The organism is Variovorax sp. AC194, from assembly GCF_979257995.1.
Window position 1 is genome coordinate 3422879 of the sequence record NZ_OZ409823.1, and the last position, 112667, is coordinate 3535545.

Sequence of the window (112667 nt, forward strand, 5' to 3'; positions counted from 1 at the left end):
CCACGCCCGAAGCGCTGGCCCAAGCCACGCTGGCCTGGCTCGACGCGCCCGAAAAGACGCAGGCCCTGCAACAAAGATTTTCCGAGCTGCACGTGCAATTGCAGCGCGATACGCCGACACTTTGCGCCGATGCGATCCAGAAAGTTCTTGAAGGCTGAGCAGGCCCGCCTCGTGTGGGACGCGCCGGGACTGCTCGCGGGCGTCGACGAGGCCGGCCGCGGCCCGCTGGCGGGCCCCGTGGTGGCCGCGGCGGTGATCCTCGACGACACGCGACCGATCCGCGGCCTCGCCGATTCCAAGACCCTCACGGCGCTGCAGCGCGAACGCCTGCACGACCAGATCCTCGCCAAGGCCCTGTGCTGCTCCATCGCGCAGGCGAGCGTCGAGGAAATCGACACCCACAACATCCTGCAGGCCACGATGATCGCCATGCGCCGCGCCGTAGAGGGCCTGCGCCTGAAGCCCGCCAAGGTGCTGGTCGACGGCAATCGCCTGCCGACGCTGGACGTGCTGGCCGAAGCCGTGGTCAAGGGCGATGCGCTCATCAAGGCGATTTCGGCCGCGTCGATCCTGGCCAAGGTCCATCGCGACCGGCTGTGCGAGCAACTGCACACCGAATTCCCGCACTACGGTTTTGCCGGCCACAAGGGCTACGGCACGCCAGAGCACCTCGAGGCGCTGCTGAAACACGGCGCCTGCGTGCATCACCGCCGGTCGTTCAGTCCGGTGGCCGCGGCGCTGACGCGAACGGCGGCCGGCGCGTCCCTGGTCATCGAAACGCAAACGGCGATGCCGATGGTGATCGCGACGGTCGAGACCGTGCACCTCGACCTGCGCGCCGCGCCCTGATCCGCCGATGACGACCGACGCCGGCGCGAGCCACATCAGCTCGCGCGACAACCCGCTGCTCAAGGACCTGCGCAAGCTCGCCCAGGATCCGGGCGCCTACCGGAAGCTGGGCCGGATCTGGCTCGAAGGCGATCACCTGTGCCGCGCGGCGCTGGCGCGCGGCGTCAAACCGGCGATCGCGGTGTTTTCAGAGTCTTTCTGGCCGACTGCCCCAGCGGAATGGGGCGCGAGTGCTATCAAAACCGTAGTTGTCGCCGACGATTTGCTGCGCGGCGTGAGCGGGCTGGAATCGCCGGCGCCGATGGGCTTCGTGCTCGATCAGCCGGCGCGGCCCGAGTTGATCCCCGACGCCCCGAGCGTGGTGCTCGACCGCCTGCAGGACGCCGGCAACGCCGGCTCCATCCTGCGCAGCGCTGCCGCTTTTGGCTTCACACAGGTGATCGCGCTCAAGGGCACGGCCGCGCTCTGGGCGCCGAAGGTGCTGCGCGCCGGCATGGGTGCCCATTTCGGCCTGCGGCTGATCGAAGGCGTCGAAGCCGATGCGCTGGACGCGTTGAAAATCCCCTTGGTCGCCACCAGTTCGCACCACGGCGAGTGGCTGCACAAGACCCGACTGCCGTACCCCTGCGCCTGGCTGATGGGCCATGAGGGGCAGGGCGTTTCCCCCGCGCTGGAGGCTCGGGCGACCCATCACATCCGCATCGCCCAGCCCGGCGGCGAGGAGTCGCTGAACGTGGCCGCCGCCGCCGCCATCTGCCTGCATGCGAGCGGAGCGGCCCTTCAGGCCGGATAGGCCCCAGTCCGGGCTACAATCGGGGGCTTACTCGCAATAGCGTCGCCCGGCCGCCTTTAACGCCAAAATCCCCTTGAAGCAAGTCCGCAGGCAACGCGCCTGGGGCTCCGGGCGACCGTAACCATCCGGAGAACCCAGTGCTTTTGTCTCTCAAGGGAAGTTTCCCGCCCGCCATCCTGGCGCTCGCAGACGGCACGGTCTTTCAAGGCAATTCGATCGGAGCCGCCGGCTCCACGACCGGTGAGGTGGTGTTCAACACCGCCATGACCGGTTACCAGGAAATCCTCACCGACCCGAGCTACTGCCAGCAGATCGTCACCTTGACGTATCCGCACATCGGCAACTACGGCGTCAACGGGGAAGACATCGAAGCCGACAAGATCCATGCCGCGGGCCTGATCATCAAGGACCTGCCCCTCGTCGCCTCCAACTTCCGCCAGACCGCCACGCTGAGCGAATACCTCGTGGCCGGCAAGACGGTGGCCATCGCGAACATCGACACCCGCAAGCTCACGCGGCACCTGCGCACCCACGGCGCGCAGAACGGCTGCATCCTGGGCCTGACCGAAGGCGAAGCGGTGACGCAGGCGCTCGTCGACAAGGCGGTCGCCGCCGCCAAGGCCGCGCCGAGCATGGCGGGCCTGGACCTCGCCAAGGTGGTGTCGGTCACCGAGACCTACGAATGGACCGAAACCGAGTGGAAGCTCGGCGCGGGTTATGGCGTGCAGATCACGCCGAAATTCCACGTCGTCGCCTTCGACTACGGCGTCAAGAAGAACATCCTGCGCATGATCGCGCAGCGCGGCGCGCGCATCACTGTCGTGCCGGCGCAGACCCCGGCCGCCGACGTGCTCAAGCTCAAACCCGACGGCATCTTCCTGGCCAACGGCCCCGGCGACCCAGAGCCCTGCGACTACGCCATCAGCGCCGTCAAGGAACTGATCGAGACCGGCATTCCGACCTTCGGCATTTGCCTCGGTCACCAGATCATGGCGCTCGCCTCGGGCGCCAAGACCTTCAAGATGAAGTTCGGCCACCATGGCGCGAACCACCCGGTGAAGGACCTGGACAACGGCCGCGTGAGCATCACCAGCCAGAACCACGGCTTCGCGGTGGACGAGAAGTCGCTGCCGGCCAACCTGCGTCCCACGCACATCAGCCTGTTCGACAACACGCTGCAGGGGCTGGCGCGCACCGACAAGCCCGCGTTCTGCTTCCAGGGGCACCCGGAAGCCTCGCCGGGTCCGCACGACATCGGCTACCTGTTCGATCGCTTCACGGCACTGATGGAAAAGAACAAGACAGAAAAGACGGAAAAAACGGAGAGCACGAATGCCTAAGCGCACAGACCTCAAATCGATCCTCATCATCGGCGCCGGCCCGATCATCATCGGCCAGGCCTGCGAGTTCGACTACTCCGGCGTGCAGGCCTGCAAGGCGCTGCGCGAAGAGGGCTACAAGGTCATCCTGATCAACAGCAACCCCGCCACGATCATGACCGACCCGGCCACGGCTGACGTCACCTACATCGAGCCCATCACCTGGCAGACGGTCGAGAAGATCATCGCCAAGGAGCGCCCCGACGCGATCCTGCCCACCATGGGCGGACAGACCGCGCTGAATTGCGCGCTGGACCTCTGGCGCAACGGCGTGCTCGACAAGTACACGGGCGCGTCCACCGGCAAGCCGGTCGAGCTCATCGGCGCGACGCCCGAAGCCATCGACAAGGCCGAGGACCGCCTGAAGTTCAAGGACGCGATGACCAAGATCGGTCTCGGTTCGGCCCGCTCGGGCATCGCGCACACGATGGACGAAGCCTGGGCCGTGCAGAAGACGCTGGGCTTTCCGACTGTGATCCGCCCCAGCTTCACGCTCGGCGGCACGGGCGGCGGCATCGCCTACAACCCCGACGAATTCGAGACCATCTGCAAGCGCGGCATCGAAGCCTCGCCCACCAACGAGCTGCTGATCGAAGAGTCGCTGCTCGGCTGGAAAGAGTACGAGATGGAGGTCGTGCGCGACAAGGCCGACAACTGCATCATCGTCTGCTCGATCGAGAACCTCGACCCGATGGGCGTGCACACCGGCGACTCCATCACCGTGGCCCCGGCACAGACGCTCTCCGACAAGGAATACCAGATCCTGCGCAACGCCTCGCTGGCCGTGCTGCGCGAGATCGGCGTCGATACCGGCGGCTCGAACGTGCAGTTCTCCATCAACCCGAAGGACGGCCGCATGGTCGTCATCGAGATGAACCCGCGCGTCTCGCGCTCCTCGGCGCTGGCCTCCAAGGCCACGGGTTTCCCGATCGCCAAGGTCGCGGCCAAGCTGGCCGTGGGCTACACGCTCGACGAGCTGCGCAACGAGATCACCGGCGGCGCCACGCCCGCCTCGTTCGAACCGTCGATCGACTACGTGGTCACCAAGATCCCGCGTTTCGCGTTCGAGAAATTCCCGCAGGCCGACTCGCGCCTGACGACGCAGATGAAGTCGGTGGGCGAGGTCATGGCCATGGGCCGCACCTTCCAGGAATCGTTCCAGAAGGCCCTGCGCGGCCTTGAAGTGGGCGTCGATGGCCTGAACGAGAAGACGCAGGACCGCGAAGTGCTCGAGAAGGAACTGGGCGAGCCCGGCCCCGAGCGCATCTGGTACGTGGGCGATGCCTTCGCCATGGGCCTGAGCGTCGATGAAGTGTTCGCGCTGACCAAGATCGACCCGTGGTTCCTGGTGCAGATCGAAGAGATCGTGAAGATCGAGCTCGAGCTGGAAACCAAGTCGCTGGACGACATCGACAAGGACACGCTGCTCGCGCTGAAGAAAAAGGGCTTCTCCGACCGCCGCCTGGCCAAGCAGCTCAAGACCACCGACACGGCCATCCGCGAGAAGCGCCGCGCCCTGGGCGTGCGCCCGGTCTACAAACGCGTGGACACCTGCGCCGCCGAGTTCGCGACCAACACGGCCTACATGTACTCGACCTATGAAGACGAGTGCGAGGCCGACCCGACGGACAAGAAGAAGATCATGGTGCTCGGCGGCGGTCCCAACCGCATCGGCCAGGGCATCGAGTTCGACTACTGCTGCGTGCACGCCGCGCTCGCCATGCGCGAGGACGGCTACGAGACCATCATGGTCAACTGCAACCCCGAGACCGTGTCCACCGACTACGACACCTCGGACCGCCTGTACTTCGAGCCGCTGACGCTCGAAGACGTGCTGGAGATCGTCGACAAGGAAAAGCCACTCGGCGTGATCGTGCAGTACGGCGGCCAGACGCCGTTGAAGCTCGCGCTCGACCTCGAAGCGAATGGCGTGCCGATCATCGGCACCTCGCCCGACATGATCGATGCGGCCGAAGACCGCGAGCGCTTCCAGAAGCTGCTGCATGAACTCGGCCTGCGCCAGCCGCCGAACGCCACCGCGCGCACCGAACCCGAAGCGCTCGAAAAGGCCGCGGCCCTGGGCTACCCGCTGGTGGTGCGCCCGAGCTACGTGCTCGGCGGCCGCGCGATGGAAATCGTGCACGAGCAGCGCGACCTGGAGCGCTACATGCGCGAAGCGGTCAAGGTCAGCAACGACTCGCCGGTGCTGCTCGACCGCTTCCTGAACGACGCCGTCGAGTGCGATGTCGACTGCATCCGCGACGCCGAAGGCGGCACGCTGATCGGCGGCGTGATGGAGCACATCGAACAGGCCGGCGTGCACTCGGGCGACTCCGCCTGCTCGCTGCCGCCCTACAGCCTGAGCGCCGAGACCATTGCCGAGCTCAAGCGCCAGAGCGCCGCCATGGCGGCCGCCCTGAACGTGGTGGGCCTCATGAACGTGCAGTTCGCGATCCAGCAGAAGGACGGCAAGGACGTCATCTACGTGCTCGAAGTGAACCCGCGCGCATCGCGCACCGTGCCTTACGTGAGCAAGGCCACCGGCATCCAGCTGGCCAAGGTGGCGGCACGCTGCATGGCCGGCCAGTCGCTCGCGTCGCAGGGCGTGACCAAGGAAGTGACGCCGCCGTACTTCAGCGTGAAGGAAGCCGTGTTCCCTTTCGTCAAGTTCCCGGGCGTGGACACCATCCTCGGCCCCGAGATGAAGTCGACCGGCGAAGTGATGGGCGTGGGCAAGACCTTCGGCGAAGCCTTCGTGAAGTCGCAGATCGGTGCCGGCACGCATCTGCCGAAGTCGGGCAAGGTCTTCATCTCGGTGAAGAACAACGACAAGGCGCGCGCCGTCGAAGTGGCGCGCGGGCTGGCCAAGCTGGGCTTCGAGCTGATCGCCACCAAGGGCACGGCCGCCGCCATTGCCGCCGCGGGCATCGAATGCGCGACGGTGAACAAGGTGACCGAAGGCCGCCCGCACATCGTGGACATGATCAAGAACAACGAGATTGCGCTGGTCATCAACACGGTGGAAGAGCGCCGCAACGCGATCACCGATTCGCGGCAGATCCGCACCTCGGCACTGCTGGCGCGCGTGACGACCTTCACCACGATCTTCGGCGCCGAAGCCGCGGTCGAGGGCATGGGCTTCATGGACGAGCTGGGCGTGATCTCGGTGCAGGAGATGCACGCGCAGCTCGCTGCAGCCTGAGCGCCGCCATGGAAACGCAGCTCGTCGAACTCGACCTCCACGACTGGAACGCGGCCACGCCCAACGAGGCGTGGATCGCGGCGCTGGAAGCGGGCAAGGTGCTGTACTTTCCGCGCCTGGGCTTCGAGCTGCTGCCCGAAGAGCGCAGCCTGCTCACGCCCGCTCTGCTGTCGCCCGATGTGCGCAACATCAGCCTGGACGCCAACGGCAAGCTCAAGGGCGCCGTCGGCGACGAGGCGGTGCAGCGCACGGCAGCGGCGATGGTGGGGCGCTTTCGCGCGCAGGCGCAGCAGCTGATCCACGGCCTGCTGCCGCACTACACGCCGGCCCTGCGCCTCGCGCCCACGAGCTATCGGCCGGCGCAGGTCGAGACGCGCGTGCAGTCGTGGCGTGCGGACGACCGCCGGCTGCACGTCGATGCGTTTCCGTCGCGACCCAATTACGGCGAGCGCATCCTGCGCGTGTTCACCAATGTGAACCCCGAGGGCGCGGCGCGCGTCTGGCGCGTGGGCGAGCCCTTCGAGGACATCGCCAGGCGCTTCCTGCCGCGCGCCAAGCCGTATATGCGCTGGCAGGCCAGGCTGCTGCAGGCGCTGCACGTGACCAAGTCGTTCCGCAGCGAATACGACCACCTGATGCTGCAGCTGCACGACGGCATGAAGTCGGACATGGCATACCAGGAAACCTCGCCGCAGGAGAAGGCCGAGTTTCCGCCGGGCTCGGTGTGGGTGTGCTTTTCCGACCAGACCTCGCACGCCGTGATGGCCGGCCAGTACATGCTCGAGCAGACCCTTCATCTGGCCGCTTCGAAGCAATACAATCCCGACTCGAGCCCGCTCGCCATCCTGAGCCGGCTGACCGGACGCAATCTCGTCTGATCTGTCCCCCCAATCGACCGCCGAACGGCATCGTTCGGCGGTTTCGCTTTATGGAGAACCAAACATGGCCACCATTCCAATCACCAAGCGCGGTGCCGAAAAGCTGCGCGCCGAACTGCATCAGCTCAAGACCGTGGAGCGCCCCTGGGTCATCAACGCGATCTCCGAAGCCCGCGCGCAGGGCGACCTGAGCGAGAACGCCGAGTACGAGGTCGCCAAGGACCGTCAGGGCTTCATCGAGGGCCGCATCCAGGAGGTCGAGGGCAAGCTCTCGGCTGCGCAGATCATCGATCCGACCGAGCTCGATGCCGGTGGCAAGGTGGTGTTCGGCTCGACCGTGGAACTCGAGGAAGAAGAGTCGGGCGAAGCCGTCAAGTACCAGATCGTGGGCGAGGACGAGGCCGACCTGAAGCTGGGCCTCATCAACATCTCCAGCCCGATCGCCCGCGCGCTGATCGGCAAGGAAGAGGGCGACACCGCCGAGGTGCAGGCCCCGGGCGGCCTCAAGCGCTACGAGATCGTGGCCGTTCGCTACCTCTGATCCACCAGGTCGATAGAGCCTTCGATGAAAGACCGTCTGGCCCTGCTGCTGGCCGCCTTCTGGTGGGGCAGCCTCACGACGATCGGCTTCCTGGTGGTGCCGATGCTGTTCGCCAAGCTCGGCAACCCGGCTGTCGCGGGTAATTTCGCCGGCCAGCTGTTCGAGGCGCAGAGCTGGGTCGCCATCGGCTGCGGCCTGATCCTCTTGATTCATTTCCGGAGCAAGGCCGACGAGCGCATGGATGCAGCCACGATGACCTCCATCGGCATCGTCCTTGGCGCGCTGCTCCTGGCGCTGCTCCAGCAGTACGCCGTGGCGCCGCGCATCCTGGCGCGGGACAACCTCAAGCTGTGGCACACCATCGGCAGCGGCATGTATGTCGTCCAATGGCTGTGCACCCTGGTGCTGCTCTGGCGCATGGGCGCCCGGCCGGCCCGCTGACCAGCCGCCGATAAAGCGGCGATGGCGGCCTGCGCCGCCATCTATTCACTCGCTCACTCTTTCCAGAACTTCGCGACCCAGCTCGCCGGCCGGATGTAGCGGAAGGCGCGATTGCGCCGTCCCGCCAGCGCATCGGGCGGATTGCACTCGCCATGAAAGATCATGATGCGTGCGTCCTGGGGAACGAAGGGCGCTTCCCAGTAGTTGGTCGGCCAGGTAGGGATGCCGTGGTACTTGAAGCTCGGGCACCAGGCGTCGGGCCAGTAGGAGAGCTTGCCCTGCGCGTGCAGCATGGCGGACAGGTAGGTCTGCTCGTTGCGGTACTCGGCCTGGACCTTGTCCATGTTGTTCCGGAAGTACGCCAGCACGTCGGCATGGGCGCCCAGCTCGAACCGGTAAACCGAAGAATTCCCGGTGATCCGCCGGCCGCGCCAGGGGCGCGCGTAGTCGTGAATGATCAGGAACTCGCCGGGCTGCTCGAAGAAGGCATCCAGGCTGCCCACGACGACCACGTCGACGTCCAGAAAGAGGGCGGTCCCCCGCAGGCCGTGCAGGTCGCCTTCGAGCGTCGTGAGCTTCTTCCAGGCGCCGTCGCGCTGGCCGGGGGCCAGGTGCAGGTTCAGCGGTGGGATCGGCAGGCACGTCACCTCGGGGCGGATGCCGGTGCCGTCATCGGTCAAGCAGACGAACTTGAAGTCGCCACTGAGATTGCGGCGCACCATCGCGTAGAGGCGGTTGACGTATTCGGGGCCGTACTTCGTGCCCCACTTCATGCAGAGGATATGGCGCTCGGCGCCTTGCGCTCCCACCCGGCTCAGTCCGACTGGTTGCGCTTCTTGGCCGACAGCGGCCGCTTGGCCTTGGCGCGCTTGATGGTGCCGCCGGGGGTGAGGCGCTGGTTGCCGAGCACGCGCAGGGTCTTGATCTCGGGGCGCTGGCCGCCGCGCTTGCTGTACTTGAGCACCTTGACGTCGCGCGGGCCGGGCATGCGGTCTTCATCGACCACACGTTCTTTTTCAGGCTTCGGGCGCCACAGCACCAGGAGCTTGCCGATGTGCTGGATCGGGGCGGCGTCGAGCTCTTCGGCGAGCTCGCGCAGCATGGCGTCGCGGGCGAGGCGGTCGTCGGAGAAGACGCGCACCTTGATCAGGCCATGGGCCTTGAGCGCCGCGTCGGCCTCCTTTTTCACGGCAGGGGTGAGCCCGTCTCCACCGACCATGACGATCGGATCCAGGTGGTGAGCTTCGGCGCGGTGCACCTTGCGCTCGGCAGGGGTAAGTTGAATGGCGGGCATCCCCGTATTATCGAGGGTAGAAAGCACCCCCTGACCCGCCGGGCCGTTCCCAAGGCAAATACCGCAGCGCGGAGCACGGAGGTTCCTGATGAACACCAAAGCAAAAAGCAAAAAAGTCAACAAAGCCTGGCTTCACGATCACATCAATGATCCGTACGTGAAATTGGCCACGCGAGAGGGGTATCGCGCACGCGCTGCCTACAAGCTCAAGGAAATCGACGAGTCGCTCGGGCTGGTCAAGCCGGGCCAGTTGGTGGTCGACCTGGGCTCCACGCCGGGGGCCTGGAGCCAGTACCTGCGGCGGCGCATGTCGCCCGAGGGCGCCGCGGTCGGCACGCTCAACGGCACCATCATCGCGCTCGACATGCTGGCCATGGAGCCCATCGAAGGGGTCACTTTTCTCCAGGGGGACTTCCGCGAGGCGGAGCTGCTGGAGCAGGTGCTGGGCGTGCTGGCGGGACGGAAGGCCGATCTGGTCGTCTCGGATATGGCGCCCAACATTTCAGGCATCCATTCGGCCGATGGCGCCCGCATCGCGCACCTGATCGAGCTGGCCGTCGACTTCGCCCAGCACCACCTGAAGCCCGAGGGGGCGTTGGTGGCCAAGCTTTTCCATGGGAGCGGCTATGACGAATCGGTCAAGCTGTTCAAGGCCAGTTTCCGTACCGTCAAGCCGTTCAAGCCCAAGGCATCTCGCGACAAATCGGCCGAGACCTTCCTCGTCGGAATGGGCTTGAAGCCCGTGGATACGCCTTGATACCTTGCCGCCACGGGTCGTCAGGGCACGCAAACCCTTGTCAGGCTATGGCTGCTTTAGGGAAATGACCGTTTTTCGCAGCTTGAAAAGCCTAAAATGGGGCGCAATTGCGTACCCATAGCGCGTTTTTTCATATCCTCGTCACGCGCTTTCGACTGGAGCTTCGTTTGAACAATCAGTGGTTTTCCAAAGTTGCCGTATGGCTCGTCATTGCCATGGTGTTGTTCACTGTGTTCAAGCAGTTCGACACCCGCGGTGGCGTCGGCTCGGGAGCAGTCAGCTACTCCGAGTTCCTGGACCAGGTCCGGAACAACCAGATCAAGAGCGCCGTCATCCCTGAAGGCGCCGGCGGCGGCGAGATCGTCGCCGTCACCAACGACGATCGCAAGATCCGCACGACCGCCACGGTCCTCGATCGCGGCCTCGTGGGCGACCTGATCGATCACAACGTCAAGTTCGACGTCAAGCCGCGCGAAGAGGGCTCGCTCCTCATGACGCTCCTGGTCAGCTGGGGCCCGATGCTCCTCCTGATCGGCGTCTGGATTTACTTCATGCGACAGATGCAGGGCGGCGGCAAGGGCGGGGCGTTCAGCTTCGGCAAGAGCAAGGCCCGCATGATGGACGAGAACAACAACACGGTCACCTTCGCCGACGTCGCAGGCTGCGACGAGGCCAAGGAAGAAGTCCGCGAAGTCGTCGACTTCCTGAAAGACCCGCAGCGCTTCCAGAAACTCGGCGGCCGCATTCCGCGCGGTCTGCTGCTGGTCGGCCCTCCCGGTACCGGCAAGACCCTCTTGGCCAAGTCGATCGCCGGCGAAGCCAAGGTTCCCTTCTTCTCGATCTCCGGTTCCGACTTCGTTGAAATGTTCGTCGGCGTGGGCGCTGCCCGTGTCCGCGACATGTTCGAGAACGCCAAGAAGAACGCGCCCTGCATCATCTTCATCGACGAAATCGATGCGGTGGGTCGCCAGCGCGGCGCGGGTCTCGGCGGCGGCAACGACGAGCGCGAGCAGACCTTGAACCAGATGCTGGTCGAGATGGACGGCTTCGAAACCAACCTCGGCGTGATCGTGGTGGCTGCCACCAACCGCCCGGACATCCTGGACGCAGCACTGCTGCGCCCGGGCCGTTTCGACCGCCAGGTCTACGTCACGCTGCCCGACATCCGCGGCCGCGAACAGATCCTGGGCGTGCACATGCGCAAGGTCCCGCTGGGCCAGGACGTGAACCCGAGCGTGATCGCCCGCGGGACGCCCGGCATGTCCGGCGCCGACCTGGCCAACCTCTGCAACGAAGCTGCCCTCATGGCCGCACGCCGCAATGCGCGCGTCGTCGAGATGCAGGACTTCGAGAAGGCCAAGGACAAGATCTTCATGGGCCCCGAGCGCAAGAGCATGGTCATGCCCGAGGAAGAGCGCCGCAACACGGCGTACCACGAGTCCGGCCACGCCCTCATCGGCAAGCTGCTGCCCAAGTGCGACCCGGTCCACAAGGTCACGATCATTCCGCGTGGCCGCGCCCTGGGCGTGACCATGAGCCTTCCCGCGCAGGACCGCTACAGCTACGACCGCGAGTACATGCTCAACCAGATCAGCATGCTGTTCGGTGGCCGTATCGCCGAAGAAGTGTTCATGCACCAGATGACCACCGGTGCCAGCAACGACTTCGAGCGCGCGACCTCCATCGCCCGCGACATGGTCACGCGCTACGGCATGACCGATGCGCTGGGCCCGATGGTCTACGCGGAGAACGAAGGCGAAGTGTTCCTCGGCCGCTCGGTCACCAAGACCACGAACATGAGCGAGCAGACCATGGAAAAGGTCGACGGCGAAGTGCGCCGCATCATCGACGAGCAGTACGCCCTGGCGCGCAACCTGATCGAAGCGAACAGCGACAAGATGCACGCGATGGCCAAGGCGCTGCTCGAATGGGAAACCATCGATTCCGAGCAGCTCGACGACATCATGGCCGGCCGCGCGCCGCGTCCGCCCAAGGACTGGACGCCGCGCACCCCTCCTTCGGGCAGCGGTGGCAGTGGCGGCACGCCGGCCGTCAATACCGACCCGGCGCCGACCGCCGCTTGAGGTGGGCTTGAAATCAAGCGACAACGGGGCCTCTGGCCCCGTTTTCCATGGTGGGTCCCGTGCAAGTGCGACCTGGCAGACCTCGCGCTTCAGGATCGACCTCGCGCAGCCCCGCGTCATGGGCATCGTCAACGTCACGCCCGATTCGTTCTCCGATGGCGGCGCGCATGCGTCCACCGAAACCGCGCTGCGGCACTGCGAGCAGTTGCTGAAGGAGGGCGCCGACATCCTCGACATCGGCGGCGAATCGACCCGCCCGGGCAGCCCCGCCGTGCCGCTCGACGCCGAACTGGCGCGCGTGCTGCCGGTGGTGCGCGAGGCTGTGAAGCTGAACGTGCCGCTCTCCATCGACACCTACAAGCCCGAGGTCATGCGCGCCGTGCTCGACCTGGGCGCGGACATCGTCAACGACATCTGGGCGCTGCGCCAGCCGGGCGCGCGCGAAGCCGTTGTAGCGCACCCGTCGTGCGGCATCTGCCTGATGCACATGCACCGCGATCCGCAGACCATGCAGGCCGTGCCCATGCAGGGCGACGTGATTCCCGAGGTGATCGCGTTCTGGGCCGCGCAGGTGGCGCAGCTTCGCGCGCTGCGGATCGATCCGTCGCGCATCACGCTGGACCCGGGCGTGGGCTTCGGAAAAACCGTGGCGCAGAATTTCGCCCTGCTGGGCCGACAGCACGAACTGCTCGACGCCGGCTACCCGCTGCTGCTGGGCTGGTCGCGCAAGTCGTCGATCGGCGCGGTCACCGGCATCGAGGACGCGGGCGAGCGCGTCGTGCCCAGCGTCGCAGCCGCCGTGCTGGCCGTGGACCGCGGCGCCGCCGTGGTGCGTGTGCACGACGTGCGCGACACCGTCGCAGCCCTGGCCGTATGGCGCGCGATGAAAGCGACAGAACAACAACCACAACAAACAAAAGAGGAAACCTCATGACCCGCAAATACTTCGGCACCGACGGCATCCGCGGCACGGTCGGGCAGTCGCCCATCACGCCCGACTTCGTGCTGCGTCTCGCGCACGCCGTGGGCCGCGTGCTCAAGAAGAGCCAGTCGCGCCCCACGGTGCTGATCGGCAAGGACACCCGCATCTCCGGCTACATGCTCGAATCGGCGCTCGAATCGGGCTTCAACTCGGCCGGTGTCGACGTGGTGCTGCTGGGCCCGCTGCCTACGCCCGGCGTCGCATACCTCACGCGGGCGCAGCGCGCCAGCCTCGGCGTGGTCATCAGCGCGAGCCACAACGCCTTTCCCGACAACGGCATCAAGTTCTTCAGCGCGCAGGGCACCAAGCTGGACGACGCCTGGGAGCTGGCGGTCGAGGCGGCGCTCGAAGAGGCGCCCGTCTGGGCCGCCTCCGCCGACATCGGCAAGGCGCGCCGCCTGAACGACGCGCCCGGCCGCTACATCGAGTTCTGCAAGAGCACCTTCGCCAACGACCTCACGCTGCGCGACATGAAGCTCGTGGTCGATGCGGCGCACGGCGCGGCCTACCAGGTGGCGCCCAACGTGTTCCACGAGCTGGGCGCGGAGGTGACCAGCATCGGCTGCGCGCCCGACGGGCTCAACATCAACAAGGGCTTCGGCGCGACGCATCCCGAGGCGCTGGTCGCTGCGGTGACGGCGCAGAAGGCCGACTACGGCATCGCGCTCGACGGCGACGCCGACCGCCTGCAGCTGGTCGATGCCAGCGGCCGCCTCTTCAACGGCGACGAGTTGCTCTACCTGATGGTGGCCGAGCGCATCGCGCGCGGCGAGAAGCCGGTCGGCGTGGTCGGCACGCTCATGACCAACAAGGCCGTCGAAGTCGCGCTGCGCGGGCAGGGCATCGAGTTCGTGCGCGCCAAGGTGGGTGACCGCTATGTGCTCGAAGAGCTCGACAAGCGCGGCTGGATCCTGGGCGGCGAAGGCTCCGGCCATCTGCTCGCGCTCGACCGTCACACCACGGGCGACGGCATCGTGAGCGCGCTGCAGGTGCTGCAGGCGTGCGTGCGCAGCGGAAAGACAGTGGCGCAGCTGCTCGAAGGCGTCACGCTGTTCCCGCAGACGTTGATCAACGTGCGCCTCGCGCCCGGTCAGAACTGGAAGGACAACAAGGCGCTGGCCAGCGAAACGCAGCGCATCGAAGCCGAGCTGGGCGACGGCGGCCGCGTGCTGATCCGCGCGAGCGGCACCGAGCCGCTGGTTCGCGTGATGGTCGAGGCGCGCGACGCGGCGCAGTCGCAGTCGTGCGCACAACGCCTCGCGGCCACGCTGGAGCCGGCGCAATGAGCATCCAGACCCTGATCGCGGACTACCGCGATGCCGCGCAGGCCGCGGCGCTGGTCGACCTGCTCGACACCTACGCCCGCGATCCGGCCGGCGGCGGCACGCCGCTCGATGCCGCCGTGCGCGAAGGCTTGCCGGCCGCGCTGGCGGCGCGTCCACAGGCCTTCAGCGTGTTGGCCTTCGATGGCGACACGCCCGTGGGGCTGATCAATTGCATCGAGGGTTTTTCGACCTTCGCTTGCAAGCCGCTGGTCAACGTGCACGACGTGGTCGTGCGGCCCAGCCACCGCGGCCAGCGCGTGGCGCAGCAGATGTTCGCGTTGGTGGAAGAAGAGGCACGCAGGCGGGGCGCCTGCAAGCTCACGCTCGAAGTGTTGTCGGGCAACGCACCGGCGCTGCGCTCCTATGAGCGCGAGGGGTTCGCCGGCTTCCAGTTCGATCCGGCTTTCGGCCAGGCGGTCTTTCTTCAGAAGAAGCTCTGAAAAAGAAAAAGGCCGGGGCGAATTGATCGCCGCCGGCCCTTACCCCAGCCCTCTCCCCGAGGGGAGAGGGAGCAAGACAAATCAGAAGCGCGTGACGGGTGCTTCGGCTTCGGTCTTGGCGGGCGCGTACTTGCCCAGTTCCCACTTCGCGATCGCGTTGCGGTGCACTTCGTCCGGGCCGTCCGCGAAGCGCAGCGTGCGCGCGCCGGCGTAGGCGTAGGCGAGCGGGAAGTCGTCGCACATGCCGCCGCCGCCGTGGACCTGCATGGCCCAGTCGATCACCTGACAGGCCATGCTCGGCGCGACCACCTTGATCATCGCGATTTCATTCTTGGCGACCTTGTTGCCGGCCACGTCCATGAGCCAGGCGGCCTTGAGCGTGAGGAGACGCGCCATGTCGATCTTGCAGCGCGCCTCGGCGATGCGCTCCTGCGTCACGGTCTGCGAAGCGACGGTCTTGCCGAAGGCCACGCGCGAGGAGGCGCGCTTGCACATCAGCTCGAGCGCGCGCTCGGCCAGGCCGATCAGGCGCATGCAGTGGTGGATGCGTCCCGGGCCAAGGCGGCCCTGGGCGATTTCGAAGCCGCGGCCTTCGCCCAGCAGGATGTTGTCGACAGGCACGCGCACGTTCTCGAAATACATCTCGACGTGGCCGTGCGGCGCGTCGTCGTAGCCCATCACGTTGAGCGGGCGCACGATGCGGATGCCCTTGGCGTCGGCCGGCACGATCACCATGCTCTGCTGCGAGTGGCGCGGCGCGTCAGGATCGCTCTTGCCCATGGTGATGAAGACGGCGCAGCGCGGATCGGCCGCGCCCGAGATCCACCACTTGTGGCCGTTGATGACGTACTCGTCGCCCTGGCGTTCGATGCGGGTCGAGATGTTGGTGGCGTCGCTCGATGCCACGTCGGGCTCGGTCATCGCGAAGGCCGAGCGGATCTGGCCTTCGAGCAGCGGCTTGAGCCAGCGCGCCTTGATCTCTTCGGAGCCGTAGCGGGCGATGGTTTCCATGTTGCCGGTGTCGGGCGCCGAGCAATTGAAGGCTTCGCTCGCCCATGGCACGGCACCCATGATCTCGGCCAGGGGCGCGTATTCCTGGTTCGTGAGGCCCGCACCGGCGTAGCCGGAGGCCGAGGCGCTGTCGACCGGCAGGAAGAGGTTCCAGAGGCCCTGGGCCTTGGCTTTTTCCTTGACCTTTTCCACCGTCTTCAACGCGGTCCACCGCTTGCCGGCCGCCGTGTTCGCCGCCAGCTCGGCGCTGTACTCGGCCTCGGCCGGGTAGATGTTTTCGTCCATGAACGCCTTGACGCGTTTCTGCAGTTCCTTGGTCTTGGCCGAATATTCGAAATCCATGCTGTCTCCTGGTGGGGTTTTAGGGGAAGGCCGACTACGCCTTTTGGGCGAACTGCCAGGCCATCTCGGCCATCGGTCTCGCGCCGCGGGCCGACGCCACGGCTTGCTCGCTCGATGCGGTACCGGCCTCGACCCGCTTCGCAATGCCCTGCAGGATCGCGGCCATGCGGAACAGGTTGTAGGCCTGATAGAAATTCCAGTCCGGCGCCAGCGCCTCGGGCGTGCTGATGCGCGTGCGCTCGCAGTAGCGGCGGATGTATTCGCTCTCGGTGGGAATGCCCAGCGCCGCAACGTCCACGCCGCCGATGCCGCGGCCGGTGGTGGGCGGCATGTGCCATGACATGCAGTGGTAGCTGAAGTCCGCCAGCGGATGGCCCAGCGTGGAGAGCTCCCAGTCGAGCACCGCGATGATCCGCGGCTCGGTGGCGTGGAACATCACGTTGTCCAGGCGGTAGTCGCCATGGACGATCGAGACCTTGCTCTCGTCGCGCGCGCTCGCCGGCATGTGGGCGGGAAACCAGTCGATCAGGCGCTCCATGGCCTCGATCGGCTGCGACAGTTCGCCCGCGCCATCGGCCGATGCCTTGTACTGCTTGCTCCAGCGGCCGATCTGGCGCTCGAAGTAGTTGCCGGGCTTGCCGTAGTCGGCCAGGCCGCGCGCGGCGAAGTCGACCGTGTGCAGCGCCGCGATGACGCGGTTCATCTCGTCGTAATAGGCCGCGCGTTCGGCGTTGCTGAAGCCGGGCAGCGACTGGTCCCAAAGGACGCGACCCTGCATGAACTCCATCACGTAGAAGGCGCGGCCGATGACCGATTCGTCCTCGCAGAGGCAATGCATGCGCGGCACGGGCACGTCGGTGCCCTGCAGGCCGCTCATGACCTTGAACTCGCGCTCCACCGCATGGGCCGATGGCAGCAGCTTGGCGACCGGGCCCGGCTTGGCGCGCATCACGTAGCTCTGCGACGGCGTGACGAGCTTGTAGGTCGGGTTCGACTGGCCGCCCTTGAACATCTCGACCTCGAGCGGCCCCTTGAAGCCTTCGAGGTTCTTCTCGAGCCAGGCTGAGAGCACCTCGATGTCGAAGGCGTGCTGCTGCGACACCGCACGGGTGCCGACGAAGTTGGAGAAGTCCTGGCTCATGTCAGATATCCGCTTCCGAGACGCGCATGAGTGCGGCGCGATCCAGCACCACAAGGCCGCCCGGCTCGATCCGGATGGTGCCCTCGCGTTCCATGGTCTTGAGTTCCTGGTTGACCCGCTGGCGCGATGCGCCCAGCAGCTGTGCCAGTTCTTCCTGCGCCAGTTGCAGGCCGATGCGCATCTGGCTGCCGTCGTCCAGGTTGGGCACGCCGTAGCTGCGCACGAGGTGAATCAGTTGCTTGGCAAGCCGTGCGCGCAAGGGCAGGGTGTTGAGGTCTTCCACCAGCCCGAAGAGCGTGCGGATGCGGCGCGCCTGCAGCCGCATCAGCGCCTCGTACAGCTCCACGTGCGAATTGAGGATTTTCTGGAAGTCGGCCCGCGCCACGCAAAGAATGGTGCTGTCCCCATGCGCATAGGCGTCGTGCGTGCGCCGGTCCCCGTCGAACATCGCCACGTCGCCGAACCAGATGCCCGGCTCCACGTAGGTCAGCGTCACCTGCTTGCCCGAGACGGCCGTCGAGCTGACCCGCACCGCGCCCTTGGCGCAGGCAATCCAGTGTTCGGGTGGGTCGCCGCGTGCGGCGATCAGGTCGCCGTCCTTGTAGCGTTTGACGAAAGCGCATCGGAGGATGTCGTGCCGTAGCGATGGAGATAGGGAAGAAAACCAGCGACCACTGTTGATCGCTTCACGTTCTTCGATGGTAAGAATGGGGTCGTCCATTGGTCTGTCCTCTCGGCGACTGAAAAGCTGGGGGGTGTCACGGGAGCGACGCCGGAAGGCGCTACTCGTACTGCGGCGGTTTCTTGTCGAGGAACGCGGCGATGCCGATGCCCGCGTTCGCATGGTGCAGGTTGCGAACGAAATGGTCGCGCTCCTGCGACAGCTGCGCGGCCAGCGTGGCGCCGCGTGCTTCGCTCAGCAGTTCCTTGATGCTGGCCAGCGAGTTGGGCGCGCGGGCGTTGAGCTTCTTCGCCAGCGCCAGGGCACCCGCGAGCGCCTGTCCGTTCTCGGTGAGCTCGTTCACGAGACCGGCCGCATGCAGGCGCGGCGCACCGATGCGCTCGCCGTTCATGAGCCATTCGCTGGCCAGCTGCCGCGGCAGCTGCTGCCCCAGGTGCCAGCTCAAGCCGCCGTCGGGCGACAGCGCCACGTTGCTGTACGAGGCCGCGAACACCGCATCGCGCGCCGCCACCACGAAGTCGCAGGCGAGAGCGAGCGAAAAGCCCGCGCCGGCCGCGGCGCCTTCGACGGCCGCGATGATCGGCTTGGGGAAAGTACGGATCGAATCGATCCAGTTGTGCAGGCCCTCGATGCTCTCGGCCTGCACCGAGCGGTCGAGTTCGCGGTTGGCCAGGAGGCGCTGCAGCGAGCCGCCGGCGCAGAACCACGCGCCTTCGCCCACGATGACGACGCTGCGGATCTCCGCGCTGCTCTCGGCGCCGTTGAGCGCCTCGATGCCCGCGGCGTAGATCTCGGGGCCCAGGGCGTTGCGCTGGGTGGGGTTGGCGATCGTCAGCACCATGGTGCTGCCTTCGCTGGTGCTCTTGAGTTCGGCGGTCATCGCTGTGTCGCGTTTCCAGTGGGTTGGTTGTCTGTTTATTCTTCTTCGTGCAAGAGGCTCAGGCCCAGCGCGCCGCGGCGGCGCAGCCACGGGCTCGGGCGATAGCGCGGATCGCCGTAGACGGTCTGCAGGTTGAACAGCACCTCCAGCATGTTGGTCGGGCCGTAGAGGTTGCCCATCGCGAGCGGGCCACGCGGGTAGCCCAGGCCCAGCTGCACCGCGGTCTCCAGGTCGGCCGGGGAGCACACGCGCTGCTGGCACATGTCGGTGGCGATGTTGACGATGGTGCCGATCACGCGCTGCGTGACGAAGCCGCCGCTGTCGCGGATCACGCTCACCGCCTTGCCGTCGCGCGCGAAGAGGGCGTGCGCGGCATCGCGGATGTCGCGGCGGGTGGCCGGGTTGGTGGCGAGCACGCGGCGCTTGGTGGCGGCGTCGTCGATCAGCATGTCGATGCCGACGGTGCGCGTGGCGTCCAGGCGTTCGACGGCCGCGACGGTGGTCACGTCGAAGCCCAGCGGAGCCACGAGGATCAGCGAATGCGGCGCGGCGGTGGCGCCGCTGTCGATCTGCGCGCCCAGCGTGTTGACGAGGCGCAGCAGCTCGGCTCGGCGCGCGGCGCGCGGCGAGACCCAGACCGAGGGCGTGCCGTCGACCACGGGCGCGGGCGCCTCGGGCGTCTGCTGCATCACGCCGTCGGTGTAGCGGTAGAAGCCTTCGTTGGTCTTGCGGCCGAGCGCGCCGGCCGCCAGGCGCTGCGCGGTGATCACGCTCGGGCGAAAGCGCGGCTCCTCGAAGTACTGGTGGTAGATCGACTCCATCACCGGGTGCGACACGTCGAGCGCCGTCAGGTCCAGCAGCTCGAACGGGCCGAGGCGAAAGCCCGCCTGGTCCTTCAGGATGCGGTCGATCGTCACGAAATCGGTCACGCCTTCGCCCACGATGCGCAGCGCCTCGGTGCCGTAGCCGCGGCCCGCGTGGTTGACGATGAAGCCGGGCGTGTCCTGCGCCTGCACCGCGCTGTGGCCCATCTGCACCGCGTAGCCGGCCAGCTGCTTGCAGACCTCGGGCGCAGTCTTGAAGCCCGCCACCACCTCGACCACCTTCATGAGCGGCACGGGGTTGAAGAAGTGAAAGCCCGCAAAGCGCTCCGGATGCGAGAGTCCGGCCGCGATGGCCGTGACCGAGAGCGACGAGGTGTTGGTGACCAGCGTGGCCGTCGGGCCCACCACGGTCTCGATTTCACGGAAGAGCTTGCGCTTGACCTCGAGGTCTTCGATCACCGCCTCGATCACGAGGTCGCAGCCGGCGAGCGCCTGGATCGAGTCGACGGCCTGCACGCGCGCGATCTGCGCATCGCGGGCCGCGGCCTCAAGCTTGCCCTTTTCGTGCAGCTTGTTCCACTGGGCGATGAGGGCTTCGCGTCCGCGCTCGGCGGCGCCTGCAAAGCTGTCGAGAAGCAGCACTTCGCTGCCGGCCTGCGCGGCGATCTGCGCGATCCCGCGACCCATGGCGCCAGCGCCGATGAGCCCGATCCTTTGGTAGTTCACTGTCATTTGATGAAGATTTTCGCTGGTTGAGTGGTATGGGGGCCTGACGCGCAGGTGCTGGCCGAGAGCGGCTGGCGGGCGGCTGGCGAGCGTCGGCAGCCTCCGATTTTGCAATCCCGCGCGGGCGATGCGTCCCGGGTCTTACGCGGGGCCGCTTTTTTCAGGCCGGACGACGGCTGCGGTCGATGGCCACGCTCAGGCTGATGGCCAGCAACAGCAGCGCGAGGCCGACCCGGCTCATCCACGGCGCCGCGTCGTTCGCCAGCAGCCAGCCGCCCAGCCCCGCGCCGACGGCCTGGCCGATGTAGATGCCCGAGCTGTTGAGCGCCACGGAGCCCGGCGCGAGCGCGGGTGCGAGGCCCACCAGCCGCGCCTGCTGGGCCGAGTTGGTGGCGAAACAGCCCAGGCCCCAGGGCACGATCACCACGGCCAGCCAGGCGAGCGTGCTCGCGAACGGCCACAGGAACAGGCTCAGCGCGATCAGCGAACTCGTCAGCAGCACCATGCGGCCGGCGCCCGCACGATCGATGAAGCGGCTGACCACCATGTTGCCGATCAGCCCGAAAGCGCCGAACAGCGCCCACATCAGGCTCAGCGTGTTGGCGTCCGCGCCGAAGCTCTGCTTGAGCACGGGGCCGAAATAGCTGAACAGCACGAACTGCCCCGAGCCCTGCAGCGCCGTGACCAACACGATGCCCATCAGCACGGGGCTGCGCAGCACGCGCGACCACGCAGCAGCCGTGAGCGCGGCGGGGCGGATGCCGGTGGGCAGCGTGAGCCAGATCGACGCCGCACTCACGATGCTGAGCATCGCGATGGCCATGAAGGCCATGCGCCAGCCGAGGTGGCCGCCGATCAGCGCACCGATGGGCAGGCCCAGCACCGAGGCCATCGACCAGCCGAGGAAGACGAAGGTGACGGCGCGCCCGCGGTGTTCCGGCGGCACCAGCATGCCGGCGCAGGCCGCGGCTTGCGGCGTGAAGATCGCGGGTGCGATCACCGTGAGCATGCGCACCGGCAGCAGGGTGCCGAAGCTCGGCATGAGCGTGCAGAGGGCGTGTCCGGCGGCGTACCAGAGGAGCGTGAGGGCCAGGAGCTGGCGGCGGTCCCAGCCTGCGACGAGGGCGGCGAGGAGCGGTGCGCCGAGGCACATCACGATCGCTGCCGCGGTGATCAGCTGGCCCGCCGTCGCAGCGGTGACGGAAAGCGAGGCGCTGATCTCGTTGAGCGTGCCGGGCACCACCATCACGCCCGTGCCGATCACGAAATTGCCGGCCAGCAGCGCCCAGAGCGCGCCCCGGGGCGCAGGCCGACTCATGGAATCACCGGCGAACCTGCAGCGCGCCGGGATTCACGATGTTGGTGGGATTGCCCTTGATGAAGCTCACGACGTTGTCGAAAGCCTGACCGAAGTAGCTCTCGTAGCTGTCCTGCTCCACGTAGCCGATGTGCGGCGTGCAGATGCAGTTTTCCAGGCGCAGCAGCGCGTGGCCCTGCAGCGGCGGCTCGCTTTCGAACACGTCGATGGCTGCGAGGCCCGGGCGTCCGCGATTGAGCGCGGCGAGCAGGGCATCGGCCTCGACCAGTTCGGCGCGGGAAGTGTTCACGAAGAGCGCCGTCGGCTTCATGCGCGACAGGTCTTCGAGCGTGACGAGGCCGTTGGTTTCCTCGTTGAGCCGCAGGTGCACCGAGAGCACGTCGGCCGCGGCGAAGAACTCGTGGCGGTTCTGCGCGACCTGGAAGCCGTCGGAGCGCGCCTTGGCGCAGCTCGCCTCGCGTCCCCAGATCACCACCTGCATGCCGAAGGCCTGTCCGTAGCGCGCGACCAACTGACCGATGCGGCCATAGCCCCAGATGCAGAGCGTCTTGCCCTTGAGCACCGAGCCGAGGCCGAAATTGGGCGGCATCGACGCCGACTTGAGGCCCGACTGCTGCCACGCCCCGTGCTTGAGGTTGCTGATGTACTGCGGCAGCCGGCGCATGGCCGCCATGATCAGCGCCCAGGTGAGTTCGGCCGGTGCCTGCGGAGAGCCCGTGCCCTCGGCCACCGCCACGCCGCGCTCGGTGCAGGCATTGACGTCGATGTGGCCACCGACGCGCCCGGTCTGCGAAATGAGCTTGAGCTTGGGCAGCTTCTCGATCAGCTGGCGCGAGATGTGGGTGCGCTCGCGAATCAGCACGATCACGTCGGCGTCCTTCAGGCGAACCGACAGTTGCCCGATGCCCTTGACCGTGTTGGTGTAGACCTTGGCCGCGTACGCGTCCAGCTTGGCGGCGCAGCGCAGCTTGCGCACGGCGTCCTGGTAATCGTCGAGGATCACAATGTTCATGGCGTGCCATTGTGCCTCGCAGCATTGGGATGTCGCGCCAGTGAACGTTTGGATACCCACCCCGGGGTGCTTCTGGAGCGGTTCTCCCGGGGAAATGTCTCAGTGCAGACGGGTGGAGCGGGGCACCGAGCGCATGGTTTCCGCCGCTTCGAGCGCGGCCAGCCGGTCGAGCTCCGCGCAGACATCGGCCATGCGGCCCGAGATCACCATGCGGCTGCGGTCCTGGCTTTTTCCGTCGATCACGCGAACCACGCGCAGCGGGCGTGCCGGCGCTGTGGCGGTTGTCGTCGGTGCAGGCGTGCCTGCGGTGCGCGCGGTGCAGGCCGGGCGCACGGCCACGTAGCGCAGTCCGGCGGCGGTGTCGCTGCTGTCCCGGTGACGGGTGCGGCGGGCGGGCATCAGGCGGCTTGCAAGCGATTGCAGCGGCATCCAGAAATCAGCGATGGCGAGGAGGGCGATTCCCATGTGAACTCCAAAAAAGTCTGAGGTTGAACACAGGCAGGATTTCTTGAATCGGCCGCGACAGGGTGATGGCGACTTCGCGCCATACGCCCGCCACCTGTCGAGGCCGGATGGGGTGCTGCTGCAAGCAGGCCGCGAGGCCTACATCAGCATGGTGTTGCGGATGAGGCCGACCGCGAGGCCTTCGATTTCGAAGGGCTCACCGGGCTGCACGATGATGGTCGGGTAGTCGGGGTTCTCGGCGTGCAGCTCGATGACCTGCTTGTTGCGCTTCAGGCGCTTGACGGTGACTTCGTCGCCCAGGCGCGCGACCACGATCTGGCCGTTGCGCGCTTCCTTGGTGGCCTGCACGGCGAGCAGGTCGCCGTCCATGATGCCGGCGTCGCGCATCGACATGCCGCGCACCTTGAGCAGGTAGTCAGGCTGGCGCTGGAAGAGCGTGTTCTCGACGTAGTAGGTCTGGTCGACGTGCTCCTGCGCCAGGATGGGCGAGCCGGCCGCGACGCGACCGATGAGCGGGAGCGCCAGCTGCGCCATGCCGGGCAGCGACAGCGAGAACTGCCCGCCTTCGCGATGCCGCGTTTCGTTGAGCGAACGCAGCGCGTCGCCCTTGAGGCGGATGCCGCGGGAGGTGCCGCTGACAAGTTCGATGACGCCCTTGCGTGCCAGCGCCTGCAGGTGCTCTTCGGCGGCGTTGGCCGACTTGAACCCCAGCTCGTTGGCGATTTCGGCGCGCGTGGGCGGCGCACCGGTGCGCGCGATGGCGCTCTGGATCAAGTCGAGGATCTGCTGCTGGCGGGCGGTAAGCTTCACGGCGAACTGCATATGTGGTTCCTTGCGGCACTGGCTAGATATCCAGTACCTGTATTTTTAACCAGTTTTTGGAAGTTGACAAGTCATGGCCCATTTGCCGTTGCCCGAAGTGCGTCGCGTGGTGGTCCTGGGCACCGGCGGGACCATCGCCGGAAAGGCCTCCAGCAGCGGCGACAACATCGGCTACACCGCCGGGCAGGTGGGCGTGGCGGACCTCCTGGGCGGCATCGATGCGCCCGAGGGCATCGCTTTACTGGCGGAGCAGGTGGCGCAGCTCGACAGCAAGGACATGTCGTTCGACATCTGGCAGAAGCTCGCGCAGCGCTGCGTGCATTGGCTCGCACAGCCCGACGTGGCCGGCGTGGTGATCAGCCATGGCACCGACACGCTCGAGGAAACGGCCTTCTTCCTTCACTCGGTGCTGGCGTCGGCGAAGCCCGTGGTGCTGACCTGCGCGATGCGCCCGGCCACGGCGCTCTCGCCGGACGGTCCGCAGAACGTGCGCGATGCGATCGCGGTCGCGGCGATGGTGGGCGCGCAGGGCGTAGTGGCGGTGTGTGCTGGCACGGTCCACAGCGGGGTGGATGTGCAGAAGGTGCACACGTACCGGCTCGATGCTTTCGCATCTGGAGATGCAGGGCCGATCGGCTATGTGGAAGAGGGCGCGGTGCGGCGCGTGAGAGAGTGGCCGGCTGCGCCGTCATCTCAATCGTCGAAGGCGCTGAGCACGTCCGGGCCTTGGCCTCGGGTCGAGATCGTCATGAGCCATGCCGGTGCGAGCGGCGCGATCGTCGATGCGCTACTGCGGGAGGGCGCGGAGGAACCAGTCCGCGGGCTGGTCATCGCCACCACCGGCAATGGCACCGTGCACCACGCACTGGAAGCCGCGGCGCTCAAGGCACAGGACGCCGGCATCGCGGTGCTGCGCGCGACGCGTTGCACCAGTGGCCGCATCCTGCCGAAGCCCGATGACCGGCTGCGCGATGCAGGCGCGCTCACGCCCGTGAAGGCGCGCATCGCGCTGATGCTGGAACTGCTGGGGAAATAAATAGCCGCCCCGTCGAAGGGCGGCGGGAATCAGCTGCTCAGTGCCGCCAGGGCGCGTTGCGTGATTTCGTCGACCGTGCCGACGCCCTTGATGGCGCGGTACTTCGGCGCGGCGGCCGGATCGGCCTTGGCCCAGGCCGAGTAGTAGTCGACCAGCGGGCGCGTCTGCTGGCTGTACACCTCGAGCCGCTTGCCCACGGTTTCTTCCTTGTCGTCCTCGCGCTGGATCAGGTCTTCACCGGTCACGTCGTCCTTACCTTCGGTCTTGGGCGGGTTGAACTTGACGTGATACGTGCGGCCCGATGCCGGGTGCGAGCGGCGGCCGCTCATGCGTTCGATGATGTCGCCGAAGGGCACGTCGATCTCGAGCACGTAGTCGAGCTTGACGCCCGCGGCCTTCATGGCATCGGCCTGCGGAATGGTGCGCGGGAAACCGTCGAACAGAAAACCACCGGCGCAGTCGGGCTGGGCGATGCGCTCTTTCACGAGGTTGATGATCAGGTCGTCGCTCACCAGCGCGCCCGCGTCCATGACGGCCTTGGCCTGCAGTCCGAGCGGCGTGCCGGCCTTGACGGCGGCGCGCAGCATGTCGCCGGTCGAGATTTGGGGGATGCCGTATTTCTGGCAGATGAAGGCCGCTTGCGTGCCTTTGCCCGCCCCGGGCGCGCCCAGCAAAATTAGTCTCATGGTGTCCTCGGACGGTTCTTAGATTTTGTGTCACGCCCAGCGTCGGCCCGAGGGCTGGGCAAGGCGGATTTCACGTCGAGGATAGCATGCGCCTCCGTAGGGAATTCCCTCCGTGGCGCACGTCTTAAGGGGCTGGCCTGGAGGCAAAGACGGCACGTACGCGCGCCAGATCCTCGGGGGTGTCGATGCCCGGCCCGGGCGCGACATGGCTCACGTGCACCGCGATGCGATGCCCATGCCAGAGCGCGCGCAATTGCTCGAGTGCCTCGGTCGCTTCGACCGGCGCCGGCGGCAGCGACGGAAATTTCCGCACGAAACCCGCGCGGTAGCCGTAGATGCCGATGTGGCGCAGCGGCGCGGGCGTGGGCAGCACGGTCGGCGCCGCGCCGTTGGCAGAGCCATCGCGCCACCAGGGAATCGGCGCGCGGCTGAAGTAGAGCGCGTTGCCCTGCGCGTCGAGGACCGCCTTCACCACGTTCGGGTTCATGAAATCGCCCAGCGAGTCGATCTCGTGGGCCGCTGTGCTCATCGCCGCTTCGGGATGCAGGGCCAGCGCTGCGGCCACGGCATCGATCAGATCGGGGTCGATCAGCGGCTCGTCGCCCTGCACGTTGACGACGATTTCGTCGCCATCGAGGCCCAGTTGCTCGCACGCTTCGGCCAGCCGGTCGGTGCCGCTCGGGTGGTCTTGGCGCGTGAGGATGGCCTCGACGCCGTGCACCTTGCAGGCCGTAACGATGGAGGCATCGTCACCGGCCACGACCACGCGCGATGCGCTGGACTGGCCGGCCCGCTGCGCCACGCGCACGACCATCGGCAGGCCCGCGATATCGGCCAGGGGTTTGTTGGGCAGCCGCGTGGAGGCCAGTCGTGCCGGCACCAGGACGGTGAAGCGCACGGGGCCGGTCACAGACCCAGCTCTTCGTCGGACAGCGTGCGCGCCTCGTTCTCGAGCAGCACCGGGATGCCGTCGCGCACCGGGTAGGCCAGGCGTGCGCTGCGGGAGCACAGCTCCTGCTTCTCGGCGTTCCAGGTGAGGGGGCCCTTGGTCACGGGGCAGACGAGCAGTTCAAGCAGCTTGGTATCCATCGGTCGATGATAGCTTTGCGTCGAGCGCGGCGAAGAATTCCGGGGCAGGTTCGAAGTGCAGCGGAACGGCCAGTGCGTCCGGCGTCTTGCGCCACAGCTTGACTGCATCTTTCTCGGTGCAGAGCAGGGTGTATTCATTGCCGGGGGGGCGCTGCCACGCGTCGAAGTCGTGGTGATCGGGCAATGCGATGGTCTCGGCGAGCGTGAGGCCGCGCGCACGCAGCATCTCGAAGAATCCTTCGGGTCGCGCGATGGCCGCCAGTGCGATCAGCGGCGTGCCTGCCAGGGTCTCCAGGGGAACGCGCTTTCCGTCGCTTGCGACCGCATCCTGGGCGAGGCTGCGGGTGGCGGTGTAGCCGCCAGCAAGTGCGGGCCGCTCGCCGCTGTGGAGCACCAGGTCGCAACGACGTGGCCAGGGCTCGCGGAGCAGGCCCGCAGGCAGCAGCCAGCCGTTGCCGATGCCGCGATCGTCGAACACGCAGATCTCGATGTCGCGTGCCAGCGCCAGGTGCTGCAGGCCGTCGTCGCTCACGATCACCTGCGTGGCCGGATGCCGGGTCAACAGCGCGCGCGCGGCCTCGATGCGTTGTCGCGCAACGAAAACCGGGGCGCCCGTGGCGTGGCGAATCAGCGCTGGCTCGTCGCCGACATCATGGGGATCGCTGCCTTCGAGCACCTCGCGGCAATCGTCGGTGCGCCGGCCATAGCCGCGCGACACCACGCCGACCTGCAGGCCGCGGGCCTGCAGATGCCGGACGATGGCCATCACGACAGGTGTCTTGCCCGCACCGCCCGCAATCACGTTGCCGACGACGATCACCGGAACGGGCACGCGTTCGGTGCGAAGCCACCCCAGGCGATAGAGGCAGCCGCGCAGCGCGAAGAGCGCGCCGTAGACGAGCGACAGCGGCCACAGCAGGCACGCCAGCAGGCCGCGGTGCAGCCAGGCGTCCTGCAGCCGCCAGGCCGATGCACGCGATTCGCTGGATGCGCCCGTGCTGCTGCGGCCCTCGGATGGCACTCAATGCCCGGCTTGCGCCGTCGACTGGGCGGCGAAGGTGATCTGCATCAGGCCGGCGCGGCGCGCGGCTTCCATCACCGTGACGACGGCCTGGTGCGGGCTGCTCGCATCGGCGCTGATGATCACCACGCTGTCCTTGCCGCCCGTCGCCGCGGCGCCGAGTGCGGCAGCCACGGTGTTCACGTTGCGGTCCGCCACCGCGGCCTTGTTGACCGTGTAGCGGCCGTCGGCGGAGACAGTGACGATCACTTCCTTCGGATAGTCGCGCTGCGCGTCCACGTCCGCCGTCGGCAGCCGCAACTGCATTTCGGTGAACTTGCTGTAGGTGGTCGACAGCATCAGGAAGATCAGGACGACCAGCAGCACGTCGATGAACGGGATCAGGTTGATCTCCGGCTCGTCGCGCGCGCCGTGGCGAAACTGCATGCGCGCTCGGCTCATTTGCGCAGCGCGTTCAGGTGGCGCGCGAACCGCTCACCCGAGAGTTCGAGGTTCAGCAGGTATTCGTCGACGCGGCTGCGGAAATAGCGCCAGAAGATCAGCGTCGGAATCGCCACGATCAGCCCGAACGCCGTGTTGTACAGCGCGATCGAGATGCCGTGCGCCAACTGCGCCGGGTTGCCCGAGCCGACAGCGCCGCTTCCGGGCGATTGCGAACCGAAGATCTCGATCATGCCGATCACCGTGCCCAGAAGGCCCAGCAGCGGCGCGGCCGAAGCGATGGTGGCCAGTGCCGGCAGGTAGCGCTCCAGCTTGTGCGCGATGGTGCGGCCCGAGGCCTCCATGGCGGCGCGAAGGTCGTCCTCGGTGCAGCGCGGGTTGGCGTTGAGCGCCCGCAGGCCCGCGGCAAGCACCTGGCCGAGCATCGAGTTGCGTTCGAGTTTGGTCACGATGTCCGGTCCGGGAATGGACCCGCGTGAGACGGTGATGGTTTCGTCGAGCAATTTCGGCGGCAATACTTTCACGGTCTTCAGACTCGTGAAACGTTCTATAACCAGCGCGAGCGCAATAACCGAACAAGCGAGCAGCGGCCAGATCGGCCAACCCGCAGCAACAATGATGGAAAACAAGAAAATCCTCCGGCCCGTAGACTGCAAATGCGCGGCGATTATCCACCGAGCCCACCATCGGTATGTGGCTTGTTTGCGTGTCGGCAAGGACGCACAGATTCTGTGGATAACTTTGTGATTAACCTGCTTCGCAACGCGCCCGAACCCGCACGGGTGGGCCTTTCCGCTAGATCGATTGAATTTTGAGCAGTACTTTTTTGAATGAAATCAACCACTTGCACGGGAAACCGTGCGCCTGCCCTGCATGGGGGACTTCAGGCAGGGGACATCGGGTCTGTTGTGGAAGAGTGGCTTTCGGCCACTCGCACGCTTTGTGAACTTGCGTGAAACGAATTCCGCGCCCGGGCCGCGCATCTGGGCGGTCGGCGCGTTGTGCCGGGCGGTGGCCGACATGCTCGATGCCCGCTTCAATCCGGTGGCCGTGCGCGGCGAGATCTCGGGTTTTTCGCGCGCGTCGAGCGGACATTGTTACTTCTCGCTCAAGGACGAGTCCGGCCAGTTGCGCTGCGCCATGTTCCGCCGTGCCGCCGGGCTGCTCGATTTTTCGCCCCGCGATGGCGACCAGGTGGAGGTGCGCGGACGTCTTGCGGTCTACGAGCCGCGCGGCGACCTGCAACTGGTCGTCGAAAGCCTGAGGCGCGCGGGGCAGGGCGCGCTGTTCGAACAATTCCTGCAACGCAAGGCGCGCCTCGAAGCCGAAGGCCTGTTCGACCCGGCGCGCAAGCGTGCGCTGCCCACCATGCCGCGCACGGTCGGTGTCGTCACTTCGCTCGGGGCGGCGGCGCTGCACGACGTTGTCACGGCCTTGCGGCGGCGCGTGCCGCACATCCCCGTCGTGCTGGCCCCGGCGGCGGTGCAGGGCGCGAATGCGCCCGCCGAGCTGGTCCGCGCGCTGCAATCGCTCTATGCGCTGGAGCCGGCGGTCGATGTGATCCTGCTGGTGCGCGGCGGTGGTTCGATCGAAGACCTGTGGGCCTTCAACGACGAGACCCTGGCGCGGACCATCGTGCAGAGCCCGGTGCCGGTGGTGAGCGGTGTCGGACACGAAACCGACTTCACCATCGCCGATTTCTGCGCCGACCTGCGTGCGCCCACGCCGACGGCGGCGGCCGAGCTCGTCAGCGCGCCGCGCGACCTGTGGCTCGGCGCGCTCGACCTGCTCGACGAGCGGCTCGGCGATGCGCTGGGCGCACGCCTCGACGTGTTGGGACAGCGGCTCGATCAAGCGGCGGGGCGTCTGGGCCGTCCGTCGAACCTGGTGGCCCGCCAGCAGCTTCGCCTGGCGCACCATGCGCAGCGTTTGCACTTTGCGGTGCTGTCGCGACGGGAGCGCCTCGCGCAGGTGCCGCGGTCGATCGCCGCGGATCTTCCTGCGAAATTCGATCGCGCACTCGTGCAGCGGCGCGAACGCCTGGAGCGCGTGGCGCTGCGTTTGCGGCTGCTTGATCCGGCGCTGGTCCTGCAGCGCGGCTACGCATGGCTCACCGATGGCTCGGGCCGCGCGGTCGTCAGCGCAAAGAAGCTGCATGCTGGCGATGCTGTCGTCGCGCGGCTCGCGGATGGCGAAGTCGACCTGACTGTGACGCATGGAAGGAGCAACGACGGGAACACGTCCGACGCGCCTCCAAAAATTAGTTCCTAGAATCCTTTATTCCCCACAACCAACCCACGAGAAAAAACCATGGAACATGTGCTCCCACCCCTGCCGTACGCCCTTGACGCACTGGCACCCGAGTATTCGAAGGAAACCCTCGAGTACCACTACGGCAAGCATCACAACGCCTACGTGGTGAACCTCAACAACCTGCAAAAGGGCACCGAGTTCGAATCGATGACCCTCGAAGAGATCATCAAGAAGGCCAGCGGCGGCATCTACAACAACGCCGCTCAGATCTGGAACCACACCTTCTTCTGGAACTGCATGAAGCCGCAGGGCGGCGGTGCTCCCACCGGCGCACTGGCCAAGGCCATCGATGCGAAGTGGGGCAGCTACGACGCGTTCAAGGAAGCGTTCGTGAAGTCGGCCGTCGGCAACTTCGGCTCGGGCTGGACGTGGCTCGTGAAGAAGGCCGATGGTTCGGTGGACATCGTGAACACCGGCGCCGCCGGCACGCCGCTGACCACCGCGGACACGGCGCTGTTGACCGTCGACGTCTGGGAACACGCCTACTACATCGACTACCGCAACCTGCGCCCGAAGTTCGTCGAGACCTTCCTGGCCAAGCTCGCGAACTGGGACTTCGCCGCGAAGAACTTCGGCTGAGCCACGTTCGCGCATGAAAAAGCCGACCCTCGGGTCGGCTTTTTTTTGTGGGCTACATGTCGGCTACAGCCAGCAGAAACTCAACGCTTGGCGGCTGAGAACAGTTCGCCGCCGAGCTTGGCGCCTTTCTTGATGTTCTTCTTGGCAAACCAGCCTTGATTCATCTCGAGCACGTAGCGCACCGGCTCTTCGGAGCAATGCGAGTTTTCGGTGAGCGGCTGCATGTCGACCAAATTGACGATGCGGCCGTCGTCGGCCACGAAGGCAGCGGTCAAGGGCAGCAAGGTGTTGCGCATCCAGAAGCACTGGGTGGCGGGCTGCTCGAACACGAAGATCATGCCCTCGGCCTGCGGCATGGTCTTGCGGAACATGAGGCCGATTTCCCGCTGCTGGGGCGTCTGGGCGATCTGGGTGTCGATCTTGTACAGGCCGACCGACAGCTGCGTGCGCGCGAGGTCGGTCTGGGGTTGCTGCTGTTGGGCATGCGCCGGCATCACGAAGGAGGCGGACAGCAGGAGCAGGGCGGCTAAACGCTGAAACATCGGATAACTCTTTCAGGGCGAGGGCCGCAAAGGCCCCGACCCGTGACCAATAAAAATGCCCGCTGATGCGGGCATTGCCGGGTGAGCTTGAAAGCTTACACCTTCTTGGCGGCGGCCGTGTGGGCCTTCGCGACGTGGCGAACCTTGTGCTTCTTGACAGCGTGCTTGGCCTTGGCCTTCTGGGCAGCAGGTGCGGCCGGCGTGGCAGCTGCAGGTTCAGCGGTTTGCGCAAATGCACCGGCAGCGAAGAGACCGGCGACCAGGGCTGCGAGCAGCTTGTTCATGAGAAATCCTTTGATATCGTTGATTTGGATCACCTCCCTGTGGAAGGTCCACATTCAACGGAGCCCATCGCACGCGGTTGACAGCGCTTGGGCGGCGCCGGGCGAAAAAAAGCGCTCCGAGGAGCGCTTTTTTCAGGGGATGCCCAATTACTTGGGCGTGCCGCCTTGGGTCGACTTGCGCTTGACGCTGCCATCCTTGTTGCGACGACGTTGGTCGCGCGTTTCGGCGCGCTTTTCGCCGGAGGCTGCAGCCTTGTCGGTGCCCACGGCGCCGCCTTCGGGCGTCTTGGCGATGTCGCCAGCAGGAGCTGCCACTTGACCAGCGGGCTTGGCATCCTTCTTGGCTTCAGCACGTGTTTGCGACTTGCTGTTGGTTGCGTTCCCTTGTTCGGGCGTGGTGCCGGCCGGGTTTTGGGCATAGGCGCCAGCTGCGAACAGACCAGCGATCATGACTGCGAGAATTTTGCTCATTGAAGATTCCTCTATCGAGAATTGGTTGGAAACGCCTCCCGGCGAGCAGAAGGTCAGCCACTAACGAGCCCATTGGCCCCATGGTTGACAAACGCCAGCTGATGGGCAGCGTCTAAAATGTACAGCGATTTGTTAGCCGGTTGTACAGCGAAACCCCCGCGCTGTCTGAATTCGCTGACACTCGTCAAAATTACATCACTCCCGGAGCCTTCGCCCTCATGCCCAGCTATCAGCACATCAAAGTCCCGGCCGAAGGCCAGAAGATCACGGTCAATGCCGACAGCTCGCTGAATGTGCCCGATCAACCGATCATCCCTTTCATCGAAGGCGACGGGACGGGGCTGGACATCACGCCGGTGATGCTCAGGGTGGTGGATGCCGCGGTGGCCAAGGCCTACGGCGGCAAGAAGAAGATCCACTGGATGGAGGTCTATGCCGGCGAAAAATCGACCAAGGTGTACGGCCCCGACGTCTGGCTCCCCGAGGAAACCCTGCACGCCGTGCGCGACTACGTGGTCTCCATCAAGGGCCCGCTCACCACGCCCGTCGGCGGCGGCATCCGCTCGCTGAACGTTGCGCTGCGCCAGGAGCTCGACCTCTACGTGTGCCTGCGCCCCATCCAGTATTTCGAAGGCGTGCCCAGCCCTGTGCGCGAGCCGCACAAGACCAACATGGTCATCTTCCGCGAGAACTCGGAAGACATCTACGCCGGCATCGAATTCGAAGCAGAAAGCGACAAGGCCAAGAAGCTCATCAAGTTCCTGCAGGACGAACTCGGCGTCAAGAAGATCCGCTTCCCCAACACCTCCGGCATCGGCGTGAAGCCCGTGTCGATCGAGGGCACCGAGCGCCTCGTGCGCAAGGCTTTCCAGTACGCCATCGACAACGACAAGCCCAGTGTGACGATCGTGCACAAGGGCAACATCATGAAGTTCACCGAAGGCGGCTTCCGTGATTGGGCGTATGCCCTGGCCGCCAAGGAATTCGGCGCCGAGCTGGTCGACGGCGGCCCGTGGATGAAGTTCAAGAACCCGAGAACGGGCAAGGAAATCACCGTCAAGGACAGCATCGCCGACGCGTTCCTGCAGCAGATCCTGCTGCGCCCCGCCGAGTACAGCGTGATCGCCACGCTCAACCTCAACGGCGACTACGTGTCCGACGCGCTGGCCGCGCAGGTCGGCGGCATCGGCATCGCCCCGGGCGCGAACCTGAGCGACACCGTCGCGATGTTCGAAGCCACGCACGGCACGGCGCCCAAGTACGCCGGCAAGGACTACGTGAACCCCGGCTCCGAAATCCTCTCGGCCGAAATGATGCTGCGCCACATGGGCTGGACCGAAGCGGCCGACCTGATCATCAGCGCGATGAAAAAATCGATTGCCAGCAAGCGCGTGACCTATGACTTCGCGCGCCTGATGGAAGGTGCGACGCAGGTGAGCTGCTCGGGCTTCGGGCAGGTCATGATCGAGCATATGTAATCAATTCATTGAGCGCTCGGCGTCTTGTGACGTCGCCGCATCGAGCCTTTGAATTTCCAAAAGGAATTCAAAGGCTTTTTTCTTGTCTGCACGCTCTCCATTCGAATAGAAATTACTACTTTCAAGCTTTCCAATCGCGCAGACCCGGAGAAATTTCACGGACGAATTACCTGTTTTTGGGATTTAACTATTGGTAGAAACTGTGCACCGCACAGACCTGCACGAGCACCCAGAATCGCGCCTATTCGAGAAAGTATAGGGAGCGCGAAATGGGCAGGAAAAAAGCAAATACCGGCGCTTTGCCGAGCGGCGCAGTGCGTGAAGCAGCCGGGCAATTGTCTTGGTCGGCGAAGCGGTAGATCGCCATGGCGATTTCTCGACGAGCGCTGTTCGGCAAGCTCAATCTCACCCTGTTTCGCGGTATTGAATCCGCGACAGCCTTTGCCAAGCTGAGAGGAAATCCGTACGTCGAATTGACGCATTGGATTCATCAACTCTGGCAACTCAATGACGGCGATCTGCAGCGTGTCTGCCGTCACTACCAGGTCGACGCACAAGCCGTCGAAACAGACCTGAGGTCGGCCCTGTCGGAGCTGCCTTCCGGCGCCACGTCATTGAGCGATTTTTCCCATCACGTCGAAGCCGCCGTCGAGCGTGCGTGGGTGTTGTCCAGTCTCGAGTTCGGTGGCCGCTGCGTGCGCGGCGCCTGGCTGCTTGCGGCGCTGGTGCAAACGCCCGAACTGCGCCGCGTGCTCCTCGGCATATCTCCGGCATTCCGAAAAATTCCCGCGGAGCAATTGACGGATGTTCTCGCTGCCCTCATTGCAGGCTCCCCGGAAGATGGCGAAGGGCCGCACGACGGCTCGGCCTTGTCGCCCGCAATGCCTGGAGAAGCGAGCGGCGCGATCGCCGCATCGCCGGAAGGCAAATCGGCCTTGGCCCGGTACTGCGCCGACCTGACGGAACGCGCACGCGGTGGACAGATCGACCCTGTGATCGGCCGCGAACACGAGATCCGCACGATGGTCGACATCCTGCTTCGTCGGCGGCAGAACAACCCTCTGCTCACGGGAGAAGCTGGCGTGGGCAAGACGGCCGTGGTCGAGGGCCTTGCGCTCGCCATCGCCAGCGGCGAGGTTCCGCCATCGCTGAGCGATGCCCGCCTGCTCAGCCTCGATGTAGGCGCGCTGCTCGCCGGCGCCAGCATGCGGGGAGAGTTCGAGTCGCGCCTGAAATCGCTGCTCGAGGAGGCGAGCACGTCGAGCCAACCGGTCATCCTCTTCATCGACGAGGTGCACACCTTGATCGGCGCGGGCGGACAGGCAGGCACCGGGGACGCGGCCAACCTGCTCAAGCCCGCGCTCGCGCGCGGCACCTTGCGCACCGTGGGCGCCACCACGTGGAGCGAATACAAACGCCACATCGAAAAGGACCCCGCGTTGACCCGGCGCTTCCAGGTGCTGCAGGTGGCCGAGCCCGAAGAGGCCTCCGCCATCGAGATGGTGCGTGGCCTGGTCGCCACCTTTGCCGCGCATCACGGCGTCACCGTGCTGGACGAGGCCGTGCGGGCCGCGGTCACGCTGTCCCATCGCTACATCCCGTCGCGCCAGCTGCCGGACAAGGCGATCAGCCTGCTCGACACGGCCTGCGCACGCGTCGCCATGTCGCTGCACACGCCGCCCGCCGTGGTCGATCAATTGCGGCAGCGAATTGCGGCGCTGGATGTGGAACTCGAACTGCTGATTGGAGAGGGCGCCATCTCGCAAGGCAGCGAGAAGCGGCTGGAGCGCGTCGAAGCCGCGCATTCCCGGCTCGGGACCGCCGAACTTGAACTCTCGGCACATGAAGCCAGGTGGCAGGAAGAGCTGGCAATGGTCCAGCAGATTCAAGCGCTGAGAACAAGGAAGAGGGAGGAGGGAGAGAGAAGCGCCGAGGGCGAATGGCCCTCGGCGCAATTGCAGGCCCTCGAAGAAGAACTCCTGTCGCGTCAGCAGGACATGCCGCTGGTCTTTCCTCAGGTCGATGAGTCGGTGGTCGCGGCCATCGTCGCCGACTGGACGGGAATTCCCGTGGGGCGCATGGTGCAGGACGAAGTCGCCGCGGTCTTCAGGCTCGAATCCACGCTCGATGAACGAGTCATCGGTCAAGGCCATGCACTCGCGGCCATTGCCGAACGTATTCGTACGTCGCGAGCGCGGCTCACCGATCCCGACAAGCCGGTGGGTGTCTTCCTCTTGGTCGGTCCCTCGGGCGTCGGCAAGACCGAGACCGCGCTGGCGTTGGCGGAAGCGATGTATGGCGGCGAGCAGAACCTCATCACCATCAACATGAGCGAGTTTCAGGAGCCGCACACCGTCTCTGGCCTGAAGGGTTCGCCGCCGGGTTACGTGGGCTATGGGGAAGGCGGCGTTCTCACGGAGGCCGTGCGGCGCAAACCCTACAGCGTGATCCTGCTCGACGAGGTGGAGAAGGCGCACCCGGATGTGCACGAACTTTTCTACCAGGTGTTCGACAAGGGCTGGATGGAAGACGGCGAAGGTCGCCACATCGACTTCAGGAACACCACCATCCTGCTGACGAGCAACACCGGCGCCGAGCTCATCCAGAGCATGTGCGAAGACCTTTCGCCGCCGCCCGGCATCGACGCCTTGCGCGAAGCCCTGCAGCCCGCGCTTCGCCAGGTGTTTCCGGCCGCGTTCCTGGGGCGCCTGTCCGTCGTGCCCTACATCCCGTTGGGCGAGCGGGCCCTGGGCCGCGTCGTCTCGCTGCACCTGGACCGCGTGGTCCAGCGCATGAAAAAGCAGCATGGCATCGAACTGGGTTACGCACCCTCTCTGGTGGCCGAAATCATCGAGCGGTGCGGCACCCACGAAACCGGCGTTCGCCGCCTGATCGGGTTCATCGAGCAGCACCTGCTGCCCGTTCTGTCGCGGCAATGGCTCACCGCCTTGCAGGAAAGGCGAACGATCACCCGGATGTCCGTCGACGCCAAGCCGCGCGACACGACGGGCTCTCACTTGCAAGGAGGAGATGTCGTCATCTGCCACACCGAGTACGCCTGATCCTTCAAGCCGCCGCATTCATCCGGCGCCCTCACTTCAGTTTTTCATCAGGGAGTTTTCATGACAAACAACAACAGCAGCCAGAAGTTCATCGCCCGCAACAGGGCGCCACGCGTGCAGATTGAATACGACGTGGAAATCTACGGCTCGGAGAAAAAGATCGAGCTGCCTTTCGTCATGGGTGTCTTGGCCGATCTGTCCGGCAAGCCCGTGCAAGCATTGCCGCCGGTGGTCGAGCGCAAGTTCCTCGATATCGACATCGACAACTTCGATGAACGCATGAAGGCGATCCAGCCGCGCGTGGCCTTCGCCGTGCCCAACACGCTGTCGGGCCAGGGCCAGCTCATGGTCGACATCACCTTCGAGAGCATCGAGGACTTCTCGCCGGCGGCCGTGGCCCGCAAGGTCGAACCGCTCAGTCGCCTGCTCGAGGCGCGCACCCAGCTCGCCAACCTGCAGACCTACATGGATGGCAAGGCCGGTGCCGAGGGCCTCGTCAACAAGCTGCTGCAAGACCCGACGCTCATGAAGTCCCTTGCGCAGGCGCCCAAGCCGCGTGCGGCAACCCCCAACGATGCATCGACTGCCGAATCGGCAACCTGAACCTGCCCCAAGGAGCCTCCTATGAACATCGCAAGCGACAACGTTCTCGACGCGCCCGTGGCGGCGCAGTACACCAACCCCTCCGACTTCGCGTCCCTGCTGGACAAGGAGTTCAAGCCCAAGACCGACGAGGCCCGCGACGCCGTCGAAGCGGCCGTGCGCACGCTGGCCGAACAGGCGCTCGTCAATGCCGCGACCATGACCGACGATGCCTACAGCAGCATCGAAGCCATCATTGCGGAGATCGACCGCAAGCTCTCGGAGCAGATCAACCTCGTGCTGCACAAGGACGAGTTCCAGAAGGTCGAGTCGGCCTGGCGCGGCATGCACCACCTGGTCTACAACACGGAGACGGACGAGAAGCTCAAGATCCGCTTCATGGATGTGTCCAAGGACGAGGTGCGCCGCACGCTTCGCCGCCACAAGGGCATTGCCTGGGACCAGAGCCCGATCTTCAAGCGCATCTACGAGGAGGAATACGGCCAGCTTGGCGGCGAGCCGTACGGCTGTCTCGTGGCGGACTACTACTTCGACCACACGCCCCCCGATGTCGAACTGCTGGGCGCCATCGCCAAGATCTCGGCTGCCTCGCATGCGCCGTTCATCGCGGGCTCGGCCCCGTCGCTGCTCGGCATGGAGTCGTGGCAGGAACTCGCGAACCCTCGCGACCTCGCGAAGATCACCTCGAACCTGGAGCATGCGCCCTGGAATTCGCTGCGCAGCACCGAGGACTCGCGCTACGTCGGCCTCGCGATGCCGCGCTTCCTCGCGCGCCTGCCCTATGGCGCAAAGACCAATCCGGTCGACGAGTTCGATTTCGAAGAAGAAACCGAAGGCGCGGACCACAGGAACTACGTCTGGAGCAACGCGGCCTACGCGATGGCCGTCAACATCAACCGCAGCTTCAAGCTCTACGGCTGGTGCACGATGATCCGCGGCGTGGAGTCGGGCGGCACGGTGGAGAACCTGCCGTGCCATACCTTCCCGACCGACGACGGCGGTTTCGACATGAAGTGCCCGACCGAGATCGCCATCTCCGACCGCCGGGAGGCCGAACTCGCCAAGGCGGGCTTGATTCCCCTCGTGCATCGCAAGAACACCGACCACGCCGCGTTCATCGGCGCGCAATCGGTCCAGAAGCCGCAGGAGTACATGGACCCCGACGCGACGGCCAATGCCAACCTGTCGGCGCGGTTGCCGTACCTGTTCGCCAGCACCCGCTTTGCGCATTACCTCAAGTGCATCGTGCGCGACAAGATCGGCTCCTTCAAGGAGCGCGAGGACATGCAGCGCTGGCTCAACGAATGGATCATGCATTACGTCGATGCCGACCCCGCCAACTCATCGCAGGAGACCAAGGCCCGCAGGCCGCTCGCAGCCGCCGAGGTGGTGGTGGAAGACATCGAGGGCAACCCCGGCTACTACGGCGCGAAGTTCTTCCTGCGCCCGCATTTCCAGCTCGAAGGGCTGACCGTTTCGCTGCGCCTCGTCGCGAAATTGCCCTCTCTCAAGGACGCGGCCTGACCGGCATCGCTTCCAACGTTTTTCGAATCGTTCGATGAAGTGGCGCGCAGACGCCACCCGCAAAGCCGCTCGAAGCGCCGAAAGAGCGCTCGGGCATCTGTCAAACATTGAAAAAACCAAGCTCAGGGAGTTTTTATGGCACAAGATATTTTTCTGAAGATCAACGGCATCGAAGGTGAATCCCAGGATTCCGATCACAAGAACGAGATCGAGGTACTGGCCTTCAACTGGAAAGCCTTCCAGGAATCGACCATGCACGCCGGTTCGGGCGGTGGTGCCGGCAAGGCCACGGTCGAGGACCTGGAGTTCGAGCATTACGTCGATCGCTCGAGTCCCAACCTGATGAAGTACTGCCTCACCGGCAAGCACGTCCAGGAAGCGAAGCTCACCATCCGCAAGGCCGGCGGCAACCCGCTGGAGTACCTGAAGTTCACGTTCTCCGACGTGATCATCACCACGATCCATCCGTTCGGTTCGAACTCCGACGAGATGCGCGTCAAGGAGCGCGTTCGCCTGTCGTTCTCCAAGATCAAGCAGGAGTACTCGGTGCAGAACGCGCAGGGCGGCAGCGGCGGCGCGGTCACCGCCGGCTACGACATCAAGGGCAACAAGGAGTCCTGACAGCCAAGGCCAGGCCCTGAACCGATTCAGGGCCTTTCGACTTCGGACGGCGCGGTGCACGAAAGTGCGGCGCGCTGCCTGCGGTCGATCCTTTCGACCGGTTGCATCACCCCTTTTTTCTCATGCTCTTCAACCTGCCTTGTGCCCGGCGAATCGCTTCGCGGCGATGGCTGCCCGTGGTGCTTACGCCGCTGGTTCTCGCGCTTTCGCTGGTCGCCGCCGTGTCTTCGCATGCCCAGTTCTCCGATCCCAGGGAGCAGACCCGGCTCGACATCACGATCACCGCAGAGGCCGGCGTCAACCCCGATGACAAGGGCAGGGCGGCGCCCATCCTGGTACGCCTCTATGAGCTCAAGTCGGAGGGCACCTTCGAATCCGCCGACTACTTTTCTCTCTCCGGCAACGACAAGGCCGTGATCGGCAGCGACCTGCTCGTGCGGGACGAATTCATCCTGCGGCCCGGCGAGGTCAAGACCATCCGCCGCAAGTCGCACCCCGACCTCGGCGCCATCGGCATCGTCGCGGGCTATCGCGACCTCGCGCAAGCCGATTGGCGCGTGGTGCAGAAGATCGACCCCGCACCGGAAGTCGCCTGGTATCGCTCGGTCCTGCCGGCCAACAAGGTCAAGTTGCAGATCGCCCTTCAAGCCAAGGGCATCCAGCTCATTCCCCTCAAGTAAGCCCACGGCTTGCAAGCACAACGATCGATCTCATGAGTTGGTACAACAAAGTCGCCTGGAGCGAAGGGCTCTTCCTGCGCCCGCAGCTGTTTCAGCAGCAGGAGCGCTACCTCGAACACCTCGCGCACAAGCGCACGGCATCGCTCAGTCCGTTCTACTGGGGCTTCAATCACTACAGCATCGACGCGGAGTCGTTGTCCCTCGGCAAGCTCGTGCTCGCCAGCGCCGCCGGCATTTTTTCGGACGGCACGCCGTTCGATGCGCCGGCCCAGACGCTCCCGCCCGCACCGCTCACCATCCTTCCGGAGCATCTGGAGCAGGTCATCCATCTGGCCGTGCCCATCCGCACGCCCAACGGCGAGGAAACCACGTTCGACGATGTGCTGGCATCCGCTGCGTCGCTCGCGCGCTTCTCGGTTTTCGACATCGAGTTGCGCGACGCGAACTCCATCGGCCAGGGCCCGAAGACGGTGCAACTCTCCCGCCTGCGCTTGCGCCTGCTGCCGCAACGTGAACTCACGGATGCATGGATCGGCCTTCCGCTCGCCAAGGTGACCGTGCTGCGTTCCGACGGGAGCATCGCGATCGATCCCCACCTGATACCGCCCGTTGCCGGCTACGGCGCGAGCCCGCTGCTGACCGATTGGGTGACGAATTTGCACGGCCTGTGCCGGCTTCGCGCGCAGTCTCTCGCGGCGCGACTCAGCGGCAACGATGGCAAGTCGAGCGAGGCGGCCGAGGTGTCCGACTTCCTGCTGCTGCAGATCCTCAATCGCTACGAGCCCTTGTTCGAGCACTGGCTGCGTGTGCGGGAGACTTCGCCGGAGGTTCTCTACACCGCGCTGTGCACGCTCAGCGGGGAGCTTGCGACGTTCGTGCGCGCGAGCACGCGCCGCCCCGCCGCGCACCCGGCCTACCAGCACATCGATCCGTGTCTCTCGTTCAGGGAACTGATGGGCGACGTGCAGGCGCTGCTCAACGACGTGCTGGTGCGCAGCGCGCAGAGCATTCCCCTGGCCAATCGCGCCAACGGCGTGCGTGTGGCGAGCGTCGAGCCGTCCGAACTGCAAGGTTTCTCCAGCCTCGTGTTCGCCGTGGCTGCCCATACGCCGCCCGATCAACTGGCCAGCCAGTTTCCGGCGCGCTGCAAGGTCGGGCCGAGCGACCGGCTCGCCGAACTCATCCGTTCGCACCTGCCGGGCATTCCATTGCAGACGCTGCCGGTGCCACCGCGCCAGATTCCTTTCAACGCAGGGTTTGTCTATTTCCAGATCGACTCGCGCGGGCCGCTCTGGGAGCACATGGTCAAGCACGGCGGGCTCGCGCTGCACGTGGCGGGTGAGTTCCCCGGTCTGCGCATGGAGCTGTGGGGCGTGCGCGAAAAATGACACCAATCCTTGACGACACCATGCGCGATCAGGAAACGCCCAACGGCGTCCCGGGCGACGCCGATCCGGTCGACGGCTCGTGGCCGGATGATCAGCCAGGGGAGGTGCATCTCGCTCCGGAATCGCCGATGCAGGCGCGTCTCGCTGCAGTGGCTGCCGCTCGGAATCCCCTGCTCGAAGCAGCCCAGCCTCTGCTGCGCGCATTGGCGGACATGCCCGCGATGCTCGGCACCGAAGGCGTCACGGTCCTTCATCGGCTGCTGGAGCGCGAGGTCGCGATTTTCCAGTCGCTGTGCAGCAGCGCGCAGATCCGGCACGAGCATGTCGTGGCCGCGAGCTATTCGTTGTGCACAGCGCTCGACGAGTCGGCCAACAGCACCGAATGGGGCGGCGGCAAGAACGGCGAAGCCGGCATCTGGGCCGGGCAGCAACTGGCCGCGAAGTTTCACGGCGACACCAAGGGCGGCGACAAGTTCTTCCTGCTGGTGGGACGCCTGGCGGCCAGCCCGCAGGAACACGTCGATCTGCTCGAGCTGATGTACCAGGTGCTCGGGCTCGGGTTCGAGGGGCGCTTCAGCACCGCGGCCAACGGACGTCGGCAGCTCGAGACGGTTCGCCATCGGCTGTTCACGCTGCTCGGGACCGCGCGCGGCGATGTGCCGCACGACCTTTCTCCGCACTGGCGGGGTGTGGGGGCCGGCACATTCCGGTTGCTGCGCAGCGTGCCGGTCTGGCTGACGGCCTCGCTGCTGGCGCTGGTCTTGTGCGGACTGTTCGCTTGGTACAAGTACCAGCTGCTGCGGATGAGTGCCGACGTGGCGCATCGCATCGCCGCCATCGGCCAGATGCGTCCGCCACCGGTGCCCCCGGCGCCGCCGGTCAAACCGCTGCGCTTGAAAGAACTGCTGGCACCCGAGATCGCGCGGGGCACGGTGAGCGTGGAAGAAGACGAGCGCCGCAGCGCGGTGAGCTTCAGGGGCGACGACATGTTCGTCCCCGGCCAGGCGCGTCTGAACGCACGGATTCTTTTGGTCCTGGCCAAGGTGGCGGACGAGATCAACCAGGTCTCGGGCTCGGTGCAGGTCACCGGCCACTCCGACAACCGGCCGATCAAGACCCGCGAGTTTCCCGACAACCAGGTCCTGAGCGAGAAGCGTGCCGAAGCCGTCGCCGCCGTGCTGCAGGAGAAGGGCGTGGTGGCTTCGCGCATACGCACCGAAGGACGGGGCGACACGATGCCGGTTGCCGACAGCGCAACGGCCGCGGGACGCGCCAGGAATCGACGCGTCGACATCGTCGTCACCCAGGGCGATGGCAACAACGCCGTGCGAGCCGCCTCACCCTCGCCAGCGCCGCGCTAGAGGCGACTCGGGAATCACTCATGCAATACATCAAAAAATTCCTGGCATTTCTTTTTTCCCGGCAGATGCTGGCCTTCCTCGCCATGGTGCTGCTGGCAATGGCGATCTGGTTCGTCGGTCCGTTGCTCGCCGTCGACGGACTGCGGCCGCTGGCGCCGGTCGGTGTGCGGGTGACTTTCATCGTGCTGCTGCTGGTGCTGGGCATCCTCTGGCTGGTCTCGGGTCCGTACAGCCTGGTGGGAGTCGCTGCGCTGTGCTTGCTGCTGTGGCAGGCGGGCCCCTTGCTGGAGATCGGCACTGCAAAGCCGCTGGCTCCAGCCTGGGTGCGCGTGGCGATCATCGGCGCGATCCTGCTGCTGTATGCGCTGTACTGGCTCTACCGTCTCTGGCAGGCGCTGCGCAACAACGAGGACCTGCTCGCACGCGTCCTGAGCTTCGGAAAGGACGTAGGCAAGGACGAGACCGGCAGGGAAGAGATCAAGACGGTCACCACCGCGGTCACTCGCGCATTGGCACAGCTCAAGGGCATGCGCGGCCGCGGTGGATTGCGCCGCCTGCTCGAGGGCCGGCGCTATCTGTACGAGTTGCCCTGGTACATGATCGTCGGCAGCTCCGGCACGGGAAAGACCACGGCGCTGCTCAACGCGGGAATGCAGTTTCCGCTGGCGAGGCAGATGGGTAATGCGTCCAAGCGCGTGGTGTTCAAGTCCGAAGGCGGCACGCTGCATTGCGACTGGTGGTTTGCCAACGAGGCCGTGCTGATCGACACGGCCGGCCGCTACACAACGCAGGAAAGCGATCCCGTGATCGATCCGCTCGAGTGGCGCGGTTTTCTCGGCCTGCTGCGCAAGCACCGCACGCGCGCACCGCTCAACGGTGTGATCGTTGCGCTCAACGCCGCCGAACTGCTGACCATGACCGAGATGGAGCGCGCCGAGCATGCGGGCATGGTGCGCGACCGCCTGACCGATCTGCGCCAGGAGCTGGGCATTCGCTTTCCCGTGTACGTCGTCGTCACGAAGATGGACCTGCTGCGGGGTTTCAGCGAGTACTTCCAGTCACTCACCAGCGAAGGGCGCATGCAGGCCTGGGGCTTCACGCTGCCGTTCAACGGCATGAAGAACGCGCGCGCCACAGCGCAGGTTCGCGAGACCTTGCGCACGCAAGTCGAAGCGGAGCTGGCCTTGCTCAAGGACCGGCTCGCCGACGGCTTGCGCGCGCGGCTGAACGAAGAGTTCGACGTAGAACGCCGCAAGCGCCTGTTTGCATTGCCGCAGGAACTGGCGGGGTTGGCGGTGCCGCTGGTGCCGATGCTCGACGAGATCTTTCTGGTCTCGCGTTTCGACAGGACGCAACTGCACGACACGCTGCGTGGTGTGTATTTCACGAGCGGCGCGCAAGCCCACGCGGAAGTGCCAGCCGACCCGGGCACGCTGCTTCAGCGGTTGCAGCGCAGCCTCGGCCTGTCGCCACCCCCGAACCCGCAGGCGGCCGGCACGGCCCCGGGGCGGGGGCAGCAGGGCTTCTTCCTCCAGGACCTGCTGACCAAGGTCATCATCCCGGAAGCGCATCTCGTGAGGCCCAACCTCCGCTGGGAATTCCGATTCCGGCTGCTGCGCCTGACGGGGCATGCGCTGTCGGTGGTGATCTTCCTGTGGTTGGCCAGCGCGCTGGCCCTGAGCTTCGGCAACAACCGCCAGTACCTGGGCACCGTCGGGCAGCGCACCGATGTGCTCGCGGGCCAGGTGCGCGCGCTGCTGGGCAACTTCAAGCCCGCGGGTGTGCCGGATGTGCTCAATGGCGCCAGCGAGTTGCCTGGCTACACAGGCCTGGACATCGACAACCCGCCGGGCAGCTTTCTCTACGGCCTGTACACCGTGCCGCCGGTGCTGGCGGCGACGGGCGAAACCTATGCGCAGTTGCAGGACCACACCTTGCTGCCGACCATCCTGCAGCGCATGGAGGCCGTGCTGACGCAGAGCATGAAGGACGGCGATGCCAAGACGGCCTATGAAACCCTGCGCGTCTACAAGCTCCTGCACGACAGGGACCACTACATGAAGGGCGGCGCGCGGGACGTCCGCAACTGGGTGCTCAAGGACTGGGAGCAGGCCGACAGCGCCGCGGCCTTCGGCGGACGCGCGTCGATGGTGGGCCATGTGACGGCGCTCTTTTCCGGCGAGCGTCCGGTCCAGGCTGCGTCGCTGCCTAACGAAGGGCTGGTGCGCGCGGTTCAGGACTTCCTGAACGGCAACACCTCGACCCAGCGCGTGTACGAGCGCGCCAAGGCGGCCATGCTGCCCGATGCGCCGCAGGAGTTCACGCTGGTCCGCGCGGTCGGGCCGCAGGCCGGCACGGTGTTCTCGCGCGCCGGTGGCCTCCCGCTCGAAAAGGGCGTGCCGGGTCTCTTCACCTATGACGGATACCACGACGTCTTCAGCAAGCGTCTGCCGGAATTCGTCGGGCAGGCGATCGACGACGATGCCTGGGTCATGGGGCGGGGAGCATCCGGGCCGCTCGACGCGGCGGCTCGCAAGCTGCAGAACGATCCCTTGCTCGACGACATCCGCCGCCAGTACCTGAGCGAGTACGCCCAGCAATGGGAGGCCTTCCTCGAATCGATTCGCACGGTCAGCGGCAGCGACACCACGGGCACCAGCCTGGGCTTCGACCTGGGCGTGCTGCGGCAGTTTGCCGCGCCCGATTCACCGCTGGCCCGGCTGGCGCGTGCGGCTGCGCGCGAGACCACGCTGTCGCGTCCCTTGGTCGTGGGTGCGCAGGAAGAGAAGGGCTTCCTGGACAAGGCCTCCGACGAACTGAGCAAGAAGACCAGCGCGATCGGCAGGAATCTGGGCATTCGCGCCGAGGAGCGGCTCGAAAAGCAGATCGTCGACAACCGCTTCGCCGCGCTGCGCGAGGTCGTGACCGGCCAGCCGGACATCGGTGCGGGGAATGTCGGCACTGCCGGTGCCAAACCCGGGCTCGAAACCATCTCGGGCCTCGTTAACGAGTTCTACACCTTGCTCGTCGTGGCCGACACGGCGCTCACGGCGGGCAGCTTGCCACCCGGCGGCTCCGAGGTCGGCGCGCGCCTGAAGCTGGAAGCCGGAAAGCTCCCGGCGCCATTTCGGGAGGTGCTGACCGCGCTGGCCACCAGCGGCGGCGACAAGGTGGTGCTGGGCGCCACCGGCATCCTGCGCACCCAGGCGCAGCAGCAACTGGACCGCATCATGGGCCTGATGGCGATGCAGGTCGGCGAGCCCTGCAGGCGCGGCGTGGAAGGGCGCTATCCGCTGGCTGCCGTCGCGCAGGACGCGTCCATCGAGGACTTCACGCTGGTCTTCGCGGCGGGCGGCGCAGCGGACGAGTTCTTCAACAAGTACCTGGCTTCGTACGTCGACACCAGCGTGCGTCCCTGGCGCTACAAGGACCCGAGCGTGGCCAACGCCATGGTCGGCGCGGAAGCCGCCCCCGGCGGTGCAGTGGTGTCGCCTGCGACCACAGGCCCGACCTTGCTCGGCGAGCTGCTCAAGCTGCTGGCCCAGAGCGGGCCGAACCTCGATGCCTTCTATCGCGCGCAACAGATTCGCGATCTGTTCTTTCGCGATGCCGGCGGCAAGAGGCTGGCGTGGAAGATGGACCTGCGGGTGCTCGAGCTGGAGCCCAGCATCACCGACCTGCTCATCGACATCGATGGACAGGGGCAGCGCTACATCCATGGCCCGGTGCAGGCGTTCGCCGTCAACTGGCCGGGGCCGCGCGGCGGCGCGATGGCGGAGATCACCGCGAACCCGCGAATCTCGGGGCCGACCTCGACCTTTCTGGCCAACGGTCCGTGGGCGCTGTTCCGGTTGCTCGAAAAGGGCCGCATCGTGAACACGGCAACGCCGGGACGGCTGAGCGTCGAGTACGCGTTCGATGGCCGCAAGGCGCTGATCGACGTCAGTTCCGGCAGCCAGCCCAATCCGCTCAACAGCGATGTGCTCAAGGGCTTCCGCTGCCCGGGACGGGCGGCGTGATCCCATGCTGAAAAAACTGATCGCCCCCTGGTGCATTCTTCCGCCGGCCATCTGGGGCAAGTTGCCGGACCACGCGGACTTCGTGCGCAGCGGCGTGCGCCATGGGGAAGCGGAGGCATGGATGCTGTGGCTCGCACAGCAAGGCTTCAACGCCGAAGCCGGCGTCGCCGCCAGGGCCGTGTCCGCGCCGGTCGCTTTCGTGCTGCCTGCCGGTGACTTGTCGTTTGCACGGCGACGGTTCGTGTTCGGCGTGATGGCGCCGTCTATCGACAAGGTGGGGCGCTCCCATCCCCTGGTGATCTATCAGCAAGCACACCCGCGCTGGGCCATGCGTCATTTCGAGGCGCAGCGCGATCAGCCGCTCAATTGGCAGTTCTGGCTTGCGCGTGCCGTGGCCCGCCATGCGCGCGCGCAAGGCCATGCCGACTTTCATGCGTTGGAGATCACGGTGCGTGCGTTGTGGGAGGAAAGCTGCAAGATGGAGAAAGGCCACCCCGGACAGCGGACTCGCCGAATGGAAGCCGTGCTCGACCAGGGGATGGGCCCCGCACCCGGTAACGATCCCGCCGCCGGGCTGCACGGCGTTCGCCATCTCCCGTGGGCCGATTGGCCGCATCGCCTGCAAGGCGCGCGTGCCGAAAGCGCGTTCTGGCAGCAAGACGCCGAGGGGCGCTTCATCGGCGCCGCCAACAGGTTGCAGAAGTTGTGGGGCGGCGTGGCATGAATACCGACAACCCTCGTGCGATCAGCGGCAACGTGGCCCCTTTGCTTCTTCGTCTGACGCACAGCGGCGGCGAGGCGCGGAACGCGACCATGCTGATTCCCCCGGCCGGCGCGGGCATGGCCGATGCCCTCCAGTTGTGCGGCGAGCGCCAGAGCGATGCCCAGTGGCGCGTCGCCAATCTGTGCCGCATTGCGTGGCGCGGTGAAGCCGGCGGCTGGCAATTGCTGAATGGAAGCTACACGCTCGTGTGCGCCCACAACGGCGCACGCATCCCGGTCGGCGCGGCGGTGACCGTTGCAGCGGGCGACACGCTCGAACTGGGGTTGCTGCGCTTCGTGCTGGAGTCGGGGGAAGGCGTTGTGCCTGAACAGATGCACGTGGAACCCAGGACATCGGGAGACCGGCTGGATGTGTTCGATCACTGGGCCACCGCGTCTCCGGCGCCGGCAGGGACACCGCGTGGCTTCGATCTGCGCGATCTGCGCGATCTACGCGATCTACGCGATCTGGACGGTCGCGGTAGCGAGCTGCGGATCGATACTTTTGCCGATCCTTTCGGCGTGCTCGACATCGCGGGTGCAAGGTCTCGCCCGGCCGCAGACACCCTGGCCGGCCTGCTCGGCGAAAAGCCGCGACGCGAAGCGCGGCCTGCACCCGCCGCGCGACCACCGGCGCCTCCCGGTTCCGCGGAATCCGTGCTGGACGAATTGCATGAAGAGTTCGTGCGCGTGGTCCAGGACCCCGACCAGCTCGCAGGCCGGATCGATTGGGAAGGATTCGTGGTTTTCGGCGGCGAGACTGCGCCTACGCTGGATGAATTGAGCAAACAGGCCGAGCCCTATGCCTTGCTGCGCGACATCCTGCTGCCGCGCGAAGGCATCGACCAGGTCATCGACGAGTTCGAGCCGCTCGCGCGATCGGGGCTTCTCGAAGCGGAGCCCTCGGAAGATGTGCTGGGCCTGTTCGCGCCAGAGCTGGTTCGCGAGGCCAGGACTTCGTTGCCGAGCCTCACGCGGCGCGAGCACCACGATCTCTCGCCGGACAGCCACGTCCGGATCGGATCGATGCGCGCCGGCGGCGAAGATGGCGAGAAGGAGGGCGCTTCGTGACGCAAACCCCGGCCAAGCCCGCGCTGCAGGAAATGCTCGCGCAATTGCGTGTGACCCCCTGGAAGTTCGGATTTCTCGCGGTGTTGAGGCGCTTCGGCGCCGCCTGGTCAGAACAGCCACCCATCGGACTCGCAAGCCGACCGCAGCAAGAGCCTTTCCGGTTGGGGCAGGCGGCCGCCTTGATCTTTGCGCCGCGCGAGATCGCCGCCGTGGTGCTGCCGGGCGAATCGGCGCAGCGCTTGCCGGGGGCTCCACCCCCGCGCGCCGGGAACAACCCGGCGCTTCCCGTGATGCGCGTGTACGGACTGGGCCTGCTGGGCCCCAACGGGCCGCTTCCGCTGCACTACACGGAACTGGTGCGCGATCGTGCCGAGAATCACAACGACAGCACGTTGGCGGACTTTCTGGACCTCTTCCATCACCGCTACCTCACGCACATGTACCGCGCGTGGGCGCAGAGCCAGGCTGCCGCGGGCCTGGATCGCGCGGAGGATGAAGCTTTCAGCCGCTACGTCGCACGCCTCACGGGTCATGACCCGCTGGAGATCCGCGATTCGGTGTTGCCCGCGCATGCGCGCCTCGCGGCATCCACGCACCTGGGCCGAGAGGCCCGCAACCCCGATGGATTGGCCGCCACAGTGGCCCGGTTCTTCGCGGTGCCCGTGCAGCTTCAGGAGTTCGTGCTGCACTGGATCCGCATCGACGACGAAGACCAGAGCCATCTGGGCCGCGCGCGCGCCTCCAGCGTCATGGGCGCCGGGGCGATCGCGGGGGAGGTCGTGGCCGACCGGCAGAACAAGTTCCGGCTCGTGATCGGGCCGTTGAAGCTCGCTCAGTACCTGCGCTTCACGCCGCGCGGGCAGGACCTCGCGCTGCTCGTGGAATGGGTGCGCGCCTTTGTCGGCCATGAGTTCGTCTGGGAGGTCGAACTGCGCATCCGCAACGACAGCACGCCGCCCGCCCGGCTCGACGACGGGGAGAGGCTCGGATGGTCCACCTGGCTCGGCGGCGCCGAGGGCAGGGGGGCGGGGCAGGCCGCGGCGCGAGCCGCGTCACGAACGGCGGCGCATGCGGCCGACTTCACCGTCGGGATGGTGTTCGAGCCGGAGCAGTACATCGGTTCGCGCTATCGCGACGGCGATGCCCGGACCTTTCATTGACACGTTCACCCGAAATTCATGACCTACGCTGTTACCTCCATCGTGCCGGCCACCGAGCTCGCGCCGTTGAGTGCCCAGGAGCCCTGCGGTCCGAGCCTCGAATACGACGCGGAATACGCCGTGTTGCTCTCGCGCATGTCACCGCGCAGCGACGCGCAGTACGGGCAATTCGTCGGAACGCCGGAGGCGCCCAACTGGGCCGAGATCGAACGCGACTGCCGCCGCCTGCTGCTGCGGACCCGGGACATCAACCTGTTCGTCTGGCTGTGCCGGGCTCGCACGCGGCTGGCCCAGGCCACGGGGCTTGCGCAGTCGCTGAGCGCGCTGTCCGCGGTGCTGGAGCGCTGGCCCGACGCGGTGCATCCACAGATCACGGTGGAAGGAGAGCGCGATCCGGCCGTGCGCGCCAATGCCTTGGCGGCGCTGGCGGACCCTGACGGCTTGTTGGCCGACGTGCGTGAGATCGTCGTCGCGGCGAATGCCGCGAGGCACCTGACGGTGCGCGAAATCGAACGCGCCCGTTCGGTGCCGCGTCCGGCCGATGCGCCGAGTCCCGAATCCGTCGCGCAGCAGCTTGCGCAGTTGCGCCTCGCCTCGAACGGAGGCGCCCATGTGCCGGCGGAGATGCTGTCGCAGGCATCTCGGGCTGCCCGGCAGATCGTGGCCTGGGCGGCGCATCGCCTGGGTCAGGATGCACCGTCGCTGCAGGCACTGATCGATCTCCTGAAACCTTTCGACGAGGTTGTCGAAGCCGCGCCCGAGGCCGAGCCCGTCGAGCATCACGAGCGTGCAACGCGTTCCCACCTTCCCGGCGCCACCTCGCGCGACGACGTTCTTCAATCCATTCGCAATGCGCGCGAGTGGTTTGAAAACCACGAACCCAGCAGCCCGGTGGCGGTACTGCTGAGGCAGGCCGAACACATGGTCGGCAAGCGGTTCGCGCAGGTGGCCGACGCCATTCCACTCGATCTGTTGCGGAAATGGGACTCCGCCGAAGGGCGCCCTTGATGGGAAATGAAATGGAGATGGGCTTCCTGTCGGCCTGTTTCGTCCTGGGACTGCTCGGGGCCGGGCTCGGCGCGTGGGCGTTCTCGCAGGCTGCCCGGGCGCAATTGAAGGCGCAGCGACAGGCATTCGAGCTGGCCAGGGCGCAGGCCCAGTGGGACTTGCACCACGCCTTGTTGTGCGTGCCGCAATGGGTTCAGCGCGCGGCGCGGATCGAACTGGAGCTTCTCGGACGGCAGCACACGGAGCGCCACAAGGCGTTGCTGCGCGAACAGCAGCGTTGGCAATCGGAGCAGGAAACCCAAAGGCAGGCCGAGTGGCGCACGCTGCTGTCGGGCTTGAGCGCGCCGATGCCGCGCGAAAGTGCGCAGCCTGCCGATATCGCTCAGGCGGAAAAGCCGACGCTCGCACCGTTGCCAGCCGCGGCAGCAGCCGCGGCCGCAGCTGATTCTCACGAAGCGATGGAAACGCTTCGGGTGCCTCCAGCGCTCATTCAGTCCCCGGAAGTGCCCGAGCGAGAGCTCAGCGACGAGGAAGTCGACGCATTGCCTCCCGACCTGCCAGCGCCCGTCCGGCCGCAGCGTAGAAAAATGTCGGCGCCAAATAAGCCAATCCTGCGAAATATCTGAGCGCGGCGGCAATTCACCGATTTATTTCGCTGTTTGCGCTGGCGCATGCGACGCAAGGCACTTGATTTGTCGAATACACGTCACCAAGTCTTCCTGCGTCGGCACGGTGCTTGCACGCTCTATAGAATCTTTTTCATGGCAACGAGAATTCCCAAGACTCCCCCCACCCCCCCGGCCCAAAAACCGGCCGGGGATGACGGAGATTCGGTCGTTCTGGAGCGCCGGCCGCAGAAAACTGCGCCGCCCCAGATGTACCAGGTGGTCATGCTGAACGATGACTACACCCCCATGGAGTTCGTGATCGTGGTGCTGCAGGAGTACTTCAGCAAAGACCGCGAAACCGCGACGCAGATCATGTTGAAGATTCACCTGGATGGCCGCGGCGTCTGTGGGGTTTATTCCCGCGACATGGCAGCCACTAAAGTGAATCAGGTCATGGAGGCCGCGCAGCAGGCTGGGCACCCGCTGCAATGTGTCAGTGAGCCAGTTGCGTGAACCTGTTGAATTGCGCAAGCTCCAACCCATCTGAGAACTTATTTACAGCAAGGCAAAAGGAAATCACATGATTGCCCAGGAACTGGAAGTCAGCTTGCACATGGCCTTCGTCGAGGCCCGGCAGCAGCGCCACGAGTTCATCACCGTGGAGCATCTGCTGCTCGCTTTGCTGGACAACCCGAGCGCCGCAGAGGTTCTGCGCGCCTGCTCGGCGAACGTCGACGACCTTCGGGCGTCGCTCACCAACTTCATCAAGGACAACACGCCGCAAGTGGCGGGTACCGACGATGTAGACACCCAGCCCACGCTGGGTTTCCAGCGCGTGATCCAGCGCGCCATCATGCATGTGCAGTCCACCGGCAACGGCAAGAAGGAAGTCACCGGCGCCAACGTGCTGGTCGCGATCTTCGGCGAGAAGGACTCGCACGCGGTCTACTACCTGCACCAGCAGGGCGTGACCCGCCTCGATGTGGTGAACTTCATTGCCCACGGCATCAAGAAGAGCGATCCGCCCGAAGCCGTCAAGGGCAGCGGCGAAGCGCCTCAAGGTGAAGGCGAAGAGGGCGGCGGCGAGCGCAACGAGAAGGCATCGCCGCTCGAGCAGTTCACCCAGAACCTCAACCAGCTCGCCAAGGACGGCAAGATCGATCCGCTGATCGGCCGCGAATACGAGGTCGAGCGCGTCATCCAGATCCTGTGCCGCCGGCGCAAGAACAACCCGCTGCTCGTGGGCGAGGCCGGCGTCGGCAAGACCGCGATTGCAGAAGGTCTCGCATGGCGCATCACGCAGGGCGACGTGCCCGAGATCCTCGCCGAGGCGCAGGTCTACTCGCTCGACATGGGCGCATTGCTGGCCGGCACCAAGTACCGCGGCGATTTCGAGCAGCGCCTGAAGGGCGTGCTCAAGTCGCTCAAGGACAAGCCGAACGCGGTGCTCTTCATCGACGAAATCCACACGCTGATCGGCGCGGGCGCAGCCTCGGGCGGCACGCTCGATGCGTCGAACCTGCTCAAGCCCGCGCTCTCGAGCGGCCAACTCAAGTGCATCGGCGCGACCACGTTCACCGAATACCGCGGCATCTTCGAGAAGGATGCGGCCCTGTCGCGTCGTTTCCAGAAGGTCGACGTGGTCGAGCCGTCGGTGCAGGAAACCGTCGATATCCTCAAGGGCCTGAAGTCGCGCTTCGAGGAACACCATGGCGTGAAGTACGCGGTGGCAGCCCTGCAGGCCGCCGCCGAGCTCAGCGCCAAGTACATCAATGACCGTCACCTGCCCGACAAGGCGATCGACGTCATCGACGAAGCCGGTGCCGCCCAGCGCATCCTGCCGCCGAGCAAGCGCAAGAAGACCATCAGCAAGACCGAGGTCGAGGAAATCGTCGCGAAGATCGCGCGCATTCCCCCGGCCAACGTCAGCAACGACGACCGCAGCAAGCTGCAGACGATCGAGCGCGACCTGAAGAGCGTGGTGTTCGGCCAGGACAAGGCACTCGAAGTGCTGGCCTCCGCGGTCAAGATGGCGCGTTCGGGCCTGGGCAAGGGCGACAAGCCGATCGGCTCGTTCCTGTTCTCGGGTCCCACGGGCGTCGGCAAGACCGAAGCGGCCAAGCAACTTGCCTACATCATGGGCATCGAGCTGATCCGCTTCGACATGTCGGAGTACATGGAGCGTCACGCGGTGAGCCGCCTGATCGGCGCGCCTCCGGGCTACGTCGGTTTCGACCAGGGCGGTCTCCTGACCGAAGCCGTCACGAAGAAGCCGCATTCGGTGCTGCTGCTCGACGAAATCGAGAAGGCGCATCCGGACATCTTCAACGTGCTGCTGCAGGTGATGGACCATGGCACGCTGACCGACAACAACGGACGCAAGGCCGACTTCCGCAACGTCATCATCATCATGACGACGAATGCGGGCGCCGAGACCATGAACAAGGCGACCATCGGCTTCACCAACCCGCGCCAGGCGGGCGACGAAATGGGCGACATCAAGCGCCTGTTCTCGCCCGAGTTCCGCAACCGGCTGGACGCCATCGTCAACTTCAAGGCGCTCGATGAGAACATCATCCTGCGCGTGGTCGACAAGTTCCTGCTGCAGCTGGAAACGCAACTGGCCGAGAAGAAGGTGGAAGTCACCTTCAGCGACAAGCTGCGCAAGCACCTGGCCAAGAAGGGCTTCGATCCGCTGATGGGCGCGCGTCCGATGCAGCGCCTGATCCAGGACACGATCCGTCGTGCACTGGCCGACGAACTGCTCTTTGGTCGCCTGACCGACGGCGGGCGCCTGGAAGTCGATCTCGACGACAAGGACGAAGTGCTGCTGGACATCCAGCCGCTGTCGAAGAAGGAAGGCAAATCCAAGCCTGAAGCGGAAGAAGCCGCTACGGGGTGATTGGGCTCTCCCCCAGGCTTCGCGCACTTCGTGTCGCTTCGCCAACCCCCTTCCGGGGGCGATACCTGTGGCCCGGCAAAGCCGGTTCCGCGGTATCTCTGGAATGAAGGCAAAGGCCGGTAGCATTCGCTGCCGGCCTTTTTCTTTGGGCGGCCCGAACCCCGCAAGCTCAACCGCACGCCTTTTCCGCCTTCGTTCGCCTTGATCCTCCCCGTCCTCAGCCCCGAATGGAAAACCGGCCTCTCCCTCGCCTGGAGCGGCTACATCGCCGTGCTGTCGATCTGGATCGTGATGCAGAAGCGCGCGCCGGTCTCCACGATGAGCTGGATCCTGTCGCTCGCGCTGCTGCCGTTCGCTGGCTTCGTCATCTATTACTTCCTCGGGCCGCAGCGACTGCGCAAGCAACGCATCAAGCGGCTGCGCAGCCGCGCGGGGGCATCCGCGCAGGCCGATCTCGCCCGCCTGCGCGACGCGGCGCAGAACGCGCCACCGGCGCTGCAGCAGATGGCGCGGCTGGGCACCGCGTCCTGCGGGCTGCCGGTCTCGAGCGCGTCCGATGTGGAACTGCTCTCGGGCGGCGCGCGCACCTTCGATGCCATCTTCGAGGCCGTGCGCGCGGCGAAGGACCACATCCACCTCGAGTACTACATCTTCGAGCCCGACAAGATCGGCACCGCGCTGCGCGACCTCCTGGTCGAACGCGCGAAGGAGGGCGTCGTCGTGCGCCTCTTGCTCGACGCGCTCGGCTCCAAGCGCATCGGCCGCAAGTTCATGGCGCCGCTGCATGAGGCGGGCGTGAAGGTCGCGCTCTTCCACGACACCAAGATCGGCCGGCGCCTGCGCCCGGTGACCAACTACCGCACCCACCGCAAGATCGTGGTGTGCGACGGTCGCGTGGGCTTCACGGGCGGCGTGAACATCACCGACGAGGAAGACAAGCGCACCAACCCCGACGCGTACCACGACGTGCACCTGCGCATCGAGGGCAGTGCGGTGCGCTGGCTGCAAACGACGTTCCTGGAAGACTGGACCTACGCCACCGGCGAAGACCCACGCGGCATGGACGACACGATGGCCGCGATGCTGCCGCAGCTCGATGCGGGCGACATCCCCGTGCAGATCGTGACGAGCGGCCCCGACAACATGCTCGAGCCCATCCACCGCATGCACGTCGAGGCGATCCATTCGGCCACGCACCGCGCCTGGCTCACCACGCCGTACTTCGTGCCCGGCGAGCCCGCGCTCATGGCGCTCACCAGCGCCGCGCTGCGCGGCGTCGATGTGCGCCTGTTGGTGCCGCGCCGCAGCGACTCGGCCATCGTGAGCGCCGCCGCGCGCTCGTACTTCGACGAGCTGATCGCTGCCGGCGTCAAGGTCTGGGAATACAAGGCGCGCATGCTGCACTCCAAGACCTTGGTGGTCGACGAGCATTGCGCGATGATCGGCACCGCGAATTTCGACAACCGCAGCTTCCGGCTCAACTTCGAGGTTTGCGCGGTGGTCTACGGCCCCGAGTTGGCCCGCCCGTTGGCCGCGCAGTTCGAGACCGACCTGCACAGCTCCGGCGCGGTGCGCGCCACCCGGCCCCAGAATTTCTGGCGTCGCCTCGGCGATTCCATTGCGCGCTTGTTTTCACCCCTGCTCTGAATGAACCACACCTTTCTCTGGCACGACTACGAAACCTTCGGCGCCGTGGCGCGTCGCGACCGCCCCTCGCAGTTCGCCGCCATCCGCACCGATGCCGAGCTGAACGAAGTCGGCGAGCCGCTGATGATCTATTGCAAGCCCGCGCCGGACTACCTGCCCAGCCCCGAGGCCTGCCTCATCACCGGCATCACGCCGCAGGTGTGCCTGGAACGCGGCATCCCCGAGCACGACTTCGCCGCGCAGATCGAACGCGCCTTCTCGCAGCCCGCCACCATCGGCGTGGGCTACAACACGATCCGCTTCGACGACGAGGTCACGCGCTTCATGTTCTGGCGCAACCTGATCGACCCCTATGCACGCGAGTGGCAGAACGACTGCGGCCGGTGGGACCTGCTCGACGTGGTGCGCCTGACCTACGCGCTGCGCCCCGAGGGCATCGAGTGGCCGAAGAAGGAAGACGGCAAGCCCAGCTTCAAGCTCGAAGACCTCGCGCGCGCGAACGGCCTGCTGCACGAGTCGGCGCACGATGCGCTCTCCGACGTGCGCGCGACCATCGCGCTGGCGCGGCTCATCCGCGACCGTCAGCCCAAGCTCTTCGACTTCGCTTTCGGCCTGCACAGGAAGGACCGCGTGGCGAGCGAGCTCGGCCTGCCCGCGATGCGCGAGACCGCCAAGCCCTTCCTGCACGTCTCGGGCATGTTCCCGGTCGAGCGCGGCTGCATCGCCGTGATGTGGCCGCTCGCGAGCCACCCCACCAACAAGAACGAACTGCTCGCCTGGGACCTCGCGCACGACCCGAGCGAGTTGCGCGACCTCGATGTCGAGACGCTGCGCTTGCGCCTCTTCACCCGCACGGCCGATCTGCCCGAAGGCGTGGTGCGCCTGCCCGTCAAGGGCATCCACCTGAACAAGTCGCCGATGGTGGTCGGCAACCTGCGCACGCTCGCGCTGCCGATGGCCGAGCGCTGGGGCGTGGACCTGGACACCGCCATGCGCCACGCCGCCATCGCGCGCGACCTGCCCGACATGAGCGCGATCTGGTCGCAGGTGTACGCACGGCCCAAGGAGGCCACGCCCGACGTCGATGAGGACCTGTACGGCGGCTTCGTCGGCAACGCCGACCGCCGGCGCCTGAACCAGCTGCGCGGCCTCTCGGCCGGCGAGCTCGCGAAAGACCGCACCGGCTTCGACGACGGTCGCCTCGAGGAGATCGTCTTCCGCTACCGCGCGCGCAACTGGCCCGAATCGCTCGCGCCCGAAGAAACCGAGCGCTGGGAGGCGCTGCGCGTGGCGCGCCTGTTCCATGGCGAGGGCGGGGCGCGCACCATCGAGCAGCTGTTCAGCGAAGTCGATGCGCTCTCCGAAACGGCGGACGAGCGCGGCGAGGAAATCCTCGGCGCGCTCTACGAATACGCCGAAGCCATCGCGCCCGAAGCCTGAACATTCACGCACGCACACCCGCCCATGGACAAGAACCTCACCATCACCCCCGAGCTTTCCACGGGCCTGGAGGAACACGGGTTGTTCCTTTCGGCGGGTGTCCAGCTGTCGATACCGTTCCGCTTCGAGACGCCGGTGCGCATCTGGCATGCGGTGCGCGTCATCGGCGGGTCGCTGGGCGCGTACACCACGCTTTCGCCGGGCGCCGCGCTCAATGCGGTGCATGTGGGGCGCTACTGCTCGATCGGCGACGGCGTGCAGGTGCTGTCGGACCACCCGTCCGACTGGTTCACCACGCACATGCTGAGCTTCGCGCCGAATTTTCCCGAGCCGTACCGGCATCGACCGATCGGCGGGTTCTGGTCGCATTCGAGCGTGAACATCGGGCATGACGTGTGGATCGGCTCGCGCGTGAGCATCCGCGGCGGCGTGACCATCGGCGACGGCGCGGTGATCGGCGCCGGGGCCATCGTGACCAAGGACGTGGCGCCGTTCACCATCGTCGGCGGCGTGCCGGCGCGCGTGATCCGCCAGCGCTTTCCGGATGCGCTCGTCGAACGCATCCGGGCCTGCCCGTGGTGGGACTGGGACCTGCGCGCCCTGGCGCTCGACTGGCAGCACCCGGAAGAAGCCCAGACCGTGCTCGAAGCCGCCATCGCCGAGGGGCGCGTGCAGCGGTGGGAGCCGGGGTGGCGGCTGCTCGATTTCGGTACGCCGGAAAAAGAAGGGGCGCCTGCGCCGCTCCTCTTTCGACCAGGCTGATCGCGAGGGCGAACGCCATGACAATTATCTCCCGCGCCCGATTGGCATTCGCCGCCGTCGTGATCGGCGCGCTCGCAGGCTGCGGCGCCACGCCTTCCACACCGACGGCAGGCAAGGCCTGCGGCCCCGGTTTCGACACCTTCGAACGCGACACGCTCTTCTTCGGCCGTGCCATACCGGCGGGTGGGCAAGTGTCGGATGCGCAGTGGAGCGGCTTCCTCGACACCACCGTGACCCCCGCGTTCCCGCAAGGGCTCACGGTGCTCGACGCCGTCGGCCAATGGCGCGGTGCCTCGGGCGGCGTGGTGCGCGAGCCTTCCAAGCTCGTCGTGCTGCTGCATCCGCGCAATGCGAAGGATGACGCCGCCATCGCCAACATCATCGACACGTACCGCAAGAATTTCGGCCAGGAGGCGGTGCTGCAGGAAAGGCAATCCGTCTGTGTCCGCTTCTGAAGATCTTCAAGAAAACACCGTGAAGGACAGCAACATCGTCCGTCGCCTGACCGCCGCGGATGCCGCCGCTTATCGCGCCGTGATGCTCGATGCCTACGCCACGCATCCCAGTGCCTTCACCTCCACGGTCGGTGAGCGCGAAGGCCTGCCGCTGAGTTGGTGGGAGAAGCGCCTGGGCGCCGAGAAGGATGCGCCGAGCGTGGTCTTCGGTGCATTCGACGACGCTGGCGCGCTGGTCGGCGCCGCGGGCCTGAGCTTCGAGGACCGGGAGCGCGCGCGCCACAAGGCCACGCTGTTCGGCATGTCGGTGATGGCGTCGGCGCGCCGCGCGGGCTTCGGCCGCCGGCTGGTGCAGGCCGTGCTCGACCATGCACGCGCGCACGGCGGGTTGCGGCTGGTGCAGCTCACGGTGACCGAGGGCAATGCGCCCGCGCAGACGTTGTACGAAAGCTGCGGCTTCCAGGTCTTCGGCGTCGAGCCGATGGCCATTGCGCTCGATGGCGCGCTGCTGGCCAAGGTGCACATGTGGTGCGACCTCGAAGGCGGCGGATCGGCCCCGGCTACTGGGTCGGCTGGGCCGGCAGCCCGCTGAGGTCCTGCGACCAGCCGAGCGCCGAGCGGCACCACTGTTGCCTCTGCGGCGGCAACCGGTCGCGTTCCGCGAGGCTGCCGATGCGCAGCGAGTAGGCGGGCGGCGGATCGATGTCGGGGCTCGAAGCGATCGGCGTTCCGCAGTGCGCGCAGAAACTCTGGCGGCGCCGCGTTCCGCTTTCGGCGGTCTTGACGTAGACCTTGGGCTCGCCGGTCAGCAGGTGGAAGTTTTCGGCCGGCACGGGCGCGGACACGCGATAGGCCGTTCCGGAGAGCACCTGGCAATCGGCGCAGTTGCACAGGCTCACCTTGTCGGGATCGACGTCGGCCTCGTAGGTGATCTGGCCGCAATGGCAGCTGCCGTGGACTTTCATGTCGTCTGTCTCCAGGGATGATTCATCGGGTTCGCACCATCAGCAGGGCCGGGCCATCGGGCGTGGCCACTTCGCCCTGTTCAAGAAAACCGGCGCGCAGGTAGCTGCGGATCGCGCGGTGATTATTCGGCGAAGGATCCGTTTGGACCTTCGTCACTGCCGGGTCTTCGAACAACTGGTCCACGAATGCGCGAACCATCGCACTGCCGAGGCCGCGGTTCAACTGTTCGGCATGCGCGAGGAACTGATCGATGCCGCGCGCGCCCGGATCGCGCTCTTCCTCCTACCAGCCGTTGCCCGAACCCATGACGACGTAGGACTGGATGTAGCCGATCGGCGTGCCGTCCAGCAGGGCGATGTAGGCGCGGTCGGTCGATTCCGGCGACAGCATCGGCGCGTAGTCTTCATCGACTTCCGCCTGCGAAGGCGCCGGGCCCCACCACTCGGTCACGTGCAGCCGGCCCAGCCATTCGCGCAGCAGCGGCAGGTCCGAGGCCTGCATCGGCCGGAAAGCGAAGCCCTGCATGGACTCAGGCCTTGGGATTCATCCAGCTGGTCGCCTGCGCCCGCCCCGGCACGCGCAGTGTCGCTGTGGCCGCCGGCGTTTCCGCCAGCAGCTTGCCCTTGCGAAACACCTTGAGCCGCGTCGCACGCAGTCGGATCGCCTCGACCGCATCGCGCGCCTGCAGCAGCACGAAGCTCGCATCGCAGCCCGCGGCGATGCCGTAGTTCTCCAGATGCATCACACGCGCCGCATTCGACGTCACCGCCTCGAAGCACTGGCGGATGCCGGCCTGGCTCGTCATCTGCGCGACGTGCAGCCCCATGTGCGCCACTTCGAGCATGTCGCCCGAGCCCATGCCGTACCAGGGGTCCATCACGCAGTCGTGGCCGAAGGCGACGTTCACGCCGGCCGCCATGAGCTCGGGCACACGCGTCATGCCGCGGCGTTTGGGATACGTGTCGTGGCGGCCCTGCAGCGTGATGTTGATGAGCGGATTGGCGATGACCGCCACGCCGCTCTGCGCGACCAGCGGCAAGAGCTTGCTCACGTAGTAGTTGTCCATCGAGTGCATCGAGGTGCAGTGCGAGCCCGTCACGCGGCCCTGCAGGCCAAGGCGCTGCGCCTCGAAGGCCAGCGTCTCGATGTGGCGCGAGAGCGGATCGTCGGACTCGTCGCAGTGCATGTCCACCAGCTTGCCGCGCTCGGCGGCCAGCTCGCACAGCAGCTTCACGCTCGCCGCGCCGTCGGCCATGGTGCGCTCGAAATGCGGAATGCCGCCGACCACGTCCACGCCCTTGTCGAGCGCGCGCACGAGGTTCTCGACGCCGCCCTGGGAGCGCAGCACGCCGTCCTGCGGAAAGGCGACCAGTTGCAGGTCGAGGTAGGGCGCGACCTGGCGCTTGACGTCGAGCAGCGCATCGACGGCGAGCAGGCTGGGGTCGCTGGTGTCCACATGCGTGCGGATCGCCAGCAGCCCTTTGGCCACGGCCCAGTCGCAATAGGACAAGGCGCGCTCGATCAGCGCATCGGCCGTGAGCAGCGGCTTGAGCTCGCCCCACAGCGCGATGCCTTCGAGCAGCGTGCCGCTCTCGTTGACGCGCGGCAGGCCGTAGCTCAGCGTGGCGTCCATGTGGAAGTGCGGGTCGACGAAATGCGGCGCGAGCAGCAGGCCTTGCGCATCGAGCTTCTCGTGCGCCGGCGCATCCAGGCCTTCGGTGACCTCGGCGATGCGGCCGTCCTGCACGGCAATCGACATGCCGGTGCGGCCGTCGGGGAGGGTGGCGTTGGTGATGAGGAGGTCGAGCATCGTGTGAGTTCCTGGACTGTCTTTCAGCGCGTGCGCTGCGCCCGATACCGGTACTGCCCCGCCGCAGGCCCCACCTCGATCGTCACCCGCCGCAGCTTGTCGTCGTGACCCGAGTCGGCCTTGGCCGTCACCACGATGCCGCGCGGCGTGGCGCGGCAGGTGATGTCGGTGAGCGCGATTTCCGCGTGGTCGTTGTCGAGTTCGGCGATGGCCACCGTGTGCTCGGCGTGCAGGCCGCCGTTGGCATCGCGGGTCATCCACTGCACGTAGAGGAACGACTGCGCGTACTGGTCCGCATGGACCACGCGGTAGGTGCCCTGGTGGTCCTTGCCCCAGGTGCCGCACAGCTGCACCCAGCTCACGGAATCGGGCGTCTTGAAGGTGTCGTAGCTGTAGTCGCTGCCCAGGGCCTGCGCGACGGTGCCGCCGAATAGGAGCGGTGCGGCGAGCAGGATGGCAGCGGTCGTCTTCATCATCTCAACGTTCCCCTTTGCGGTACGGCTTCATCAGCGCCTGCGGATAGCTCGCCTTGCGCGCCACCAGCACCAGCGCGAGGATCGACAGCAGGTACGGCAGCATCAGGTAGAGCTGGTAGGGCAGCACGGCGTCGCCCGATTGTTGCAGCCGCAACTGCAGCGCGTCGAAGAAGGCGAACAGCAGCGCGCCCAAGAGGGCCTTGCCGGGCCGCCACGAGGCGAACACCACCAGCGCCACGCAGATCCAGCCGCGCCCGTTCACCATGTTGAAGAAGAAGGCGTTGAAGGCCGAGAGCGTGAGGAACGAGCCCGCCATGCCCATCAGCGCCGAGCCCGCGACGATGGCGCCGGTGCGCGTGGCCGCGACCGACACGCCCTGGCTCTCGGCCGCCTGCGGGTTCTCGCCGGCCATGCGCAGCGCCAGGCCGAGCGGCGTGCGGTACAGCACCCAGCCGACCGCGGGCACGAGCAGCAGCGCGAACAGCGTGAGCGCGGTCTGCGCGTTGAGGATGGGCACGGGGAGCCACTCCATCGGCGCGAAGGGCGTGATGGTCGGCGGCGTGTTCACCTTCGGAAAGCTCACGCGGTAGCCGAAGTAGCTGAGCGCGGTCGCCAGCAGCGTGATGCCCAGGCCCGAGACGTGCTGCGAGAGCGCAAGCCCCACGGTCAGGAATGCGTGCAGCAGTCCGAACACCATGCCCGTGAGCGCCGCCACGCCGACGCCGACCCACAGCGGCGCACCGGCATACACCGCCAGCCATCCGGTGAAGGCGCCCGCGACCATGATCCCTTCGATGCCCAGGTTGAGCACGCCCGCGCGTTCGCACAGCAGCACGCCCAGCGTGCCGAGGATGAGCGGCGTGGCGATGCGCAGCACCGCGACCCAGAAGGCGGGGTTGGCGAGGATTTCGAGGAGGTCGGTCATTTCGTCATCCGCACGCGGTATTGCGTGAGCAGCGTCGCCACCAGCACCGCGATCAGCGAGGCTGCGACGATCACGTCGGCGATGTAGGTCGGCACGCCCACCGCGCGGCTCATGGTGTCGGCGCCGACCAGCACGCCGGCCACGAACACGCCCGCGGCGATCACGCCCAGCGGGTGCAGCCCGGCGAGCATCGCGATCACGATGCCTGTGTAGCCGTAGCCCGGCGACATGTCGAGCGTGACGTAGCTCGTGCGGCCCGCCACCTCGATGGCGCCGGCCAGCCCGGCCAGCGCACCCGAGAGCAGGGCCACCATTACCACGGTGCGCGTGACCGGCACGCCGGCGAACGCGGCGGCGCGCGCATTGGCGCCCACCGCGCGGATGTCGAAACCCAGCACCGTGTACTTGAAGATCGCCCACACGATCACCGCGAGCGATATAGCCCACAGCAGCCCGGTGTGCACGCGCGTCTGGGCGATGAGCTTGCCCAGTTCGAGGTCGGACTGCAGCGACACGCTCTGCGGCCAGCCCATGGCGGTTGGGTCCTTCATCGGCCCGTCGAGCAGCGCGGAGACGCCGAGCAGCACGATGAAGTTGATCAGGAGCGTCGTCACCACCTCGTCGACGCCGAGCTTGTTCTTCATGAGCGCCGGGCCCAGCAGCAGCAGGGCGCCGGCCACGGCGGCGGCCAGCATCATCAGCGGGAAGAGCAGCCAGGGCGAAAGTTCGAAGCCCGTGCCGCCGTGCATACCCCCCACGGCCACGGCGGCGAGGGCGCCGGCGAACAGCTGCCCCTCCGCGCCGATGTTGAAGAGCCGCGCCTTGAACGCGACCGTCGCGGCCAGGCCGGTGAGGATCAGCGGGATCGCGCGCGTGAGCGTCTCGCTCCACGCGAACACCGAGCCGAAGCCGCCCTGCAGCAGCAGCGCGTAGGTGCGGCCGACCGGCGCGCCGGCCCACAGCACGAGTAGCGCGCTCACCGCCATGGTGAACACGACCGCGCCGATGGGCGCGAGCACCAGCGCGGCGCGCGAAGTTTCGTGGCGTCGTTCGAGCCGCATCATGGCGCGCCTTTCGTGGCGCCCGCCATCGCAAGGCCGATGGCTTCGCGCGTCCATGCCGCGGCCGGGCGCGCTTCGCCGAGGTGGCCGCCGTGCATCACGGCCACGCGGTCGCCGAGCGTGAGCACTTCGTCCAGGTCGTCCGAAATCACCAGCACCGCCGCGCCGGCATCGCGCGCGGCGATGAGTTGCTGCTGCACGTAGGCGACCGCGCCGATGTCCAGGCCCCAGGTCGGCTGGTGCGCGACGATCAGGCGCGGGGCGCGGTTCGGGTATTTCTTGGTGTCGCTTCCTTTGGTTTCTTCCACCTGTTCGGGCGCGAGCAATGCGCGTCCCAGGATCAGCTTCTGCATGTTCCCGCCGGAGAGCGAACGTGCCGGCGACATCAGGCCCGCGCCGCGCACGTCGAACGCCTTCTCGATGCGCCGCGCATGCAGCCGCGCCGCCGCACGCCGCACGAACACCGACCAGCGCGAGAACACGGGGCTGCGCAGCCGTTCGGACACCGCGTTCTCCCACACCGGCAGGTCGCCCACCACGCCGACCGCATGCCGGTCTTCGGGAATCCGCGCCACGCCGCGCTGCACCAGCCGGGCGGGCGAGGGCGGCAGCGCGCGGCCCATCAATTGGGCGGTGCCGGCGACGGCGCGGCGCGTGCCGCAGAGCAGTTCTGCCAGTGCCGCCTGCCCGTTGCCCGAGACGCCCGCGATGGCGGTGATCTCACCCGCGCGAAGCGTGAGCGACACCTCGCGCAGCCGGTCCTGACCGCCGTCCTTCGACGCAGCGGTGCTCACATGGTCGAGCACGCAGACCGCATCGCCCACCGACTTCGCGGGCCGCCGCTGCGGCGCCTCGACCGCATGCCCGACCATCCACAGCGCGAGCTGCGCCTGCGTGGTGTCGGCGGTGCGCGCCTCGGCCACCAGCTTGCCGCCGCGCAGCACCGCGATGCGCTGCGACACCCGCAGCACCTCGCCCAGCTTGTGGCTGATGAAGATCACCGAGAGCCCTTGCGCCACCATCTGCGCGAGCGTGGCGAAGAGCGCCTCGCTCTCCTGCGGCGTCAGCACGGCGGTCGGCTCGTCCAGGATCAGGATGCGCGCCCCCCGGTACAGCGCCTTGAGAATTTCCACGCGCTGGCGTTCGCCGACCGAGAGGCTGCCGATCTTCGCGTCGGGCTGCACGGGCAGGCCGAAGCGCTGCGCCACGTCGAGCAGCCGGGCCCGCGCCGCAGCACGGCGCGAGACCGGGCGCCACAGCGGCTCGGTGCCCATCATCACGTTGTCGAGCACGGTGAGGTTGTCGGCCAGCGTGAAGTGCTGGTGCACCATGCCCACGCCCGCGGCGAGCGCGGCCTTGGGGTTGCCGGGCGGCAGCGGCGCGCCGAACACCTCGATGCCGCCCTCGTCGGCGACGTAGTGGCCGAACAGGATCGACATCAACGTCGACTTTCCCGCGCCGTTCTCGCCGAGCAGCGCGAGCACTTCGCCGGCCTGCAGGTCCAGGGAGATGGCGTCGTTGGCGACGAGGGTGCCGAAGCGCTTGGTGATGGACTGGAGGCGGAGAACGGTGGGCGTTGTCATGGAGAAGCGGGTTGCAGTTCGCCGCAGAAATTCTCGATCGCGCGGGCGGAGGCGGCGGGCGAAGCCTGCAGCAGGCCATGGGGCCCGTCGAGTTGGACGACGCGCAGCGCGGAAAGCCGCTGTTGGATGATCGCAGCCGCCCGTCGAGGCACGATGCGGTCCTGCAGCGCCTGGAGGTACATGGTGGGTACCCGCACCAGCGAAAGCTTGTCCCGCACGTCCACGCGTTGAACTTCCTTCATGCGACGGGTCATGACGGCGACGGAGACCTGTGCAAGCGACGCCTGCAGCATGCCCGACAGGCGCGGCGATGCGTACCGCCCCAGCAGCAACTGCCGCAGGGGCGCGCGCATCAGCCTGGAATGCATCAGCCGCATGGACAGCTCGAGCAGGCCTGCGCGCATCACCGCAAGGCCGGGCCCGGGCCTGCGCGCGAAGCTGCAGCACAGCACGAGCCCAAGAAGCCCCGGCGGGGGCGACGCCGCGATCGAGATGGCCAGCGGCCCGGAAAAGGATTCGCCGAGCAGCACGAAGGGCGCCCACGTCGGCAGTTGCGCGCGAACCAGCGGCTCCAGATCGTCATAGCCCAGCGCCTGGTGGCCGGGATAGCGCACCACATCGATCGCGGCGTGCGGCCCCATGGCGTCTTTCAGAGGCTCGAAGAGGTCGCCCGTTCCATCCATGCCCGGCAGCAGCACGAGGCGAACGGGCGTCACCGTCACTTCCACGCAGCCAGGAACGCCAGCATCACCTTGGCCGAGTTGTCCGCCGCGATGCCCATGAAGGTGCCCATCTCGTTCTCGCCGCCGCCGCCGCCCGCCAGGTCGCTGAGCGAGCGGAAGGCGATGTAGGGCACGCCGTTGCTGTAGGCCACCATGCCCACGGCCGCGGTTTCCATGTCGAGCACGTTGGCCTGGAAGGTCTTGAAGGTGTACTGGCGGAAGGCCATGTTGTCCATGAAGGCCTGGCCCGAGACGCCGTTGCCGCCGATCACCAGCTGAGGCTTGCGCGTGAGGCACTTGCCCGCGCTGCAGTTCGCCAGGTCGACGGTGCGGATGCTGCGGGCCACCTCGAGCATCTTCGGATCGACCTCGAACCAGAACTTGCGCTCGATCTCCGGCTTCGCGGCCGAGCGGACCTCGACCGGGCGTGGATGCACCATGCCGAAGTTGGGGAACGTGGCGTCCTTGATGAAGGGCGGCGCGGTGTACTTGCCGGGCGCGGTTTCGCGCGCCATCAGCACTTCGAGGTACTGGCCCCATTGCGCGGGCACCGTCACGTCGCCCACATGCAGCGACGGGTTCACGCCGCCCGCGATGCCGCTGAACACGATGCTGGTCACGCGAAAGCGGTTGAGCACGAGCTGCGTGTTCATCGTCGCGTTCGTCATGCTGATGCCCGAGAGGAACAGCACGACCGGCTTGCCTTCCAGCGTGCCGGTGGTGAACTCGACGCCGTTCACGCTGTGCCTGGCGGGCCCCTGCAGGCGCGCGAGCAGCAGCTTGAGCTCGGGCTCGAAGGCGGAGATCACCGCGATGCGCGGCGTGTCGTCCAGCCGCGTGCTGCTGTTGATGCTCGCGCCGGTGCCCTTGTAGACACCGACGCAGCCCGTGGCGCCGAAGGCCAGCGCGCCGGCCGCGAGAAGAGTGCGCCAGCGCATCGTCATCGGCTGGCTCACTTTGCGGTGGACTTGGGTTGGCCGTCGTCCACCTTCACGGTGAACTTGCCCGAGAGGATGTCCGCCTGCCTGGCCTTCACCTTCGCGACGACGTCGGCCGGCACCTTCTTTTCGAAAGTGCCGAGCGGCGCGAGCTCCGAGCCCTTGTGCTTCATCTGCGAATAGACGCCGTAGTCTTCGGCCGCGAACTTGCCTTCCTTCACGAGCTTGATCGCGCGGTCGGCCGAGGGCTCGAAGTTCCACAGGGCCGAGGCGACCACCGTGTCGGGGTACTGGCTTTGTGTGTCGATCACGTTGCCGATGGCGAGCTTGCCCTTTTCCTTGGCGGCATCGGAGACGCCGAAGCGCTCGGCGTACATCACGTCGGCGCCCTTGTCGATCATCGCGAAGGCCGCTTCCTTGGCCTTGGGCGGATCGAACCAGCTGTTGATGAAGCTCACGCTGAACTCCACCTTCGGGTTGGTTTCCTTCGCGCCCGCCATGAAGGCGTTCATCAGCCGGTTGACCTCGGGAATCGGAAAGCCCCCGACCATGCCGATGCGGTTGCTCTTGGTCATGCCGCCGGCAACCATGCCGCTCAGGTAAGCGGGCTCCTGGATGTAGTTGTCGAACACGCTGAAGTTCGGCGCCTGGGGCTTGAGCGACGAGCCCATGAGAAAGGCGACCTTCGGAAAGTCCTTCGCCACCTTGCGCGCCGCCGCTTCCACGCCGAACACCTCGCCCATGATCAACTGGTTGCCGCCGGTCGCGTACTCGCGCATCACGCGCTCGTAGTCGGCATTGCTCACGTTCTCGGTGGCCTTGTATTCGATCTCCCCGCGCGCCTCGGCAGCCTTGAGCGCCTTGTGGATGCGCCCCACCCATTGCTGCTCGAACGGCACGGTGTAAACCGCCGCCACCTTGAGCTTGGCCTGCGCAAGCGCAATGCCCGGCGCCCCGGCCGCAAGGGCTGCGGCGATGGCGACGGAACGAATGATCAACTGACGGCGTGCTGTCACGGTCTTCTCCTCGGTCGTAAAAAAATCAAGCGCTGCAATCCCCATGCCCGCTCCCCCAGAACGGACCCCGCCTCCTTCGGGAAACACCGAGGAACCGGCTCCGCCGGGCCTCAGGTGTTGCCCCCGGTAGGGGGTTGGCGAAGCGGACACGAAGTGCCGCGCAGCCTGGGGGCGAGCGTTACTTCGTGCCGAAGATGCGGTCGCCCGCGTCGCCCAGGCCCGGCAGGATGTAGCCGTGGCTGTTCAGCTCGCGGTCGATCGCCGCGGTGTAGATCGGCACATCCGGGTGCGCCTTCTGCATCGTCGCCACGCCTTCGGGGCAGGTGAGGAGGCACACGAACTTGATCGACTTCGGGTTCAGCTCCTTCAGCCGCTCGACCGCGGCCACCGCCGAGTTGCCGGTCGCCAGCATCGGGTCGACCACGATCACGTCGCGGTTCTCCATCTCGCCGGGCATCTTGAAGTAGTACTCGACGGCCGTGAGCGTCTTGGGGTCGCGGTAGAGGCCGATGTGGCCGACGCGCGCGCCCGGCACCACCGTCAGCATGCCGTCCAGGATGCCGGTGCCGGCGCGCAGGATCGACACCAGCACCAGCTTCTTGCCGTCGATGACCTTGGCCTGCATGGTCTCCAGCGGGGTCTCGACCTCGATGTCCTGCATCGGCATGTCGCGCGTGACCTCGTACGCCATGAGCATGCTGATTTCATTGAGGAGCCGGCGAAAGCTGTTGGTGGAGGCGTCCTTGCGGCGCATCAGCGTGAGCTTGTGCTGGACGAGGGGATGGTCGACGAGGTGGACGTTGCTCATTGGAATTTTTTCTGGCGTTGCAAAAGTGAACCCGCGAGTCTAAAAGACGGTGCCGTCGCTCTCGATGAGAAGCGGTGGCGCTCCGTCTCGCAAGCGCTGTGCCAGTGCCCGGCCCGCCGCCCAGGTGCCGCCTTCGAGCACGCAGGCGAGCGGCAGCTCCTCCTCGGTGCGGTCGAGCACCTTGCGCACGCGCGGCGCCACCTCGTCCAGCAGCGCCACGGTGAGCGCGCGCCATTCGACGATGAACTCGTCGCCGGCCTTCCACCGGCGGGTGAGAAAGGCCGCGTCCTTCGGCACGATCACACCGCTGTCGATCAGGAGGCCGCCGTTGCGGTATTCGGGGAGCGCGGTGAGCGCGTCGAGGTGGCGCACCTTCACGCCCGCCCATTCGAAGGGCTCGAGCAGCGAATAGGTGAGCCACTGCGAGAGCTTGTGAAAGGGCATCCAGCCATTGGTGAGCCCCGGGCCGCGCACCGCGCTGTGCCGCCAGCAGTCGCCCAGCGCGAGCGCCGGGTCGCCCGAGCCGATGCCACCGGCGCTGTCGCTGCCGTCGATGGCGATGCTGTCCACCGCATTGGCCGAGGGCCAGATGCGCGAGAGCGTCTCCAGCAGCAGCGAGAGGATCTGGTGCGCGGTGATCTCGGCCGTGGGCGGCGCGGCCGGGCCGTAGGGGCCGACCAGCGCATCGAACAGGCGGCCGGGCCGGCCGTCGTTGCCGAAGGTCTCGGGCTGCTCGCTCATCGCCTCGCCGAGCCGGCGCAGCAGCGTGGCGCGGCCCGAAAGACCCACCAGCGGATTGACGTCGCTCACCTGGAAGGCATCGCCCAGCCGGTCGGTCACGAGGCCCTTGAGGCCGGCCGCGTCGGCCTGCAGCGGATGGTCGGGGTCGGACGAAAAGAGCCCGCTCGTGAACGCATGGAAGCTCGCCACGCCCAGGCCTTCGGAGCGCGTGTAGCGCTCGCCGGTGGCGGGTTCGGTGTAGTGCCAGTCGGGGCCGGCGCCGGCATCGAGCAGCACGCTCACCAGCACGAGGTCGATGTGCGCGCGGGCGCGTTGCCGGGCGTCGATGCCTTTGCCCAACAGCTGGTCGAGCTGCTTCAGGCGGTCGGTGCCGCCGGCCTCGAAGTGGCGCCAGCGGCTGTGGTACGGGATGGTGTCCCACGGATAGCGCTCGCGCGTGACCTCGGCCACGGTGCGTGCCGCGTCTTCGAGCGCGTCGTCGCTGCCGATGCGGAACCACTGCGATTCGCCGCGCCGCGCGCGCGCCAGCAAGGCGCCCGCGCGCTGGCGGATGGCGGCGGTGGTGCGCAGCAGCGAGGCCGCGCCGGCCGGGTGGGCGGTGTCCGCAGTGAATTCGATCGAGGGGTCGACCTTGCCCGCGCCGCCGGCCGGCAGGCTGCCGGAACCGTCGACGGGCATGTGGGGGTCGGTGTTGTTGCTGGTCGTCATTCGGTGAGTCCGCGGCCCTTGGCCTTTTTCAGTTCCTCGGCGTCCGGCACCGGGCCGGGCGTGAAGTAGCCGGCGGCCATCTTGGCGTCCATCTCGACGCGGGCGTCCGCCGGGATCAGTTCATCGGGAATGTTCACGCGCTCGCCGATCTCGATGCCCGAGCCGGTGATCGCGTCGAACTTCATGTTGCTCATCGACACGAGCCGATGGATCTTCTTGATGCCCAGCCAGTGGAAGACGTCGGGCATCAGCTCCTGGAAGCGCATGTCCTGCACGCCGGCCACGCACTCGGTGCGCGCGAAGTACTGGTCGGCCGTGTCGCCGCCCACCTGCCGCTTGCGGGCGTTGTAGACCAGGAACTTGGTCACTTCGCCCAGCGCGCGGCCTTCCTTGCGCGAGTAGGCGATGAGCCCCACGCCGCCGCGCTGCGCGCCCTGGATGCATTCCTCGATCGCGTGCGTGAGGTAGGGGCGGCAGGTGCAGATGTCCGAGCCGAACACGTCCGAGCCGTTGCACTCGTCGTGGATGCGCGCGGTGAGCTCCACCTCGGGGTTGGCCAGGTCGCGCGGGTTGCCGAAGATGTAGAGCGTCTGCCCGCCGATGGGCGGCAGGAACACTTCCAGGTCGGAGCGCGTGACCAGCTCGGGGTACATGCCGCCGGTCTCCTCGAAGAGCGTGCGGCGCAGGTCGGTTTCGGAGCAACCGAAGCGGCGCGCCACCTCGGGGAGATACCACACGGGCTCGATGGCCGCCTTGGTCACCATCGCGGCGCCGCCCGCCGTGAGGAAGTGGCCGTCGGCCTTCAGGCGCCCGCTCTGCAGCGCCTCGATCACCTCCGGGAGGATCACGTGCGCCTTGGTGATCGCGATGGTCGGGCGGATGTCGTAGCCCGCGGCCAGTTCGGTGGAAAACGCATCGGCCACGAGCGCCCCCCATGGGTCGAGCGAGACGATGCGGCCCGGCTCGCCCCACTGCGGATAGGGGCCGATCACGTCGGTGGGCGAGGTGTTGGTGAGGTCGGCCTTGTGCTCGCGCTTCAGGGCGCCCGAGGCCACCGCGAGCGCGCGGTACACGCTGTACGAGCCGCTGTGCGTGCCGATGACGTTGCGGTGCGCGCGCTTGGTGGTGGTGCCGACGACGGGGCCGCGCTCGGTGGCGGTGGCCGCGCCCCACTGGATCGGCAGCGCGCCGAAACCGCCGGCATGCGAGGTCAGGCGGATGTGGCCGGTCGAGGAGGAGGGGTGCAGCGGCGGGAAAGGCTGGACAGGCTGGACAGGCAAAAGTGGCGAAAGAGACGCGGTGCCAGCCGGGAGTGCGGAAGGGATCTCGGTGCTATCTACGGACATTGCAGGCCCTCAAAAAATGCAATGTACCGATCACGCGTGCGGCTGGCAAGCCGGGGCGGACCATGCCCCGCTGTCATCCAGCGGCGCGCGGTGCTCAGGCCGGCGAGGAGCGCAGGCCGTAGGTCTTGCCGCCGACGAACAGGTATTCGGCGCGCAGCACCGCATCGCCTTTCTCGCCGGTGAAGGTGAAGCCGAGCACGCCCACCTGCGTGCCGGGCTTGATCTCTTCGACGCCCCAGGCCGCAAGGCGCGTGAGGGGCGCGAGCTCGACCTGCCATTTGCGGTCGCCCCGCGTGGGCAATTGCGCCTTGGCCAGGAGCGCGGGGCCGTCGACGGACGTCGACTGTTTCGGCAGTGCGCGTTGCTTCAGGTCGGCGGGGAGCGTGGGGTTGTCGGAGAGCTCGAGCTCCAGTTCGCCATGCGGGTTGCGCCACATGACCTTGGTCGCGCGCCCCTCCAGGTACAGCGGGCGCTCCTGGTTGAAGCTGCTCCATCCATGGTGGGCCCAGGCGGGCAACGCGAGGCCCATCGAGGTGGCAACGAAGAGGCGTCTTTGCATCATCTCGGTCTCCTTCATGTGAGGCAGTTCAGAGGTAGGCGATCCAGCGCCCGCAGATGATGACAGCGAGCCAAAACCCCAAAGAGAGAAGGCATTGCACCCGGGCGAACCGGTCCAGCGCCGCGACGCCGCTGCGAAAGTGAAAGAGCGCCGCGTTGGCGCCGGCCAGCGCGACCAAAAGCATCTTGATGCGAAACGCGGTGTTGGCCAGCAACTCGTCGGGCTGGCCGGAAAACATCGTGAGCCCGGTGACCGCGCACAGGCCGAAGCCGGCGAGGGCGGGGCGCAGCGTCAGGCGCGCCAGCAGCGGCGCGGGCAGCTCGCGCCCCATGCCCAGCGCGCGCAGCTCGAACACGAAGAGCCCGCCGAACAGCAGCGCGATGCCGACGATGTGCGCCACCTCCAGCGCCGGATAGGCCCAGGGGTGCGAGACGAGTCCGCTGAACATCGGCGCAGCTTAGCCCAAGGTGCGGGCGAAGGGCTTGCGGGCGCTGGCACTTTCCGTGTCACGGCACAATCGAACGCACTATTTTTCGACCAGGCTGTAACCAGCCAGCCCGATGGCACGAACCACTGAAGGTAGCAGGATACAGATGAGCGACGCGGAAGCGGCGCTGCGGAGCCTGTTCCTTCGGGGCCTGGATGGCGACGCGAAGGCCTACCGCGAATTCCTGCAGAAACTCAGCGCGCACCTGCGCGCCTTTCTGGGCAAGCGCCTCTTTGGCTGGCCCGATGAAGTGGAAGACCTCGTCCAGGAATGCCTGCTCGCCATGCACAACCAGCGCCACACCTACCAGAGCGACCAGCCGCTGACGGCCTGGGTGCACGCCATCGCGCGCTACAAGATGATCGACCTGCTGCGCGCCAAGTCGGTCCGCGAAGATTTGCATGACCCGCTGGACGACGACCTCGCGGTGTTCGCCGAGTCGGCCACCGAGGCGAGCGATGCGAAGCGTGACCTGGGCGGCCTGCTCCAGACGCTGCCCGAGCGCCAGCGCCTGCCCATCGTGCACGTGAAGATCGAAGGCCTCTCGGTCGCCGAGACCGCAAGCCTCACGGGCATGTCGGAGTCGGCGGTGAAGGTCGGCATCCACCGCGGGCTGAAAGCCCTGGCCGCGCGCTTCGGCCACACCTGGAGTGCCGCCGCATGAAGACCGACGACCTGGTCGCGATGCTCGCGAACGGCCCCGTTGCCGCGCCGCGCCGCGCGACGAGCCGGCGCCTGGGCCTGGCGCTGCTGGCGGGCGTGCCGCTGTCCTTCGTCATCCTGTTCGCCGAGTACGGGCTGCGGCGCGACCTGGTGCAGGCGATGTTCTGGCCGATGTTCTGGGTCAAGGTGCTGTTTCCGCTGTGCATCGCTGCGGCCGGCTTCGTGATGGTGCAGCGGCTCGCGCGGCCAGGCGTCGCGGTGCGGCATGCCTGGGCCGGCGCGGTGCTGCCGGTGCTGGGCATCTGGGCGCTGGCGGTCGTCGCGTGGTTCACCATGCCGGCCGAGGACCAGATGCCTGCGCTCATGGGGCAGTCGTGGCGCATCTGCGCGGCCAGCATCGGACTGATGGCGCTGCCGGTTTTCGCGGCCACGCTGGTGGCGCTCAAGGGGCTCGCGCCCACGCAACCCGCGCTCGCGGGCGCCGCGGCGGGGGCGCTTGCGGGCGGCGTCGGCGCTGCGGTGTATGCGCTGCACTGCATGGAACTCACCGCGCCGTTCCTGGCGGTCTGGTATGTGAGCGGGATCGCGGTGCCGGTGCTGGTCGGTGCCGCGCTGGGCCCGCGCCTGCTGCGCTGGTAGGCCCCTGGTGTCCCCGCGTGGGACAAACCCTAGTCGGGCCTGAAATGTCGTTCCCATAACAGTCCGCGGAAAACGAAAGTAGTGGAATCGCGTCGCTTTTTCCTCAAATAACGAAGGAGACACGATGCGAGACATCTACCGGGCGGGGCTCAGGATATTGGGCCTGTGTGTGTTGGCTTCCCTCATCAACTGCGGCGGCGATGGGGGCGGCGGCAGCGGCTTCGCGCCGATCGTGCCGCCATCGGGCAACGCGCCGCCCGCGACCAACCCGCCGCCCGGCGACGGGCCGCCGGTGCAGGCCACCGGCGAACTGAAGATCCGCACGCTGTCGAACCGCGCCGACATGATCAGCGACGGCGATGCCTATGTCGAAATCACGCTGCCCGAGGGCAAGAGCGCGCTCGACCTCGCGGTGGACCTGGACGGCAAGGACATCTCTTCCGCCTTCGCCCTGCGCGCCAACGGCCGCGTGCTCGGCACTGTGACCGGGCTTCGCGTGGGCAGCAACACGCTGACCGCCACGCTCAAGTCCACGAAGAGCGGCGCGAAGCTCGCCATCGAGAACTTCGCCCGCGGCGGCAACATCTTCGCGGGCACGCCCGTGCAGCCGTGGATCTGCGCGACGAAGGCGGGTTCGGTCGCGACGGTCACGGTGCCCGGCACCGGCCTCTCGGCGAGCGTGACCACGCAGGTGAGCGGCCTGGACGCCGACCCCGTCGATGCCGACTGCAATGCGCCGACCGTCTACACCTACTACTACCAGCCCAAGGCCAAGGAAGGCACCGACTGCGGCCAGCAGCCCTTCGGCCTCTACGCCTGCTTCGTGCAGTACGACCCCGCCAAGCGCCCGAAGGACGCCGACATCGCCAACTTCACCACCGACCGCGGCGACACCGTGAAGGCCCTGCTGCGCGTGGAGCTGGGCACCATGGGCCGCAGCGAATACCAGGTGGCGGTGTACTTCGACCCCGCCAAGCCCTGGACGCCGTGGGAGCCGCAGAAGGGCTGGAACGGCAAGGTGCTCTGGAAGATGGGCGCCTCGGCCTCGGGGAACCGCTTCCAGCAGAACCCGGGCACGGCGCTCTTTGACGACAACGCGCTGCGCGCCGGCTTCATGACCGTCAATTCGCAGTTGACGAACCACAACGACAACAACAACGAGTTCCTGGCGACCGAGAACATCATGATGGTCAAGGAGCACATCGTCGACGCCTACGGCGAGATCCGCTTCACCATGTCCGACGGCGGCTCGGGCGGCTCGATGATGCAGACCGTGCCGGCCTCGGTGATGCCGGGCCTGCTCGATGGCCTGCAGACCGGCTACAGCTACCCGGACGCGGTCACCACCTGGATCGAGACGCGCGACTGCGGCAACCTCTGGCGCTACTACGGCACCGGTCCGGGCGCGGGCCTCTCGCTGGCGGCGCGGGCGGCCATCGAGGGCCATCCGACGGCCGACTACTGCACCATGTGGGTCTATTCGTTCCTCGCGCCGCAGAACCCGGTGCAGTCTCCGAACTGCGGCCCGGGCTTCCCGGCGGCGCTGGTGTACGACCCGGTGCTGCGGCCCAACGGCGTGCGCTGCACGATCCACGACGTGATGACCGCGATCCTGGGCACCACCGAGCTCAACGGCAACACCGTGCCGAACCTGCCCTATGACAACGCGGGCGTGCAGTACGGGCTGAAGGCCCTGCGCTCCGGCGCGATCACGCCCGAGGAGTTCGTCGCGCTCAACGAAGGCATCGGCAGCTGGGATGCCGACATGGTCTGGTCGGGCGACAAGGCCGTCATTCCCGCGGTGCGCGCCCGTGCGCAGACCAGCGCGATGACCGCGCTCTACCGCAGCGGGCTCGTGAGCTATGCGAAGAACCTCGCGAAGGTGCCGATCGTGGACCTGCGTCCCGAACTGGGCGCCGACATCCACATGGCCTGGCGCACCTTCGAGCAGCGCGCGCGCCTCGATGCGGGCAACGGCGGGCACGACAACCACGTGGTGCTCGCGAGCGCGGCAGGCACCGGCGTGGCGCTGACCAAGCAGGCCTTCCTCATGATGGACCGCTGGCTGAGCGCCATGGAGGCCGACACCTCGAGCGATGCGAAGGAAAAGAAGGTCGTGAAGAACAAGCCCTCCGACGCGGTCGATCTCTGCCTCGCGACCGCGGGCATGACCAATGCCGAGCTGGTGGACGTCGGCTTCACCACCTCCGCGTGCCCGGTCAGGCCCTACGAGTCGGTGCGCATCGTGTCGGGCGGTCCGCTGTCCGAAGACGTGTTCAAGTGCCAGTTGAAGCCGATCGACTTCGCATCGGCCGACTACGCTGGCATCCGCTTCACGGGCGGCCAGCAGGTTCGCCTGCAGGCGACGTTCCCCGATGGCGTGTGCAACTGGAGCAAGCCGGGCGTGGGGCAGGTGCCGTGGACGCCGACCACCTTCCGCAACGGCCCCGGCGGGCAGGACCTGCCGGCCGCGCCGGTGTCCGTGGCGTTCTGAGCCGCGCCGCCTCAGCTGAGCTTCAGCCCGGCTGGTTGTTCGGAAACCTCGACAGGCGCTGCCTGTCGAGCACGTTGATGTAGCCGTAGCCCGTCTTGATGAGCTGCACCGCTTCGAGTTCGTGCAGCGCCGCGTTCACCCGCTGGCGCGACACGCCCACCATCCAGCCGATTTCTTCCTGGCTGATCTGCAGCGTGGCGTCGGTGTTCGGATAGAGCACCGGATGGAACAGGCTCGCGATGCCGCGCGCCACGCGGGCGGTGGGCTCCAGCAGCCGGTCGAACTTCACCGTGGCGATGAACTGGCTCAGCCGCTCGTTCAGGTGCGACAGCATGAAGTGGTTGAAGGGGACGCTGCGGTCCAGCAGCCACGCGAAGGTGTCGCGCGGCAGGTGCAGCGTGGTGGTCGGGCGCGTGGCGGCTATCTCGTACTTGCGCTGCTCGACCTTGAGCAGCGAGCCTTCGCCGATCCAGCCGCCGGTGGCCACGCCGGTGAACATCACCGGCTTGCCGTCGGCCGAGGTGTCCTGCACGCGCAGGAAACCGCGGATCACGCCGATCCAGCTGTCGGCGATCTCGTTGCGCTGGCAGACGAATTCGCCCGGGCCATGCTCGCGGGTAAAGAGCGCCTTGTAGACCACCTCGCGCTCGCTTTGCGTGAGCACGCGCGGCCAGATGCAGCGTTCCCAGAACTGGTTGACTTCGCTGTCCGGCAGCTTGCTGGTGGACATTCGGTGCGTCGCTTGCCTGGCGTTGCGTGCGTGGGGTTGCGTGCGTGGTGTTGCCGGCCTCAGCGCTTCTTGCTGCCGAAGATCCCGCCGAGCACGCCGCGCAAAATCTCCTTGCCCACCGACGTGCCCATGGTGCGCACCGCCGACTTGGCCATGGTCTGCACCAGGCCGTCGCGCTTGCCGCCGCGTGGGCCGGTGCTGCCGAAGATCATGTCGTTGAGCATCCCGCCCATGCCCGAGCCGGACTCTTCGGCCGCCTTGCCCACCTGCGCCTTGGCCGCGGGCGCGTCGGGCGCGGACTCGGCGCGGCCCTTGAGCTTTTCGTAGGCCGATTCGCGGTCCACCGTTTTCTCGTAGACGCCGGCGACGAGCGAATTGGCGATCAGCGCCTTGCGCTGGTCGGGCGTGATCGGGCCGAGCTGGCTGCCGGGCGGCAGTACGAACACGCGCTCGGTCACGCTCGGGCGGCCCTTTTCGTCGAGAAAGCTCACAAGCGCCTCGCCGACCGCCAGTTCGGTGATGGCGGTCTCGATATCGAGGCCCGGCTTCTGGCGCATCGTGCTGGCGGCCGCCTTCACGGCCTTCTGGTCGCGCGGGGTGAAGGCGCGCAGCGCGTGCTGCACGCGGTTGCCCAGCTGGGCGAGCACCGTGTCGGGAATGTCCAGCGGGTTCTGGGTGACGAAATACACGCCCACGCCCTTGGAGCGCACGAGCCGCACCACCAGCTCGATGCGCTCCACCAGCGCCTTGGGCGCCTCGTTGAAGAGCAGGTGGGCCTCGTCGAAGAAGAAGGCGAGCTTCGGCTGGTCGGGGTCGCCGATCTCGGGCAGTTGCTCGAACAGCTCCGACAGCATCCACAGGAGAAAGGTCGCGTACAGGCGCGGCGAATTCATCAGTTTGTCGGCCGCCAGCACGTTGACCACGCCCTTGCCGCCCACGGTCTGCATGAAGTCGGCGATGTTGAGCATCGGCTCGCCGAAGAACTTGTCGCCGCCCTGGGTCTCGATCTGCAGCAGGCCGCGCTGGATGGCGCCCACGCTGGCGGCGCTGATGTTGCCGTACTGCGTGGTGAACTGGCTCGCGTTCTCGCCCACGTACTGCAGCATCGCGCGCAGGTCCTTCAGGTCGAGCAGCAGCATGCCGTTGTCGTCGGCGATCTTGAATACCAGGTTCAGCACGCCGGCCTGGGTTTCGTTCAGGTCGAGCATGCGGGCCAGGAGGAGCGGGCCCATGTCGGAGACGGTGGCCCGCACCGGGTGGCCCTGTTCGCCGAACACGTCCCAGAGCGTGACGGGGCAGGCGGAGGGCTCGGGCACGTCGATGCCGCGTTCCTTCAGCGTGGCCGCCAGCTTGTCGCCGACGGCGCCTTTCTGGCTGATGCCCGTCAGGTCGCCCTTGACGTCGGCCATGAACACCGGCACGCCGATGCTGGAGAGCTTCTCGGCGATGGTCTGCAGGGTGACCGTCTTGCCCGTGCCGGTGGCGCCGGTGATCAGGCCATGGCGGTTGGCGAGGCTGGGGAGGAGGGCGCACTCGATGCTGTCGTGGCGGGCGATCAGAAGGGGGTCTGCCATGAGAGGCTCCGGGTCGTATCGAAGCGGGTAGTCTAGGGCCTGTCCACCCTGTGCAAGGGGGTCGCGAAGCTCGCCACAGCCCGCCCATCAAGGCGCGTGACGCCGTGCGTGCGTCCGCACGCACAAGGAACGCAACGCCGAGGGGCGGGCTGTGGCGAGCTTCCCTCCGGGTTGCTTCGCAAAGGGGCCGTCTGCGGCGTTGCCCGCACCTGCAAGGCACGAGCCTTGCTGCGCGCGGGCGCCTTGCAGCCAGCCCCTTTGCGAAGCAACGCGACCCCCTTGCACAGGGTGAACAGGCCCCAAGCGGCACTCCTATAATCCACGGCCGCACGAAGGTTCAGGAAAAAGTTTTCAGGAGGTTTTTTTGTCATCGACTGCTCAGCCCCCCATTCCCGCCACTGGCGATGCGTCAGAACAGTCGCCGATCGAAAAAGAACTCGCCGTACTGCTCGTGAACGCTCTCAATCTCGAGGTTGCGCCCGAGGACATCGTTCCCACCGATCCGTTGTACGGTGAAGGCCTGGGTCTCGATTCCATCGACATCCTCGAAGTCGCGCTCGAAGTCTCGCGGCGCTACGGCTTCCAGCTGCGCTCGGACGATGAGCGCAACCAGCAAATCTTCCAGTCGCTGCGCACGCTCGCGACCCACGTCGCCCAGCATCGCAGCGCTTCCTGACCCATGTCACGATGGCGACTGGCGCTCCTGCTGCTGGTGGGAGTGGCCTATGCCGGCCTCTCTCACTGGATGACCCTGTTCCACGCCACGGAGCCGTGGGCGGTGGTGGTGCTGCTCGGCCCGCTGTGGCTGGCGGCCATGGGCTTTGCGGCCAGCTGGTTCGGCCGCTGGGGCTTTGCCGCGGCGCTGGCGCTGGGCATCGGCGGCTTCGCGCTCGTCTTCCTGGGTGAGGCGGGCGATCCGAACCGTCTCTATGTGCTGCAGCATGTGGGCATCAACGGCGCGCTGTGCGGCTGGTTCGGCTCCACGCTGCGTGGCCGCGGGCTGCCGCTGATCACGCAGTTCGCGCAGCGCGTGCATCCGCTCAAGGGGCACATGCTGTCCTACACGACGCATCTCACGCAGGTCTGGACCGCGTACTTCGCGGTGGTGGTCGTGTCCTCGATCGTGGTCTACCTGACGCTGCCGTTCTCGGCCTGGTCGCTGCTGGCCAATGTGCTGTCGCCGGTGTCGGTGGCGCTTCTTTTCGTGGGCGAGCACCTGGTTCGCTACAGGCTGCACCCCGAGTTCGAGCGCACGCGCCTGGTCGATGCGGTGCGCGCCTTCTACGGCACCTCGACGATCGACAACGGCGCCGGCCCCCGGTGACACAGGCGCAGCCCGCGTGACGACAGACACCCACTTCCTGCCCCTGCTCGCGGACCGCGACCCCGACGCCCCCCTCGCGTGGCGTGCCGGCGTGCCCGTGAGCACCCGCCAGTTCCTGGCCGACGTGGCCCGTTTCGCGCCGGTGCTGCCGGCCGAGGGGCCCGCGGTCAACCTGTGCGTCGATCGCTATGCCTTCGCCGTGAGCCTGGGCGCCGCGCTGGTGCGCGGCCATGCGAGCCTCCTGCCGCCCGATGCGCGGCCCGACACGCTGGCGCGCCTGGTCGAGAGCCACGGCACCCGCCTTTTCGCGCTCACCGACGACACCAAGCTGCAGACGCCCGGCATGCAGCGCGTGCTGATCGAAGACCGCTCCAGCCTCGAAGGCGATGCGAGCGCGACCGTGCCCGCGTTCGACGGCGCGATGCACGCGGCCAGCCTGCTCACCTCGGGCTCCACCGGCGCGCCGCAGCCGCATGCCAAGACCTGGCGCACGCTGGTGGGCGATGTGGCCGTGGCCGTCGAGCGGCTCTGCCGCGTGCTGGAGCGCCCCACGCTCGAAGGCCTGACGCTGGTCGCGACCGTGCCGGTGCAGCACAGCTACGGGCTCGAATCGTCGGTGCTGCTGGCGATGCTGGGCGGTGCTGCTTTCGAAAGCGGCCGGCCGTTCTTTCCGGCCGACGTGGCGCAGACGCTGGCCTCGGTGCCGCGCCCTCGGGCACTGGTGACCACGCCGTTCCACCTGAAGACGCTGCTGCTGTCGGGCATCGAACTGCCGCCGGTGGACCTGATCCTGTCGGCCACCGCGCCGCTCTCGCCGCAGCTTGCGTTGCAGGCCGAGCAGGCCATGGGCGCGGTGCTGCTCGAAATCTACGGCAGCACCGAGTCGGGCCAGGTCGCCACGCGCCGCACGACCGAGAGCGAAATCTGGGAAAACTTCGGCCAGATCCGCGTGCATGCGGAGCCGGGCGAAGCCGACGGGCCCGAGCGCTTCATCTTCGAGGGCGATTTCCTGCCCGAGCCCACGCCCATGGCCGATGTGCTCGAGCTGCTGGACGACCGGCGCTTTCGCCTGTTCGGCCGCGCGAACGACCTCATTCACGTGGCCGGCCGGCGCAGCTCGCTGGCCCACCTGAACTTCCACCTGAACAGCATTCCCGGGGTCGACGACGGCGCCTTCTGGCTGCCCGACGAGGTGGCCGACGGCGTGGTGCGGCCGGTGGCCTTCGTGGTCGCGCCGACGCTCGCGGCGGGCGCGATCATCGGCGCGCTGCGCCAGCGCCTGGAGCCGGTGTTCGTGCCGCGGCGCGTGGTGCAGGTGAAGTCTTTTCCGCGCGAAGGCACCGGCAAGCTCACGGTGCGGGCGCTGCGCGAATTTGCGCTGGCGCAGCTCGCGGAAGACGACACGCCGGTGCAGATCGCGCACACGGTGCCCGCCGACCATCCGTCTTTCGCCGGCCATTTCCCCGGCCAGCCGCTGCTGCCCGGCGCGCTGGTGCTGGCCGAGGTGATGGAAGCCATCCAGCGCGTGCCGGCGCTGGTCGCGCGGCTGGGCACGTCGCCGACGCTCGCGGCGGCGAAGTTTCTCGCGCCCGTGCGGCCCGGCAGCACGCTCGCCATCGAACTGCATCCGGAAGCCGGCACCGGCCGCGGCGTGCGTTTCGACGTGCGTTGCGACGGCGTGGTGGCTGTCAGCGGCCGCTGGACGGCCGTGCAAGAGTCAGCCCGATGAAGCACACCGACGCTGAGACGCGCGCCGTCAACGAGGCGGCCCAGACCGGGCACACCGGGCAGGCTGGGCAGAGGGGCGGCTGGGCCCAGGCGCCCGAGCGCAGCAACATGCTCGCGTTGCGCTTCATCTGCTTCATGGCGCTGGTGTGCGGGCGCCACGTCACGCGGCTGCTGCTGCCGCCGATCAGCCTGTATTTCCTGTTGTTCGCGCCCGCGCCGCGCCGGCAGATCAAGCGCTACCTGTTCCGGGCCATCGGTCCGCACGCGGGCTGGATCGACGGTTACCGGCTGCTGCACGCGTTTTCGTCCACGGTGCTGGACCGCGTGTATTTCCTGCGCGGGCGCATGGACCTCTTCAAGCTGACGGTCGAAGGCAACGTGCCGCTGGAGACCGAAGCGATCGAAGGGCGGGGCGCTTTCCTGCTCGGCGCGCACGTGGGCAGTTTCGAGGTCATGGGCGCCTGCAAGCACCGCACGCAGCAGCACGACCTGCGGCTCGCGATGCTGATGTACCCGGACAACGCGCAGCGCATCACCGCCATCCTCAACGCCATCGCGCTGCCCGAAATGCGGCCGCACGTGATCGCGCTCGGCCGGCCGCACTCGATGCTCGACCTGCGCGACTGGCTCGACGGCGGGGGCCTGGGCGGCATGCTGGCCGACCGCACCCTGCCGGGCAGCGAGGAGCAGCCCTCGCACCACCGCGGCAACAACATCGTGCTGCCGTTCCTCGGGCAGCCCGCCACCTTCAACGACGGGCCGTTCCGGCTCGCGGCGCTCCTGCGCCGCAAGGTGTTCTTCATGGCCGGCCTCTATGGCGGCGGCGCCCGCTACGATGTCCGGTTCGATCCGCTGGCCGACTTCGCCGAGCCGGCCGCCGATGCCGCGGACCGCGAGCGGCGCATCCGCGCCGCCGTCGAGGCCTACGTCGCACGCCTGGAGGCGCTGTGCCGCGCTTATCCGTACAACTGGTTCAACTTTCATGATTTCTGGCTCGAAGATGCGGCTTGACCGGCTTTGCAGGGTGTTCGTACTCGCGGTGACTTTCTGCGCCGCGCCGGCGTGGGCGTTCGACCTGCCCGAGCTGATGGGCCTGCTGGCCAAGCAAAAGAGCGGCGAGGCCCGCTTCACCGAGCAGCGCTTCGTGCACGGCCTGGAAGGCCCGCTCGATGCGAGCGGCACGCTGAGCTTCGACGCGCCCGACAAGCTGGTGCGCCGCACGCTGTCGCCACGCATCGAGACCATGGCCGTCGACGGCAACACGCTCACGCTCTCGCGCGGCGGCCGCAACCGCACGCTGGCGCTGGACAGCATGCCCGAGCTGCTCGGCCTGGTCGAAGCCATGCGCGGCACGCTGACCGGCGACGGCGCGACGCTGCAGCGCTACTTCAAGAGCACCGTGACGGGCGCGCCCGCCAAGTGGACGCTCGACCTTGCGCCCATGGACAGCCGCCTGGCCGCGCAGGTGCGCAGCATCCGCATCAGCGGCCGCGCGAGCGACGTGCTGGGGCTGGAGATGGAGTTCGTCGGCGGTGACCGCTCGGTCATGAACATCTCGCCGAACGCGCCCGCGCCTGCGCCCGCCGCCACGGCGCCCCCCGGCGCGGCCCCGTCCGGCGCGGCCGGACGCACCACACCGTGACTGCCGCGACGGCGCCGCAGGCGGGCGGCCCGCCGAGCTGGCGGCGCAGGGCGGTCGTGCTGCTCGCGTGGCTGCTGGTGCTGCTGTGCGGCGCGTTCGTCATCGCGCGCACGCAGATCGGCGCCGATCTCTCGGCGTTCCTGCCCAAGAGCCCCGACCTGCGCCAGCGCGTGCTGATCGAGCAGCTGCAAAGCGGCGTCGCTTCGCGCACGCTGATGCTGGGCTTCGAAGGCGGCAGCGCGGAGCAGCGCGCCACGGTGTCGCGCGCGATGGGCAAGACCATGCGCGAGAGTCGGCTCTTCGACCTGATCCAGAACGGCGACGTGGGCGACTGGAGCGAGGCGGGCACCTGGGTGTTCCAGCACCGCTACCAGCTGTCACCCGCCGTCACGCCCGGGCAGTTCACCGCCGGGGGCCTGCGCGACGCGATCAACGAGACGCTGTCGATGCTCGGCACACCGGCCGGCAACGTGATCAAGCCTTTTCTCGACCGCGACCCGACCGGCGAGACGCAGCGCATCGCCATGGAACTGGTGCCCGCGAGCGCGCCGCGCAGCGAAGACGGCGTGTGGATGTCGCGCACCGCGCCGCGCGCGCTGATGATTGCGACCACGCGCGCCGCCGGCAGCGACCTGGACGCGCAGGCCGTGGCCATCGCGAGGGTGCACGCGGCGTTCGAAGCCGCCACGCGGGAGATGGGCGAGGCGAGGCCCAAGCTGCTGCTGAGCGGCCCGCCCGTGTTCTCGGTGATGAGCCGCGACAAGATCAAGACCGAAGCCATCCATCTCGCGATCGTCGGCGGCATCGTGATGGGCGCGCTGCTGCTGCTGGCCTTCGCCTCGCCGCGCGCGTTGCTCATCGCTTTCCTGCCGGTGGCGACGGGCGTGGTGATCGGCACGGCGAGCGTGAGCCTGGTGTTCGGCTCGGTGCACGGGCTCACGCTGGGTTTCGGCAGCACGCTGATCGGCGAGACGGTGGACTACGCCATCTATTACCTGATCCAGGCGCGCGGGGCGGCCGTGGCCGGCACCGGCTGGCAACGCTGGCGTGATCTGAACTGGCCGACCGTGCGGCTCGGGCTGCTGACCTCGGTGTGCGGCTTCGCGGCGTTGGTGTTCTCGGGCTTTCCGGGGCTCGCGCAGCTGGGCGTGTTCTCCATCGCTGGCCTCGTGGCGGCTGCGCTGGCCACGCGCTACGTGCTGCCGATGCTCGCACCCGACGGCGCGACCGGCATGGGCATGCGCAGGTACATGGCGCAGCTCGCCGGCATGCTGGTGCGCGGCCTGCCGCGCCTGCGCTGGCCGCTGGCCGCGCTCGGCGTGGCCGCGCTCGGGCTGGTGCTGTGGCAGGGCGGGCATCTGTGGCGCGCCGACCTGGGCGCGATGAGCCCGGTGCCCAAGTCGGCCCAGCAGCTCGATGAGATGCTGCGCAACGACATCGGCGCGAGCGACGGCGGTGTGCTGGTGGTGGCCTATGGCGACGACGAGCAGGCGGCGCTGCGCAACACCGAAGCGGCGGCCGCCAAGCTCGATGCACTGGTCGACACGGCCGAACTCGGCGGCTACGAGGCCGTCACGCGCGTGCTGCCCAGCGCGGCTGCGCAGAGCGCGCGCATCGCGAGCCTGCCCGATGCAGCCACGCTGCAAGCCAGCCTGGCCGAAGCCACCAAGGGCCTGCCGTTGCCGGCCTCGCGGCTCGGGCCGTTCCTGGCCGATGTCGAGGCGGCGCGCAAGCTCGCGCCCGTGCAGCGCGCCGACCTGGCCGGCGGTCCGCTCGGCTCCGTGCTGAACACGCTGATGTACCAGCGCCCGGGCGGCGGATGGGCGACGCTGCTGGTGCTGCACCCCGGTCCGAAGTTCGACCAGGCCCGACTCGAAGCCGCGCTCGCGGGCACGACCGACGTGCAGGTGGTCGACGTCGGCCGCGAACTCGCGAGCCTGTATCAGCGCTACCTGCACGAAGCCTTCGTGCAGGTGCTGCTCGGCGCGCTGGCGGTGGTGGTGCTGCTGGGCATCTACCTGCGGTCGTGGCGCCGGCTGCTGGCGGTGTGCCAGCCGCTGGTGTTCGCGGTGATGCTCACGCTGGGCGGCATGGCGCTCGCGCAGGCTGCGCTCGGCATCCTCCATTTGGTGGGGCTGCTGCTGATCGTGGCGGTGGGCTCGAACTACGCGCTGTTCTTCGACCAGCTGCGCACGACGGGGCGGGCGGATGAAGACACGCTGGCTTCGCTGATGCTGGCGAACCTCACGACCGTGGTGTCGTTTGGCCTGATCGCGATATCGGACATCCCCGCGCTGTCGTCGATCGGTCGCGTGGTGGCGCCGGGGGCATTGCTGGCGCTGCTGCTGTCGGCGGCGTTCGCCCGTCATGTGGCACCGACGCCCGCTTCGCCCGCCCGGCGCACCTGATGGGAAAATCCGCCGCGATGTCTTCCGCAACCGCTACCCCCGAGTCCTGGCCCTGGCCGCCGGCCATGCGCGCCAGCGCGGCCTGGCATGTGGCGGCTATTGGGGCGGGCATGCTGGTGCCGGGCGCGTGGCCGTGGGCCATCGGCGCGATCGTGCTCAACCACGCGCTGATCACCGGCGCCGGGCTCACGCCGCGCAGCAACCTGCTGGGCCCCAACGTCACGCGGCTGCCCGAAGCGGCGGCCGCACGCCGCGAGGTGGCAATCACCATCGACGACGGACCGGAGCCCGAAGTCACGCCCCGCGTGCTGGACCTGCTGGACGCGCACGGCCAGCGCGCCACCTTCTTCTGCATCGCCGAGCGCGTGCTCGCGCATCCGGAACTGGCGCGCGAGATCGTGGCGCGCGGCCACAGCATCCAGAACCACACGGCGCGCCACCGGCACAACTTCTCGTTCCTCGGGCCGCGCGGTTTCGCGAGCGAAATCGCGCGGGCGCAGGACATCCTCACCGAAGTCACCGGCCAGCGCCCGACCTGTTTCCGCGCGCCCGCCGGGCTGCGCAACCCCTTTCTCGAACCGGTGCTGCACCGCCTGGGCCTCTCGCTCGTGAGCTGGACGCGGCGCGGTTTCGACACGCGCGAAGGCGACCCCGCCAAGGTAATGGCGCGCCTCGCCCGCAATCTGCAGGCCCGCGACATCCTGTTGCTGCACGACGGCAACGCCGCGCGCACCGCCGAAGGAAAACCCGTTTTGCTGGAGGTATTGCCCTTGTTGCTCGAACGCCTGCGCGCCGATGGAATGCGCGCCGTGACCTTGCCCGAAGGGCTCAAGCCATGAGCGCCGTGATGTCGTCGTCATCCACGGACAACGCGTGGCGCGAGCTGCATGAAGCCGCCACCGTTCCGTACAAGAAGGGCGGCACCTTCGCCTGGCAGTTCGCGCGCGGCAAGCTCGGGCGCGACCCGGTCTTTCGCGGGCTGCTCGAACGCGGGCTGATCGATGCGCAGCACCGGCGCGTGGTCGATATCGGCTGCGGGCAGGGCCTTTTCGTGAGCCTGCTGGCGTCGATGAGCACGATGCAGCAGCAGGGGCGCTGGCCTGCTGCATGGCCTGCCACGCCGGCCGCCGCGGACTACACCGGGATCGAACTGATGCCGAAGGACGTGGCGCGCGCCGAGGCGTCGGTCGGCCATCTGCAGCCGACGCCGCGCCTGGTGTGCGCCGACATGTGCTCCGCCGCCTTGCCCGACTGCGACCTGGTCGTGATCCTCGACGTGCTGCACTACGTGGACCTCGAAGCGCAAGAGGGCGTGCTGGCGCGCGTGCGCGATGCGCTCCGGCGCGGCGGCAACCCGAAGGCGCGGCTGCTGCTGCGCGTGGGCGATGCGTCGAGCCGGCGCGGTTTCGCGATCAGCCAGTGGGTCGACCGCACGGTGACGCGCATCCGCGGCCACAAGGTCTCGCCGACGTGGGGCCGGCCGCTCGCCGAATGGACGGCAGTGCTGCAGCGCCTGGGTTTCCGTGTGCAGAGCATTCCGATGAGCGAAGGCACGCCGTTCGCCAACGTGCTCTTGGTGGCCGACCTGGAGGCAGCCGCTTGACGGCGCCGCAGACGCTCGACCGCGCCGGCATCGCCGCGCGCATTCCGCACAGCGGCAGCATGTGCCTGCTGGAGCGGCTCGACGATTGGGATGCGGACGTGATCCGCTGCAGCACGACGACGCACCGGCTGGCGGACAACCCGCTGCGCACGGCCGGCGGATTGCTGGCGCCGAATGCCATCGAATACGCGGCGCAGGCCATGGCGCTTCACGGCGGGCTGCTGGCCGCGGAGGGCAGCACGCCATCGGCCGGTTTTTTGGCGAGCGCGCGCAGTGTGCGGCTGGCCGTCACGCGGCTCGATGACATCGAAGGTGAACTGCACGTGCAGGCCCGGCGCCTGTCGGGCGACGACAAGCAGATCCTCTACGAATTCGCGGTCAACGCCGACGACGGCCGTACGCTGGCCGAGGGCCGGGCCGTGGTGGTCCTGAACACGCCGCTCGCAACAGAAAGCACCGCCTCATGAGTCTCGAAGGAAAACGCGCGCTGATCACGGGCGCCAGCGGCGCACTCGGCGCTGCCATGGCCGAACGGTTTGCGCGCGACGGTGCGACGGTGCTGCTGCACGCCAATTCGCGGCCGGAAGCGGTGGAGCAGCTGGCGGCGTCGATCATCGCGGCGGGCGGCAAGGCCGAATGCCATGTGTTCGATTTGCGCAGCGACGAGGCCTCGGCGGCGGCGTGCGCGCGCATCCTCGAAGGCGGCGCGGTCCAGATCCTGGTCAACAACGCTGGCGTGCACGACGATGCGGTGCTGCCGGGCATGCGCGCCGATCAATGGCACAAGGTGATCGACGTGTCGCTCAACGGATTTTTCCGTGTGACGCAGCCGCTGCTGCTGCCGATGATGCGCACGCGCTGGGGCCGCATCCTGAACATCTCGTCGGTGTCGGCGATCACCGGCAACCGGGGGCAGGTGAACTACGCTGCGGCCAAGGGCGCGCTCAACAGCGCGACCAAGGCGCTGTCGCTCGAAGTGGCGTCGCGCGGTGTCACGGTCAACGCGATCGCGCCGGGGATCATCGCGTCGCCGATGGCCGATGCAGTGTTCGATCCGGCGGTCATCAACCAGATGGTGCCGGTGAAGCGGGCGGGAACGCCGCAGGAAGTGGCCGCGCTCGCGTCGTTCCTGGCGAGCGATGAAGCCGGCTACATCACCGGGCAGGTGATCTCGATCAACGGCGGGATGATCTGAGCCTGCTGCCCGGCCGGTAGCGTTACAGCGGCAGCGTATCGAACGCCGCGTAGGCCGTCGCCAGCCACGACTTCACGCGCTGGCGTTCCAAGAGGCCCAGCGCATGCACGCCTTCGCGGTCGTTCACGGCCTTCCAGAAACTCGTGTTCTGCGCATCGATCTTGCGCATGCTGGCTTCGTGCAGGCGCGGCAGCGCGATGACTCGCGCGCCGTTCGCATTCGCCTTGGAGAGCGACTGCGACGCCAGCAGCATCCCGAAATCGCTGCCGCGGCCGTAGTTCTGCACCACGATGTAGTTCGGGCGGTTGCCGAAGGTGTCGATCAGCGTGCCGAGCAGGTCGGTGGAGTCTTTGCCGTCGTCCAGCACGTGCCAGAAATTGACGGTCACGCCGATCTCTGCGAACACGTCGAAGAGGTCCGACTCCTTGATCCAGCGCGACAGCGGCGCCAGCGTCTGCGCGGCGAGGTCGACGATCACGCTTTGCTTCGGATTGCTCTCGAAGCCGTTCACGACCGTGTCCAGGCCCTCGTAGCTGTCGACCACCACGGGCGAGGCGAAGCCTTCGTAGAAGCGGGTGAACGAGCTGTGCGAACGGTCGGTGTCGAAGCCGGTGAAAGGGCGGCTGCGGTCGATGAAGTACTGCGCCAGCACGCGCGCCGTGACCGACTTGCCGACACCGCCTTTTTCGCCGCCGATGAAATTGATGGAGCTCATGAGTTGCTGCTGCCTCGAATGGGTTGAGGGGTGAAGGGCTGAATCATTCTAGGTGTCGCGTTTTTCGATGGGCCTATTTGCCGCGCTTGGCCATGGCTTGCAGCAAGGGGTGTGCCTGCAAGCGCTGCTGCAGCCGTTTTTTCCATGGCGCGGGCAGCGTCGAGGCGTCGATCATCTCGGGCCAGAGGCTGCGCGCGAGGCGTGCGGTGTCGGTGACCACGCGCCGCACCAGCGGTTCGTGCAGGCCGGTCGAGAAGCAGAAGGCGCGCACGTTGGCGGGGGTGAAGAGGGCGGTGCGCCTTGGGGCTGCGGTGTTCGTCGGCAGCAGAGGAAGCGCATGGCCGTCGACGCCCTGGATCGCCGCGTACGCGACGATGTCGTAGGCCGGCGCCAGCCGCGGCGCGATGCCGTCGGCGTACAGCACGCCGAAGTTCTTCAAGTGGGCGTCGGGGTTGCCGAGCAGGTCGTTTACCGCCAGGCGCCGAATGAGTTCGAGCACGGCGTCTTCGCCCAGTGACGGAAAGGCCTGCATCGCGAGCGCCATGTCCAGGTAGCTCGCGCTGTACTTGTGCATCGGGTCCACGGCGAGCACCTGCGCGAAGTCCTCGAAGTGGATGCGGCGCGCGCCGTCGCGGTCGAAGCGGGTGACGGCGAGGAAGTCGGGCTCGTCGGGCAGCGCATAGCTGTGTTCGGCCTTGATGGCGGAGAGCGGCGCGAGTTCGGCGTCGCACACCTGGACGCCCGCGGCGCCCGCCATCTGCAGCGAGAGCATTTCGAGCTGCGGCATGTGCGGCCGTCCGGCCACTGGCAGCTTGGCGATCACGCGTGTGCTCGCACCGGCCCGCGTGCGCGCCACGTAGCGGCCGCCCTGGCGACGCAGGCCCAGCTTGGGCTGCACGCCCGACACCGAGATGCCCTGCGGCATCGGCAGCTCGACCACCGACATCTCGAGCGCGTCCTGGTCCTGCGTGATGAGCCGTTGCAGCGTGCCGCGGTCCACCGACACCGGCTTGGCACTCACCGCGCCGGGCAGGTCGCCGCCGCAGGCCGCGAGCAGCTCGAAATGATCGTTCTCCCGGCAACCGCGCAACTGCGCGATGTGGCTGCGCAGAACGCCCTCGGGCAGCAGGTTCTGGAAGAAGCGCGGGAGCTGTCCGCCCTGGGCGTTGAAGAGCGGGTTCTTCACGTCGCTCCAGAGGGCGGCCTGCGTGGCAGCGTCGCTCGCCACCATCGAGAGCGACAGCACCTCCGGCGGCGGCGCGGCGATCAGTTCGGGCTCCGCCACGAAGCGGCACAGGTCCGCGTACTGGAACAGCTTGCCGAAGCGCCGTGTGCCGAGCGAGATCTCCAGGATCTTGACGTTCATGGCGAGCGGCGCTTGTTGTTGGTGTACGGCGGCGAGGCCGGGGCCTGTGCGACCGCATGGCCCACGCGGGTGGTGACGGGGCGGTAGCCGGGATCGGTGGCCGCGGTTTCGCCGAAGCCCTTGGGCGCCAATTGCAGTTCAAGCCCGAGCGCATCGACCAGCGCGAGCAGCGACGACATCTGCGGATTGCCTTGCAGACTCAGGGCATTGCGCACCGATCGCTCGGTGAGCCCCGAACGCAGCGCAATCTCGGCGGTCGAGAGGCCGGCGGCGTCGCGCCGCGCGGCCAGGGTGGTGATGAGTTCCTGTTTGGTCACGGAAATATATTACCGCAATTGGCATTTTGGGAAATATATTTCCCTGCCTTATGCTGCCCGGCGGGCTTATTTCGGCACCAGCGTGAAAAGGGGCATGACCACGCCCATGACCCAGTTCTGCCCGAAATCGAGCGCCGCGCGCCGGTATTTTTCGTCGGCCTGCGCGGCCAGCAGGTCGAGCCGGGCCACCACCTTCGACAGCTCGCGGTCGGCCACGAGGTTGCGGCCGCGCTCGCTGATCTCGGTGGCCAGCAGCAGCGGCTGGCCGTCGGGGCCGGTCTTGGAGGAGATCAGCCAGAGCGAGATCTCGAAATTGCGCGCGGCCCGGTAGCTGTTCTCGGCGTCGACGCCGTCGATCATGGTCTGCTCCCAGGTGCCGCCGTTGGCCTGCTTGAGCATCGAGGCCCAGCCGACCACCAGCGCCGCGACGCGGTCGCCCTGGTAGGGCTGCGGCCCGGTCTCGAAGGCCAGGCGGATGGCCTCGATGCCGGTGGCGCCGCGCAGCTCGGGCAGATCTGCGCCTTTGAGCACCGCGTCCCACGCGCGCTGGCTGGCTTCGTCGATGCTCGCCGCCGACTTGCGCCATTCCCGCGGGTTGCGTTTGTAGAGGGTGGACTGCACGCGCCGAATCGACTGCAGGTTGTCGCGCAGCGAAAGATTCGCGATGCGGTTGGCGCTGGACTGCAGCCATTCCTGGTTGGCATAGGGTTCGGCGCGTTCTGTCGACCGAACCGATGAACAGCCCGCCAGGCCGAGCAGGGAGGCGGCGCCGGCCAGAAGGCAGGTGCGTCGCGCCGCAAGGGGTAAAACCGGAGAAACACTCATGCCCTGACGTTATCATCCAAGACTGGGGCGGCGGCTCGCTTCGAGCAGCGAGCCCGTGCAATTTTCCTTACAAATCAATACCTTGGCGTTAACGTCAAGGCAGGCCGACAAGTCGTGCGTCTTAATTCCATCAAGCTCTCGGGCTTCAAGTCGTTCGCCGAACCCACCAACTTCCTGCTGCCGGGCCAACTGGTCGGCGTGGTCGGGCCCAACGGCTGCGGCAAGTCGAACATCATGGATGCGGTGCGCTGGGTGCTCGGCGAATCGCGCGCTTCCGAGCTGCGCGGCGAGTCGATGCAGGACGTGATCTTCAACGGCACGACCACCCGCAAGCAGGCCAGCCGCTCGAGCGTCGAGCTGGTGTTCGACAACGCCGACCACCGTGCTGGCGGTCAGTGGAACCAGTTCGGCGAAATCGCCGTGCGGCGCGTGCTCACGCGCGACGGCACCAGCAGCTACTACATCAACAACCAGCCGGTGCGCCGCCGCGACGTGCAGGACGTGTTCCTGGGCACCGGTCTCGGGCCCCGCGCCTACGCCATCATCGGCCAGGGCACGATCAGCCGGATCATCGAATCCAAGCCCGAGGAACTGCGCCTGTTCCTCGAAGAAGCCGCCGGTGTCTCCAAGTACAAGGAACGCCGCCGCGAGACCGAAAACCGCCTGGGCGACACGCGCGAGAACCTCGTGCGCGTCGAAGACATTCTTCGCGAACTCAACGCCAACCTCGAAAAGCTCGAGAAGCAGGCCGAGGTGGCCGCGCGCTACAACACGCTGCAGGGCGAGGCCACCAAGAAGCAGCACCAGCTGTGGTTCCTGAAGCGCAGCGAGAGCGATGCGGACCAGGCCAAGATCAAGTCCGATTCGGAAAAGGCGATCAACGACCTCGAATCGCGCACCGCGGATCTGCGCCACATCGAAGCCGAACTCGAAACCGTGCGCCAGGCCCACTACGCGGCCGGCGACCAGGTCAACCAGGCGCAGGGCAAGCTCTACGAGGCCAGCGCCGAAGTCGGCCGGCTCGAAGGCGAGATCCGCTTCGTGGTCGAAGGCCGCCAGCGCGTCGAGCAGCGGCTGGTCCAGCTGCGCGAGCAGATGGGCCAGTGGGGCACGCGCCGCGAAGAGGCCGAGACCGAGATCGAAACCCTGGCCGGCAAGGGCGTCGATGCCGAAGAGCAGGCGATCCTGCTGGCGGCCCAGCTCGAAGAACACGACGCGCGCATGCCCGAGCTCGAAGAGGCCGTGCAGCGCGCCCAGGACGAAGCCAACAGCCAGCGCACGACGGTCTCGCAGGTGCAGCAGCAGATCCAGGTGCTCGCGGCCGACCAGCGCAACATCGAAGACCAGAGCCGCCAGCTCACGCAGCGCAGCGAACGCCTGCGCGCCGACCAGAACGCGCTGGCCGCGCCCGACGAGGCGCGCCTCCTGGACATGCAGGAGCAGCTGGCCGCAGCGCAGGAAACCGCCAGCGAAGCCGAAGCCCGCCTGCACGAACTGCAGGAAGCCGTGCCGCAACTGGACGACGACCGCCGCACGAAGCAGCAGGCCGTCAACACCGAAGGTGCGCGCCACGCGGAGTTCTCGGCGCGGCTCGAGGCGCTGCGCGCGCTGCAGGAAAAGGTCAAGACCGATGGCAAGCTGGCCCCCTGGCTCGCCAAGCACGGCCTCGATGGCCTGCAGGGCCTGTGGAGCCGCATCCACATCGAGCAGGGCTGGGAAAGCGCACTCGAAGCCGCGTTGCGCGAGCGGCTGGGTGCGCTCGAAGTCAGCCGGCTGGACATGGTCCGCGCCTTCGGCAACGACGCGCCGCCTGCCAAGCTGGCCTTCTACAGCCCGCCGTCGGCCGGCGCGCCGCAGGGCGCTGCCGCGCTGCCGCGGCTGTCGAGCCTGTTGCGGCTGAACGATGCCGGCCAGCAAGCCTTGCTGAACGACTGGCTTCACGGCTGCTACACCGCATCGAGTTTTGAAGAAGCACTGGCGCAGCGCGCCACGCTGCAGCCGGGCGAAGTCATCTATGTGCAGAGCGGCCATGCCGTGTCCTCGCACAGCGTCAATTTCTACGCGCCCGATTCCGAGCAGGCCGGCCTCCTGGCCCGCCAGCAGGAAATGGAAAACCTGGAGCGCCAGCTGCGCGCCCAGACGCTCATCAACGAAGAGGCGCGCACCGCGCTGATCCGCGCCGAAGCCGCCTACGGCGACGCCGCGCAGCGCTTGGTGACGGCGCGCCGTGAAGCGGCCGACACCCAGTCGCGCGCCCACGAACTGCAGGTCGAGACCCTGCGCATGACCCAGCTCGCCGAGCAGACGCGCGCGCGCAGCCAGCAACTGGCCTCCGACCTTGGCGAAGTCGACGCGCAACTCGAAGAACTGCAGGAAAAGCGCATCGCCGCCGAAGGCCGTTTCGAAGAGCTCGACATGCAACTGGCCGACAGCCAGGAGCGCCATGCGCAGCTGGACGAGCGCGTGATCGAAGCCGGCCGCGCGCTCAATGCCAGCCGTGAGCAGCACCGGAGCCTCGAGCGCCAGGCGCAGGAGGCCACCTTCTCGCAGCGCACGCTCGAGGCCCGTCGTGCCGAACTGAACCGCGCGATCGAAACCGCGTCGCAACAGACCGTCGCGCTCACCGACGAAGACGAGCGCGCCCGCGCCGAGCTGGGCCGCTTGTCCGATGCCGCTGCGCAGGCCGGCCTGCAGGATGCGCTGTCGCTCAAGCTCGAACGCGAAACCGCGCTCGGCGCCTCGCGCAGCCAGTACGACGACCTCACGCTCAAGCTGCGCGCGAGCGACGAGCGCCGCCTGCAGTTGGAGCGCGAGCTCGATCCGCTGCGCCAGCGCATCACCGAATTCCAGCTGAAGGAACAGGCTGCGCGCCTGGGTGTCGAGCAGTACCAGCAGTTGCTGGAAGACGCCGGCGCCGACCTCGAAGCCGTTGCGCAATCCATCGAGACCGACAAGGTGCGCCTGACCGGCCTGCAGAGCGAAATCGACCGCCTCAACCGCGAAGTCGTAGCCCTCGGCGCGGTGAACCTCGCCGCGCTCGACGAACTCGCGATCGCGAGCGAGCGCAAGACCTTTCTGGACGCCCAGTCGGCCGACCTGAACGAAGCCATCGGCACGCTGGAAGACGCCATCCGCAAGATCGATGCCGAAACGCGCGACCTGCTCGGCGGCACGTTCAAGATCGTCAACGAGCACTTCAGCCGCATGTTCCCCGAGCTCTTCGGCGGCGGCAACGCGCGGCTGGTGATGACGGGCGACGAAATTCTCGATGCCGGCGTGCAGGTGCTCGCGCAGCCCCCCGGCAAGAAGAACCAGACCATCCACCTGCTCTCGGGCGGCGAGAAGGCGCTCACGGCCATTGCGCTGGTGTTTGCCATCTTCCAGCTCAACCCGGCACCGTTCTGCCTGCTGGACGAAGTGGACGCGCCGCTGGACGACGCGAACACCGAGCGCTATGCCAAACTCGTGACCGCCATGAGCCGCGAAACCCAGTTCCTCTTCATCAGCCACAACAAGATCGCCATGGAAATGGCCGAGCAGTTGATCGGCGTCACGATGCAGGAGCAGGGCGTCTCGCGCATCGTCGCGGTGGACATGGAGGCCGCAGCCTCCATGGTCGAGGCCGCTTGAGCTGGCGGCGCGCATGAGCAACCTCACCCTCGCACTCTCCATTCTCGGAGGCCTCGTTCTCGCGGCCGTCGTTGGCTACGAAACCTTCATGTCGCGCCGCAACGCGCCGCGCCAGCCGGACGCGGTGGACACCGCGCTGGCCGATGTGGAGCGCTCGATGTCGTCGGGCGACGGCGTGGAGCCGATGCTGCACGTCGATCCGAACCAGCTCTCGGCGCACGACCGCCACGAGCCCCTGTTCGACCCTGACCTGCCGGCGCCCAGCGGTGTTCCCGTGGCCACCGGCGAACGGCGCGGCGGGCTCGATCCGCTGATCGACGTGATCGCGCCGGTGTCGCTGGACGGCCTCGCATCGGGCGACGCGGCCATCGCGGCCATGCCGCCAACGCGGCGCGCGGGCAGCAAGCCAGTTGCGATCGAGGGGCTCAACGAGCACACGGGCCAATGGGAGCCGCCGGTCGCGGGGCAGCGCTACAGCGCGTTCCAGGTCGGCGTGCAGCTGGCCAACCGCACGGGCGCGCTCAACGAGATCGAGTACTCCGAATTCGTGGTCAAGGCGCAGGCTTTTGCCGATGCGGTCAACGGCTCGCCCGAATTTCCCGAGATGCTCGACGAAGTGGCGCGGGCCCGCGAGCTCGACCAGTTCGCGAGCGCGCACGATGCGCAGCTGGGATTCGTGCTGCGCGCGCTGCACGCGGCCTGGAGCCCGGGCTACGTGCAGCAGAACGCCGCGCGGCTCGGTTTCGTGGCCGGCATCATCCCGGGGCGCATGGTGCTGCCGACCGGCGAAGTCGGCTTGCCGCCGATCCTCGGTCTTGCCTTCGACACACAGGCCGCGCTGGCCGACGACCCGGCGCAGTCGGCCATCCGCGAGCTCAGCCTGAGCCTGGACGTGCCGCAGGTCGACCGCGCCGAAGAGCCGTTCCGCCGCATGCGTGAGGCCGCCGCCACGCTCGCGCGCGAGATGGACGGCGTGGTGACCGACAGCGACGGCCAGCTGCTGCGCGACGAGACGATGGACGTCATCGGCAGCGACCTCGAGCAGCTCTACGACACGCTCGATGCGCGCGACCTCGCGGCCGGCTCGCCGCTGGCCCGCCGACTCTTCAGCTGATCCGGTTTTTTCGGGAGACACCCACATGACGACGCGCGACGAAGCGGCACGCGAAGCCGCCGCACTGAGCGAACAGCTTCACAAGCACGCCCACCTCTACTACGTGCTCGACGCGCCCGCGGTGCCCGACGCCGAGTACGACAAGCTGTTCCAGCGCCTGCAGGCGCTGGAGACGGAATTCCCCGATCTGCGCACGCCCGATTCGCCGACGCAGCGCGTGGGTGGCAAGGTGCTGGACGGCTTCACCAAGGTGCGCCACAAGGTGCCGATGCTGTCGATCCGCACCGAGACCGACATCACGCCCGGCGGCGCGAGCGCCTTCGATGCGCGTGTGCGCAAGGAACTGGGCCTGCCCGAAGACGGGCCGCAGGTCTCGTACGTGTGCGAACTCAAGTTCGACGGCCTCGCCATGAACCTGCGCTACGAGAACGGCGTGCTGGTGCAGGCCGCCACGCGCGGCGATGGCGAAGTCGGCGAAGAGGTCACGCAGAACATCCGCACGGTGCGCGAGATTCCGCTGCGATTGAACGGCAAGGCGCCGCCCGTGGTCGAGGTGCGCGGCGAGGTCTACATGAAGCGCGCCGATTTCGATGCGCTCAACGAGCGCCAGCGCGAGAAGATCGCGGCCGGCCAGAAGAACGAGAAGGTGTTCGTCAATCCGCGCAATGCGGCGGCGGGCGCGGTGCGGCAACTCGATCCGGCGATCGCCGCGGCACGGCCGCTGAGCTTCTTTGCCTACGGCCTCGGCGAAGTCACGCCGGCCGCGGAAGGCGGGCCGGATTGTCCGACGCAGTTCGATTGGCTGCAGCAATTCCATGCCTGGGGGTTTCCCGTGGCAACGCAGACCGCGCGGGCCACCGGCGCCATCGAGCTGATCGCGTTCCACGAGAACATCGGCCGCCAGCGCGATGCCTTGCCCTACGACATCGATGGCGTGGTCTACAAGGTCGACAGCGTCGAGCTGCAACGGCAACTGGGTTTCGTCTCGCGCGAGCCGCGCTGGGCCGTGGCGCACAAGTACCCGGCGCAGGAGCAACTGACCGAAGTGCTCGGCATCGAGATCCAGGTCGGCCGCACCGGCAAGCTCACGCCGGTGGCCAAGCTCGCGCCGGTGTTCGTCGGCGGCGTGACCGTGACCAACGCCACGCTGCACAACGAGGACGAGGCCCGCCGCAAGGACGTGCGCGTGGGCGACACGGTCATCGTGCGCCGCGCGGGCGACGTGATTCCCGAAGTGGTCGGCGTGGTGCCCGAGAGCCTTGCCAAGCCCGAGGGCGAACGCGGCCCGGTCTTCACCATGCCGCACCAGTGCCCCGTGTGCGGCTCGGACGCGGTGCGCGAAGAGGAAGAGGTCGACTACCGCTGCACCGGCGGCCTGTTCTGCGCGGCCCAGCGCAAGGAGGCCATCCTGCACTTCGCGGCGCGGCGCGCGGTCGATGTCGACGGGCTGGGCGACAAGCTGGTCGAGCAGTTGGTGGACGCCAACCTCATCCGCACCTTGCCCGATCTCTACAAGCTCGGATTCACCACGCTCGCGGGCCTGGACCGCATGGCCGAGAAGTCGGCCAAGAACCTCGTCGACGCGCTCGAGGCCTCCAAGAAAACCACGCTGCCGCGCTTTCTCTTCGGCCTGGGCATCCGGCATGTGGGCGAGAGCACCGCGAAGGACCTGGCCAAGCATTTCGGCAAGCTGGACGCCATCATGGACGCGACCGAGGAGCACCTGCTCGAGGTCAACGACGTGGGCCCGGTGGTGGCGCAGAGCCTGCGCACCTTCTTCGACCAGCCGCACAACCGAGAGGTCGTCGAGCAGCTGCGCGCCTGCGGCCTGACCTGGGAAGAGGGCGAGCCCGCGGCCCGTGCGCCCAAGCCGTTGGCGGGCCTGACCTTCGTGATCACCGGTACCCTTCCTACGCTGGGCCGTGACGAGGCGAAGGATAAATTGGAGGCAGCCGGCGCAAAGGTCGCCGGTTCCGTCAGCAAGAAGACCCACTACCTCGTGGCCGGCGAAGATGCCGGCAGCAAGCTCGACAAGGCCCGCGAAATCGGGGTGACCGTGATCGACGAGGCGCGTATGCTGGAGATTCTGGAGAACGGCGTCACCGCTACAGAGTGAAGGTTCGGCGATAAGCCTCTTTACCGGCCGTTACGCAGCTTCATCGCAGCGCAGTCAACAGGGTCTACAACCTGACGTTGAAAGAAAACTGAAGGCCAACAAGGAGCCCCTCATGCAAAAAATTCGCGTTCTTGGTGCCAGCATTGCCCTCGGTGGCCTCGCGCTGCTGACGGGCTGCGTTGCGGTTCCGGGCGATCCGTATTACTCGGGTGGCGGTTACTCGGAGCCTTATTACTCCGATCCATCGCCAGTCGTCGTTTCGCCGGCACCGGTCTACATCCAGGGCGGTGGCTATTACGAGCGTGGCCGCTATTACGACCGTCGCCCTTACTACGGTCGGCCCGGCTATCCGGCTGTGCGACCGGGCTACCCCGCGGTGCGACCGGGCTATCCGGCCGGGCGTCCGCCGGGCAACTGGGGTGGCGGTGCCCGCCCACCCTCCGCCGGTGGCGGCGTTCCGGGCATCACGCCCTCGCGTCCGCAACAGATGCCCCAGGGCCGCGCGCGGCTGTGGACCTCGCCGGACTCGAAGAACAACCCCGGCGGCATCCCGTGACGATGGTCTGAGCCTGTCGCGATAATCGCGCGATGGCCATTCGCGAAATACTCAAGATGGGCGACCCCCGGCTGCTGCGCATCGCGCAGCCGGTCGCCGCTTTCGACACCGACGAGCTGCACCTCCTGGTGCGCGACATGTTCGAGACCATGCATGCGGTCAACGGCGCCGGCCTCGCTGCCCCGCAGATCGGCGTGGACCAGCAGCTCGTGATCTTCGGCACCGACATCGTCAACCCGCGCTATCCCGACGCGCCGCCGGTGCCCCGCACCGTGCTGCTGAATCCCGTCATTACGCCCATCGGCGAGGACGAGGAAGAGGGCTGGGAAGGGTGTCTCTCGGTGCCGGGCCTGCGCGGCGTGGTGCCGCGTTTCGCCAACATCCGCTATACCGGCTTCGATCCGTACGGCGACCCGATCGACCGGGTCGCCAGCGGGTTCCACGCGCGCGTGGTGCAGCATGAAGTCGATCACCTGCTGGGCAAGCTTTACCCGATGCGGGTGCGCGATTTCTCGCGCTTCGGCTACACCGAGGTCCTGTTCCCGGGCCTCGATGCAGCGGACGACGACTGAGCGAAGGCTCTGTCGTTACCTGTTGCTCAGGCCGAAGCGGCCGCCGCCCGTGAAGGCCAGCGAGATCGCCGCGAACAGGAACATGCCCTGCAGTTCCAGCGCCCAGCCGCCCTGGCCGTTGATCGCGCCCAAGTCCTTGCGGTGCACCAGCCAGATCGCCACCAGCATGTTGATCGCCACGATCACCGCGGCCGGCCGCGTGAACAGGCCGACGATCAGCAGCGCGGGCGCCAGGATCTCACCGACATAGACCCCATACGCCAGGAACGCCGGCAGGCCGTGCGAGGCCAGCATGCCGCCGATGCCGTCGACGCCCTTGGTGATCTTGGCCACGCCGTGCAGCAGGATGAGGATGCCCAGCGCGAGGCGCAGAACGAGCTTGCCGGTGTCGTCGGACTTGAACATTGTGTGATTCCTGTTCGGGAGAGTTGATAAAGGGCCGTATGGTATTGCGGTATTGCCGCTGGATTTGGCATATGCATCCAACCGACCCTTCTTTGGCGCGGCCGCGCGACGCCCCGTACACTGCCTTTCGTTGTCTGTTGAGGAGAAACGCACCCATGAAAAACCAGAACCGATTCCGCCCGGCACTGATCGCCGCCGCCTCCCTGGTCGCCCTGGCCGCCGCAGCGCCGGCCTTCGCGGGCAAGACGCTCGATGCGGTCAAGCAGCGCGGCACCGTCAAGTGCGGCGTGACCAACGGCGTGGCCGGCTTCTCCGCGCCGGACACCCAGGGCAACTGGTCGGGCCTGGACGTCGACACCTGCCGCGCCATCGCGGCGGCCGTGCTCGGCGATGCGAAGAAGGTCGACTTCGTGCCCCTCAATTCGCAGCAGCGCTTCTCGGCCCTGCAGGCCGGCGAGATCGACATCCTCGCGCGCAACACCACCTGGACGCTCACGCGCGACGCCTCGCTCGGCTTCAACTTCACCACCATCACCTACTACGACGGCCAGGGTTTCCTGGTGCCGAAGAAGCTGAAGGTGACGAGCGCCAAGCAACTCAAGAACGCCACCATCTGCACGCAGTCGGGCACGACCAACGAGAAGAACGTTTCCGACTACTTCCGCGCGCAGAACATCCCGGTGAAGACGGTCGTCTTCGAGAGCTTCGAGGCCTCCTTCAAGGCCTTCTTCTCGGGCCGCTGCCAGGCCTTCACGACCGACGCCTCGGCGCTCGCGGGCCTGCGCAACAAGGAAGCGCCGAACCCCGACGACTACGTCATCCTGCCCGAGCTGATCTCCAAGGAGCCGCTCGCGCCGCTGGTGCGCCGCGGCGACGACGAATGGTTCGCCATTGCCAAGTGGGTGCCCAACGCGCTCATCGAGGCCGAGGAGGCCGGCGTCACGCAGGCCAACGCCGACGCGCTCAAGGCGAGCAGCAAGGACCCGGCGCAGCAACGCCTGGTCGGCACCGGCGAAGACCTGGGCAAGCTGCTGGGCCTGGACAAGGACTGGTCGTTCCGCGCGATCAAGGCCGTGGGCAACTACGGTGAGGTGTTCGAGCGCAACGTCGGGCCGAAGTCGGTGCTCAAGCTGCCGCGTGGCTCCAACAACCTGTGGAGCAAGGGCGGTCTCATCTACGCACCACCTGTGCGATGAGCCGTGAGGGCGCCTCGCGCCGTGGCGCCTGGCTGGCCTGGACCGTCCAGGCGCTGCTGGTGCTGGCCGTCGTGGCCGGCGCCTTCTGGGTGGTGCACCACGCGCTCGAGGTGCTGCGCGCACGCGGCGTTCGCTCCGGCTTCGACTTTCTCACCGAGCCCGCGGGCTTCTCGATCAGCGAGGGCTGGCTCGATTTCGACGCCAGCCAGCCGTTCTGGCGCGCCTTCCTCGCAGGCCTGATCAACACGGTGCGGGCGGCGGTTCCTGCTGCGATCTTCTCGGTCGTCCTCGGCACGCTGATCGGCATCGGCCGGCTCGCGCCGCATGTGCTGCTGCGCGGCATCTGCACCGCCTACGTCGAGCTGCTGCGCAACGTGCCGCTGCTGGTGCAACTGCTGATGCTGGCCTTCGCGATGGCCAACCTGCTGCCCGACCCGACCGAGCCGGTGCGCCTCTTGCCGGGCGTGTGGCTCAGCAAGGGCGGGCTCAGCGTGCCGTGGCCCGTGGCGGGCGAGGGCGGCTGGTGGCCCACGCATTTCGAGTGGCCCGAGCGCGGCGATTTCGGCGTGAGCGGCGGCGCGGCGCTGAGCCCCGAATACGTGACCATCGTCGCGGGCCTGTCGTTCTATTCGGCCGCGTTCGTCGCGGAGATCGTGCGTGCCGGCATCCTATCGGTCTCGCAGGGGCAGGTGCTGGCCGGGCAGGCGCTGGGCCTGTCGTCGGTGCAGCAGCTGCGCATCGTGATCCTGCCGCAGGCGCTGCGGGTGATCGTGCCTTCGCTCACCAACCAGCTGCTCAGCCTCGTGAAGAATTCGTCGCTCGCGGTGGCCGTGGGCTATCCGGAGCTGGTGTCGGTCGCCAACACCACCATCGGCTCGAACGGCCGCGCCTTCGAGTGCATCGCGATCATCATGGCGGTGTACCTGCTGCTGTCGCTCGCGATCTCCTTTGGCATGAACCGCTACAACGCGCGCGTCGCATTGCGGGGGTGGCGATGAGGAATGTCGCGCAAGGCCCGATCGCCTGGCGCCGCGAACTCTGGGGTTCGCCGCTGCGCGCGCTGGCGACGGTGCTGCTGATCGCGGTGCTCGCGTGGATCGGCTTTCACATCGTCGACTGGGCCGTGGTGCACGCGGTGTTCCGCGCCGATGCCGATGCCTGCCGCGCGGTGCAGCACGGCGCCTGCTGGGGCGTCGTGGCCGAGAAGTGGCGGCCGATGCTGTTCGGGCGCTTTCCTTATGAAGAGCAATGGCGCCCTGCCGTCGCGGTGGTCGTGCTGTCCGCCGTCACCGTGCTGAGCGCCTGGCCGCGCAGCTGGCGCTGGTGGCTGGTGCCGCTCTGGGTCGTCGCGCTGCTGCTGTTCGTGCTGCTGATGCGCGGCGGCGTCATGGGCTTGAACCATGTACCGACGAGCCGCTGGGGCGGCTTGCCGCTGACCATCGGGCTCGCGGTCGTGGGACTGGCGCTGGCTTTTCCGCTCGCACTGCTGCTCGCGCTGGGCCGCCGTTCGGGCTGGCCGGTGGTCCGCACGCTGAGCGCGAGCTACATCGAGCTGGTGCGCGGCGTGCCGCTGATCTCGGTGCTGTTCATGGCGTCGTTCCTGCTGCCGCTGCTGTGGCCGGCGGGCTGGCAGCCGGACGTGCTGGTGCGCGTGCTCGCGGGCCTCACGCTGTTCGTCGCGGCCTATCTGGCCGAGATCATCCGCGGCGGCCTGCAGGCCGTGCCGCGAGGGCAGACCGAGGTGGCGATGGCGCTGGGCTTCGGCCGCTGGCCGGTGCAGCGCGACATCGTGCTGCCGCAGGCCCTGCGCCTGGTCGTGCCGGCGCTCACCAACAGCGTGGTCGGCACGCTGAAGGACACCTCGCTCGTCACCGTCGTGGGCCTCTTCGAGCTGACCGGCGCGCTGGGCCTCGCGCTCGGCGGCGACCCGGTCTGGCGGCCGTTCTACCTGGAGGGCTATCTCTTCATCGCGGCCGTGTACTGGGTGCTGTGCTTCGGGCTCTCGCGCTACAGCGTGTGGCTGGAGCGCAGGCTCGCGAGCGCGCCGACCTGAGCGGCGCCGGCGCGGCGTCAAGGCTTGGCGCGCGGCACCAGTTCGGGGTAGCCGGTCGCCGGATCGTGCCCCCGGGCGAAGCGCCATTCGGGCAGCCACGCGATCAGGATTTCGGCGGTGGTGCGCACCGTGCAGCCCGGCGCGACATGGCCGCCGCGCACCTGGCCCGCCGCATCCGACACGCTGATGTGCAAATGAGCGCCGTCCGGCGAAAGCGTGCCGGACAGCGTGAGGATTTCAAGATCGCCTTCGAGCACTGCAGCGCTTTCCACCCCGGCATACCGGATGCGCGCGCCGCGGAGGCTGCCGATGCCAGAGACCACGAAAGCCGCTTCGGCGCCACGCTGCTTCAGCGCCGCGTCGAGCGCGCCGCGCAGGTCATCACCCGGATTCAATCGCAGCGCGTGGGCTTCCATGGCCGGCTGCTTTGGCTTCAGCTCGACAGCGCCTTGTCCACCAGCTGCTGCGCCTCTTCGAGGATGCGCGCGAGGTGCTCCGCACCCTTGAAGCTCTCGCCGTACACCTTGTAGATGTTCTCCGTGCCCGAGGGGCGTGCCGCGAACCAGCCGTTGGCGGTGACGACCTTCACGCCGCCGATGGCCGCGCCATTGCCGGGCGCATGGCTCAGCACGGCCTCGATCTTGTCGCCCGCCAGCTCGGTCGAACTGACCTGCTGCGGCGAGAGGTTCGACAACTTCTTTTTCTGCTCGACCGTCGCCGCCGCATCCACGCGGTCGGACACCGGCTGCCCGAGCGCCTGCGTCAGTTCTGCATAGCGCTCGCCGGGGTCGCGCCCGGTGCGCGCGGCGATCTCGGCCGAGAGCAGGGCGGGCACCATGCCGTCCTTGTCGGTGGTCCATGCCGAGCCGTCGTGGCGCAGGAAGGTCGCGCCAGCGCTTTCCTCGCCGCCGAAGCCGAGCGACCCTTCGACCAGGCCGTCGACGAACCACTTGAAGCCCACCGGCACTTCGTAGAGCTTGCGCCCGAGCCGCGCCGTGACGCGGTCGATCATCTGGCTGCTCACCACCGTCTTGCCGACGGCCGCAGCCGCCGGCCATTGCGGGCGGTGCGTGTAGAGGTAGTCGATCATCACCGCGAGGTAGCTGTTCGGCTGCATCAGGCCCGCGCTGCGCGTGACCACGCCGTGGCGGTCGTGGTCGGTGTCGCAGGCGAAGGCAATGCCGAAGCGGTCCTTCAGCGCGATCAGCTTGTGCATCGCGTCGGGCGACGACGGGTCCATGCGGATGCGGCCGTCCCAGTCGAGTGACATGAAGCGGAAGGTCGGGTCGACCTCCTGGTTCAGCACCGTGAGGCGCTGCAGCTTGTAGCGCTCGGCAATGGCCGGCCAGTAGTGCACGCCGGCGCCGCCGAGCGGATCGACGCCCAGGTCGATCTGCACGCCGCGGATCGCGTCCATGTCGAGCACCTGCGCGAGGTCTTCGACGTAGGTGTTCAGGTAGTCGTGCCGGTGCGTGGTGGAGGCTTTCAGCGCCTGCGCGAGCGGCATGCGCTTCACGCCTTGGAGCTGGTTCGCCAGCATCTTGTTGGCGGCCGCTTCGACGGCGGAGGTGATGTCGGTGCCGGCCGGGCCGCCGTTCGGCGGGTTGTACTTGAAGCCGCCGCTCTCGGGCGGGTTGTGCGAGGGCGTGATGACGATGCCGTCGGCCAGGCCCGTGGTGCGGCCGCGGTTGTAGACCAGGATCGCGTGCGAGACGGCCGGCGTCGGCGTGTACTCGTCGTCCTTCGAGAGCATCAGCTCGACGCCGTTGGCGGCCAGCACTTCGACCGCGCTGTTGAAGGCCGGCGTGGAAAGGGCATGCGTGTCGATGCCGAGGAACAGCGGGCCGTCGATGCCCTTCTGCTTGCGGTAATCGCAGATGGCCTGGCTGATCGCCAGCACGTGCCATTCGTTGAACGCGTCGTCGAACGACGAGCCGCGGTGGCCCGAGGTGCCGAAGGCCACGCGCTGCGCGGGCACCGACGGATCGGGCCGGCCCGTGTAGTACGCCGAGATCAGGCGCGGCACGTTCACCAGCAGTTCGAGGGGCGCGGGTTGGCCCGCGAGGGGATTGGTTTTTTGACTCATTTCTTGGGTGGCCAGTCGTCGAGTTGAATGAGGTCGCCGATGCGTTCGATGGTGAGGTCGGCGGGCGCGTAGGCGGCAATGGCCTGCGCATCGAGCGCGTAGTGGCCTTGCCGCACGAAGACGGTGGTGAGCCGCGGCCCCCAGATCGCCTTCATGGCCGAGAGCAGGCGCAGCTTGTCGTCCACCATCACGTAGTGCGCCGCGGGGTGGCACTCCTCGATGGTGTCGAGCATCTGCTCCTTGTGCACGTAGATCAGCACGCGGCCCTCGACCGCGTCCCACAGGCCCGAGCGCTGCACCTTGCGCGGCTGGAACACCACGTCGCCGTCGGACAGGATCACCGTGGGGCCGTGGCGGCGCAGATGCTTCAGTGCCTCGAGCGCACCGGGATACAGGCGGTCGGCGAAGGGATAGTCGATGAGAAAGCCCGACATCAGCAGCAGCCGCGAATCGCTCATGCCGCGCTTGCTTTCCTCGGCCCGGTAGCGCTGCAATGCGCCCAGGTAATCGACGTAGCCGAGTTCGTTGCGCAGTGTCTCGAAGGCGGCCCAGTAGCGGTTGGCGCTCTCGGTGCCGAAGGCTTGCGCGAGGTGGGCGCGCAGGTCGCCGACGACGCCGTCGTTGTCGAGCAGGGTGTTGTCGACGTCGACCAGGAAAACGGTGTCAGGGTGCTGTGTCATGAGGGGGCGCCCATTGAGCAGGAGTTGGCCGGAGCTGCATGCATCGGTTTCAGGATACGCCATCGAAAAGGCAGCACCGATACCCTTCGTGAATTAGTTGATGCTTTGCGTATCGCTGGCTTAACCTGTGCGCGGCGTGTCGTTTTTGGCGACTAAGCTTCCACCCAGTTTCAAGGAGCAAGAAAGTATGCGCATGAAGAATGGTCGAAGCTGGTTGTGCCTGTCGGCGGTGGCCCTGATGCTTGCGGGCTGCGCGGCCCCGCCGAAGGACCGCCCGCTGACCTCCGAGGTGCCCGAGCCGCCGAGCTTCGCGCCGCCGCCCGAAGCCTGCCAGGCCGCGGCCGTGCGCTTCGGGCTCGGGTTGCAGGCGAGCCAGGCGTTGCTGCAGGAAATGATGCAGCGCGCGGGCGCCAAGACGGCCCGCACCGTGCCGTCGACGGAAACGGCGAGCCCCGCGCAAGACGCCACTCGCCTGAACCTGCAGGTCGAGCCCACCGGCCGCATCGTCGGCGCCTACTGCGGCTGAAACCGCGGATCGGGTCAGGAGGCCAGCGCTTCCATCAGTTCGGTCTCGATCGCGAGCTGCGTCTTCTGGCCCTGGAGCTCGGGGCCGCTGATGAGGAAGGTGTCTTCCACGCGCTCGCCCAGGGTCGTGACCTTGGCGAGCTGCAGGTTGAGGTGATGGCGCGCCAGCACCCGCGCCACCGAATACAGGAGACCCGCGCGGTCGCTCGCCGAGATGTTGAGCAGCCAGCGCTGCGCCTTGTCGTCGGGCAGGAGGCTGATGCGCGGCTTGATCGGAAAACTGCGCACCCGGCGCGACACCCGCCCCATGCTCGGCGGGGGCAGGGCGCCCGCTTCGGTGAGCGTTTGCGCGAGGCCCGACTCGACCATGCTGATGAGGTCGCGGTAATGGTCCGGCAGGAAGGTGGTCACGACCTGGAAGGTGTCCAGCGCGTAGCCATTGCTCGTGGTGTGCACCTTGGCATCCAGGATGCTGAACGACGACTGGTCGAAGTAGCCGCAGATGCGCGCGAACAGGTCGGGCTGGTCGGGCGTGTAGACCACCACCTGCAGGCCTTCGCCCACCGGCGAGAGGTGCGCGCGCACGATGGGCGGCGCCTTCGGGTCGACCGGCACGTTCGGCGGCGGCACGAAGCGCGAGAGCTGCTTGGCGTGCCAGGCGATTTCGGTGGCGTCGTGGCGCATGAAATAGCCGACGTCCAGCGTGTCCCACAGCGCCTTGTGCGCCTCGAAGCGCTGGGCGTGCAGGGCCAGCTGCACCAGCGCCTCGCGCTTGCGCGATTCGACCTCGGCGTCCGGGTCGGGCATGCGGCCGCCCAGGGCGCGCAGCGTGTAGCGGTACAGGTCTTCGAGCAGCTTGCCTTTCCACGCATTCCACACGCGCGGCGAGGTGCCGCGGATGTCGGCGATGGTCAGCAGGTACAGGGCGGTGAGGTAGCGCTCGTTGCCCACGCGCTTGGCGAAGGCGCCGATCACCTCGGGGTCGCTCAGGTCCTGCTTCTGGGCCACCTGGCTCATCACCAGATGCTCGGCCACGAGGAATTCGATGAGCCTGGAATCTTCGCGCGCGATGCCGTGCTGCTTGCAGAAGCGCTGCACGTCGCGCGCGCCGAGCGTGGAGTGGTCGCCGCCGCGGCCCTTGGCGATGTCGTGGAAGAGAGCGGCCACGTACAGGATCCACGGCTTGTCCCAGCCGGCTGCGAGCTGCGAGCAGAACGGGTATTCGTGCGCATGCTCGGCGATGAAGAAGCGCCGCACGTTGCGCAGCACCATCAGGATGTGCTGGTCCACCGTGTACACGTGGAACAGGTCGTGCTGCATCTGCCCCACGATGCTGCGGAACACGCGCAGGTACCGCCCCAGCACCGAGGTCTGGTTCATCAGCCGGAAGGCATGCGTGATGCCGTAGGGCTGCAGCAGGATCCGCATGAAGGTCTCGTGGTTGACCGGGTCGTTGCGGAACTTGCTGTCCATCACGTGGCGCGCGTTGTAGAGCGCGCGCAGCGTGCGCGCCGACAGGCCCTTCACGCCGATGGTCTTCTGGTAGAGCAGGAAGGTCTCGAGCACCGCATGCGGCTCGCGCTCATAGAGGTCGTCGCTCGCGATCTCGATGAGGCCGGCGCGCTCGTAGAAGCGCTCGTTGATCGGCGTGTGCTGCTCGTCGCTCGGCTGCAGCCGCTCGGAGATGTTGAGCAGCAGGATCTGGTTGAGCTGCGACACCGCCTTGGCGGCCCAGTAGTAGCGCCGCATGAGCGCTTCGCTGGACTTGCGCTGCGATTCGCTTTCGTAGCCGAAGCTGGCGGCCACGGCGGTCTGCAGGTCGAACACGAGGCGGTCTTCGCGCCGGTTGGCGATCACGTGCAGGCGGGCGCGAATGAGCGAGAGCAGCGCCTCGTTGCGCTTGATCTGCTGCGCCTCGAAGGAGGTGGCCAGGCCGTTCTTGGCCAGGTCGTCCCAGCGGCTGCCGTAGCCGGCCGCCTTGGTCATCCAGAGAATGGTCTGCAGGTCGCGCAGGCCGCCCGGCGATTCCTTGCAGTTGGGCTCCAGCGCGTAGGGCGTGTTGTCGAATTTCTGGTGGCGGTGCCGCATCTCCTGCGACTTGGCCACGAAGAAGGCCTGCGGATCGATGGCGCGCGTGAAGCGGCGGCGAAAGGCGACGAAGAGCTTCTTGTTGCCCGCGATCAGCCGCGCCTCGAGCAGCGAGGTCTGGACGGTGACGTCTTTCTCGGCCTCGGCCAGGCACTCGTCCACGGTGCGCACGCTGGAGCCGATTTCCAGGCCCGCGTCCCAGCAGTGGCCGATGAAGGCCTCGATGCGGGCCGGATCGATCTCGCTCTCGTGGCCTTCGGGCGGCAGCAGCAGAAGCACGTCGACGTCGGAATACGGAAACAGCTCGCCGCGCCCGAAACCGCCGACAGCCGCCAGCGTGAGCGAATCGCCGAAATTGGCTTCATGCCACAGGCTGCACAGCGTCTGGTCGGCCAGCGCCGAGAGCTGGCGCAGCACCGTGTGCACGCTGCGGGTGGGGGCGCGCGCAAAGCGCAGGGTGTCGAAGAGGGCGAGCTTCTTCGCGCGATAGGCTTCGCGCAGCGTCGCCACGTCGATCTTGGCTGCTTCGATCACGGCCGGGGAGCGCGCTCGGGGCGCGTCAGGTCTTGGTCGAAGTGACGAAGGAGGGCAGCGGCGGGCTGCCTTCCGACAGGGTCAGCACCTCGTAGCCGGTCTCGGTGACCAGCACCGTGTGCTCCCACTGGGCCGACAGCGAGTGGTCGCGCGTGACGATGGTCCAGCCGTCGTACTGGCCGCCCTTGAAGTCTTCCTTCACGTCGCGCTTGCCGGCGTTGATCATCGGCTCGATGGTGAAGATCATGCCGGGCTTGAGCTCTTCCATGGTGCCCGGGCGGCCGTAGTGCAGCACCTGGGGCTCCTCGTGAAAGCGCTGGCCCACGCCGTGCCCGCAGAACTCGCGCACGATCGAGAAGCCCTGGCCTTCGGCGAACTTCTGGATCGCATGGCCCACGTCGCCCAGGTGGGCGCCGGGGCGCACCTGCAGGATGCCGTGCCACATGGCCTCGAAGGTGATGCTGCACAGGCGCTTGGCGGCGATGGAGGCGTCGCCGATCACGAACATGCGGCTGTTGTCGCCGAACCAGCCGTCCTTGATGACGGTGACGTCGACATTCATGATGTCGCCCTTCTTCAGGGGCTTGTCGTTCGGGATGCCGTGGCACACCACGTGGTTCACCGAGGTGCAGAGCGACTTGGGGAACGGGACGCTGCTGGCGCCCATGTAGCCCACCGTGGCCGAGGTGGTGCCCTGCTTGACCATGTATTCGGCGGCCAGCCGGTCCACGTCGTTGGTCGTGATGCCGGGCTTGATGAAGGGCGTGAGGTAGTCCAGCACCTCGGAGCCGAGGCGGCAGGCGACGCGCATGGCTTCGATGCCTGCAGCGTCTTTGTAGGTAATGCTCATGCCGGAATTATCCCATCCACCAAGCTAAAATTCCGGGTTAACGCGGATGCCCCCAGTCAGCGGCCATCCGCCTCGATTCTTGATCTCCAACGCGGCCCCCGAGGCCCCACATCGACCGTGACGCAGCCCGCACCTCAAGCCCTTCCCGTCGTAACCCTGTTCGAGGGCGGCAGCGCGCTCAGCGATTTCCGCGCGCGGCAGCTGCTGCCCAAGCTGCAAGCCATCGAGCCGCGCATCGAGGGCATTTCGGCCCGTTTCGTGCACCTGGTGGTCACCGACGCCGCACTCGACGCGGCCGGCCGCGACCGCTTCGCCGCGCTTTTGACCTACGGCGAGCCCTTCGAGGCGCCGGCCAAGGCGGGCACCTCGGTGGTCGTCACGCCGCGCCTGGGCACCGTCTCGCCCTGGGCCTCCAAGGCCACCGACATCGCCCACAACTGCGGCCTGGCGCTGCGCCGGGTCGAACGCGTCACGCAATATCACCTCAAGCTCAAGGCGCCGCTGATCGGCAAGGCGCCCGTCATCGAGGGCGACACGCTCGCTGGAGTGGCCGGCCCGCTGCACGACCGCATGACCGAATCGGTGCTCGCCACCGTCGAGCAGGCGGCCAGCCTCTTCAGCGAACTGCCGGCCCAGCCGATGGCGCAGGTCGATGTGCAAAAGGGCGGCCGCGAGGCGCTGGTGGCCGCCAACACGGGCTTCGGCCTGGCACTGGCCGAGGACGAGATCGACTACCTCGTCGAAGCCTTCACGCGCCTCGGGCGCAACCCCAGCGACGTCGAACTGATGATGTTCGCGCAGGCCAACAGCGAGCACTGCCGCCACAAGATCTTCAACGCCCAGTTCACCATCGACGGCAAGGCGCAGCCCCAGAGCCTGTTCTCGATGATCCGCCACACCGAGAAGCAAAACCCGCAGCACACGGTGATCGCCTATGCGGACAACGCCTCGGTGATGGAAGGCGCGACCATCGAGCGCTTCATTCCGGCCGACGGCTCGCAGAGCTATCAAAAAGAGAGCACCCTGAGCCATGTGCTGATGAAGGTCGAGACGCACAACCACCCGACCGCGATTTCGCCGTTCCCCGGCGCCTCGACCGGCGCGGGCGGCGAGATCCGCGACGAAGGCGCCACCGGCCGCGGCTCCAAGCCCAAGGCGGGGCTGACCGGCTTCACGGTGTCGAAGCTCTGGCCGGAAGAAGGCCACTACGGCAAGCCCGAGCACATCGCCAGCCCGCTGCAGATCATGACCGAGGGGCCGCTGGGCGGCGCCGCGTTCAACAACGAATTCGGCCGGCCCAACCTGCTGGGCTACTTCCGCGAATACGAGCAAGCGGTCGCGAGCGACCTCGACACCGTGCAGCGCGGCTACCACAAGCCCATCATGATCGCGGGCGGCCTGGGCAGCATCGACGCCACGCAGACCAAGAAGATCCAATTCCCGGCCGGCTCGTTGCTGATCCAGCTGGGCGGCCCCGGGATGCGCATCGGCATGGGCGGCAGCGCCGCCAGCTCGATGGCCACCGGCGCCAATGCGGCCGAGCTCGACTTCGACTCGGTGCAGCGCGGCAACCCCGAAATCGAGCGCCGCGCGCAGGAGGTCATCAACCACTGCTGGCAGCAGGGCGCGGCCAACCCGATCCTTGCGATCCACGACGTGGGCGCGGGCGGCCTGAGCAATGCCTTCCCCGAG

Annotated in this window: 108 protein-coding genes and 1 pseudogene (2 of these 109 running past the window's edge); 60 read left to right on the forward strand and 49 right to left on the reverse strand. The window is 67.3% G+C overall.

The features are described from left to right. The 8 genes from lpxB to ACZYRS_RS16435 form a co-directional block, all read left to right on the forward strand. Window positions 1-158, forward strand: the final stretch of a protein-coding gene (lpxB, locus tag ACZYRS_RS16400) for a lipid-A-disaccharide synthase (protein ID WP_463420088.1). It extends 991 nt beyond the left edge of the window; only the last 158 of its 1149 coding nucleotides appear in the window; its start codon lies off the left edge, out of view; it ends in the stop codon at window positions 156-158. Further along, a complete protein-coding gene (gene rnhB / locus ACZYRS_RS16405) occupies window positions 130-849 on the forward strand; it encodes a ribonuclease HII (protein ID WP_463420089.1) in 720 nt (239 codons plus the stop codon). Before lpxB ends, rnhB begins: the two co-directional genes overlap by 29 nt. 7 nt (window positions 850-856) lie before the next feature. Beyond that, window positions 857-1642: a TrmH family RNA methyltransferase gene (locus ACZYRS_RS16410; RefSeq protein WP_463420090.1), complete on the forward strand. Its 786-nt coding sequence runs from the start codon at window positions 857-859 to the stop codon at window positions 1640-1642. Window positions 1643-1779: 137 nt separating this feature from the next. Then, window positions 1780-2982 carry a glutamine-hydrolyzing carbamoyl-phosphate synthase small subunit gene (gene carA / locus ACZYRS_RS16415; protein WP_463420091.1) on the forward strand — a complete coding sequence of 401 codons (1203 nt, stop codon included), beginning with the start codon at window positions 1780-1782 and terminating at the stop codon, window positions 2980-2982. Next, window positions 2975-6223: a carbamoyl-phosphate synthase large subunit gene (gene carB, locus ACZYRS_RS16420; protein WP_463420092.1), complete on the forward strand. Its 3249-nt coding sequence runs from the start codon at window positions 2975-2977 to the stop codon at window positions 6221-6223. The genes carA and carB overlap by 8 nt, the downstream gene beginning before the upstream one ends. 8 nt (window positions 6224-6231) lie before the next feature. After that, complete coding sequence (locus ACZYRS_RS16425) at window positions 6232-7101, forward strand: Kdo hydroxylase family protein (RefSeq protein ID WP_463420093.1); 870 nt, start codon at window positions 6232-6234, stop codon at window positions 7099-7101. 64 nt (window positions 7102-7165) lie between these two features. Beyond that, complete coding sequence (greA, locus tag ACZYRS_RS16430; protein ID WP_198788455.1) at window positions 7166-7642, forward strand: transcription elongation factor GreA; 477 nt, start codon at window positions 7166-7168, stop codon at window positions 7640-7642. A gap of 24 nt (window positions 7643-7666) precedes the next feature. After that, window positions 7667-8083 carry a DUF4149 domain-containing protein gene (locus ACZYRS_RS16435; protein WP_463420094.1) on the forward strand — a complete coding sequence of 139 codons (417 nt, stop codon included), beginning with the start codon at window positions 7667-7669 and terminating at the stop codon, window positions 8081-8083. Between the two features lie 53 nt (window positions 8084-8136). On the opposite strand, the gene ACZYRS_RS16440 is transcribed toward ACZYRS_RS16435, so the two are convergent. Then, complete coding sequence (locus ACZYRS_RS16440) at window positions 8137-8856, reverse strand: glycosyltransferase (RefSeq protein ID WP_463420095.1); 720 nt, start codon at window positions 8854-8856, stop codon at window positions 8137-8139. Window positions 8857-8897: 41 nt separating this feature from the next. Beyond that, window positions 8898-9377: a YhbY family RNA-binding protein gene (locus tag ACZYRS_RS16445; RefSeq protein ID WP_198788458.1), complete on the reverse strand. Its 480-nt coding sequence runs from the start codon at window positions 9375-9377 to the stop codon at window positions 8898-8900. Between the two features lie 88 nt (window positions 9378-9465). On the opposite strand from ACZYRS_RS16445, the gene ACZYRS_RS16450 reads away from it, so the two are divergent. The 5 genes from ACZYRS_RS16450 (at window position 9466) to ACZYRS_RS16470 (ending at window position 14965) form a co-directional block, all read left to right on the forward strand. After that, on the forward strand, window positions 9466-10134 hold the full coding sequence (locus tag ACZYRS_RS16450; protein ID WP_463420096.1) for an RlmE family RNA methyltransferase: 669 nt from the start codon (window positions 9466-9468) through the stop codon (window positions 10132-10134). Window positions 10135-10301: 167 nt separating this feature from the next. Further along, the gene (gene ftsH / locus ACZYRS_RS16455) at window positions 10302-12218 is read left to right on the forward strand and encodes an ATP-dependent zinc metalloprotease FtsH (RefSeq protein WP_198788460.1); all 1917 of its coding nucleotides are present in this window, start codon (window positions 10302-10304) and stop codon (window positions 12216-12218) included. Window positions 12219-12336: 118 nt separating this feature from the next. After that, window positions 12337-13152 carry a dihydropteroate synthase gene (folP, locus tag ACZYRS_RS16460; protein ID WP_463420097.1) on the forward strand — a complete coding sequence of 272 codons (816 nt, stop codon included), beginning with the start codon at window positions 12337-12339 and terminating at the stop codon, window positions 13150-13152. Next, a complete protein-coding gene (glmM, locus tag ACZYRS_RS16465) occupies window positions 13149-14486 on the forward strand; it encodes a phosphoglucosamine mutase (RefSeq protein WP_463420098.1) in 1338 nt (445 codons plus the stop codon). Before folP ends, glmM begins: the two co-directional genes overlap by 4 nt. After that, a complete protein-coding gene (locus ACZYRS_RS16470) occupies window positions 14483-14965 on the forward strand; it encodes a GNAT family N-acetyltransferase (protein ID WP_463420099.1) in 483 nt (160 codons plus the stop codon). The genes glmM and ACZYRS_RS16470 overlap by 4 nt, the downstream gene beginning before the upstream one ends. Before the next feature lie 81 nt (window positions 14966-15046). Here ACZYRS_RS16470 and ACZYRS_RS16475 read toward each other — a convergent pair whose 3' ends face one another. From ACZYRS_RS16475 to lexA, 9 genes are all read right to left on the reverse strand, one after another. After that, complete coding sequence (locus tag ACZYRS_RS16475; RefSeq protein WP_463420100.1) at window positions 15047-16318, reverse strand: acyl-CoA dehydrogenase family protein; 1272 nt, start codon at window positions 16316-16318, stop codon at window positions 15047-15049. 34 nt (window positions 16319-16352) lie between these two features. After that, window positions 16353-17459 (reverse strand): phosphotransferase, encoded by a 1107-nt coding sequence (locus tag ACZYRS_RS16480; protein ID WP_463420101.1) that lies wholly within the window; start codon window positions 17457-17459, stop codon window positions 16353-16355. A gap of 1 nt (window position 17460) precedes the next feature. After that, the gene (locus ACZYRS_RS16485) at window positions 17461-18180 is read right to left on the reverse strand and encodes a Crp/Fnr family transcriptional regulator (RefSeq protein ID WP_042578212.1); all 720 of its coding nucleotides are present in this window, start codon (window positions 18178-18180) and stop codon (window positions 17461-17463) included. A 61-nt stretch (window positions 18181-18241) separates the two neighbouring features. Beyond that, entirely contained in the window at window positions 18242-19021 is a 780-nt protein-coding gene (locus ACZYRS_RS16490; protein WP_463420102.1) for an oxepin-CoA hydrolase, alternative type, read from the reverse strand. 35 nt (window positions 19022-19056) lie between these two features. Further along, window positions 19057-20577 carry a 3-hydroxyacyl-CoA dehydrogenase gene (locus ACZYRS_RS16495; RefSeq protein ID WP_463420103.1) on the reverse strand — a complete coding sequence of 507 codons (1521 nt, stop codon included), beginning with the start codon at window positions 20575-20577 and terminating at the stop codon, window positions 19057-19059. Window positions 20578-20731: 154 nt separating this feature from the next. Continuing rightward, the gene (locus tag ACZYRS_RS16500; protein WP_463420104.1) at window positions 20732-21889 is read right to left on the reverse strand and encodes an MFS transporter; all 1158 of its coding nucleotides are present in this window, start codon (window positions 21887-21889) and stop codon (window positions 20732-20734) included. A 4-nt stretch (window positions 21890-21893) separates the two neighbouring features. Further along, on the reverse strand, window positions 21894-22901 hold the full coding sequence (locus ACZYRS_RS16505) for a D-2-hydroxyacid dehydrogenase family protein (protein WP_198788468.1): 1008 nt from the start codon (window positions 22899-22901) through the stop codon (window positions 21894-21896). Between the two features lie 99 nt (window positions 22902-23000). Beyond that, window positions 23001-23366 (reverse strand): hypothetical protein, encoded by a 366-nt coding sequence (locus ACZYRS_RS16510; RefSeq protein WP_463420105.1) that lies wholly within the window; start codon window positions 23364-23366, stop codon window positions 23001-23003. A 138-nt stretch (window positions 23367-23504) separates the two neighbouring features. Next, window positions 23505-24188, reverse strand: a complete 684-nt coding sequence (gene lexA / locus ACZYRS_RS16515; RefSeq protein WP_013541704.1) for a transcriptional repressor LexA — start codon at window positions 24186-24188, stop codon at window positions 23505-23507. Window positions 24189-24261: 73 nt separating this feature from the next. Between lexA and ACZYRS_RS16520 the strand changes: the two genes are divergently transcribed. After that, the gene (locus tag ACZYRS_RS16520) at window positions 24262-25224 is read left to right on the forward strand and encodes an asparaginase (protein ID WP_463420106.1); all 963 of its coding nucleotides are present in this window, start codon (window positions 24262-24264) and stop codon (window positions 25222-25224) included. A gap of 29 nt (window positions 25225-25253) precedes the next feature. On the opposite strand, the gene adk is transcribed toward ACZYRS_RS16520, so the two are convergent. The 6 genes from adk to ACZYRS_RS16550 all read right to left on the reverse strand — a co-directional run bounded on the left by adk (window position 25254) and on the right by ACZYRS_RS16550 (window position 29090). Further along, on the reverse strand, window positions 25254-25910 hold the full coding sequence (adk, locus tag ACZYRS_RS16525) for an adenylate kinase (protein ID WP_463420107.1): 657 nt from the start codon (window positions 25908-25910) through the stop codon (window positions 25254-25256). A 124-nt stretch (window positions 25911-26034) separates the two neighbouring features. After that, the gene (gene kdsB / locus ACZYRS_RS16530; protein ID WP_463422494.1) at window positions 26035-26808 is read right to left on the reverse strand and encodes a 3-deoxy-manno-octulosonate cytidylyltransferase; all 774 of its coding nucleotides are present in this window, start codon (window positions 26806-26808) and stop codon (window positions 26035-26037) included. Window positions 26809-26816: 8 nt separating this feature from the next. Next, on the reverse strand, window positions 26817-26999 hold the full coding sequence (locus ACZYRS_RS16535) for a Trm112 family protein (RefSeq protein ID WP_013541700.1): 183 nt from the start codon (window positions 26997-26999) through the stop codon (window positions 26817-26819). Next, a complete protein-coding gene (lpxK, locus tag ACZYRS_RS16540; RefSeq protein ID WP_198788471.1) occupies window positions 26980-28020 on the reverse strand; it encodes a tetraacyldisaccharide 4'-kinase in 1041 nt (346 codons plus the stop codon). Before lpxK ends, ACZYRS_RS16535 begins: the two co-directional genes overlap by 20 nt. Beyond that, complete coding sequence (locus ACZYRS_RS16545) at window positions 28021-28446, reverse strand: ExbD/TolR family protein (protein WP_443083375.1); 426 nt, start codon at window positions 28444-28446, stop codon at window positions 28021-28023. It lies immediately after the preceding gene. A gap of 11 nt (window positions 28447-28457) precedes the next feature. Continuing rightward, the gene (locus ACZYRS_RS16550; protein WP_307648035.1) at window positions 28458-29090 is read right to left on the reverse strand and encodes a MotA/TolQ/ExbB proton channel family protein; all 633 of its coding nucleotides are present in this window, start codon (window positions 29088-29090) and stop codon (window positions 28458-28460) included. A 313-nt stretch (window positions 29091-29403) separates the two neighbouring features. Here ACZYRS_RS16550 and xseA point away from each other — a divergent pair, with 313 nt between their 5' ends. Further along, window positions 29404-30732, forward strand: coding sequence for an exodeoxyribonuclease VII large subunit (gene xseA / locus ACZYRS_RS16555; RefSeq protein WP_463420108.1), 1329 nt, complete (start codon window positions 29404-29406; stop codon window positions 30730-30732). Between the two features lie 39 nt (window positions 30733-30771). Beyond that, the gene (locus ACZYRS_RS16560; RefSeq protein ID WP_463420109.1) at window positions 30772-31353 is read left to right on the forward strand and encodes a superoxide dismutase; all 582 of its coding nucleotides are present in this window, start codon (window positions 30772-30774) and stop codon (window positions 31351-31353) included. An 80-nt stretch (window positions 31354-31433) separates the two neighbouring features. Here ACZYRS_RS16560 and ACZYRS_RS16565 read toward each other — a convergent pair whose 3' ends face one another. The 3 genes from ACZYRS_RS16565 to ACZYRS_RS16575 all read right to left on the reverse strand — a co-directional run bounded on the left by ACZYRS_RS16565 (window position 31434) and on the right by ACZYRS_RS16575 (window position 32650). Next, a complete protein-coding gene (locus ACZYRS_RS16565; RefSeq protein WP_198788474.1) occupies window positions 31434-31895 on the reverse strand; it encodes a DUF192 domain-containing protein in 462 nt (153 codons plus the stop codon). Window positions 31896-31990: 95 nt separating this feature from the next. Beyond that, the gene (locus tag ACZYRS_RS16570) at window positions 31991-32179 is read right to left on the reverse strand and encodes a hypothetical protein (RefSeq protein WP_463420110.1); all 189 of its coding nucleotides are present in this window, start codon (window positions 32177-32179) and stop codon (window positions 31991-31993) included. A 147-nt stretch (window positions 32180-32326) separates the two neighbouring features. Next, window positions 32327-32650: a cell envelope biogenesis protein TolA gene (locus ACZYRS_RS16575; RefSeq protein ID WP_463420111.1), complete on the reverse strand. Its 324-nt coding sequence runs from the start codon at window positions 32648-32650 to the stop codon at window positions 32327-32329. Between the two features lie 218 nt (window positions 32651-32868). Here ACZYRS_RS16575 and icd point away from each other — a divergent pair, with 218 nt between their 5' ends. After that, the gene (gene icd / locus ACZYRS_RS16580) at window positions 32869-34128 is read left to right on the forward strand and encodes an NADP-dependent isocitrate dehydrogenase (protein WP_463420112.1); all 1260 of its coding nucleotides are present in this window, start codon (window positions 32869-32871) and stop codon (window positions 34126-34128) included. On the opposite strand, the gene ACZYRS_RS16585 is transcribed toward icd, so the two are convergent. After that, a complete protein-coding gene (locus ACZYRS_RS16585) occupies window positions 34129-34287 on the reverse strand; it encodes a hypothetical protein (protein ID WP_463420113.1) in 159 nt (52 codons plus the stop codon). It abuts the gene before it with no gap. A gap of 82 nt (window positions 34288-34369) precedes the next feature. Then, window positions 34370-34495, reverse strand: a complete 126-nt coding sequence (locus tag ACZYRS_RS16590) for a hypothetical protein (RefSeq protein ID WP_463420114.1) — start codon at window positions 34493-34495, stop codon at window positions 34370-34372. On the opposite strand from ACZYRS_RS16590, the gene tssH reads away from it, so the two are divergent. The 20 genes from tssH to ACZYRS_RS16690 all read left to right on the forward strand — a co-directional run bounded on the left by tssH (window position 34494) and on the right by ACZYRS_RS16690 (window position 59793). Further along, window positions 34494-37190: a type VI secretion system ATPase TssH gene (tssH, locus tag ACZYRS_RS16595; RefSeq protein ID WP_463420115.1), complete on the forward strand. Its 2697-nt coding sequence runs from the start codon at window positions 34494-34496 to the stop codon at window positions 37188-37190. The two genes, ACZYRS_RS16590 and tssH, sit on opposite strands and share 2 nt — an antisense overlap. A 60-nt stretch (window positions 37191-37250) precedes the next feature. Continuing rightward, window positions 37251-37793: a type VI secretion system contractile sheath small subunit gene (gene tssB / locus ACZYRS_RS16600; protein WP_463420116.1), complete on the forward strand. Its 543-nt coding sequence runs from the start codon at window positions 37251-37253 to the stop codon at window positions 37791-37793. A 21-nt stretch (window positions 37794-37814) separates the two neighbouring features. Further along, the gene (tssC, locus tag ACZYRS_RS16605) at window positions 37815-39317 is read left to right on the forward strand and encodes a type VI secretion system contractile sheath large subunit (protein ID WP_463420117.1); all 1503 of its coding nucleotides are present in this window, start codon (window positions 37815-37817) and stop codon (window positions 39315-39317) included. A gap of 135 nt (window positions 39318-39452) precedes the next feature. Then, on the forward strand, window positions 39453-39938 hold the full coding sequence (locus ACZYRS_RS16610) for an Hcp family type VI secretion system effector (protein ID WP_198788480.1): 486 nt from the start codon (window positions 39453-39455) through the stop codon (window positions 39936-39938). A gap of 122 nt (window positions 39939-40060) precedes the next feature. Continuing rightward, window positions 40061-40618, forward strand: coding sequence for a type VI secretion system lipoprotein TssJ (tssJ, locus tag ACZYRS_RS16615; RefSeq protein WP_463420118.1), 558 nt, complete (start codon window positions 40061-40063; stop codon window positions 40616-40618). 32 nt (window positions 40619-40650) lie between these two features. Continuing rightward, entirely contained in the window at window positions 40651-42006 is a 1356-nt protein-coding gene (gene tssK / locus ACZYRS_RS16620; RefSeq protein ID WP_198788482.1) for a type VI secretion system baseplate subunit TssK, read from the forward strand. A 20-nt stretch (window positions 42007-42026) separates the two neighbouring features. Continuing rightward, complete coding sequence (gene tssL, locus ACZYRS_RS16625; RefSeq protein ID WP_463420119.1) at window positions 42027-43367, forward strand: type VI secretion system protein TssL, long form; 1341 nt, start codon at window positions 42027-42029, stop codon at window positions 43365-43367. 20 nt (window positions 43368-43387) lie between these two features. Beyond that, window positions 43388-47386 carry a type VI secretion system membrane subunit TssM gene (tssM, locus tag ACZYRS_RS16630; RefSeq protein ID WP_463420120.1) on the forward strand — a complete coding sequence of 1333 codons (3999 nt, stop codon included), beginning with the start codon at window positions 43388-43390 and terminating at the stop codon, window positions 47384-47386. A 4-nt stretch (window positions 47387-47390) separates the two neighbouring features. After that, complete coding sequence (tagF, locus tag ACZYRS_RS16635; protein ID WP_463420121.1) at window positions 47391-48110, forward strand: type VI secretion system-associated protein TagF; 720 nt, start codon at window positions 47391-47393, stop codon at window positions 48108-48110. Next, complete coding sequence (locus ACZYRS_RS16640; protein WP_463420122.1) at window positions 48107-49219, forward strand: TagK domain-containing protein; 1113 nt, start codon at window positions 48107-48109, stop codon at window positions 49217-49219. Before tagF ends, ACZYRS_RS16640 begins: the two co-directional genes overlap by 4 nt. Before the next feature lie 32 nt (window positions 49220-49251). Next, window positions 49252-50379, forward strand: coding sequence for a type VI secretion system baseplate subunit TssG (gene tssG / locus ACZYRS_RS16645; protein WP_463422495.1), 1128 nt, complete (start codon window positions 49252-49254; stop codon window positions 50377-50379). 18 nt (window positions 50380-50397) lie between these two features. Further along, the gene (locus ACZYRS_RS16650) at window positions 50398-51387 is read left to right on the forward strand and encodes a type VI secretion system protein TssA (protein ID WP_463420123.1); all 990 of its coding nucleotides are present in this window, start codon (window positions 50398-50400) and stop codon (window positions 51385-51387) included. After that, window positions 51384-52013 carry a hypothetical protein gene (locus ACZYRS_RS16655; RefSeq protein WP_463420124.1) on the forward strand — a complete coding sequence of 210 codons (630 nt, stop codon included), beginning with the start codon at window positions 51384-51386 and terminating at the stop codon, window positions 52011-52013. The genes ACZYRS_RS16650 and ACZYRS_RS16655 overlap by 4 nt, the downstream gene beginning before the upstream one ends. Window positions 52014-52148: 135 nt before the next feature. Continuing rightward, window positions 52149-52508, forward strand: a complete 360-nt coding sequence (clpS, locus tag ACZYRS_RS16660; RefSeq protein ID WP_013541678.1) for an ATP-dependent Clp protease adapter ClpS — start codon at window positions 52149-52151, stop codon at window positions 52506-52508. Between the two features lie 67 nt (window positions 52509-52575). After that, a complete protein-coding gene (gene clpA, locus ACZYRS_RS16665) occupies window positions 52576-54897 on the forward strand; it encodes an ATP-dependent Clp protease ATP-binding subunit ClpA (protein ID WP_198788489.1) in 2322 nt (773 codons plus the stop codon). 201 nt (window positions 54898-55098) lie between these two features. After that, a complete protein-coding gene (gene cls / locus ACZYRS_RS16670; protein ID WP_463420125.1) occupies window positions 55099-56544 on the forward strand; it encodes a cardiolipin synthase in 1446 nt (481 codons plus the stop codon). Further along, window positions 56545-57984, forward strand: a complete 1440-nt coding sequence (gene sbcB / locus ACZYRS_RS16675) for an exodeoxyribonuclease I (protein ID WP_463420126.1) — start codon at window positions 56545-56547, stop codon at window positions 57982-57984. A gap of 24 nt (window positions 57985-58008) precedes the next feature. Next, on the forward strand, window positions 58009-58746 hold the full coding sequence (locus ACZYRS_RS16680) for a CatB-related O-acetyltransferase (protein ID WP_463420127.1): 738 nt from the start codon (window positions 58009-58011) through the stop codon (window positions 58744-58746). A gap of 17 nt (window positions 58747-58763) precedes the next feature. Next, complete coding sequence (locus tag ACZYRS_RS16685; protein WP_463420128.1) at window positions 58764-59201, forward strand: DUF3574 domain-containing protein; 438 nt, start codon at window positions 58764-58766, stop codon at window positions 59199-59201. A 19-nt stretch (window positions 59202-59220) separates the two neighbouring features. Further along, a complete protein-coding gene (locus ACZYRS_RS16690) occupies window positions 59221-59793 on the forward strand; it encodes a GNAT family N-acetyltransferase (protein ID WP_463420129.1) in 573 nt (190 codons plus the stop codon). Here ACZYRS_RS16690 and ACZYRS_RS16695 read toward each other — a convergent pair. From ACZYRS_RS16695 to ACZYRS_RS16765, 15 genes and pseudogenes are all read right to left on the reverse strand, one after another. Then, on the reverse strand, window positions 59762-60166 hold the full coding sequence (locus ACZYRS_RS16695; RefSeq protein WP_463420130.1) for a GFA family protein: 405 nt from the start codon (window positions 60164-60166) through the stop codon (window positions 59762-59764). The two genes, ACZYRS_RS16690 and ACZYRS_RS16695, sit on opposite strands and share 32 nt — an antisense overlap. A 22-nt stretch (window positions 60167-60188) precedes the next feature. After that, window positions 60189-60692: pseudogene (locus ACZYRS_RS16700) on the reverse strand (GNAT family N-acetyltransferase). A 4-nt stretch (window positions 60693-60696) separates the two neighbouring features. Further along, a complete protein-coding gene (locus ACZYRS_RS16705) occupies window positions 60697-61977 on the reverse strand; it encodes an amidohydrolase family protein (RefSeq protein ID WP_463420131.1) in 1281 nt (426 codons plus the stop codon). A gap of 23 nt (window positions 61978-62000) precedes the next feature. Continuing rightward, window positions 62001-62453 carry a hypothetical protein gene (locus tag ACZYRS_RS16710; RefSeq protein ID WP_463420132.1) on the reverse strand — a complete coding sequence of 151 codons (453 nt, stop codon included), beginning with the start codon at window positions 62451-62453 and terminating at the stop codon, window positions 62001-62003. A 1-nt stretch (window position 62454) separates the two neighbouring features. Then, window positions 62455-63378: an ABC transporter permease gene (locus tag ACZYRS_RS16715; RefSeq protein WP_463420133.1), complete on the reverse strand. Its 924-nt coding sequence runs from the start codon at window positions 63376-63378 to the stop codon at window positions 62455-62457. Next, window positions 63375-64439, reverse strand: coding sequence for an ABC transporter permease (locus ACZYRS_RS16720; protein ID WP_463420134.1), 1065 nt, complete (start codon window positions 64437-64439; stop codon window positions 63375-63377). Before ACZYRS_RS16720 ends, ACZYRS_RS16715 begins: the two co-directional genes overlap by 4 nt. After that, a complete protein-coding gene (locus ACZYRS_RS16725; RefSeq protein WP_463420135.1) occupies window positions 64439-66022 on the reverse strand; it encodes an ABC transporter ATP-binding protein in 1584 nt (527 codons plus the stop codon). The genes ACZYRS_RS16720 and ACZYRS_RS16725 overlap by 1 nt, the downstream gene beginning before the upstream one ends. Next, entirely contained in the window at window positions 66019-66738 is a 720-nt protein-coding gene (locus tag ACZYRS_RS16730; RefSeq protein ID WP_463420136.1) for an alpha/beta fold hydrolase, read from the reverse strand. The genes ACZYRS_RS16725 and ACZYRS_RS16730 overlap by 4 nt, the downstream gene beginning before the upstream one ends. A 2-nt stretch (window positions 66739-66740) precedes the next feature. Further along, window positions 66741-67688, reverse strand: a complete 948-nt coding sequence (locus tag ACZYRS_RS16735) for a 5'-methylthioadenosine/S-adenosylhomocysteine nucleosidase (protein ID WP_463422496.1) — start codon at window positions 67686-67688, stop codon at window positions 66741-66743. 8 nt (window positions 67689-67696) lie between these two features. Continuing rightward, the gene (locus ACZYRS_RS16740; protein WP_463420137.1) at window positions 67697-68698 is read right to left on the reverse strand and encodes a BMP family protein; all 1002 of its coding nucleotides are present in this window, start codon (window positions 68696-68698) and stop codon (window positions 67697-67699) included. 178 nt (window positions 68699-68876) lie between these two features. Then, window positions 68877-69506, reverse strand: coding sequence for a uracil phosphoribosyltransferase (gene upp / locus ACZYRS_RS16745; protein ID WP_013541661.1), 630 nt, complete (start codon window positions 69504-69506; stop codon window positions 68877-68879). Between the two features lie 39 nt (window positions 69507-69545). Next, window positions 69546-70955 (reverse strand): URC4/urg3 family protein, encoded by a 1410-nt coding sequence (locus tag ACZYRS_RS16750; protein ID WP_463420138.1) that lies wholly within the window; start codon window positions 70953-70955, stop codon window positions 69546-69548. Further along, entirely contained in the window at window positions 70952-72301 is a 1350-nt protein-coding gene (locus ACZYRS_RS16755; RefSeq protein WP_463420139.1) for a GTP cyclohydrolase II, read from the reverse strand. The genes ACZYRS_RS16750 and ACZYRS_RS16755 overlap by 4 nt, the downstream gene beginning before the upstream one ends. Window positions 72302-72395: 94 nt before the next feature. Then, window positions 72396-72863, reverse strand: coding sequence for a DUF6152 family protein (locus ACZYRS_RS16760; protein WP_463420140.1), 468 nt, complete (start codon window positions 72861-72863; stop codon window positions 72396-72398). Between the two features lie 25 nt (window positions 72864-72888). Beyond that, the gene (locus tag ACZYRS_RS16765; protein ID WP_198788507.1) at window positions 72889-73308 is read right to left on the reverse strand and encodes a hypothetical protein; all 420 of its coding nucleotides are present in this window, start codon (window positions 73306-73308) and stop codon (window positions 72889-72891) included. Window positions 73309-73420: 112 nt separating this feature from the next. Here ACZYRS_RS16765 and ACZYRS_RS16770 point away from each other — a divergent pair, with 112 nt between their 5' ends. From ACZYRS_RS16770 to ACZYRS_RS16780, 3 genes are all read left to right on the forward strand, one after another. Beyond that, the gene (locus ACZYRS_RS16770; RefSeq protein WP_463420141.1) at window positions 73421-74011 is read left to right on the forward strand and encodes a sigma-70 family RNA polymerase sigma factor; all 591 of its coding nucleotides are present in this window, start codon (window positions 73421-73423) and stop codon (window positions 74009-74011) included. Continuing rightward, complete coding sequence (locus tag ACZYRS_RS16775) at window positions 74008-74649, forward strand: DUF1109 domain-containing protein (protein ID WP_463420142.1); 642 nt, start codon at window positions 74008-74010, stop codon at window positions 74647-74649. The genes ACZYRS_RS16770 and ACZYRS_RS16775 overlap by 4 nt, the downstream gene beginning before the upstream one ends. Window positions 74650-74773: 124 nt before the next feature. Beyond that, window positions 74774-77143 carry a DUF6351 family protein gene (locus ACZYRS_RS16780; RefSeq protein ID WP_463420143.1) on the forward strand — a complete coding sequence of 790 codons (2370 nt, stop codon included), beginning with the start codon at window positions 74774-74776 and terminating at the stop codon, window positions 77141-77143. Window positions 77144-77165: 22 nt separating this feature from the next. Here the strand turns inward: ACZYRS_RS16780 and ACZYRS_RS16785 are convergent, their stop codons facing one another. Then, window positions 77166-77873, reverse strand: a complete 708-nt coding sequence (locus tag ACZYRS_RS16785) for a Crp/Fnr family transcriptional regulator (protein WP_198788511.1) — start codon at window positions 77871-77873, stop codon at window positions 77166-77168. Between the two features lie 59 nt (window positions 77874-77932). After that, window positions 77933-79447, reverse strand: coding sequence for a helicase HerA-like C-terminal domain-containing protein (locus tag ACZYRS_RS16790; protein WP_463420144.1), 1515 nt, complete (start codon window positions 79445-79447; stop codon window positions 77933-77935). Between the two features lie 364 nt (window positions 79448-79811). Between ACZYRS_RS16790 and ACZYRS_RS16795 the strand changes: the two genes are divergently transcribed. Genes ACZYRS_RS16795 through fabG form a run of 10 tightly spaced genes read left to right on the forward strand, consistent with a single transcriptional unit; the run spans window position 79812 to window position 89347 of the window. After that, the gene (locus ACZYRS_RS16795; RefSeq protein ID WP_042578247.1) at window positions 79812-80123 is read left to right on the forward strand and encodes a phosphopantetheine-binding protein; all 312 of its coding nucleotides are present in this window, start codon (window positions 79812-79814) and stop codon (window positions 80121-80123) included. 3 nt (window positions 80124-80126) lie between these two features. Next, entirely contained in the window at window positions 80127-80771 is a 645-nt protein-coding gene (locus tag ACZYRS_RS16800) for a COG4648 family protein (protein WP_463420145.1), read from the forward strand. Between the two features lie 16 nt (window positions 80772-80787). Then, entirely contained in the window at window positions 80788-82500 is a 1713-nt protein-coding gene (locus ACZYRS_RS16805) for an AMP-binding protein (protein ID WP_463420146.1), read from the forward strand. Then, entirely contained in the window at window positions 82497-83510 is a 1014-nt protein-coding gene (locus ACZYRS_RS16810) for an acyl-CoA synthetase (RefSeq protein ID WP_463420147.1), read from the forward strand. The genes ACZYRS_RS16805 and ACZYRS_RS16810 overlap by 4 nt, the downstream gene beginning before the upstream one ends. Beyond that, window positions 83482-84141, forward strand: coding sequence for a LolA-related protein (locus tag ACZYRS_RS16815; RefSeq protein ID WP_463420148.1), 660 nt, complete (start codon window positions 83482-83484; stop codon window positions 84139-84141). Before ACZYRS_RS16810 ends, ACZYRS_RS16815 begins: the two co-directional genes overlap by 29 nt. Further along, window positions 84138-86549, forward strand: coding sequence for an MMPL family transporter (locus ACZYRS_RS16820; protein ID WP_463420149.1), 2412 nt, complete (start codon window positions 84138-84140; stop codon window positions 86547-86549). Before ACZYRS_RS16815 ends, ACZYRS_RS16820 begins: the two co-directional genes overlap by 4 nt. Then, window positions 86549-87388: a polysaccharide deacetylase family protein gene (locus tag ACZYRS_RS16825; RefSeq protein WP_463420150.1), complete on the forward strand. Its 840-nt coding sequence runs from the start codon at window positions 86549-86551 to the stop codon at window positions 87386-87388. The genes ACZYRS_RS16820 and ACZYRS_RS16825 overlap by 1 nt, the downstream gene beginning before the upstream one ends. Continuing rightward, window positions 87385-88152, forward strand: a complete 768-nt coding sequence (locus ACZYRS_RS16830) for a class I SAM-dependent methyltransferase (RefSeq protein WP_463420151.1) — start codon at window positions 87385-87387, stop codon at window positions 88150-88152. The genes ACZYRS_RS16825 and ACZYRS_RS16830 overlap by 4 nt, the downstream gene beginning before the upstream one ends. Further along, window positions 88149-88619: a hydroxymyristoyl-ACP dehydratase gene (locus tag ACZYRS_RS16835; protein WP_463420152.1), complete on the forward strand. Its 471-nt coding sequence runs from the start codon at window positions 88149-88151 to the stop codon at window positions 88617-88619. Before ACZYRS_RS16830 ends, ACZYRS_RS16835 begins: the two co-directional genes overlap by 4 nt. Further along, window positions 88616-89347 carry a 3-oxoacyl-ACP reductase FabG gene (gene fabG / locus ACZYRS_RS16840; RefSeq protein WP_463420153.1) on the forward strand — a complete coding sequence of 244 codons (732 nt, stop codon included), beginning with the start codon at window positions 88616-88618 and terminating at the stop codon, window positions 89345-89347. Before ACZYRS_RS16835 ends, fabG begins: the two co-directional genes overlap by 4 nt. Window positions 89348-89369: 22 nt before the next feature. Here fabG and ACZYRS_RS16845 read toward each other — a convergent pair whose 3' ends face one another. From ACZYRS_RS16845 to ACZYRS_RS16860, 4 genes are all read right to left on the reverse strand, one after another. After that, window positions 89370-90062 carry a P-loop NTPase family protein gene (locus ACZYRS_RS16845; protein WP_093432960.1) on the reverse strand — a complete coding sequence of 231 codons (693 nt, stop codon included), beginning with the start codon at window positions 90060-90062 and terminating at the stop codon, window positions 89370-89372. A 73-nt stretch (window positions 90063-90135) separates the two neighbouring features. Further along, window positions 90136-91428: a type II toxin-antitoxin system HipA family toxin gene (locus ACZYRS_RS16850; RefSeq protein WP_463420154.1), complete on the reverse strand. Its 1293-nt coding sequence runs from the start codon at window positions 91426-91428 to the stop codon at window positions 90136-90138. Then, window positions 91425-91745, reverse strand: a complete 321-nt coding sequence (locus tag ACZYRS_RS16855; protein ID WP_198788522.1) for a helix-turn-helix domain-containing protein — start codon at window positions 91743-91745, stop codon at window positions 91425-91427. The genes ACZYRS_RS16850 and ACZYRS_RS16855 overlap by 4 nt, the downstream gene beginning before the upstream one ends. 66 nt (window positions 91746-91811) lie before the next feature. Then, the gene (locus tag ACZYRS_RS16860) at window positions 91812-92570 is read right to left on the reverse strand and encodes a hypothetical protein (RefSeq protein WP_198788523.1); all 759 of its coding nucleotides are present in this window, start codon (window positions 92568-92570) and stop codon (window positions 91812-91814) included. A gap of 114 nt (window positions 92571-92684) precedes the next feature. Here ACZYRS_RS16860 and smc point away from each other — a divergent pair, with 114 nt between their 5' ends. The 5 genes from smc to def all read left to right on the forward strand — a co-directional run bounded on the left by smc (window position 92685) and on the right by def (window position 100558). Next, window positions 92685-96200, forward strand: coding sequence for a chromosome segregation protein SMC (gene smc, locus ACZYRS_RS16865; protein WP_463420155.1), 3516 nt, complete (start codon window positions 92685-92687; stop codon window positions 96198-96200). 13 nt (window positions 96201-96213) lie between these two features. Further along, window positions 96214-97314 (forward strand): cell division protein ZipA C-terminal FtsZ-binding domain-containing protein, encoded by a 1101-nt coding sequence (locus ACZYRS_RS16870; RefSeq protein ID WP_463420156.1) that lies wholly within the window; start codon window positions 96214-96216, stop codon window positions 97312-97314. Window positions 97315-97339: 25 nt separating this feature from the next. After that, on the forward strand, window positions 97340-99430 hold the full coding sequence (ligA, locus tag ACZYRS_RS16875) for an NAD-dependent DNA ligase LigA (RefSeq protein ID WP_463420157.1): 2091 nt from the start codon (window positions 97340-97342) through the stop codon (window positions 99428-99430). Between the two features lie 112 nt (window positions 99431-99542). Next, window positions 99543-99986: a hypothetical protein gene (locus tag ACZYRS_RS16880; RefSeq protein WP_463420158.1), complete on the forward strand. Its 444-nt coding sequence runs from the start codon at window positions 99543-99545 to the stop codon at window positions 99984-99986. Window positions 99987-100018: 32 nt separating this feature from the next. Beyond that, window positions 100019-100558 (forward strand): peptide deformylase, encoded by a 540-nt coding sequence (def, locus tag ACZYRS_RS16885; protein ID WP_013541635.1) that lies wholly within the window; start codon window positions 100019-100021, stop codon window positions 100556-100558. A 15-nt stretch (window positions 100559-100573) separates the two neighbouring features. Here the strand turns inward: def and ACZYRS_RS16890 are convergent, their stop codons facing one another. Continuing rightward, window positions 100574-100963 (reverse strand): DoxX family protein, encoded by a 390-nt coding sequence (locus tag ACZYRS_RS16890; protein ID WP_198788529.1) that lies wholly within the window; start codon window positions 100961-100963, stop codon window positions 100574-100576. A gap of 155 nt (window positions 100964-101118) precedes the next feature. On the opposite strand from ACZYRS_RS16890, the gene ACZYRS_RS16895 reads away from it, so the two are divergent. Genes ACZYRS_RS16895 through ACZYRS_RS16905 form a run of 3 tightly spaced genes read left to right on the forward strand, consistent with a single transcriptional unit; the run spans window position 101119 to window position 104212 of the window. Beyond that, a complete protein-coding gene (locus ACZYRS_RS16895) occupies window positions 101119-102159 on the forward strand; it encodes an amino acid ABC transporter substrate-binding protein (RefSeq protein ID WP_463420159.1) in 1041 nt (346 codons plus the stop codon). Beyond that, entirely contained in the window at window positions 102156-103157 is a 1002-nt protein-coding gene (locus ACZYRS_RS16900; protein ID WP_463420160.1) for an amino acid ABC transporter permease, read from the forward strand. The genes ACZYRS_RS16895 and ACZYRS_RS16900 overlap by 4 nt, the downstream gene beginning before the upstream one ends. Beyond that, window positions 103154-104212 carry an amino acid ABC transporter permease gene (locus ACZYRS_RS16905; protein ID WP_463420161.1) on the forward strand — a complete coding sequence of 353 codons (1059 nt, stop codon included), beginning with the start codon at window positions 103154-103156 and terminating at the stop codon, window positions 104210-104212. Before ACZYRS_RS16900 ends, ACZYRS_RS16905 begins: the two co-directional genes overlap by 4 nt. A 17-nt stretch (window positions 104213-104229) precedes the next feature. Here ACZYRS_RS16905 and ACZYRS_RS16910 read toward each other — a convergent pair whose 3' ends face one another. The 3 genes from ACZYRS_RS16910 to ACZYRS_RS16920 are packed head-to-tail and all read right to left on the reverse strand — an operon-like array spanning window position 104230 to window position 106978. Further along, complete coding sequence (locus ACZYRS_RS16910) at window positions 104230-104628, reverse strand: PPC domain-containing DNA-binding protein (RefSeq protein WP_463420162.1); 399 nt, start codon at window positions 104626-104628, stop codon at window positions 104230-104232. Between the two features lie 17 nt (window positions 104629-104645). Beyond that, window positions 104646-106298, reverse strand: a complete 1653-nt coding sequence (gene pgm / locus ACZYRS_RS16915; RefSeq protein ID WP_463420163.1) for a phosphoglucomutase (alpha-D-glucose-1,6-bisphosphate-dependent) — start codon at window positions 106296-106298, stop codon at window positions 104646-104648. Further along, the gene (locus ACZYRS_RS16920; RefSeq protein WP_463420164.1) at window positions 106295-106978 is read right to left on the reverse strand and encodes an HAD family hydrolase; all 684 of its coding nucleotides are present in this window, start codon (window positions 106976-106978) and stop codon (window positions 106295-106297) included. The genes pgm and ACZYRS_RS16920 overlap by 4 nt, the downstream gene beginning before the upstream one ends. Window positions 106979-107171: 193 nt before the next feature. Here ACZYRS_RS16920 and ACZYRS_RS16925 point away from each other — a divergent pair, with 193 nt between their 5' ends. Next, a complete protein-coding gene (locus ACZYRS_RS16925) occupies window positions 107172-107504 on the forward strand; it encodes a hypothetical protein (protein WP_233102033.1) in 333 nt (110 codons plus the stop codon). Between the two features lie 14 nt (window positions 107505-107518). Here the strand turns inward: ACZYRS_RS16925 and ACZYRS_RS16930 are convergent, their stop codons facing one another. Both ACZYRS_RS16930 and map read right to left on the reverse strand, forming a co-directional pair. Then, a complete protein-coding gene (locus ACZYRS_RS16930) occupies window positions 107519-110125 on the reverse strand; it encodes a [protein-PII] uridylyltransferase (protein WP_463420165.1) in 2607 nt (868 codons plus the stop codon). Window positions 110126-110150: 25 nt separating this feature from the next. After that, complete coding sequence (gene map / locus ACZYRS_RS16935) at window positions 110151-110975, reverse strand: type I methionyl aminopeptidase (RefSeq protein ID WP_198788538.1); 825 nt, start codon at window positions 110973-110975, stop codon at window positions 110151-110153. 117 nt (window positions 110976-111092) lie between these two features. On the opposite strand from map, the gene purL reads away from it, so the two are divergent. After that, window positions 111093-112667 carry the 5' portion of a phosphoribosylformylglycinamidine synthase gene (gene purL / locus ACZYRS_RS16940; RefSeq protein ID WP_463420166.1) on the forward strand. Its footprint extends 2433 nt past the window's final position, so 1575 of the gene's 4008 nt are visible here — the first part of the coding sequence; the start codon lies at window positions 111093-111095; its stop codon lies off the right edge, out of view.

Excerpts from the sequence above, each read along its gene's own strand:
- rnhB (WP_463420089.1), top strand. The coding sequence starts at position 130 with ATGCGATCCAGAAAGTTCTTGAAGGCTGAGCAGGCCCGCCTCGTGTGG.
- ACZYRS_RS16410 (WP_463420090.1), top strand. The coding sequence starts at position 857 with ATGACGACCGACGCCGGCGCGAGCCACATCAGCTCGCGCGACAACCCG.
- carB (WP_463420092.1), top strand. The coding sequence starts at position 2,975 with ATGCCTAAGCGCACAGACCTCAAATCGATCCTCATCATCGGCGCCGGC.
- ACZYRS_RS16425 (WP_463420093.1), top strand. The coding sequence starts at position 6,232 with ATGGAAACGCAGCTCGTCGAACTCGACCTCCACGACTGGAACGCGGCC.
- greA (WP_198788455.1), top strand. The coding sequence starts at position 7,166 with ATGGCCACCATTCCAATCACCAAGCGCGGTGCCGAAAAGCTGCGCGCC.
- ACZYRS_RS16435 (WP_463420094.1), top strand. The coding sequence starts at position 7,667 with ATGAAAGACCGTCTGGCCCTGCTGCTGGCCGCCTTCTGGTGGGGCAGC.
- ACZYRS_RS16440 (WP_463420095.1), bottom strand. The coding sequence starts at position 8,856 with ATGAAGTGGGGCACGAAGTACGGCCCCGAATACGTCAACCGCCTCTAC.
- ACZYRS_RS16445 (WP_198788458.1), bottom strand. The coding sequence starts at position 9,377 with ATGCCCGCCATTCAACTTACCCCTGCCGAGCGCAAGGTGCACCGCGCC.
- ACZYRS_RS16450 (WP_463420096.1), top strand. The coding sequence starts at position 9,466 with ATGAACACCAAAGCAAAAAGCAAAAAAGTCAACAAAGCCTGGCTTCAC.
- folP (WP_463420097.1), top strand. The coding sequence starts at position 12,337 with ATGGGCATCGTCAACGTCACGCCCGATTCGTTCTCCGATGGCGGCGCG.
- glmM (WP_463420098.1), top strand. The coding sequence starts at position 13,149 with ATGACCCGCAAATACTTCGGCACCGACGGCATCCGCGGCACGGTCGGG.
- ACZYRS_RS16470 (WP_463420099.1), top strand. The coding sequence starts at position 14,483 with ATGAGCATCCAGACCCTGATCGCGGACTACCGCGATGCCGCGCAGGCC.
- ACZYRS_RS16475 (WP_463420100.1), bottom strand. The coding sequence starts at position 16,318 with ATGGATTTCGAATATTCGGCCAAGACCAAGGAACTGCAGAAACGCGTC.
- ACZYRS_RS16480 (WP_463420101.1), bottom strand. The coding sequence starts at position 17,459 with ATGAGCCAGGACTTCTCCAACTTCGTCGGCACCCGTGCGGTGTCGCAG.
- ACZYRS_RS16485 (WP_042578212.1), bottom strand. The coding sequence starts at position 18,180 with ATGGACGACCCCATTCTTACCATCGAAGAACGTGAAGCGATCAACAGT.
- ACZYRS_RS16490 (WP_463420102.1), bottom strand. The coding sequence starts at position 19,021 with ATGACCGCCGAACTCAAGAGCACCAGCGAAGGCAGCACCATGGTGCTG.
- ACZYRS_RS16495 (WP_463420103.1), bottom strand. The coding sequence starts at position 20,577 with ATGACAGTGAACTACCAAAGGATCGGGCTCATCGGCGCTGGCGCCATG.
- ACZYRS_RS16500 (WP_463420104.1), bottom strand. The coding sequence starts at position 21,889 with ATGAGTCGGCCTGCGCCCCGGGGCGCGCTCTGGGCGCTGCTGGCCGGC.
- ACZYRS_RS16505 (WP_198788468.1), bottom strand. The coding sequence starts at position 22,901 with ATGAACATTGTGATCCTCGACGATTACCAGGACGCCGTGCGCAAGCTG.
- ACZYRS_RS16510 (WP_463420105.1), bottom strand. The coding sequence starts at position 23,366 with ATGGGAATCGCCCTCCTCGCCATCGCTGATTTCTGGATGCCGCTGCAA.
- lexA (WP_013541704.1), bottom strand. The coding sequence starts at position 24,188 with ATGCAGTTCGCCGTGAAGCTTACCGCCCGCCAGCAGCAGATCCTCGAC.
- ACZYRS_RS16520 (WP_463420106.1), top strand. The coding sequence starts at position 24,262 with ATGGCCCATTTGCCGTTGCCCGAAGTGCGTCGCGTGGTGGTCCTGGGC.
- adk (WP_463420107.1), bottom strand. The coding sequence starts at position 25,910 with ATGAGACTAATTTTGCTGGGCGCGCCCGGGGCGGGCAAAGGCACGCAA.
- ACZYRS_RS16535 (WP_013541700.1), bottom strand. The coding sequence starts at position 26,999 with ATGGATACCAAGCTGCTTGAACTGCTCGTCTGCCCCGTGACCAAGGGC.
- ACZYRS_RS16545 (WP_443083375.1), bottom strand. The coding sequence starts at position 28,446 with ATGCAGTTTCGCCACGGCGCGCGCGACGAGCCGGAGATCAACCTGATC.
- ACZYRS_RS16560 (WP_463420109.1), top strand. The coding sequence starts at position 30,772 with ATGGAACATGTGCTCCCACCCCTGCCGTACGCCCTTGACGCACTGGCA.
- ACZYRS_RS16565 (WP_198788474.1), bottom strand. The coding sequence starts at position 31,895 with ATGTTTCAGCGTTTAGCCGCCCTGCTCCTGCTGTCCGCCTCCTTCGTG.
- ACZYRS_RS16570 (WP_463420110.1), bottom strand. The coding sequence starts at position 32,179 with ATGAACAAGCTGCTCGCAGCCCTGGTCGCCGGTCTCTTCGCTGCCGGT.
- ACZYRS_RS16575 (WP_463420111.1), bottom strand. The coding sequence starts at position 32,650 with ATGAGCAAAATTCTCGCAGTCATGATCGCTGGTCTGTTCGCAGCTGGC.
- icd (WP_463420112.1), top strand. The coding sequence starts at position 32,869 with ATGCCCAGCTATCAGCACATCAAAGTCCCGGCCGAAGGCCAGAAGATC.
- tssH (WP_463420115.1), top strand. The coding sequence starts at position 34,494 with ATGGCGATTTCTCGACGAGCGCTGTTCGGCAAGCTCAATCTCACCCTG.
- ACZYRS_RS16590 (WP_463420114.1), bottom strand. The coding sequence starts at position 34,495 with ATGGCGATCTACCGCTTCGCCGACCAAGACAATTGCCCGGCTGCTTCA.
- tssB (WP_463420116.1), top strand. The coding sequence starts at position 37,251 with ATGACAAACAACAACAGCAGCCAGAAGTTCATCGCCCGCAACAGGGCG.
- tssC (WP_463420117.1), top strand. The coding sequence starts at position 37,815 with ATGAACATCGCAAGCGACAACGTTCTCGACGCGCCCGTGGCGGCGCAG.
- ACZYRS_RS16610 (WP_198788480.1), top strand. The coding sequence starts at position 39,453 with ATGGCACAAGATATTTTTCTGAAGATCAACGGCATCGAAGGTGAATCC.
- tssJ (WP_463420118.1), top strand. The coding sequence starts at position 40,061 with ATGCTCTTCAACCTGCCTTGTGCCCGGCGAATCGCTTCGCGGCGATGG.
- tssK (WP_198788482.1), top strand. The coding sequence starts at position 40,651 with ATGAGTTGGTACAACAAAGTCGCCTGGAGCGAAGGGCTCTTCCTGCGC.
- tssL (WP_463420119.1), top strand. The coding sequence starts at position 42,027 with ATGCGCGATCAGGAAACGCCCAACGGCGTCCCGGGCGACGCCGATCCG.
- tssM (WP_463420120.1), top strand. The coding sequence starts at position 43,388 with ATGCAATACATCAAAAAATTCCTGGCATTTCTTTTTTCCCGGCAGATG.
- tagF (WP_463420121.1), top strand. The coding sequence starts at position 47,391 with ATGCTGAAAAAACTGATCGCCCCCTGGTGCATTCTTCCGCCGGCCATC.
- ACZYRS_RS16640 (WP_463420122.1), top strand. The coding sequence starts at position 48,107 with ATGAATACCGACAACCCTCGTGCGATCAGCGGCAACGTGGCCCCTTTG.
- tssG (WP_463422495.1), top strand. The coding sequence starts at position 49,252 with ATGCTCGCGCAATTGCGTGTGACCCCCTGGAAGTTCGGATTTCTCGCG.
- ACZYRS_RS16650 (WP_463420123.1), top strand. The coding sequence starts at position 50,398 with ATGACCTACGCTGTTACCTCCATCGTGCCGGCCACCGAGCTCGCGCCG.
- clpS (WP_013541678.1), top strand. The coding sequence starts at position 52,149 with ATGGCAACGAGAATTCCCAAGACTCCCCCCACCCCCCCGGCCCAAAAA.
- clpA (WP_198788489.1), top strand. The coding sequence starts at position 52,576 with ATGATTGCCCAGGAACTGGAAGTCAGCTTGCACATGGCCTTCGTCGAG.
- sbcB (WP_463420126.1), top strand. The coding sequence starts at position 56,545 with ATGAACCACACCTTTCTCTGGCACGACTACGAAACCTTCGGCGCCGTG.
- ACZYRS_RS16680 (WP_463420127.1), top strand. The coding sequence starts at position 58,009 with ATGGACAAGAACCTCACCATCACCCCCGAGCTTTCCACGGGCCTGGAG.
- ACZYRS_RS16685 (WP_463420128.1), top strand. The coding sequence starts at position 58,764 with ATGACAATTATCTCCCGCGCCCGATTGGCATTCGCCGCCGTCGTGATC.
- ACZYRS_RS16695 (WP_463420130.1), bottom strand. The coding sequence starts at position 60,166 with ATGAAAGTCCACGGCAGCTGCCATTGCGGCCAGATCACCTACGAGGCC.
- ACZYRS_RS16705 (WP_463420131.1), bottom strand. The coding sequence starts at position 61,977 with ATGCTCGACCTCCTCATCACCAACGCCACCCTCCCCGACGGCCGCACC.
- ACZYRS_RS16710 (WP_463420132.1), bottom strand. The coding sequence starts at position 62,453 with ATGATGAAGACGACCGCTGCCATCCTGCTCGCCGCACCGCTCCTATTC.
- ACZYRS_RS16715 (WP_463420133.1), bottom strand. The coding sequence starts at position 63,378 with ATGACCGACCTCCTCGAAATCCTCGCCAACCCCGCCTTCTGGGTCGCG.
- ACZYRS_RS16720 (WP_463420134.1), bottom strand. The coding sequence starts at position 64,439 with ATGCGGCTCGAACGACGCCACGAAACTTCGCGCGCCGCGCTGGTGCTC.
- ACZYRS_RS16725 (WP_463420135.1), bottom strand. The coding sequence starts at position 66,022 with ATGACAACGCCCACCGTTCTCCGCCTCCAGTCCATCACCAAGCGCTTC.
- ACZYRS_RS16735 (WP_463422496.1), bottom strand. The coding sequence starts at position 67,688 with ATGACGATGCGCTGGCGCACTCTTCTCGCGGCCGGCGCGCTGGCCTTC.
- upp (WP_013541661.1), bottom strand. The coding sequence starts at position 69,506 with ATGAGCAACGTCCACCTCGTCGACCATCCCCTCGTCCAGCACAAGCTC.
- ACZYRS_RS16750 (WP_463420138.1), bottom strand. The coding sequence starts at position 70,955 with ATGACGACCAGCAACAACACCGACCCCCACATGCCCGTCGACGGTTCC.
- ACZYRS_RS16755 (WP_463420139.1), bottom strand. The coding sequence starts at position 72,301 with ATGTCCGTAGATAGCACCGAGATCCCTTCCGCACTCCCGGCTGGCACC.
- ACZYRS_RS16760 (WP_463420140.1), bottom strand. The coding sequence starts at position 72,863 with ATGATGCAAAGACGCCTCTTCGTTGCCACCTCGATGGGCCTCGCGTTG.
- ACZYRS_RS16765 (WP_198788507.1), bottom strand. The coding sequence starts at position 73,308 with ATGTTCAGCGGACTCGTCTCGCACCCCTGGGCCTATCCGGCGCTGGAG.
- ACZYRS_RS16770 (WP_463420141.1), top strand. The coding sequence starts at position 73,421 with ATGGCACGAACCACTGAAGGTAGCAGGATACAGATGAGCGACGCGGAA.
- ACZYRS_RS16775 (WP_463420142.1), top strand. The coding sequence starts at position 74,008 with ATGAAGACCGACGACCTGGTCGCGATGCTCGCGAACGGCCCCGTTGCC.
- ACZYRS_RS16780 (WP_463420143.1), top strand. The coding sequence starts at position 74,774 with ATGCGAGACATCTACCGGGCGGGGCTCAGGATATTGGGCCTGTGTGTG.
- ACZYRS_RS16785 (WP_198788511.1), bottom strand. The coding sequence starts at position 77,873 with ATGTCCACCAGCAAGCTGCCGGACAGCGAAGTCAACCAGTTCTGGGAA.
- ACZYRS_RS16790 (WP_463420144.1), bottom strand. The coding sequence starts at position 79,447 with ATGGCAGACCCCCTTCTGATCGCCCGCCACGACAGCATCGAGTGCGCC.
- ACZYRS_RS16800 (WP_463420145.1), top strand. The coding sequence starts at position 80,127 with ATGTCACGATGGCGACTGGCGCTCCTGCTGCTGGTGGGAGTGGCCTAT.
- ACZYRS_RS16810 (WP_463420147.1), top strand. The coding sequence starts at position 82,497 with ATGAAGCACACCGACGCTGAGACGCGCGCCGTCAACGAGGCGGCCCAG.
- ACZYRS_RS16815 (WP_463420148.1), top strand. The coding sequence starts at position 83,482 with ATGATTTCTGGCTCGAAGATGCGGCTTGACCGGCTTTGCAGGGTGTTC.
- ACZYRS_RS16825 (WP_463420150.1), top strand. The coding sequence starts at position 86,549 with ATGGGAAAATCCGCCGCGATGTCTTCCGCAACCGCTACCCCCGAGTCC.
- ACZYRS_RS16830 (WP_463420151.1), top strand. The coding sequence starts at position 87,385 with ATGAGCGCCGTGATGTCGTCGTCATCCACGGACAACGCGTGGCGCGAG.
- fabG (WP_463420153.1), top strand. The coding sequence starts at position 88,616 with ATGAGTCTCGAAGGAAAACGCGCGCTGATCACGGGCGCCAGCGGCGCA.
- ACZYRS_RS16845 (WP_093432960.1), bottom strand. The coding sequence starts at position 90,062 with ATGAGCTCCATCAATTTCATCGGCGGCGAAAAAGGCGGTGTCGGCAAG.
- ACZYRS_RS16850 (WP_463420154.1), bottom strand. The coding sequence starts at position 91,428 with ATGAACGTCAAGATCCTGGAGATCTCGCTCGGCACACGGCGCTTCGGC.
- ACZYRS_RS16860 (WP_198788523.1), bottom strand. The coding sequence starts at position 92,570 with ATGAGTGTTTCTCCGGTTTTACCCCTTGCGGCGCGACGCACCTGCCTT.
- ACZYRS_RS16870 (WP_463420156.1), top strand. The coding sequence starts at position 96,214 with ATGAGCAACCTCACCCTCGCACTCTCCATTCTCGGAGGCCTCGTTCTC.
- ligA (WP_463420157.1), top strand. The coding sequence starts at position 97,340 with ATGACGACGCGCGACGAAGCGGCACGCGAAGCCGCCGCACTGAGCGAA.
- ACZYRS_RS16880 (WP_463420158.1), top strand. The coding sequence starts at position 99,543 with ATGCAAAAAATTCGCGTTCTTGGTGCCAGCATTGCCCTCGGTGGCCTC.
- def (WP_013541635.1), top strand. The coding sequence starts at position 100,019 with ATGGCCATTCGCGAAATACTCAAGATGGGCGACCCCCGGCTGCTGCGC.
- ACZYRS_RS16890 (WP_198788529.1), bottom strand. The coding sequence starts at position 100,963 with ATGTTCAAGTCCGACGACACCGGCAAGCTCGTTCTGCGCCTCGCGCTG.
- ACZYRS_RS16895 (WP_463420159.1), top strand. The coding sequence starts at position 101,119 with ATGAAAAACCAGAACCGATTCCGCCCGGCACTGATCGCCGCCGCCTCC.
- ACZYRS_RS16900 (WP_463420160.1), top strand. The coding sequence starts at position 102,156 with ATGAGCCGTGAGGGCGCCTCGCGCCGTGGCGCCTGGCTGGCCTGGACC.
- ACZYRS_RS16905 (WP_463420161.1), top strand. The coding sequence starts at position 103,154 with ATGAGGAATGTCGCGCAAGGCCCGATCGCCTGGCGCCGCGAACTCTGG.
- ACZYRS_RS16910 (WP_463420162.1), bottom strand. The coding sequence starts at position 104,628 with ATGGAAGCCCACGCGCTGCGATTGAATCCGGGTGATGACCTGCGCGGC.
- pgm (WP_463420163.1), bottom strand. The coding sequence starts at position 106,298 with ATGAGTCAAAAAACCAATCCCCTCGCGGGCCAACCCGCGCCCCTCGAA.
- ACZYRS_RS16920 (WP_463420164.1), bottom strand. The coding sequence starts at position 106,978 with ATGACACAGCACCCTGACACCGTTTTCCTGGTCGACGTCGACAACACC.
- ACZYRS_RS16925 (WP_233102033.1), top strand. The coding sequence starts at position 107,172 with ATGAAGAATGGTCGAAGCTGGTTGTGCCTGTCGGCGGTGGCCCTGATG.
- map (WP_198788538.1), bottom strand. The coding sequence starts at position 110,975 with ATGAGCATTACCTACAAAGACGCTGCAGGCATCGAAGCCATGCGCGTC.